The 110,730-nt window shown below is 63.1% G+C and carries 108 protein-coding genes, 2 tRNA genes and 2 pseudogenes (1 of these 112 cut by a window edge); 63 read left to right on the plus strand and 49 right to left on the minus strand.

Annotated features, from left to right (window positions below; translation table 11 throughout):
• The 3 genes from purU to RFM52_RS17940 form a co-directional block, all read right to left on the minus strand.
• A protein-coding gene (gene purU / locus RFM52_RS17930; RefSeq protein WP_320293016.1) for a formyltetrahydrofolate deformylase crosses the window boundary here: on the minus strand, window positions 1–792 show its 5' portion. Its footprint begins 93 nt before the window's first position; only the first 792 of its 885 coding nucleotides appear in the window; it begins with the start codon at window positions 790–792; the stop codon falls past the left edge of the window.
• Window positions 793–929: 137 nt separating this feature from the next.
• Entirely contained in the window at window positions 930–1,763 is an 834-nt protein-coding gene (locus RFM52_RS17935; protein WP_320293017.1) for a TIM barrel protein, read from the minus strand.
• 154 nt (window positions 1,764–1,917) lie between these two features.
• The gene (locus RFM52_RS17940; protein ID WP_320293018.1) at window positions 1,918–2,949 is read right to left on the minus strand and encodes a LacI family DNA-binding transcriptional regulator; all 1,032 of its coding nucleotides are present in this window, start codon (window positions 2,947–2,949) and stop codon (window positions 1,918–1,920) included.
• Between the two features lie 291 nt (window positions 2,950–3,240).
• On the opposite strand from RFM52_RS17940, the pseudogene RFM52_RS17945 reads away from it, so the two are divergent.
• A pseudogene (locus RFM52_RS17945) lies at window positions 3,241–3,719 on the plus strand (ISKra4 family transposase); the annotation flags it as partial.
• 453 nt (window positions 3,720–4,172) lie between these two features.
• On the opposite strand, the gene RFM52_RS17950 reads toward RFM52_RS17945, so the two are convergent.
• The 6 genes and pseudogenes from RFM52_RS17950 to RFM52_RS17975 all read right to left on the minus strand — a co-directional run.
• Window positions 4,173–4,538, minus strand: a complete 366-nt coding sequence (locus RFM52_RS17950; RefSeq protein ID WP_320222751.1) for an excalibur calcium-binding domain-containing protein — start codon at window positions 4,536–4,538, stop codon at window positions 4,173–4,175.
• Between the two features lie 33 nt (window positions 4,539–4,571).
• Window positions 4,572–5,072: a hypothetical protein gene (locus RFM52_RS17955; protein WP_320293019.1), complete on the minus strand. Its 501-nt coding sequence runs from the start codon at window positions 5,070–5,072 to the stop codon at window positions 4,572–4,574.
• A gap of 2,372 nt (window positions 5,073–7,444) precedes the next feature.
• Window positions 7,445–7,666, minus strand: coding sequence for a hypothetical protein (locus RFM52_RS17960; protein WP_320251623.1), 222 nt, complete (start codon window positions 7,664–7,666; stop codon window positions 7,445–7,447).
• A 149-nt stretch (window positions 7,667–7,815) separates the two neighbouring features.
• Entirely contained in the window at window positions 7,816–8,040 is a 225-nt protein-coding gene (locus RFM52_RS17965; protein ID WP_320293020.1) for a hypothetical protein, read from the minus strand.
• A 195-nt stretch (window positions 8,041–8,235) separates the two neighbouring features.
• A complete protein-coding gene (locus RFM52_RS17970) occupies window positions 8,236–8,382 on the minus strand; it encodes a hypothetical protein (RefSeq protein WP_320293782.1) in 147 nt (48 codons plus the stop codon).
• Window positions 8,376–8,636, minus strand: a pseudogene (locus RFM52_RS17975) (IS6 family transposase); the annotation flags it as partial. The pseudogene RFM52_RS17975 and the gene RFM52_RS17970, both read right to left, overlap by 7 nt.
• Window positions 8,637–9,626: 990 nt before the next feature.
• Here RFM52_RS17975 and RFM52_RS17980 point away from each other — a divergent pair.
• Window positions 9,627–11,348, plus strand: coding sequence for an outer membrane protein (locus RFM52_RS17980; RefSeq protein ID WP_320293021.1), 1,722 nt, complete (start codon window positions 9,627–9,629; stop codon window positions 11,346–11,348).
• Between the two features lie 301 nt (window positions 11,349–11,649).
• Here the strand turns inward: RFM52_RS17980 and RFM52_RS17985 are convergent, their stop codons facing one another.
• Window positions 11,650–11,904, minus strand: a complete 255-nt coding sequence (locus RFM52_RS17985; protein WP_320228075.1) for an NAD(P)H-binding protein — start codon at window positions 11,902–11,904, stop codon at window positions 11,650–11,652.
• A gap of 261 nt (window positions 11,905–12,165) precedes the next feature.
• Here RFM52_RS17985 and RFM52_RS17990 point away from each other — a divergent pair, with 261 nt between their 5' ends.
• The 12 genes from RFM52_RS17990 (at window position 12,166) to RFM52_RS18045 (ending at window position 24,055) form a co-directional block, all read left to right on the plus strand.
• Entirely contained in the window at window positions 12,166–14,196 is a 2,031-nt protein-coding gene (locus tag RFM52_RS17990) for a conjugal transfer protein TraG (RefSeq protein ID WP_320293022.1), read from the plus strand.
• Window positions 14,197–14,313: 117 nt separating this feature from the next.
• The gene (locus RFM52_RS17995) at window positions 14,314–14,727 is read left to right on the plus strand and encodes a CopG family transcriptional regulator (RefSeq protein ID WP_320293023.1); all 414 of its coding nucleotides are present in this window, start codon (window positions 14,314–14,316) and stop codon (window positions 14,725–14,727) included.
• A complete protein-coding gene (gene trbB / locus RFM52_RS18000; protein WP_320293024.1) occupies window positions 14,724–15,692 on the plus strand; it encodes a P-type conjugative transfer ATPase TrbB in 969 nt (322 codons plus the stop codon). The genes RFM52_RS17995 and trbB overlap by 4 nt, the downstream gene beginning before the upstream one ends.
• Before the next feature lie 11 nt (window positions 15,693–15,703).
• Window positions 15,704–16,015: a TrbC/VirB2 family type IV secretion system protein gene (locus RFM52_RS18005; RefSeq protein ID WP_320223734.1), complete on the plus strand. Its 312-nt coding sequence runs from the start codon at window positions 15,704–15,706 to the stop codon at window positions 16,013–16,015.
• Window positions 16,012–16,284 (plus strand): VirB3 family type IV secretion system protein, encoded by a 273-nt coding sequence (locus tag RFM52_RS18010; RefSeq protein ID WP_320293025.1) that lies wholly within the window; start codon window positions 16,012–16,014, stop codon window positions 16,282–16,284. The genes RFM52_RS18005 and RFM52_RS18010 overlap by 4 nt, the downstream gene beginning before the upstream one ends.
• Window positions 16,278–18,728 (plus strand): conjugal transfer protein TrbE, encoded by a 2,451-nt coding sequence (gene trbE, locus RFM52_RS18015; RefSeq protein WP_320293026.1) that lies wholly within the window; start codon window positions 16,278–16,280, stop codon window positions 18,726–18,728. Before RFM52_RS18010 ends, trbE begins: the two co-directional genes overlap by 7 nt.
• Window positions 18,725–19,450 carry a P-type conjugative transfer protein TrbJ gene (trbJ, locus tag RFM52_RS18020; RefSeq protein ID WP_320228080.1) on the plus strand — a complete coding sequence of 242 codons (726 nt, stop codon included), beginning with the start codon at window positions 18,725–18,727 and terminating at the stop codon, window positions 19,448–19,450. Before trbE ends, trbJ begins: the two co-directional genes overlap by 4 nt.
• Before the next feature lie 30 nt (window positions 19,451–19,480).
• Window positions 19,481–20,803 carry a P-type conjugative transfer protein TrbL gene (gene trbL / locus RFM52_RS18025; RefSeq protein WP_320293027.1) on the plus strand — a complete coding sequence of 441 codons (1,323 nt, stop codon included), beginning with the start codon at window positions 19,481–19,483 and terminating at the stop codon, window positions 20,801–20,803.
• Window positions 20,804–21,535 (plus strand): conjugal transfer protein TrbF, encoded by a 732-nt coding sequence (gene trbF / locus RFM52_RS18030; RefSeq protein ID WP_320228082.1) that lies wholly within the window; start codon window positions 20,804–20,806, stop codon window positions 21,533–21,535.
• Window positions 21,525–22,553, plus strand: a complete 1,029-nt coding sequence (gene trbG / locus RFM52_RS18035) for a P-type conjugative transfer protein TrbG (RefSeq protein ID WP_320293028.1) — start codon at window positions 21,525–21,527, stop codon at window positions 22,551–22,553. The genes trbF and trbG overlap by 11 nt, the downstream gene beginning before the upstream one ends.
• 11 nt (window positions 22,554–22,564) lie before the next feature.
• Window positions 22,565–23,788: a TraB/TrbI/VirB10 family type IV secretion system protein gene (locus tag RFM52_RS18040; protein WP_320293029.1), complete on the plus strand. Its 1,224-nt coding sequence runs from the start codon at window positions 22,565–22,567 to the stop codon at window positions 23,786–23,788.
• A gap of 3 nt (window positions 23,789–23,791) precedes the next feature.
• On the plus strand, window positions 23,792–24,055 hold the full coding sequence (locus RFM52_RS18045) for a DUF2274 domain-containing protein (RefSeq protein ID WP_320228085.1): 264 nt from the start codon (window positions 23,792–23,794) through the stop codon (window positions 24,053–24,055).
• 150 nt (window positions 24,056–24,205) lie between these two features.
• On the opposite strand, the gene RFM52_RS18050 is transcribed toward RFM52_RS18045, so the two are convergent.
• A complete protein-coding gene (locus tag RFM52_RS18050; RefSeq protein WP_320223725.1) occupies window positions 24,206–24,475 on the minus strand; it encodes a hypothetical protein in 270 nt (89 codons plus the stop codon).
• On the opposite strand from RFM52_RS18050, the gene ftsZ reads away from it, so the two are divergent.
• Window positions 24,465–25,457 carry a cell division protein FtsZ gene (gene ftsZ / locus RFM52_RS18055; protein WP_320293030.1) on the plus strand — a complete coding sequence of 331 codons (993 nt, stop codon included), beginning with the start codon at window positions 24,465–24,467 and terminating at the stop codon, window positions 25,455–25,457. The two genes, RFM52_RS18050 and ftsZ, sit on opposite strands and share 11 nt — an antisense overlap.
• 78 nt (window positions 25,458–25,535) lie before the next feature.
• Here the strand turns inward: ftsZ and RFM52_RS18060 are convergent, their stop codons facing one another.
• Together RFM52_RS18060 and RFM52_RS18065 are read right to left on the minus strand one after the other, a co-directional pair.
• Window positions 25,536–26,855 (minus strand): integrase, encoded by a 1,320-nt coding sequence (locus RFM52_RS18060; RefSeq protein WP_320293031.1) that lies wholly within the window; start codon window positions 26,853–26,855, stop codon window positions 25,536–25,538.
• 114 nt (window positions 26,856–26,969) lie between these two features.
• Window positions 26,970–27,059: transfer RNA gene (locus RFM52_RS18065), tRNA-Ser, on the minus strand.
• Between the two features lie 453 nt (window positions 27,060–27,512).
• Here RFM52_RS18065 and RFM52_RS18070 point away from each other — a divergent pair.
• From RFM52_RS18070 to RFM52_RS18095, 6 genes are all read left to right on the plus strand, one after another.
• Entirely contained in the window at window positions 27,513–28,253 is a 741-nt protein-coding gene (locus tag RFM52_RS18070) for a metallophosphoesterase family protein (protein WP_320293032.1), read from the plus strand.
• A 17-nt stretch (window positions 28,254–28,270) separates the two neighbouring features.
• A complete protein-coding gene (locus RFM52_RS18075) occupies window positions 28,271–29,683 on the plus strand; it encodes a bifunctional serine/threonine-protein kinase/universal stress protein (protein WP_320293033.1) in 1,413 nt (470 codons plus the stop codon).
• Between the two features lie 173 nt (window positions 29,684–29,856).
• Window positions 29,857–30,552 (plus strand): DUF2569 family protein, encoded by a 696-nt coding sequence (locus RFM52_RS18080; protein WP_320293034.1) that lies wholly within the window; start codon window positions 29,857–29,859, stop codon window positions 30,550–30,552.
• Window positions 30,553–30,737: 185 nt separating this feature from the next.
• Window positions 30,738–31,064 (plus strand): hypothetical protein, encoded by a 327-nt coding sequence (locus RFM52_RS18085; RefSeq protein WP_320293035.1) that lies wholly within the window; start codon window positions 30,738–30,740, stop codon window positions 31,062–31,064.
• Between the two features lie 236 nt (window positions 31,065–31,300).
• Window positions 31,301–32,290, plus strand: a complete 990-nt coding sequence (locus RFM52_RS18090) for a BMP family lipoprotein (protein ID WP_320293036.1) — start codon at window positions 31,301–31,303, stop codon at window positions 32,288–32,290.
• 66 nt (window positions 32,291–32,356) lie between these two features.
• Complete coding sequence (locus tag RFM52_RS18095) at window positions 32,357–32,815, plus strand: GNAT family N-acetyltransferase (protein WP_320327867.1); 459 nt, start codon at window positions 32,357–32,359, stop codon at window positions 32,813–32,815.
• 70 nt (window positions 32,816–32,885) lie between these two features.
• On the opposite strand, the gene RFM52_RS18100 is transcribed toward RFM52_RS18095, so the two are convergent.
• Both RFM52_RS18100 and RFM52_RS18105 read right to left on the minus strand, forming a co-directional pair.
• Window positions 32,886–33,293: a hypothetical protein gene (locus RFM52_RS18100; RefSeq protein WP_320293038.1), complete on the minus strand. Its 408-nt coding sequence runs from the start codon at window positions 33,291–33,293 to the stop codon at window positions 32,886–32,888.
• Between the two features lie 69 nt (window positions 33,294–33,362).
• Window positions 33,363–33,572 carry a SlyX family protein gene (locus tag RFM52_RS18105; RefSeq protein ID WP_320293039.1) on the minus strand — a complete coding sequence of 70 codons (210 nt, stop codon included), beginning with the start codon at window positions 33,570–33,572 and terminating at the stop codon, window positions 33,363–33,365.
• Window positions 33,573–33,830: 258 nt separating this feature from the next.
• On the opposite strand from RFM52_RS18105, the gene RFM52_RS18110 reads away from it, so the two are divergent.
• The 6 genes from RFM52_RS18110 (at window position 33,831) to deoA (ending at window position 40,043) form a co-directional block, all read left to right on the plus strand.
• A complete protein-coding gene (locus tag RFM52_RS18110; protein WP_320293040.1) occupies window positions 33,831–35,363 on the plus strand; it encodes an ABC transporter ATP-binding protein in 1,533 nt (510 codons plus the stop codon).
• Window positions 35,360–36,499, plus strand: a complete 1,140-nt coding sequence (locus RFM52_RS18115; RefSeq protein ID WP_320293041.1) for an ABC transporter permease — start codon at window positions 35,360–35,362, stop codon at window positions 36,497–36,499. The genes RFM52_RS18110 and RFM52_RS18115 overlap by 4 nt, the downstream gene beginning before the upstream one ends.
• Window position 36,500: 1 nt before the next feature.
• Window positions 36,501–37,472: an ABC transporter permease gene (locus RFM52_RS18120; RefSeq protein ID WP_320293042.1), complete on the plus strand. Its 972-nt coding sequence runs from the start codon at window positions 36,501–36,503 to the stop codon at window positions 37,470–37,472.
• A 62-nt stretch (window positions 37,473–37,534) separates the two neighbouring features.
• Window positions 37,535–37,927, plus strand: coding sequence for a cytidine deaminase (cdd, locus tag RFM52_RS18125; protein ID WP_320293754.1), 393 nt, complete (start codon window positions 37,535–37,537; stop codon window positions 37,925–37,927).
• Window positions 37,924–38,727 (plus strand): purine-nucleoside phosphorylase, encoded by an 804-nt coding sequence (locus tag RFM52_RS18130; RefSeq protein ID WP_320293043.1) that lies wholly within the window; start codon window positions 37,924–37,926, stop codon window positions 38,725–38,727. Before cdd ends, RFM52_RS18130 begins: the two co-directional genes overlap by 4 nt.
• On the plus strand, window positions 38,727–40,043 hold the full coding sequence (gene deoA / locus RFM52_RS18135; RefSeq protein WP_320293044.1) for a thymidine phosphorylase: 1,317 nt from the start codon (window positions 38,727–38,729) through the stop codon (window positions 40,041–40,043). The genes RFM52_RS18130 and deoA overlap by 1 nt, the downstream gene beginning before the upstream one ends.
• A 132-nt stretch (window positions 40,044–40,175) precedes the next feature.
• Here deoA and RFM52_RS18140 read toward each other — a convergent pair whose 3' ends face one another.
• From RFM52_RS18140 to RFM52_RS18150, 3 genes are all read right to left on the minus strand, one after another.
• Window positions 40,176–40,742 (minus strand): TIGR02281 family clan AA aspartic protease, encoded by a 567-nt coding sequence (locus tag RFM52_RS18140; RefSeq protein WP_320293045.1) that lies wholly within the window; start codon window positions 40,740–40,742, stop codon window positions 40,176–40,178.
• 203 nt (window positions 40,743–40,945) lie between these two features.
• The gene (gene upp, locus RFM52_RS18145; RefSeq protein ID WP_112096510.1) at window positions 40,946–41,575 is read right to left on the minus strand and encodes a uracil phosphoribosyltransferase; all 630 of its coding nucleotides are present in this window, start codon (window positions 41,573–41,575) and stop codon (window positions 40,946–40,948) included.
• Between the two features lie 128 nt (window positions 41,576–41,703).
• Entirely contained in the window at window positions 41,704–42,678 is a 975-nt protein-coding gene (locus tag RFM52_RS18150) for an adenosine deaminase (RefSeq protein ID WP_320293046.1), read from the minus strand.
• Window positions 42,679–42,846: 168 nt separating this feature from the next.
• Between RFM52_RS18150 and ubiE the strand changes: the two genes are divergently transcribed.
• The 3 genes from ubiE (at window position 42,847) to coaBC (ending at window position 46,786) form a co-directional block, all read left to right on the plus strand.
• Window positions 42,847–43,623 carry a bifunctional demethylmenaquinone methyltransferase/2-methoxy-6-polyprenyl-1,4-benzoquinol methylase UbiE gene (gene ubiE / locus RFM52_RS18155; protein WP_320293047.1) on the plus strand — a complete coding sequence of 259 codons (777 nt, stop codon included), beginning with the start codon at window positions 42,847–42,849 and terminating at the stop codon, window positions 43,621–43,623.
• A 43-nt stretch (window positions 43,624–43,666) separates the two neighbouring features.
• Window positions 43,667–45,241, plus strand: a complete 1,575-nt coding sequence (gene ubiB, locus RFM52_RS18160; protein ID WP_320293048.1) for a 2-polyprenylphenol 6-hydroxylase — start codon at window positions 43,667–43,669, stop codon at window positions 45,239–45,241.
• Between the two features lie 72 nt (window positions 45,242–45,313).
• Window positions 45,314–46,786, plus strand: coding sequence for a bifunctional phosphopantothenoylcysteine decarboxylase/phosphopantothenate--cysteine ligase CoaBC (gene coaBC / locus RFM52_RS18165; RefSeq protein WP_320293049.1), 1,473 nt, complete (start codon window positions 45,314–45,316; stop codon window positions 46,784–46,786).
• Here coaBC and RFM52_RS18170 read toward each other — a convergent pair.
• The 7 genes from RFM52_RS18170 to RFM52_RS18200 all read right to left on the minus strand — a co-directional run bounded on the left by RFM52_RS18170 (window position 46,783) and on the right by RFM52_RS18200 (window position 52,297).
• Window positions 46,783–48,234: an MFS transporter gene (locus tag RFM52_RS18170; RefSeq protein WP_320293050.1), complete on the minus strand. Its 1,452-nt coding sequence runs from the start codon at window positions 48,232–48,234 to the stop codon at window positions 46,783–46,785. The genes coaBC and RFM52_RS18170 overlap by 4 nt on opposite strands.
• Before the next feature lie 236 nt (window positions 48,235–48,470).
• Window positions 48,471–48,947, minus strand: coding sequence for a DUF992 domain-containing protein (locus tag RFM52_RS18175; protein ID WP_320293051.1), 477 nt, complete (start codon window positions 48,945–48,947; stop codon window positions 48,471–48,473).
• A 199-nt stretch (window positions 48,948–49,146) separates the two neighbouring features.
• Window positions 49,147–49,998, minus strand: coding sequence for a tetratricopeptide repeat protein (locus tag RFM52_RS18180; protein ID WP_320293052.1), 852 nt, complete (start codon window positions 49,996–49,998; stop codon window positions 49,147–49,149).
• Window positions 49,999–50,130: 132 nt separating this feature from the next.
• Complete coding sequence (gene rpsU, locus RFM52_RS18185; RefSeq protein ID WP_027165252.1) at window positions 50,131–50,397, minus strand: 30S ribosomal protein S21; 267 nt, start codon at window positions 50,395–50,397, stop codon at window positions 50,131–50,133.
• A 179-nt stretch (window positions 50,398–50,576) separates the two neighbouring features.
• Window positions 50,577–50,963 carry an SET domain-containing protein gene (locus RFM52_RS18190; protein WP_320293053.1) on the minus strand — a complete coding sequence of 129 codons (387 nt, stop codon included), beginning with the start codon at window positions 50,961–50,963 and terminating at the stop codon, window positions 50,577–50,579.
• Between the two features lie 106 nt (window positions 50,964–51,069).
• The gene (locus tag RFM52_RS18195) at window positions 51,070–51,828 is read right to left on the minus strand and encodes an SDR family oxidoreductase (protein WP_320293054.1); all 759 of its coding nucleotides are present in this window, start codon (window positions 51,826–51,828) and stop codon (window positions 51,070–51,072) included.
• Between the two features lie 100 nt (window positions 51,829–51,928).
• Complete coding sequence (locus RFM52_RS18200) at window positions 51,929–52,297, minus strand: YrdB family protein (RefSeq protein ID WP_320327868.1); 369 nt, start codon at window positions 52,295–52,297, stop codon at window positions 51,929–51,931.
• A gap of 204 nt (window positions 52,298–52,501) precedes the next feature.
• Here RFM52_RS18200 and RFM52_RS18205 point away from each other — a divergent pair, with 204 nt between their 5' ends.
• The 5 genes from RFM52_RS18205 to RFM52_RS18225 all read left to right on the plus strand — a co-directional run bounded on the left by RFM52_RS18205 (window position 52,502) and on the right by RFM52_RS18225 (window position 57,958).
• Window positions 52,502–53,755, plus strand: coding sequence for a sarcosine oxidase subunit beta (locus RFM52_RS18205; protein WP_320293056.1), 1,254 nt, complete (start codon window positions 52,502–52,504; stop codon window positions 53,753–53,755).
• 35 nt (window positions 53,756–53,790) lie between these two features.
• A complete protein-coding gene (locus RFM52_RS18210) occupies window positions 53,791–54,087 on the plus strand; it encodes a sarcosine oxidase subunit delta (protein ID WP_320293057.1) in 297 nt (98 codons plus the stop codon).
• Window positions 54,084–57,077, plus strand: a complete 2,994-nt coding sequence (locus RFM52_RS18215; RefSeq protein ID WP_320293058.1) for a sarcosine oxidase subunit alpha — start codon at window positions 54,084–54,086, stop codon at window positions 57,075–57,077. Before RFM52_RS18210 ends, RFM52_RS18215 begins: the two co-directional genes overlap by 4 nt.
• Window positions 57,070–57,648, plus strand: a complete 579-nt coding sequence (locus RFM52_RS18220) for a sarcosine oxidase subunit gamma (protein WP_320293059.1) — start codon at window positions 57,070–57,072, stop codon at window positions 57,646–57,648. Before RFM52_RS18215 ends, RFM52_RS18220 begins: the two co-directional genes overlap by 8 nt.
• 85 nt (window positions 57,649–57,733) lie before the next feature.
• On the plus strand, window positions 57,734–57,958 hold the full coding sequence (locus RFM52_RS18225; protein ID WP_320293060.1) for a hypothetical protein: 225 nt from the start codon (window positions 57,734–57,736) through the stop codon (window positions 57,956–57,958).
• Between the two features lie 85 nt (window positions 57,959–58,043).
• On the opposite strand, the gene RFM52_RS18230 is transcribed toward RFM52_RS18225, so the two are convergent.
• The 6 genes from RFM52_RS18230 to RFM52_RS18255 form a co-directional block, all read right to left on the minus strand.
• A complete protein-coding gene (locus tag RFM52_RS18230) occupies window positions 58,044–58,277 on the minus strand; it encodes a DUF680 domain-containing protein (protein ID WP_320293061.1) in 234 nt (77 codons plus the stop codon).
• A gap of 168 nt (window positions 58,278–58,445) precedes the next feature.
• A complete protein-coding gene (locus tag RFM52_RS18235) occupies window positions 58,446–59,090 on the minus strand; it encodes a TetR/AcrR family transcriptional regulator (protein ID WP_320293062.1) in 645 nt (214 codons plus the stop codon).
• A gap of 242 nt (window positions 59,091–59,332) precedes the next feature.
• Window positions 59,333–60,109 (minus strand): SDR family NAD(P)-dependent oxidoreductase, encoded by a 777-nt coding sequence (locus RFM52_RS18240; protein ID WP_320293063.1) that lies wholly within the window; start codon window positions 60,107–60,109, stop codon window positions 59,333–59,335.
• 17 nt (window positions 60,110–60,126) lie between these two features.
• Complete coding sequence (locus tag RFM52_RS18245) at window positions 60,127–61,164, minus strand: phosphotransferase family protein (RefSeq protein WP_320293064.1); 1,038 nt, start codon at window positions 61,162–61,164, stop codon at window positions 60,127–60,129.
• Entirely contained in the window at window positions 61,161–61,640 is a 480-nt protein-coding gene (locus tag RFM52_RS18250; RefSeq protein WP_430699199.1) for a MaoC family dehydratase, read from the minus strand. The genes RFM52_RS18245 and RFM52_RS18250 overlap by 4 nt, the downstream gene beginning before the upstream one ends.
• Before the next feature lie 52 nt (window positions 61,641–61,692).
• Complete coding sequence (locus tag RFM52_RS18255; RefSeq protein ID WP_320293065.1) at window positions 61,693–62,508, minus strand: SDR family oxidoreductase; 816 nt, start codon at window positions 62,506–62,508, stop codon at window positions 61,693–61,695.
• Window positions 62,509–62,623: 115 nt separating this feature from the next.
• On the opposite strand from RFM52_RS18255, the gene RFM52_RS18260 reads away from it, so the two are divergent.
• The 6 genes from RFM52_RS18260 (at window position 62,624) to RFM52_RS18285 (ending at window position 68,484) form a co-directional block, all read left to right on the plus strand.
• On the plus strand, window positions 62,624–63,865 hold the full coding sequence (locus tag RFM52_RS18260; protein WP_320293066.1) for an acyl-CoA dehydrogenase family protein: 1,242 nt from the start codon (window positions 62,624–62,626) through the stop codon (window positions 63,863–63,865).
• A gap of 5 nt (window positions 63,866–63,870) precedes the next feature.
• A complete protein-coding gene (locus RFM52_RS18265) occupies window positions 63,871–64,908 on the plus strand; it encodes a zinc-binding dehydrogenase (protein WP_320293067.1) in 1,038 nt (345 codons plus the stop codon).
• A 226-nt stretch (window positions 64,909–65,134) separates the two neighbouring features.
• Complete coding sequence (locus RFM52_RS18270; protein WP_320293068.1) at window positions 65,135–66,301, plus strand: glycosyltransferase 87 family protein; 1,167 nt, start codon at window positions 65,135–65,137, stop codon at window positions 66,299–66,301.
• Entirely contained in the window at window positions 66,294–67,262 is a 969-nt protein-coding gene (locus RFM52_RS18275; RefSeq protein WP_320293069.1) for a glycosyltransferase family 2 protein, read from the plus strand. The genes RFM52_RS18270 and RFM52_RS18275 overlap by 8 nt, the downstream gene beginning before the upstream one ends.
• Entirely contained in the window at window positions 67,259–68,077 is an 819-nt protein-coding gene (locus RFM52_RS18280; protein WP_320293070.1) for a ChbG/HpnK family deacetylase, read from the plus strand. The genes RFM52_RS18275 and RFM52_RS18280 overlap by 4 nt, the downstream gene beginning before the upstream one ends.
• Window positions 68,074–68,484, plus strand: a complete 411-nt coding sequence (locus RFM52_RS18285) for a GtrA family protein (protein ID WP_320293071.1) — start codon at window positions 68,074–68,076, stop codon at window positions 68,482–68,484. Before RFM52_RS18280 ends, RFM52_RS18285 begins: the two co-directional genes overlap by 4 nt.
• 250 nt (window positions 68,485–68,734) lie before the next feature.
• Here RFM52_RS18285 and RFM52_RS18290 read toward each other — a convergent pair whose 3' ends face one another.
• Complete coding sequence (locus RFM52_RS18290; protein ID WP_320293072.1) at window positions 68,735–69,559, minus strand: MurR/RpiR family transcriptional regulator; 825 nt, start codon at window positions 69,557–69,559, stop codon at window positions 68,735–68,737.
• 146 nt (window positions 69,560–69,705) lie between these two features.
• Between RFM52_RS18290 and RFM52_RS18295 the strand changes: the two genes are divergently transcribed.
• From RFM52_RS18295 to RFM52_RS18360, 14 genes are all read left to right on the plus strand, one after another.
• Window positions 69,706–70,524 carry an N-formylglutamate amidohydrolase gene (locus tag RFM52_RS18295; protein WP_320293073.1) on the plus strand — a complete coding sequence of 273 codons (819 nt, stop codon included), beginning with the start codon at window positions 69,706–69,708 and terminating at the stop codon, window positions 70,522–70,524.
• A 22-nt stretch (window positions 70,525–70,546) separates the two neighbouring features.
• Window positions 70,547–72,082 carry an amino acid permease gene (locus RFM52_RS18300; RefSeq protein ID WP_320293074.1) on the plus strand — a complete coding sequence of 512 codons (1,536 nt, stop codon included), beginning with the start codon at window positions 70,547–70,549 and terminating at the stop codon, window positions 72,080–72,082.
• 100 nt (window positions 72,083–72,182) lie between these two features.
• Complete coding sequence (locus RFM52_RS18305; RefSeq protein ID WP_320293075.1) at window positions 72,183–73,553, plus strand: glutamine synthetase family protein; 1,371 nt, start codon at window positions 72,183–72,185, stop codon at window positions 73,551–73,553.
• A gap of 72 nt (window positions 73,554–73,625) precedes the next feature.
• Window positions 73,626–74,105: a DUF7662 domain-containing protein gene (locus RFM52_RS18310; protein ID WP_320293076.1), complete on the plus strand. Its 480-nt coding sequence runs from the start codon at window positions 73,626–73,628 to the stop codon at window positions 74,103–74,105.
• Complete coding sequence (locus RFM52_RS18315) at window positions 74,095–74,514, plus strand: type II toxin-antitoxin system VapC family toxin (protein WP_320293077.1); 420 nt, start codon at window positions 74,095–74,097, stop codon at window positions 74,512–74,514. Before RFM52_RS18310 ends, RFM52_RS18315 begins: the two co-directional genes overlap by 11 nt.
• Before the next feature lie 14 nt (window positions 74,515–74,528).
• Window positions 74,529–75,914: an aldehyde dehydrogenase family protein gene (locus RFM52_RS18320; RefSeq protein ID WP_320293078.1), complete on the plus strand. Its 1,386-nt coding sequence runs from the start codon at window positions 74,529–74,531 to the stop codon at window positions 75,912–75,914.
• A gap of 18 nt (window positions 75,915–75,932) precedes the next feature.
• Window positions 75,933–77,105, plus strand: coding sequence for an iron-containing alcohol dehydrogenase (locus RFM52_RS18325; protein WP_320293079.1), 1,173 nt, complete (start codon window positions 75,933–75,935; stop codon window positions 77,103–77,105).
• A gap of 246 nt (window positions 77,106–77,351) precedes the next feature.
• A complete protein-coding gene (locus RFM52_RS18330) occupies window positions 77,352–78,458 on the plus strand; it encodes an ABC transporter substrate-binding protein (protein WP_320293080.1) in 1,107 nt (368 codons plus the stop codon).
• Between the two features lie 63 nt (window positions 78,459–78,521).
• The gene (locus tag RFM52_RS18335; RefSeq protein WP_430699200.1) at window positions 78,522–79,439 is read left to right on the plus strand and encodes an ABC transporter permease; all 918 of its coding nucleotides are present in this window, start codon (window positions 78,522–78,524) and stop codon (window positions 79,437–79,439) included.
• Window positions 79,436–80,227: an ABC transporter permease gene (locus tag RFM52_RS18340; RefSeq protein ID WP_320293081.1), complete on the plus strand. Its 792-nt coding sequence runs from the start codon at window positions 79,436–79,438 to the stop codon at window positions 80,225–80,227. Before RFM52_RS18335 ends, RFM52_RS18340 begins: the two co-directional genes overlap by 4 nt.
• Before the next feature lie 15 nt (window positions 80,228–80,242).
• On the plus strand, window positions 80,243–81,307 hold the full coding sequence (locus RFM52_RS18345) for an ABC transporter ATP-binding protein (RefSeq protein ID WP_320293082.1): 1,065 nt from the start codon (window positions 80,243–80,245) through the stop codon (window positions 81,305–81,307).
• Between the two features lie 160 nt (window positions 81,308–81,467).
• Complete coding sequence (locus RFM52_RS18350) at window positions 81,468–83,021, plus strand: cation:proton antiporter (protein ID WP_320293083.1); 1,554 nt, start codon at window positions 81,468–81,470, stop codon at window positions 83,019–83,021.
• A gap of 110 nt (window positions 83,022–83,131) precedes the next feature.
• Window positions 83,132–84,067 (plus strand): endonuclease/exonuclease/phosphatase family protein, encoded by a 936-nt coding sequence (locus RFM52_RS18355; protein WP_320293084.1) that lies wholly within the window; start codon window positions 83,132–83,134, stop codon window positions 84,065–84,067.
• The gene (locus tag RFM52_RS18360) at window positions 84,064–84,909 is read left to right on the plus strand and encodes an EamA family transporter (protein ID WP_320293085.1); all 846 of its coding nucleotides are present in this window, start codon (window positions 84,064–84,066) and stop codon (window positions 84,907–84,909) included. The genes RFM52_RS18355 and RFM52_RS18360 overlap by 4 nt, the downstream gene beginning before the upstream one ends.
• 98 nt (window positions 84,910–85,007) lie before the next feature.
• On the opposite strand, the gene RFM52_RS18365 is transcribed toward RFM52_RS18360, so the two are convergent.
• The 14 genes from RFM52_RS18365 to RFM52_RS18430 all read right to left on the minus strand — a co-directional run bounded on the left by RFM52_RS18365 (window position 85,008) and on the right by RFM52_RS18430 (window position 101,062).
• Entirely contained in the window at window positions 85,008–86,255 is a 1,248-nt protein-coding gene (locus RFM52_RS18365; protein ID WP_320293086.1) for an MFS transporter, read from the minus strand.
• Between the two features lie 91 nt (window positions 86,256–86,346).
• A complete protein-coding gene (locus RFM52_RS18370; RefSeq protein WP_320293087.1) occupies window positions 86,347–86,664 on the minus strand; it encodes a Dabb family protein in 318 nt (105 codons plus the stop codon).
• 10 nt (window positions 86,665–86,674) lie between these two features.
• Window positions 86,675–88,303 (minus strand): GMC family oxidoreductase, encoded by a 1,629-nt coding sequence (locus RFM52_RS18375; RefSeq protein WP_320293088.1) that lies wholly within the window; start codon window positions 88,301–88,303, stop codon window positions 86,675–86,677.
• 6 nt (window positions 88,304–88,309) lie between these two features.
• Window positions 88,310–89,071 carry a 3-ketoacyl-ACP reductase gene (locus RFM52_RS18380; RefSeq protein WP_320293089.1) on the minus strand — a complete coding sequence of 254 codons (762 nt, stop codon included), beginning with the start codon at window positions 89,069–89,071 and terminating at the stop codon, window positions 88,310–88,312.
• A complete protein-coding gene (locus RFM52_RS18385; protein ID WP_320293090.1) occupies window positions 89,068–90,570 on the minus strand; it encodes a GMC family oxidoreductase in 1,503 nt (500 codons plus the stop codon). The genes RFM52_RS18380 and RFM52_RS18385 overlap by 4 nt, the downstream gene beginning before the upstream one ends.
• 68 nt (window positions 90,571–90,638) lie before the next feature.
• Window positions 90,639–91,754, minus strand: a complete 1,116-nt coding sequence (locus RFM52_RS18390; RefSeq protein WP_320293091.1) for an ABC transporter ATP-binding protein — start codon at window positions 91,752–91,754, stop codon at window positions 90,639–90,641.
• A 23-nt stretch (window positions 91,755–91,777) separates the two neighbouring features.
• Window positions 91,778–92,722 carry a carbohydrate ABC transporter permease gene (locus RFM52_RS18395; RefSeq protein ID WP_320293092.1) on the minus strand — a complete coding sequence of 315 codons (945 nt, stop codon included), beginning with the start codon at window positions 92,720–92,722 and terminating at the stop codon, window positions 91,778–91,780.
• A complete protein-coding gene (locus RFM52_RS18400; RefSeq protein ID WP_320293093.1) occupies window positions 92,719–93,678 on the minus strand; it encodes a carbohydrate ABC transporter permease in 960 nt (319 codons plus the stop codon). The genes RFM52_RS18395 and RFM52_RS18400 overlap by 4 nt, the downstream gene beginning before the upstream one ends.
• 126 nt (window positions 93,679–93,804) lie before the next feature.
• Complete coding sequence (locus tag RFM52_RS18405; RefSeq protein WP_320293094.1) at window positions 93,805–95,058, minus strand: ABC transporter substrate-binding protein; 1,254 nt, start codon at window positions 95,056–95,058, stop codon at window positions 93,805–93,807.
• 58 nt (window positions 95,059–95,116) lie between these two features.
• Complete coding sequence (locus RFM52_RS18410; protein WP_320293095.1) at window positions 95,117–96,628, minus strand: aldehyde dehydrogenase family protein; 1,512 nt, start codon at window positions 96,626–96,628, stop codon at window positions 95,117–95,119.
• 10 nt (window positions 96,629–96,638) lie between these two features.
• Window positions 96,639–97,415, minus strand: coding sequence for an enoyl-CoA hydratase/isomerase family protein (locus RFM52_RS18415; RefSeq protein WP_320293096.1), 777 nt, complete (start codon window positions 97,413–97,415; stop codon window positions 96,639–96,641).
• On the minus strand, window positions 97,408–99,009 hold the full coding sequence (locus RFM52_RS18420; RefSeq protein ID WP_320293097.1) for an acyl CoA:acetate/3-ketoacid CoA transferase: 1,602 nt from the start codon (window positions 99,007–99,009) through the stop codon (window positions 97,408–97,410). Before RFM52_RS18420 ends, RFM52_RS18415 begins: the two co-directional genes overlap by 8 nt.
• Complete coding sequence (locus RFM52_RS18425) at window positions 99,006–100,022, minus strand: Gfo/Idh/MocA family protein (RefSeq protein WP_320293098.1); 1,017 nt, start codon at window positions 100,020–100,022, stop codon at window positions 99,006–99,008. Before RFM52_RS18425 ends, RFM52_RS18420 begins: the two co-directional genes overlap by 4 nt.
• Window positions 100,019–101,062, minus strand: coding sequence for a LacI family DNA-binding transcriptional regulator (locus RFM52_RS18430; RefSeq protein WP_320293757.1), 1,044 nt, complete (start codon window positions 101,060–101,062; stop codon window positions 100,019–100,021). Before RFM52_RS18430 ends, RFM52_RS18425 begins: the two co-directional genes overlap by 4 nt.
• Window positions 101,063–101,305: 243 nt before the next feature.
• On the opposite strand from RFM52_RS18430, the gene RFM52_RS18435 reads away from it, so the two are divergent.
• From RFM52_RS18435 to RFM52_RS18450, 4 genes are all read left to right on the plus strand, one after another.
• A complete protein-coding gene (locus RFM52_RS18435; RefSeq protein WP_320293099.1) occupies window positions 101,306–102,460 on the plus strand; it encodes a dihydrodipicolinate synthase family protein in 1,155 nt (384 codons plus the stop codon).
• A gap of 98 nt (window positions 102,461–102,558) precedes the next feature.
• Window positions 102,559–103,527, plus strand: a complete 969-nt coding sequence (gene fcl / locus RFM52_RS18440) for a GDP-L-fucose synthase (protein WP_320293100.1) — start codon at window positions 102,559–102,561, stop codon at window positions 103,525–103,527.
• Between the two features lie 152 nt (window positions 103,528–103,679).
• On the plus strand, window positions 103,680–104,501 hold the full coding sequence (locus tag RFM52_RS18445) for an SDR family NAD(P)-dependent oxidoreductase (protein WP_320327869.1): 822 nt from the start codon (window positions 103,680–103,682) through the stop codon (window positions 104,499–104,501).
• 28 nt (window positions 104,502–104,529) lie between these two features.
• Window positions 104,530–104,823, plus strand: a complete 294-nt coding sequence (locus tag RFM52_RS18450) for a DUF1330 domain-containing protein (RefSeq protein WP_320293102.1) — start codon at window positions 104,530–104,532, stop codon at window positions 104,821–104,823.
• A 61-nt stretch (window positions 104,824–104,884) separates the two neighbouring features.
• Here RFM52_RS18450 and RFM52_RS18455 read toward each other — a convergent pair.
• Window positions 104,885–104,959 (minus strand) — tRNA-Val (locus tag RFM52_RS18455).
• Window positions 104,960–105,086: 127 nt separating this feature from the next.
• Entirely contained in the window at window positions 105,087–105,449 is a 363-nt protein-coding gene (gene cpdR / locus RFM52_RS18460) for a cell cycle two-component system response regulator CpdR (protein WP_006199474.1), read from the minus strand.
• Window positions 105,450–105,613: 164 nt separating this feature from the next.
• Between cpdR and RFM52_RS18465 the strand changes: the two genes are divergently transcribed.
• Together RFM52_RS18465 and hisN are read left to right on the plus strand one after the other, a co-directional pair.
• Complete coding sequence (locus RFM52_RS18465; protein WP_320293103.1) at window positions 105,614–106,555, plus strand: N-formylglutamate amidohydrolase; 942 nt, start codon at window positions 105,614–105,616, stop codon at window positions 106,553–106,555.
• A 354-nt stretch (window positions 106,556–106,909) separates the two neighbouring features.
• Complete coding sequence (gene hisN / locus RFM52_RS18470; RefSeq protein ID WP_320293104.1) at window positions 106,910–107,683, plus strand: histidinol-phosphatase; 774 nt, start codon at window positions 106,910–106,912, stop codon at window positions 107,681–107,683.
• Window positions 107,684–107,728: 45 nt separating this feature from the next.
• Here the strand turns inward: hisN and RFM52_RS18475 are convergent, their stop codons facing one another.
• Complete coding sequence (locus RFM52_RS18475; RefSeq protein ID WP_320293105.1) at window positions 107,729–108,685, minus strand: alpha/beta hydrolase; 957 nt, start codon at window positions 108,683–108,685, stop codon at window positions 107,729–107,731.
• A gap of 517 nt (window positions 108,686–109,202) precedes the next feature.
• On the opposite strand from RFM52_RS18475, the gene RFM52_RS18480 reads away from it, so the two are divergent.
• Together RFM52_RS18480 and RFM52_RS18485 are read left to right on the plus strand one after the other, a co-directional pair.
• A complete protein-coding gene (locus tag RFM52_RS18480; RefSeq protein WP_320293106.1) occupies window positions 109,203–109,670 on the plus strand; it encodes an Hsp20 family protein in 468 nt (155 codons plus the stop codon).
• Window positions 109,671–109,806: 136 nt separating this feature from the next.
• A complete protein-coding gene (locus RFM52_RS18485) occupies window positions 109,807–110,559 on the plus strand; it encodes a sulfite exporter TauE/SafE family protein (protein ID WP_320293107.1) in 753 nt (250 codons plus the stop codon).
• Window positions 110,560–110,730 lie beyond the last annotated feature (171 nt).

The following is a 110,730-nucleotide window of genomic DNA, read 5'->3' on the forward strand; positions in this document are numbered from 1 at the left end:
GTGTATCGCCCGAGCCAGTGCTTGTGCCTCAACGTCGCGGCCGAGGCTGACGTAGTCATCATTCGACTGCGCATGTGTCACACGGATGATGTCCTGCTCGATGATCGGCCCTTCATCGAGATCTGCGGTCACGTAATGCGATGTGGCGCCGATTAATTTCACGCCGCGTTCGTAAGCCTGCTTGTACGGATTGGCGCCTTTGAACGAAGGTAGAAACGAGTGGTGGATGTTTATGATCCGCCCAGACATCTTTTGACACATTTCATCAGAGAGAACCTGCATGTAACGGGCAAGCACGATCAGCTCCGCTTCAGTGTCATCCACGATGCGCATTTGCTGTGCTTCCGCTTCGGATTTGTTATCTTTCGTCACCTTGATGCAGTGAAACGGAATGTCGTGATTCACCACGACCTTTTGATAATCCATGTGATTAGAGATCACTGCCACGATATCGATCGGAAGAGCGCCGATGCGGCAACGGTACAGGAGATCATTGAGGCAGTGGCCGAAGCGCGAGACCATGATGATGACTTTTCGCTTCGTGGCCTCGTCAAAAAACTCTGCTTCCATCCCAAAGCGCGATGCGATGGGATCGAAATCTGCGCGCAGTTCTTCGAGTTCACGCCCGCCTTCGGAACGGAAACTCACCCTCATGAAGAAATTGCCAGTGTCGGCATCGTCAAACTGCGCGCTGTCAGTGATGTTGCAAGCCTGATCGGCAAGAAATCCTGAAATCGCAGCGACGATCCCCCTGGTGGAGCGGCATTTCACCCGAAGTGCAAAGCTGAACATCGTTTCCTCCTCAGTAGTCTCACGCCGGCAAGGTGCCGCGAAACGCTAACAGGGTATTGGCGAGTAGCCAGGTGGATACTTTGCAAAAAGACTGAAGCTCGCGGGTCCGCGAGTGAGCAATTATCACCGCGCAATACTCAAGAGAGAGTAGAGCGAATAAAATCCATGCTTAGCCTGAAAGCCTCCTCAGCACTGCTTAGCCGGTGAATGTCGCGGGAGAACGGCTCGTAGGAGAAAGCGCCAGAATAACCTCCGTCAATTAAACTACGGATCTGATCGATATTGCCGAGCCGGTCGCGCTCGTCGACGAGGATTCGATGGCTATCTTGCATCTCCTCGGGGCTGAGGCTCGGATCGATGACACCGGAGATGTGGACGATGCCCGTATGCTCAGGAAAGAACTCGCTCTCGCCTGCAAGATAATGGTGAAAGGTATCGTGCACGAGCTTACAGCGCCCGCTGCCGCCGACTGCCTCGATTGCCGCGATGGCATCGGCCTTGCACCGCAGCGATGAGGTGACGAAGCCTAAGGGCTCGACAAGCGCCACGAGGTCGGCTGCGTCCAGCATCGGCAGGATCTCGCCCAGCGAGCGACGCAGCGCCTCGTCGCGGCCACCATCGCTGTATTGCGGCGCATCGTTGCGCGGAATTAGGCTAATCGACTCTGCGCCGGCCTCCTTGGCTTGCTCGATGAGCAGCTGGACCTTCGCCCGCATGGCGTCCGACCAAGCATTGAACCCATAGACTTCCGAAAGCCCGAGAAGCCGCAGGCCTTTGGAGCGCGCGTAGTTGCCGATTGCCGCTGGGGCTTCGCCGTCGAAGAACGCAGCGTCCGTCAGCTGTTTGTCCGCCAGATCATTGCGCAGTTCGACCCCAAGGCACCCGAGTGAAGCTGCAAGATCGAGGAAGGCGCGGCAATCGAGCCTCGGCGCTGCCATATGGTTCATAGCGAACTTCGGTTGAGCGGTCATATAAACTCCTCATCCGGTCGCGGATTGACCGATTTTAACCTTCACTGAGGTAGCTCATTGCTGTGGTCAACAGCCAGAAACGAAATCCCATCAGCGAAGAGGGATTTCGGCAAATTCGTGCCACTATTCTCTCATTCTTTCATACAGCGCTGCATCACACGCTTTCTGGGACGTGCAGCGTGAATGGGAGGAACAGTTGTCCACTCGTTTCTAGCGGCCCGGCCTGTAAAGTCTTCACCATCAAGTCGATCAACGCCCGGCAGAGCCGCTCGAGCGGCGTGGCGATGACGCCGACGATCAGATGCTCCCTCAAGGCGTCGATTGTTTCCGGCACGAGTTCGTTGACAACGACGCTTGGCGGCCGCACGAGATCCAGTTCGCGTAGCGCTGCAATTGCGCCTTCGAACCCACCGCCGGCGACATAGAAGCCCGCGAGATCGGGATAGCGGTCAATCAGGGTAACCGTCGCCTCATGGGTGACTTCCTTTGTATCAAGGTTCACTAGCGTATCGAGCACATTGAACTGCGGCGCATGTTCGCGGAAGTAGCTGCGAAAGCCTGTCTCGCGCAGTTCGTGGCCGTGCCAACGATGGCTGCCGACAAAGACCGCCACCTTGCCGACCCGCAGCGCCGACCGCGAGATGAGCCAGCCGGCGGTGCGGCCGGCCTTCATGTTGTTAACTCCAACATAGGTGTCGCGAACGCCCTGCGCGAAATCAGACAGCAGCGAAAACACGGCCTTTCCGGATGCCTTCAATGACTCTACCGTGCGCGTCACCAGGTGATGATCGAGGCTGGCCATGCCGATCACCTCCGCGCGCGTCGCCAACGTCTCCAGCGCCTTAACGAAGTCGGACGGGGTCTGGGACCTGACGAACTCGATATGCACGATGCCGCGTATGCCCGGCGTTTCTTCCACCGCCCTGGTCAACTGCGCCGCGAAAGCGCGATAGAACGCTTGGTCCTCCTTCAGGAGCAGGAAGCCGAACCGGATCGGTCGAAGGTCGCGCTCGATGCGCTGCCGAATGAGATCCGCGGCGTGATAGCCGATCTCTCGCGCCGCCTCGTAGACCTTGCGAGCGGTCTCCTCGCGCACCGGCTGCCGGCCGTTCAGCACGCGATCGATGGTCGCGACCGAAACACCTGCACGCTCGGCGAGATCCGTGATCGTTGGTCGCCTACCCATGGCCCACAATGAGATTGAATGAAAGGTAGATCAACTACGGATGAGAGGCTTTGAAAGATTACACATTTTACGGTTGATCAAGGCAAGAGGCGCCATCAGCCTTTTAGGCGGGCATTGTCAATGCTGGCCAAGGACCGATCTTTCGGAACGCTGCGGCTCAAAACCCTCCCATGCGAACCCTTGATTTCATTCCCCTCATACCCCGCCCGTCATTTGATTGAAAGAGCTTTCATCTCACAACCGTCCAACACCCGGTGCCGCGGCAAGCACGGCCGCCACGGTGGATAGATCTCGAAGGGTGTCGAGATCTACGACGAGCAGGCCGGGCAGAATCTGCTTGAAGGCCTCGGCAGGATCAAGTGGCATCTTTGGCATGGTAACGTCTATCGTGCCCGTGACGAAATTGCCGACCTTCGATTCACGCGGAAGGTCTGGAAACAGGCTATCCGAACATGCGCAAGTTCCTGACCGCCATCGGCGACTTCCAGGCCTACATTGCCTCCAACAGTGCGAGCCTGATCAATTACGGCGAACGCTATCGGTCCGGTGAGCGCATCTCCTCGGCCTTCGTCGAGGCCACCGTTAACGCCGTCATCTCCAAGCGCTTCGCAAAGAAACAGCAGATGCAGTGGAGCAGGGTCGGCGCGCATCTTCTGCTGCAAACCCGCACGCACACCCTTGACGGTTCCCTCCGCTCGACCTTCCGGCAATGGTATCCCGGCATGGCCAACGACAATCGCGAGAACAGAGAAACGGCCCGCGCCGCATGACCGCCCCACAAATCCTCATGCTCCCCAACTTGAACAACGCGGGGCAGCGGACCCCACCAATCGCGACTGGCTTCGGCTTGATCAGGTTTTGCAAATTGATCTCTGGCAGCGAGCCGGTGTTATGCATAACAAACTGCGTCACCAGGGCGGAAGCCGCCGCCACAGTTACCAGCACAAGGCGGAGCGGCACGCTTGCCCAACGGCTGGCGCGAGAGCGCTTGGCGCCGAACTGCTTCATCTGCCGCCAAACAACCTTTTGAGCAGGCTCCAGAAGCTGACGGTGGTGCGGTCATAGACCCGATTGTAAGTGGCTCGCTTAGGGTCGGTGACCCATCCCATACCGCGTGGGGCTTTCAGGCCGAAACTGTGCTTCACCATCCGTTTAACGGATGTTCTGGCCGCAATGCTGCGTTTGATGCTTGGTCTGCGGATTCCGAATCTCATTTTGCTCCCCTACCTCTCGCAACCCACGCCATCATGATCACGGTCCAGGTGGTTGGGATCGGACGGGCCGACCGAAACAGGTCCCTGGACGACGGGGTTGTTGCCCCTACCACCGGCGCAGTCCAGATCGGCGCCGTTGTTTCGTAAGGCAGATGCCGGCTGCGGCGTTCCGCGGTACCTTTGAACGACAGCCGTCATCCGCTGCCCGTCGCCCTCGATCTTCGTGTTGTTGCTGTTGGGGTTGAACGGGTCGACCGTCTGGAGAAGTTGGTTCTGGCGAGCGGAGTCACCTGCCGCCAACGTCATCGTGTCGTAGTTGTTGAGATAGTCGGCCGCACAGCCGCTAACACTCAATGCCACGATGAGGACGCACATCGAGATCTTCCTTCGCATAACGTCGTTCCCGCCTTACACCGGGGAGGGATTGATGCCGGCTGATTTCAACTTCGCGCCAAGTTTCGCTCGCGTGGCGCAAGCCGCCTTGTCACCAGCAACGCATTTGTTGTTCGCATCCTTCCAGTCCAACAACGCGGTGTTGATCCAGCTGCCAGGCGCGCGTGCAATCCCATAGGGCGTAGGTGATGCACCGATAGCGACCGATGCTGCTGCCGCGCCGGCTTGTCCATGCGGCGCACGCTTCCAGCCGCTGATGATGAGACAATTCCGCATGAAATCATCTTCAGCGATCGCATTGCCGATAGCATTGCCAATCCCGGCACCGGCAACAAACCCCGGCGACCCAATCGCAATATAGCCTTGGTCTACTGACCTTTTCTGAAGTTCGCATTGTGCATGGGCGACATCGAAACTCGGCCCATACCCGATCTGAACATAGTCTGTTTGATTGCTAGTTTGACAGCCGCATAGCGCGGCAGCGGCACAAAGTGCCGGCAACACCTTTATTTTCATACCCCCAGCCCTCCCACGGCTGAGGCCAGCATCTCTCAAAGCAAATATTAGCGCAAGATAGCAAATCTATTCTGGTAAATGCCCGTGGGTTTCGGAAGCTTGCTGTAGCTGAAGCGGCGGAGTGATCGGGATGTCAAAGCTAAAGTTTATCTTGCAGCTGGAGCCATCCGCCGCCGACCGGGCCAGGCAACCCTGACCAGCTCCACCCGGTCGGCGGCTTGCGTCTTCATACTTTGCAAATATTGTAACTTGCGAACGAAGTAATAAGGAATATGATGATGTTGCATTTATAAGTTGGCTACTTTGTCTCACCTTTAAATAGCTTTGACAAAAATGTAGACAATCACTTGTTCAGTTTCGGGAGACCCGAATGTCGTTTTGTCTACCTGACGGCCCCAATGTCGCCGTATAGGGCACGCCGTCAATGGTGAAATTCGTCTGCGGCCGAGACGAGCTCGGCAACACTTCCTTGTAGTGCATTCCGCGCATCAGGTCCATTGACGCCCGTTGATTGCCGTGTTGCCAGCCCGAGACGTAGATGTTTAGCTCTGGCACTGGAGGCGGCGCGTAAGGCATGTATGGTGCCCCAAAGATCGACGCTGCGGCGCCTTGCTCCCACGATGGGCCTGGCTGATTGACGCTGGGCGCCGGTGAAGGCGCACCCTGCCAAAAACTCGACGAGTTGGCCCCCCAATTCTGGGGCGGCGCCTGGTTCCATTGATCGACGCCCGCCCAAACCTCCGCCGAATTGTGACTGGGCGGTGGAGAGGCGCCGCGCCACCCTGCCTCCGTCGCATCATACGAGTCCCAAAGGTGGTCTTGATTGTAACTCGACACCCGCGACGGGGGCGACTCGTGCTCTGGCTGATTGACGCTGGGCGCCGGCGAAGGCGCACCCTGCCAAAAACTCGACGAGTTGGCCCCCCAATTCTGGGGCGGCGCCTGGTTCCATTGATCGACGCCCGCCCAAACCTCCGCCGAATTGTGACTGGGCGGTGGAGAGGCGCCGCGCCACCCTCCCTCCGCCGCATCATACGAGTCCCAAAGCTGGTCTTGATTGTAACTCGACACCCGCGGCGGGGACGACTCGTGCTCTGGCTGTCTAGCGCTACCCTCCGCAGCCCCCGACGTACCCTCCCCAAGAGTCTGACGGTAGTTCTCAATCATGCGCAGCCCTGCCGCGACCCGCTTGTCACCCCCACAAAGTTCCTGGGCATAATTCTTGAGCGCCTCGCCGCTGACTCCACAGAGAGACAAGCCGTAAACGCTGTGAAGCCTGTCAGATAGCTTCCGGAGCCCGGAACCATATTCGACCACGGTATGACCCGCTATAGTGTTACCAGCCCGAGCGAAATCACCCGCCCTCTGGATGAGGTCATCGTCTCCAGGAGCGAACTGATACCGCCTCCCAGTGCCCGCCTGCGACGAACCCTCCCCGGAAGTCCCGCGGTACCGCTTAAGCATGTTCAGCCCCTTCACGACTTGGCTTTCACCCGCGCACAGTGTGCGAGCATAGCTCTTTAGCGACTCGCAGCTGAGGCCAGACAGAGACAACCCATAAACGTCGTGAAGCCTTTCAGATAGTTTCCGAAGGCCTGAACGGAACTGATCTACGGCCGCACGCCCAGATCTCTGCAACTCCATATTACCCGCGCTCTGGATGAGGTCCTCGTCTCCAGGGGCGGCCCTATACCTCCTCCCATGATCCGGAACGTTCGGCTGGGCCGCCCCTTCGAGGTGCTGCTCAAAGTGGCCTTGCGCAGCCTCCTCAGGTTGTTCCGCCTGCCCCGCCTGCTGCTGCGCCGCCAAGGCGAAGTACGCATTCGGATCGAATCCAAATAGATTGAAGTTGCTCGGGTCCATCATAGTCTCCTAAGGTGCATGCATCACGTATGCATGGGCCCCAGACGCTACTCTGGTTAGCTGTCCAAGAACTGACGAACGGCTACGGTCCTTCAGAAAACTGGACCAGTCCTTTTTGTCTGGTTCTTACTGCGCGCAATTAGCTCTAAGAAATTCATATCGGTAGCACTCTCCGGTATCGAGTGCTAAAACGGTACGCCTGATGCTCGTGCAGAACCTGCTGAGGGCTGCGATTACGCGCGCGCCGGCCTGAGCGGAGGTAGCGCTGGCGCTCATGCGCGGACCGGACGCCGTCGCGACGGCCATGAGCGCGGAGGCGACGAAGGTTGTTGATGCCGTGGCCGCGGACGCTGCCGGCGTCGACGTCGCCAACATCAAGGCACGGTCCTCGAATTCGTGGACGGTGAGACAGCTGCTAGTGCGGCGGACAAGATTGCGGCCAAGCTGCAGACCTCAGTCAACGAGACAAGGGCCCTGGCCCAGGCACTGGTGCCCGACGACGGTCCGGCTCATCGACCGTACGCGACGCGAAAGATGAGGCGAGCACCGCCGAATCCGTCGGCATCGGCAAGCTCATCGAAATTTCCGACACCGACCTCGACGCGCTCGCGCGTGTCGCGCAAAGCGAGGTGGCAATCTTCGCCAGATTTGGCGATGACAGTTGCGCGGCGGACTCGTTGCCGTTGACGAGCCGCTCCGGCCGTTTCCTTCAATTGCGTTTTCTGGTTCATCCGTAAGTGAGCCGGGAATCCTGATCACCAGTTGCGCCGGGCACCATCGAAAAGTACTCGATTCAGTGCCGGCGACTTCCTTGTCGGGACGAAACGCGAAGTTGGTTCAGCAAAACCTTCAAATCATAGCATCGGCTATCGGCGCAATCTCAGTAGAACTGGCACATGCCGGCTGCGCTCGGCGTTGGTCGAGGAAGCGCGTCAATCCGCCGGGCTACTTCTCGGCCGCGACCGTCTCGTTGAGCACCGTGGCTAGATGGCAGGCCGCCGAGCGCCAGCTGCTGCACGACGACAGGCGAGAGATTGTCGAAATAGGCGTGGTCGAGGATCACCACATGCGGGTTGTCCGCCTCGGTCGACGTGCCCCTGGGCAACGCGCGATAGCGTCCTCCGCTGTTGGGTGGCAGGCGGCCAGCCTAGAAACGGCGACCCGGGCGTGTCGCATCCAATGTCACGCGTTCCGTCTCTGCGCGCCACCTTGAACAGTCAGCCCTGTCGAGGTTCGCTTCAGGCAGTGGCGACGGGGGTACCCAGCGGCCGAGATGAGGCACGACACAATGCCGTTTGAATTACCCGAGCCCGTGGATCGCAACGTTGGGAATGATCGCCTTGGCGATGTCGCATAGGTGCTGCTCATGGGTGAGATAGATCACCTGACCGACGTTGGCCATTTCGCCGAACAGCCGGAAAACTTCCTCCGATCTGAGATGAGCCACTGCTTCTTGCCATTGATGGCCACCACACGTTCGTCGAGATGCCATTTGTCGCCCAGGCAGCTGGCCGACCGTCGCTTGATCTCCGGGCGAAATGCCGTCCGAATTTCTCCGCCCAGCTTCGAATGGTGTGATGCGTGACGATGATACCGCGGGCCGACACCATGTCCTCAACCATGCGCAGGCTGAGCGGAAGGCGAAAGTAGAGCCATACTGCGTGCGCAATGAACTCGGGCGGGAAAGCGGTGGCGACGATAAGCGGATCATGAGCAACTTTCTGACATCGTCCATGTACGCACATTCTTCATCAGCCGTCAGTTAACTTTACAGGACCTTCAGATCACCATGCTGAAGCAGCAGAAATTACCAAGGCTCTAATCGCCTGGATGACAGTTCAGCGGCAGGACAAACCTAACAATTGTCCCACACATGACAATTGTGCGCCCTGTGGGTTGAGGCTCGTGCGCGAGAGCCTTTTATCGATAAGCGACTGGACCCTATGGAACTTCCGAGTTTCTTCGAACACCTTTACATATGTGGCACGAAAGTTGCTGTTCCTCCTTGCAGCGTGCTGACACCAGGAAGCCTGGCGTACGGCAACATGACTGGAGTGGCATCCGCCAAACCAGTTCAGGTACTCATACGGAAAAGGAATGCACCATGCAGAAGAAGATCGCAGAAACCACCACGGTCATCCGTACGACCGGCACGGTCTAAATGACCTGGCAGAGAGGCAATGCGCCACCCTCCTCAATCGAAAACGGTGAGCAATATGGTCGATTTTGTACAGTCGAATGCGTTTGCGTTGATTTCGGAGGCGGTTGGCGCCCACGCAATTACATCGGCGTGCTTTATGCGACGCTGGGCAAGCCTGGTGGCGATGCGCCGGACTATCCTGGATAGACCAACGGATCAGATCCTGATGGGTCGACATCCGCGGTCTTTTTTGGGGCGTCGCGTCATTTGGCGCGGTACCGGATCGCCGCCACATGGCCAAAATCGCAGCTTCGGGCCGATTAGGCCGAATACGCAGCCGCGTTCATGGCCAAAGCGGGCACGTCTTCTCGGCCTACGGAACGCGATCCAATTTGTCGCCTAGATGACATCGCCATCGAAAAGCGCTGGCAAGGCGAGTGGCTCAGGCTGGCACGGGTTTTGCCCAGCGGTTGTTGGAGCGGCGCCACGACCGCCAGCCTTGGGAGCTTCGTTGCGGATCGCGTCATGCGTCGTTTGTTTAGTGAGGTGAAATGCGATCTGGAGTTCTAATTTGGGGCGGGGCAATAGTTGCGTTCGCCGCATGCGGTACAGCCAATTCGGCCAATCTCAACAGGATGGTCGAGCCGGGACCGGCGGTCTGGGACTGGACCGGAGGATATATTGGCGTCCACGGCGGCGGAGGCTATGGCGGCACGTCCTTTAGTGATCCTTATGGCCCATCGATTTATGGAGACGTCGTCAGCACTCCGGTGTTCCTGGCCGGAGGCCAGCTCGGCTACAATTGGCAAAGAGATAGGTTGGTATTCGGCGCCGAACTCGACGCGAGCTACGCTGTCTCCGACGGCACAAACAGCTGCTTTGCCTTCTCAGGCACTGCTGTAATAGACACCTGCCACGCAGGTCCGAACTCCTTTTTCACAGCGACCGCACGTGTCGGGTACACGTTTGGCCCGCAGGGCCAAATGCTGGCCTACGTCAAGGCAGGCGTAGCTTGGCAAAACAATCGTGGCGAGATCGCCAACAACAACGAATTTTCGAGGCAGGACTTCCCTGGGTTCGGACGGCACACAACACATTTCGATTATGGTCGCTTCGGTTGGAGCCTCGGAGCTGGCGTTGAGCAAGCGCTCTCGCCTGATTGGTCTGTCAAATTCGAGTACGACTATATGGGTTTTAGCGGGACGCGTTTAACGACTCCTTCGACCGTGCAGTACCCACCTCTTGGATTCGTCTCCACCAGCAGCAGCAATTTATCTAGTAGCTATCACGTGGGAAAGGTCGGCCTGAATTACCATTTTGGCGTCTCCCCGCGATCTATGGGACGGAATGATACACTACTCTCGGACGGGGCGACAGAAGCCCAGCCTATTGTATATACAGGCGATTGGTCCTTCGAGGGTGGCTCACGGGCCTGGCTCAGCCGGGGGATATTTCAGTGGGATTACATCCTTGCGCCACCAACACTTGGGGATGAGAGCATCCCCAGCTCAAGGCTGACGTACAGGGGGTTGGACGGCATTTCGGGCGAATTTTTCGGACGCCTTGATAGCCCCTGGGGGATATTCTTGAAGGGCAACATTGGCGCCGGACGCTTCGACAAAGGACGGATGAACGACGAAGATTCGAGCATTAACAAACTCGCCTACAGCAACACCTTACACGGCCAAGCAAATGGAAAGTTCGCGTACTATACGGCTGATGCGGGCTTCAACTTTCTGCGCGGTAGCACCTACAAACTGGGTGCATTCGTCGGATGGACCTATTACGGCCAGAAGTCGGATTCGACCGGATGCGCGCAGATCGCTTCGCCTTTCGCTTCATGCCAGGTGCCAATGCAGCCTCTGATCATTGGCCGCCAAGAATCCGATTGGAATGCGCCGCGCATCGGCCTTTACGCCGAGACTATGCTGCTTGAGCGCTGGCGTGTGAGCGCCGATGTTGCTTACCTGCCGTGGACGGACTTCCGTGGTCGTGACGACCACCTTCTTCGGCATAGACCAACTTTCTACGATCAGCGGGGGCAAGGTGGCGGGGGCGTTCAGGTGGAAGGAGCACTATCCTACTTCTTCAACAAGAATTTCAGCATCGGCATTGGTGCCCGGTACTGGGCAATGTGGACGAAGAACAACAGCAATGTTACCTATAACTGCATATGCGATGACGTCGGCAAGATTGTTAAGCAGCCTGCTCTTGCTAAGTACAGCATGGAGCGGTGGGGCACGTTCATAGGGGTCTCCTACAGGTTTGACTGAAACGTATATTTATGGCTTGAAGTCTGTTTAAACCGCTGTTGCCGCAAAGAGCACCCGATTGCGCGGTGTTGCAGCTGGGGAAGGCTTCTCCCCAAACTTGAAGAGGGGTCGCATGGGAGGCAAAACCTCAGGCCGAGTGCCAACGACGACAGTTGGCGACCTATCGGTCGTTTCACATTGGTCAATCCTGCACGATGGCAGGTGCGACGCGCCTTCGCCGCACCTCCAGGTCACCGGCGCCGCCGATGTATCATATTGGTCCGTGGGGACGCTCCTGCTTTCGAGTTAGTGTCATGTCGGGTTACAAATGGTCGGCAATGCCAGGAGCGGCCCGCACAAACGCTCTGCTCGGGACTTGATCGAACAGAAACTTTGCCAGATGTCCTCTGGACAGTTTCATGCCGTAGGAACCAACCGCTAAGCCGCCATCGGCGGGACCGTCCTTGAGGAACGGAATGCGCACCAAAGTCCAGTCGAGGTCGGAGCCTGCAATCAATTCGCCGGTGGCCTTGATGTCTTCGTAGGAACTCCGTGCGATCACCTTGAAGAGCGTCACCAAAGCCTCCGACTTCAAGTCGAAGCCATCTTCTGCATCGCGGTAGCTCGCGGTCGAACCTGACTAAGCCGCAGGACATTCAGTTCGTCCATGACCGAGATCACGTTGCGGTGTCCATTCATGACTCAACACTGGAACGACCGGCCGATGACGGTTGACGGCAATACATAGCGAGTCATCGCATCCAATCGTACGTGAGGCGCATTCGTAACTGGGCCTGGCCGCGCGATGCTATGTTGCGTTGTCCAGCGAGCCTAGCCAATGACGCCCACGAAGCTGTTAATCGGGCAGATCGCCGTCGTGTTCGCGATCGTCATTGCTGGCGTATGGACGGCAACGCAATGGTGCGCCCACATGCTGAGCTATCAACCGCAACTAGGCGCGCCATGGCTTGTCGCGGCGGGCTGGCCGATCTACAGGCCGTGGAAACTTTTCGAATGGTGGTTCCATTTCGACGCCTATGCACCTGAGGTCTTCGACAAGGCCGGTGCGCTTGCCGGTGCCAGTGGCTTCATTGGCTGCGCGGCAGCAATCGCGGGCTCGCTTTGGCGCGCACGACAGCGCGGATTGGTCACGACCTATGGTTCCTCGCGGTGGGCCATCAAACAGGAGATCGAGCAGGCTGGGTTGTTTCGATCGGTCGGAGTTTTCCTTGGCAAATTGAAGGATCGGTATCTTCGCCATGATGGGCCGGAGCATGTGATGGCCTTTGCTCCGACACGTTCAGGCAAGGGAGTCGGATTGGTTGTCCCAACGCTTCTTTCCTGGACCGGCTCGGCCGTCATTCACGACATCAAGGGCGAGAATTGGCAACTCACCTCAGGTTGGCGATCGAAGTTCTCATACTGCCTTTTGTTCAATCCGACCGATCCACGGTCGGCGCGCTATAATCCGCTGCTGGAAGTGCGCAGGGGCCCGAATGAGGTCCGAGACGCCCAGAACATTGCCGACATCTTGGTCGATCCGGAAGGCGCGCTCGAACGGCGCAATCATTGGGAGAAGACGAGTCATTCGCTGCTAGTCGGCGCCATCCTGCATGTGCTCTACGCCGAAGAAGAAAAGACGCTTGCCCGCGTCGCCACTTTCCTGTCGGACCCGCAACGCTCGTTTGCAGCAACTCTGCAGCGGATGATGACGACGAACCACCTTGGCAACGCGGAAAGACCCCAGGTCCATCCGGTCGTTGCGTCGGCGGCGCGCGAGGTGCTGAACAAGTCAGAGAACGAGCGTTCAGGCGTGTTTTCGACCGCCATGTCTTTTCTCGGCCTCTATCGCGATCCGACTGTGGCCGCGGTAACATCGGCCTGCGACTGGCGCATTGCCGACCTCATAGATGCCGAACGGCCAATGTCGCTCTATCTCGTCGTTCCTCCATCGGACATTTCGCGTACCAAGCCGCTGGTGCGACTGGTGCTCAATCAGATCGGCCGGCGGCTGACCGAGCACCTGGATGATGATCCGAAGAAGAGTCGGAAGCACCAACTGCTCATGATGCTGGACGAATTCCCGGCGCTCGGCCGCCTCGACTTTTTCGAGACGGCGCTGGCCTTCATGGCCGGTTACGGCATTCGCGCCTATCTGATCGCGCAATCCTTGAATCAGATCTCAAAGGCCTACGGCGAGAACAACGCCATCCTCGACAACTGCCACGTGCGAATTGCTTTTTCCTCCAACGACGAGCGCACGGCCAAACGCATCTCGGATGCGCTCGGCACAGCGACGGAACTCAGATCCATGCGCAACTATGCCGGCCATCGGCTCGCGCCCTGGCTTTCGCACGTCATGGTGAGCCGCCAGGAGACGGCGCGACCGCTGTTGACTCCGGGTGAAGTAATGCAGCTGCCGCCTTCTGACGAACTGGTACTGGTTTCCGGGTTGCCGCCAATTCGTGCGAAGAAGCTACGCTACTACGAGGATCAGAATTTCACTGAACGGCTGCTGCCTTCCCCGGCACTGAGTGAAGGTCCCTATGCCGATTGCCCTGCGTCGCGGCCGGACGATTGGACCGGACACTTGCGCAGCGTCGACTGCCGTCTTGCTGCTGACGACGAGAGCGCCGGCGCTGCAATTGATGATGAGGGTGGTATTCAGCAGCAGCGCCATCCTGGTCTGCCTGAAGAACAAACCGTCGTCGGCAACGAGCCTGATCAGAGCGATATGTTCGATCCCGCTGACGACGATAGCGAGACGGCCGCTGACAAGCGTGTCTTGGACCGGATTTCCACTGCGGCGCGGGCCTACGGCATCAACGAGGGCAGGGGCGAGGACACGGACATCGTGCCCGGCTTCTGAACGCCACCTAAAGCCAAGCGTATCTCAGCGTAGATAACGACCATAAGCGATTTCGGGCTTCTGGCCGATGTTCGTTCCCGCCGCCGGCGTACCGCCGGCAAATCGGAACGAGCCGCCATGAAGCCGCACCGCATTCGCCACCAGTTTCTGCTCGAACCGGAATTGAGCGAGAAGCTGGACAATCTCAGCCGCGACCCCTCGACCACCAAATCCGCGGTCGTGGCAAAGGCGATCGAAGCCTTTATCGAGCGGCGGGGCGAGAATGAGCTCGACCGGCGCTATGGTGTGAGGCTCGATCGTCTTTCCCGCGACCTTGGTCATGTCAGGCGCGATGCAGAGATGATCCTGGAGAGCCTGGCGCTCTTCATCCGCTTTTCGATCACGCTCCATGCTCATACGCCGGTCCCCGACAAGGCAACGCAGGCGATTGCCCAGGAGCGTTTCGACAAATTCGTCGAGCAGGTCGGCCGGCAGATCGCTTCCGGGAAACGCTCGCTCGGCAAGGGGAATAGCGGGGGAGGCGAAGGATGAGCTCTCATCCCGAAGCCGACCATCGCCGGCGCGCGATGTTGCGCACCGCAATGGGCCCGGCGATCACCGAGGCGCTGGCAGATCCGTTGGTCATCGAGGTGATGGTCAATCCTGATGGTGCGCTGCGGCTCGACCGTCTCGGAGAAGGCCGGATCGACACTGGCGTGTCCATGCACCCGTCGGAAGCGGAGCGCATCATCCGTCTGGTCGCCTCCCATGTGCGCGCCGAGGCGCATACTGACAATCCGATCGTCAGCGCCGAACTGCCGTCGGGCGAGCGCTTTGAGGGCCTGCTGCCACCGGTGGTGCTGGCGCCATGCTTTGCCATCCGCAAGCCGGCCGCAAAGCTCTACACGTTAGCCAACTATGTCGCAGACCGGATCATGCTGCAGGTGCAGGCCGATGTGCTGACGAAGGCGGTACGCGAGCGTCGCAACATCCTGGTCGCTGGCGGCACGTCATCGGGCAAGACGACCCTTGCCAATGCGCTCTTGGCCGAAGTCGCCGAATGCGACGAGCGGGTAATCCTGATCGAGGATACGCGCGAATTGCAATGTGCGGCCAAGGACTGCGTTGCCTTGAGAACAAGGCGCGGCTCGGTCACCCTCGCCGATCTCGTTCGCTCGACGCTACGCCTTCGACCCGATCGCATCATCGTCGGCGAAGTCAGAGGCTCGGAAGCGCTCGACATGCTGAAGGCCTGGAACACCGGGCATCCCGGCGGCATCGCCACCGTCCACGCCAACTCGGCACGCTCTGCCCTCTATCGCATCGAGCAACTCGCTCAGGAAGCCGTCGTCACCATTCCCCGTCGCCTCATCGTCGATGCGATAGATCTGATCGTCTTCATCGCCGGGCGTGGATCCTCGCGCCGCATCGACGCGATCGCCGAGGTCACCGGTCTCGACGGCAGTGGCGACTACGCCGTCACCCAACTCACGCTTCCCCAACTCCAACAGTTCTGAAAGGCCAGTTCATGCGCAAGAAGCTTCGCTTTCTTTCGTCCGCCGCGCTCGCGTTCTGTCTTACGGCTCCAGCATACGCTGCCGGCTCTGGCATGCCGTGGGAACAGCCGCTGCAGCAGATACTGGAATCGGTGCAGGGACCGGTGGCCAAGATTGTCGCGGTGATCATCATCATCACCACCGGTCTGACCCTCGCCTTCGGCGACACGGCAGGCGGTTTCCGGCGGCTAATCCAGATCGTCTTCGGCCTGTCGATCGCCTTCGCTGCGTCGAGCTTCTTCCTCTCCTTCTTCTCCTTCGGCGGCGGGGCAGTCGTCGGATGAGCACTGGAGAGCAACATATTGAGGGCTTCGAGGTGCCGGTCCACCGGGCATTGACGGAGCCGATCCTGCTGGGCGGTGCGCCACGAGCGGTGGCAATCCTCAACGGCACGGTCGCCGCGGCGATAGGCCTTGGCTTGCAGCAGTGGATTGCTGGACTGGTGCTCTGGCTTGCTGGTCACACGCTCGCGGTCTTCGCGGCCCGCCGCGATCCGGACTTCGCCGGTGTGCTTGTCCGCCACCTTCGTCTGAGGGGGTGGCTTGCATGCTGAACCTGTCGGAATATCGCGGCAAAGCCGACCGGCTCGCCGACCATCTGCCCTGGGCTGCATTGGTGGCGCCGGGCATCGTGCTGAATAAGGACGGCAGCTTTCAACGGACGTTGCGGTTCCGCGGTCCCGATCTCGAAAGCGCGACGGAAGCCGAACTCATCGGCATTTGCGCCCGGGCGAACAATGCCCTGAGAAGGCTCGGTTCAGGCTGGGCACTGTTCTTCGAGGCCGAGCGCGTCGAAGCGCTTGGCTATCCAGCCTCGCATTTCCCCGACGCGGCCTCATGGCTGGTCGACGAAGAACGCCGCGCCGCTTTTGAGGGCAAGGTCGCGCATTTCGAAAGCCGGTATCACCTGACCGTGGTGTTCATGCCGCCGCCGGACAGCCACGCTCGGGCGGAAAGCGCGCTCGTCGATTCCCATCGTTCGCAGAGCGAAAGGGATTGGCGCCAGGAGCTGGCGCGGTTTCGAGATGAGACCAACCGCGTTCTGGATCTCCTGTCGGGCTTCATGCCCGAAGTGCGCGTTCTCGACGATGCCGAGATGTTGACCTACCTGCACGGCACCATCTCCACCCGCCGCCATGGTGTCGCGGTGCCGGAAACGCCGATCTATCTCGACGGCATTCTGGTCGATGGGCCGCTCACCGGCGGATTGGAGCCTATGCTGGGCGACCAGCATCTGCGCACGCTCACCATCCTCGGCTTCCCGAACCTCACCCGGCCGGGAATCCTCGACGCGCTCAACCACCAAGATTTTGCCTATCGCTGGATGACGCGCTTCATTCCGCTCGACAAAACGGAAAGCACCAAAACGCTGATCCGGTTGCGGCGGCAATGGTTTGCAAAGCGCAAATCGATCGTCGCGATCTTGCGCGAGGTCGTCACCAACGAACCCGTCCCGCTCGTTGACAGCGATGCCGACAACAAGGCGCTCGATGCCGACGAAGCACTTCAGGCATTAGGCGGCGATCATGTCGGCTTCGGCTATCTGACTACGACCGTGACGGTATTGGACGAGGACCGGCAAGCTGCCGCGGAAAAACTTCGCGCGGTTGAGCGCATCATTAATGGACTCGGCTTCACCACGATCCGTGAAAGCGTCAACGCGGTCGAGGCCTGGCTCGGCTCATTGCCAGGCCATGTTTATGCGAATGTTCGCCAGCCGCTCGTTCACACGCTGAACCTGGCCCATCTGATGCCGCTGTCATCTGTTTGGGCCGGCCCGACGGCAAACGAGCATCTCACAAAGGTCACAGAAGCAGAGGCTCCGCCGCTTCTCTACGCCGAGACGAGCGGGTCGACACCGTTCCGGCTTTCCACCCATGTCGACGATGTCGGCCACATGCTGATCGTTGGTCCGACTGGAGCGGGCAAGTCGGTTCTGCTTGCCCTGATTGCGCTCCAGTTCCGACGCTACGCCGGCGCGCGGGTCTATGTCTTCGACAAGGGCAATTCGGCGCGCGCGACAACACTTGCAATGGGAGGAGAGCACCACGCGCTCGGTGCGGACGGCGCGCTTGCGTTCCAGCCGCTGCGCGAAATCGGCGACCAGGCTGCCCGCAGTTGGGCGGCCGAATGGATCGCCGGCCTCATTGCCCATGAGAACGTCACCGTCACGCCAGAGGTGAAAGAGGCGGTCTGGTCGGCGCTCACCAGTCTTGCCACCGCGCCGGTTGAGGAGCGCACGCTGACCGGCCTGTCGGTCCTGCTTCAGTCCAACGCCCTGAAGTCCGCTTTGATGCCCTACACGCTCGACGGTTCCTTCGGCCGGCTGCTTGATGCCGATCATGATCGGCTGGCCTTGTCCAATGTGCAGTGTTTCGAGACCGAGGAGCTGATGCACAGCCAAGGCGCTGTGTTGCCGGTGCTCACTTATCTTTTCCATCGTTTGGAAGAGCGGTTCGACGGACGGCCGACACTGCTCATGCTCGACGAAGCTTGGGTCTATCTCGACAATCCGCTCTTTGCCGCCCGCATCCGCGAATGGCTGAAGGTGCTGCGCAAGAAGAACGTGTCGGTCATCTTCGCCACGCAGTCGCTTGCCGATATCGCCAGCTCTGCGATCGCGCCGGCAATCATTGAGAGTTGCCCGCAGCGCATTTTTCTCCCCAACGATCGTGCCGTGGAACCGCAGGCTAAGGCAGCCTACGAACGCTTCGGTCTGAACGAGCGGCAGATCGAGCTGGTCGCTCGCGCCACACCGAAGCGGCAGTACTATCTGCAATCGCGCCGTGGGAACCGACTCTTCGAGCTCGGCCTCGGCCCGATCGCGCTTGCGCTTTGCGGTGCCTCCGATCCTGCCAGCCAGACCCTAATCGATAGCGTGCTGTCCGAGCACGGGCAGGACGGCTTTGCCTCCAACTTCCTCAATGCACGCGGCCTCGACTGGGCCGCCGAGCTTCTCCGGAAATTCCCTCAACCAGACAAGGAGCAATCGTCATGATGCGGCGCCGTTTTCTCTCCGGCCTGATCACTCTTTCCCTGATCGCCAAACCGTTGGCTGACTATGTCCGGCCAGCCTATGCACTCATCGTGTTCGATCCTTCGAACTATGCGCAGAACGTGCTGACAGCGGCGCGTTCGCTGGAGCAGATCAACAACCAGATCCAGTCGCTTCAGAACCAGGCGACCATGCTGCAGAACATGGCGCGCAACCTCCAGAGCCTGGATTTCTCTTCCGTTGGCCAACTTACCGGTTCGCTCCAACGGATCGACGGTTTGATGGACCAGGCGAGCGGCCTGAGCTTCGATCTCGACAAGCTTCAGGACCAGTGGCGACAGCAATATCCCGAAAGCTATGACGCCACGATCAAGGTCAGCGACGTGGCGAGCGCCGCGCGTGAACGCTGGCAGAGCGCCATGCAGGCGTTCCGCCAGACCATGGGCGTCCAGTCGCAGATCGTCGAGAATGTCCGCAGCGACGGCGATCTTCTTGCCGATCTCGTCAATCGCAGCCAAGGCGCGGCCGGTGCGCTTCAGGCTAGCCAGGCCACCAACCAACTGATTGCGCTGTCGACCAAGCAGCAAATGCAGATCCAGACGCTGCTTGCCACGCAGTTCCGAGCCGAGGCCGAGGATGCCGCGCGCAAGGCGCAGTCCGAGGAGGCCGCCCGTCAGACGACGAAGCGCTTCCTGGGCACCGGCACGGCCTATCCCGGCAACTGATCAACAGCTCTTCACAACGAGGAAGGCGGCATGAACGACCTAGGGGTCATCGATCGCTTCATGGAGACGTTCATCCGCTACATCGACAGCGGGTTCGGCCTGCTTTCAGGCGACGTCGCCTTCCTCACCACCACCCTGATCGGCATCGACATCACGCTTGCTGGCTTGGCCTGGGCGCTCGGCGACGAATCCAACATTGTCGGCCGGCTCATCCGCAAGGTGCTTTATGTCGGCGTCTTCGCCTTCATCCTGAACAATTTCAAGAACCTCGCCGATATCATCTATCGGTCTTTTGCCGGACTCGGCATCAACGCGTCCTCCGGCAATCTCTCCGCCGACAATCTCTTGCATCCTGGGCGCATCGCCGCGACCGGCTTCGAGGGGGCCTGGCCGCTGCTCGATCAAGCGAGCCAGCTTCTTGGCTTTCCGGAAATCTTCGGCAACGCGCTCACCATCTTCGTGCTGCTCGTGGCGTGGTTCCTGGTCATCATCGCCTTCTTCATTCTTTCGATCCAGCTCTTCATCACAATCCTGGAGTTCAAGCTCACCACCCTGGCTGGCTTCGTTCTTGTGCCCTTCGCGCTCTGGAACCGGTCAGCATTTCTGGCTGAGCGTGTGCTCGGCAATGTGATCTCGTCAGGCATCAAGGTGATGGTGCTCGCCGTTATCGTCGGCATCGGCTCGACGCTCTTTGGCGAATTCGCTTCCGCTCTGCAAGGCAAGGAGCCGGATCTGGCGGCCGCCATGTCGCAGGTGCTCGGCGCGCTGGCGCTGCTTGGTCTCGGCATATTCGGCCCGGGGATCGCTTCGGGCCTTGTCTCCGGCGCACCGCAGCTTGGCGCCGGCGCCGCACTCGGGACCACGGCGGCCGCTGCTGGATCAGCGCTCGTGGCCGGGGGAGCTGCCTTTGCCGGTGCGCGCATGGCAACAGGCGGCGGTCTCGCCGCGATCCGAGCCGGCACGACAATGGGTTCGGCAGCTTCCTCGGCATGGCAGTTGGGACGTGCAACCTCGGCTGAGACTGGCCTGTCCGGTGTGTCTGCCGGAATGCACGGTGTGGCGGGTGCCGTGGGCGGCGCCGCGATGCAGGCAGCACGATCTGCCGCGGGAGGGTTCGCGCGCAGCGCCGATGCCGGGCGCGAGGCCGCATGGACCGCGACCGGGGGCGCGCCGACTGCGTCAATGACAGGAAACCCATCCGGCACGGCCGCGGATGCTGCGCCCGGCTGGGCAAGGCGCCTGCGTTCCGAACAGACCGCCCGTGCCCACCGCCACGCCGCCATGCAGGCCGTCCGTGAAGGCGACAGGCCGGGCGGTAGCGCCAATCCCTCACTCAATGACAAGGACGACTAGATGCTCTTCAAGCGACCCATTCAACGTTACGGCAAGACGCCCGAGCCGGTGACGCCGTATCAGAAGGCCGCCCAGCTCTGGGATGAGCGCATCGGCTCATCACGAGTGCAGGCGCGCAACTGGCGGCTCATGGCTCTTGGTTGTCTGGGGTTAGTGACCGGACTTTCAGGCGGACTCGTGTGGCAGTCGATGCAGAGCCGTGTCGTGCCCTATGTCGTCGAGGTTGATCGCTTCGGTGAGGCGCGCGCCGTTGCGCCGGCAATCCGGGATTACGAGCCATCCGATGCCCAGATCGCCTGGCATCTCGGCCGCTTCATCCAAAATGTCCGTTCCGTCTCTACTGATCCGGTGCTGGTGCGGCAGAACTGGCTGGCAGCCTACGACTTTACCACTGACCGTGCGGCACTCTTCCTCAACGAGTACGCCAAGGCGAACGACCCCTTCGGTCAGATCGGCACGCGCAGCGTGTCGGTGCAGGTGACCAGCGTGGTCAGGGCCTCCGACAGCTCGTTCCAGATCAAATGGACCGAGCAAGTTTTTGAGCGCGGCAGCCTTGCGAGCACGACGCGATGGACCGGGATCCTCACCATCGTGATCCGCCCGCCAAGCAATACGGACCAGCTGCGCAACAACCCCCTCGGCGTCTTCATCAACGCCATCGACTGGTCACGCGAGCTCGACAGCGCCGCGCCGACCTCCGTTTCTCCGAAGGAGCCCGCCAATGACAAATAGAGCCCCATCGTTCCGTACAGCACTGGTCCTGTCCGCGTCAGCAGTCGTCCTCTGCGCCTGCGCGTCGAAGCCGGTGCCGCCGCCTGAGATTTCGTATGATGCTGCCGACTTCCAACCGGGGACAATCGAGAAGCCGCCGGAAAAGCCAGTCAAGATCGTCGAGGTTCCAAAGCCCCTGCCGCTGCCAGGTCAGTTACAGCCCGAGCCGGGCAAAATCGCCCAGGACAAGCGCAACCCTGAAGAACGCGTCGCCGATGCCAACAAGGCGGCGACGCAGCAGCCCACCAAGTACGGCTATGTCAATGCAGTGCAGGTCTATCCTTTCGCCGATGGCGCGCTTTATCAGCTTTATGCCGCGCCGGAGCGCGTCACCGATATCGCCCTGCAGCCAGGCGAGAAACTGACCTCCGTTTCTGCCGGCGACACGGTCCGCTGGGTGATCGGCGACACCGTCAGCGGCACCGGTGACAATCAGCGCACGCATGTGCTGGTAAAACCCTTCGCGCCGGGGCTTAGCACCAATCTGGTGATCACTACGGAACGACGGACCTACCACCTACAACTTCAAAGCACCGAGAAGACCGCGATGGCGGCGATCTCCTGGACCTACAGCGAAGATCAGATCGTCGCGCTGCGCCAGCGGAACGCTCAAGCCGAGGCTGTCACGCCGGTTGCGTCGAATGTGGCGCTCGAGAACATCCGCTTCCGTTATTCAATTAGTGGCGACACACCGCCCTGGAGGCCGACGCTAGCCTTCGACGACGGCAGCAAGGTTTACATCGAATTCCCTCGCCGCATCGATCAGGGCGAGGCACCGCCGCTTTTCATCGTCGGTGCCGACGGTAACAGCCAGCTCGTCAATTACCGCATGCGAGGCAACTACTACATCGTCGATCGTCTGTTCGCTTCGGCCGAACTGCGCCTCGGGACCAAGCAACAGCAGGTGGTGCGCATCACCAGAACCGACGGCCGGCAGCCGCCGCGGCGGATCTCGCTTTTTTCTCGTCTCGGCAGGTGAGGGGAGCGCCCATGACAGACACGTCCCATTCCACCGCTCCGCCGAAGCTTGATCCCGAGCAGCTGCAGTTGCGAGCATCGCCGCGACGCGCCGTCCGATTCAGGCGCGGCGTGATCATCGCTATCGCCGCGCTCGGATCGGGCGCCATATTCGGCGTTACCATGCTCGCGCTTCAAGGGCCGGCCTGGCGCATCAAGGGCCAGGCAGAGGACCGCTATAACACCGAGCGCAAGCCAACAGCCGAGGGGCTCGAAAACCTCCCCAAGGACTATTCCGCGATCAAGCCAAAGGTGCCTATGCTTGGACCACCACTGCCAGGCGATCTCGGCCGTCCCATCCTTGAGCGACAGCGCCAGCTCGGCATCGCGCCGGGGCAGGAAGTCTCTGCCGAAGAGCAACGCTTTGCCCAGCAGGCAATCGAGGCTCGCGAGTCGCAAGTCATGTTCCGGATCGACAATCGGCCGAAGCAGACAGATGTCGCGGGCGGCGGACAATCTGCCCAGCAGCCATTTGAGGCGCTTCCGCAAGCCGGTGCGACACGCGCGTCGGCTTCGGTTGTGTCAGCCGATGACGACCAGAACAACCAACAGCGCAAGCTCGATTTTATCAGTCAGCGGGACACAAACGGAATCTACAATCCGCATGCACTGCAGACGCCGGCTTCGCCCTATCAGTTGATGGCTGGCAGCGTGATCGCGGCAAGCCTCATCACCGGCATCAATTCCGACTTGCCCGGTTTGGTAGTTGCGCAGGTCACCGAGAATGTGCACGACACTGTCACCGGTAGCATCTTGCTGATCCCCCAAGGCTCACGCCTGATCGGCACCTATGACAGCGTCGTCGCCTTTGGGCAAAAACGCGCCCTGCTGGTCTGGCAGCGCATTCTGCTGCCAGACGGCTCCTCCATCGAAATCGACAATCTGCCCGCCACAGACACCGCCGGCTACGCAGGGCTTGAGGACAAGGTTGATTTCCACACCTGGCAGCTGATCAAGGGAGTTGCGCTGGCCACATTGCTGGGTGTCGGCACCGAGTTGAGTTTTGGTGAAAACGAAAGCGACCTGGTCAAGGCCATCCGGGAATCCACTCAACAAAACGTCAGTCAAGCCGGCCAGCGCATCACCGAAAAGAACCTAAACATTCAGCCGACAATCACGGTGCGCCCCGGCTGGCCGCTCCGCGTCATCGTGCACAAGGATCTCGTGCTTCGGCCCTATCCAAGCTCGCAGGAGTAGGTGATGTCAAAGCTGAAGCTGGGAAAGCTCCCTGACCGAACACCTTCGAAAATCACCATCACCATCAGCGCGGACCTGAGCCAAGCCCTTAAGGACTATGCGACACTATACCGTCAAACCTACGGCGAGTCCGAGGCAGTAGGTGAGCTCATTCCGTTCATGCTGGTCGAGTTCCTGGAGGGCGACCGAGCTTTCGCGAAGGCCAGAAGGGAAGGCTTCCCAGCCACAGAAAAGTCGCGACGCCTGCCGGGTTCCGGTTCCGAGTAGTCGAAGCCGAGATAGGTCAAACCGGCCATGCGGCGCTCCGCAGCATTTCCCAGTTCTCCACCGCCTCTGGCGGAACTGGAGCGGTTTCTCGCTGTCGCCGCCTATTTGGTCGTTCGTCATGGCGAATCCTACACCCCGACCTTCGAACGGCTAGAGCAAGAGCTTGAGGAGATGCGACGGCGGCTCGGAAACCAAGACCGGGCTCGCCGCGTGCTGGCGGAACTGATGCAGAAAGGCGCCGAATATGAGGACGCTAGGACACCTGATCGTCTTAAGCTCGACCTTGAAGTCAGGCGCCTCCTCTGATTCCCTGATCGTGGTTGGGATCGCCTGATTCGCCTGCTCGCTGACCTGGCTCCGTGTGGTGCGCTCGGCAGTGTAGCCGGCGCCTTTGTAGGGAGAAACCTCAATGGCAGCCAAGCCGGAAATCCTCGAGATGAGGCCTAAGATTACCGTCATTGGGGTCGGCGGCGCCGGCGGAAACGCCGTCAACAACATGATCGCCGAAGGCCTGCAAGGCGTCGAGTTCGTCGTCGCCAACACTGATGCCCAGGCGCTCACCATGTCAAAAGCGTCTCGATTGATCCAGTTGGGTGCGCATGTCACCCAAGGCCTCGGCGCCGGGTCTTTGCCTCATGTCGGAATTGCCGCCGCCGAGGAATCGCTCGACGAGATAATGGGCCAGCTGATGGGAACGCATATGTGTTTCATCACCGCCGGAATGGGCGGCGGCACGGGCACCGGTGCTGCGCCCGTGATTGCGCGTGCCGCGCGCGATGCCGGCATTTTGACAGTGGCCGTCGTCACCAAGCCTTTCGTCTTCGAAGGGAAGCGCAGGACACAGGCTGCTGAGGACGGGATCGAGCGCCTTCGTGAAAGCGCTGACACGGTGATCGTCATCCCGAACCAGAACCTGTTCAGGGTCGCCGACGCCAGGACCACGTTTGCCGACGCGTTTGCCATGGCCGACCGTGTTCTCTACGCGGGCGTCGGCTGCATCACTGATCTCGTGGTGAAAGATGGCCTGATCAACCTTGACTTTGCCGACGTGAAGTCGGTGATGCGTGACATGGGCCGCGCGATGATGGGAACCGGCGAGGCTTCCGGAGAGGGCCGGGCAAGGGGGGCAGCCGAGGCCGCAATCGCCAATCCGCTCCTTGATGAGGCCTCCATGACCGGCGCCAGGGGGCTGCTCGTATCGATCTGCGGTGGGATGGACATGACGCTGTTCGAGGTCGACGAGGCAGCGACACGGATACGGGAAGAAGTCGATGCGGACGCCAACATTATCGTCGGCGCCATCTTCGACCACGCATTAGCAGGGAAGTTCCGGGTGTCGGTCGTCGCAACGGGCCTGCGTAACGACACAAACGTCGTACAGCTTGAGCAAAGGATCGCCTGAGACGAAGCGATTTCCGCGACAGTGGAATGCCGCGAGCCTAAGCGCTCCCGTTGGGCGGTCCCGAGAGAACGGGCGCCGCTAGCCTTTTGGCGGCTTGAAAGCAATCTTTTGAAGCCACTCGTGCTTCTGCATCAGGGACGGTCCGGCGCCATACTTCGGCCGGATCCATTTGTGCCCCATCAGGGAAGCGGTCACCTTCTCCGGCGCCTCGACAGCCGTTAGCCGGTCCTCGAAAGTGTGTCTCAGACTATAGAGGCTATGCTCCGAGGTGGGCAGCAGCTTCTTTTTGCCAAGCACTTTGTTGACGAGCGCCGACAGCGAAGCCGCCTTATCGCGGTATCGCGGAAAGCCATTCGGATGCAGCTTCATCGCGTCAAGCGCGCAGCCGACCAGGGGGATATCGCGTGCGGAATGATCGGTCTTCAGACGGCGGCCATTGGGGCGCACCTGGACGTGCGGAATTTCCTGGTCGAGGTGGATGGTCTCTGCGGTGAGATTAGCCGCTTCGGAAAGCCTCAGTCCGGTATCGGCAATTAGATAGACAAGGTGGCGGGCCTCGTCATTCAGCCCGTCAAGCGCCCCTTCGGCGAGAATCTTTTCCTGCACGAACTGCTCGCTGAACGCTGCGCGCTGGGCTGCGACCGCCCCGGAAAGGCGAAGGTGGTGGAAAACTGGCTCCAGTTTGAGCTGGTGCGTGAGGTCGACAACACGCAGCATCTTGGAGATGTGGCCGATGTCCTTATTGGCCGTGCCGATGTCGAGGCCCCCTCCAACGACGCGCTTCTGCCACCATTCACGGAAGGCAACCGCATCCTCTCGCGTCATGCGAGCGATCTCCTTATCGCCGATGACGCCGATCAAGTTTGCGATCGCCCGCTTCTTGGGGTTCCGCCACTTCTTTATCTGGTTTGGAGACATCGCCAGCAGGTTCTGTTGCTCGATCGCCTCGAACTCCTTGAGGAGCCCGCTCAGGCGCAGTGCCGGCCGCCGCGCGCCGCCCATGACCGCCGCGACGTCCGCTGCGTTGTCGATGGCATTTCTATCGAGAAGCAGCTTCATGCGGGCTATGAGTTCGTCCAGCGGCCCCGCCGCCAGCTCCTCATTGGTTCGATAAGCCAGCCCGAACGATCGTGCGCGCTTCCTCGCTGCCTCGAAACGCAGAGCTGCCTCTGCGGACTGGCCGTCACCCAGTTTGCGCCAATAAGTCTCGAGCTCCGCGCCGAGACTTCGCACCGCATCGCGAGCCCTTACACCACGCGGATCGTCAGCAACTGCCACCCCGGTTGAAATGCGCACCAAGCCGCGGCGGTCGAACGACGCAAATTCCTTAGGCACCCGGCGCACGAGATACCAGATACCATCCCGCTTATGCGGGCGTGGCGCTGTAGATCGCCGCATTAGCTCACTCTAATGTTACACAGTTTGTTACACAGAATGAGATATGTTTCGATATCTGGCGGTCAAGGGCCGCAAGGAAGTTTTTGAAAACTAATGGTTTTTATGGAAGATAGCTGGCGGAGAGAGCGGGATTCGAACCCGCGTTACGGTTTCCCGTAAACACACTTTCCAGGCGTGCGCCTTCAACCACTCGGCCACCTCTCCGTCCTTGCATCTCGCGTCGGCCGGTTTCGCCGCACGGGTTGGGGAGATGTTCCCGCGGGAAGCCCTGGACGGACATCTGGAGTGCCTTCAACCGGCAGGCAACCCTTCCCTGCGCCGCTAGCCGTCTAGGCAAACGGGCGCGGGGCTCATCTAGTCGATCCGAAAGCGAATGCCAAGCCATAATGGCACGGCCAAGGTTTTTGTCGCGAATGGCAGAGGCCCGCATCCAGGAATGCCTGCGCGTCTCTCGATGCGACCAGAGTCCGAGGGCGTTCGCGCATAAGGGTGCCGGTCGTACAATTTCTCCTCTACCGATCGGCAGCAGATGTTGCTGAAATCGAGAAGGCTGCCGCCATGGGGAAGCTTGTCGGAGGCCGGTGGGGGCATTGAGCCGGATCAAATCCTTTGCAGCCATCCCCTTGCTATGTTGCGCCGGTCCCGGGACAAGGTTGAATGCGCATCGCGATCCTGTCTGACATCCATGCCAACCGCGAGGCGTTCGACGCAGTCCTGGAGGCCGTCCGCAAGCGGGCACCGGACCAGTTGGTTCTGCTCGGCGATCTGGTCGGGTACGGGCCAGATCCAGCCTATGTGATCGAGACGGCCGCCGGTCTGGTGGAAAATGGTGCCTCCTGCATCATGGGCAACCATGACGAAGCGGTGGGACTGGTCCGGACCGACATGACCGAGAATGCGCGATTCGCCATCGAGTGGACCCGCAAGCACCTCGCGGCCGCGCATCTCGATTTTCTCGCGCGGCTGCCGCTTTCGCTCCGATCGGAGGACCGGCTGTTCGTTCACGCCAGCGCGGAGAGGCCGGAGAAATGGTTGTACATACGCGACAGGGAGGCGGCGGAACGCTGTCTGTCCTCCAGCGATGCCCGTTTCATCTTCTGTGGCCACACCCACGTCCCGGCCATCTACTACGCCTTGCCCGCCAGCCGGCCGGTCCATTTTTCGCCGCTGGGCAACGTGGCGGCGCCGCTGTCGGAACTGCGGCGGCATCTGATCGTCGTGGGAGCCGTCGGCCAACCGCGCGATGGCAACCCCGCCGCCTGCTTTGCGCTGCTCGACACCGATCGGCATGAGGTGACAATGGTTCGCGTTCCTTATGACCATGAAGAAACCGCCCGCAAGATCGGCGCGGCCGGCCTGCCCGCTTGGCTCGGCATGCGCCTGAAAATCGGCCGCTAAGTCCCCGGAGAGGATCGATGGAGAGGTTCGAAGCAGGGACAAACATCGACGGTTTCGAACTCGTCGAGAAGCTTCAGTCCGGCGGCATGGCGGCGCTCTGGCGCGCCAGAAATCCGAAGTTCGATTTTCCGCTCCTCTTGAAGATTCCCTTTCTCGACCCGGGAGGGGACGTCTCGGCCATTCTTGGATTCGAGGCCGAGGAACTGATCCTAAAACGCCTCTCGGGTCCGCATGTGCCGCGCTTTGCGGCCTCCGGAGGCCTGGCCAACGTGCCGTACATTGCAATGGAGTTCGTCGCCGGGGCCGGTCTGGCGGACGTGGTCGGCCGGGCGCCGCTGCCGCCGGACGAAGCGGCGAGGATCGGCGTCGAAATCGCAACGGCGCTCGCCGCCTTGCATCGCCAGAAGGTCGTTCATCTCGATCTCAAGCCCGAGAACATCATTCTTGCGGAACGCGGCGCCGTGCTTCTGGACTTCGGCCTCGCGCGCCACGCAGAGCTTCCGGACCTTCTCGGCGAGGAGAGTTCCGTGCCGATGGGCACCGCGGCCTATATTTCGCCCGAACAGGTATTGGGCGAGAGATCGGATCCGGCGAGCGACCTGTTTGCGCTGGGCTGCATCCTCTATCAACTCGTCACCGGCGATGAGCCGTTCGGGCGCCCCGCCACCCTCGCTGGAATGAAGCGCAGGCTATTCCATGCGCCCAAGCCGCCGCGAGACGTCGACAAGGCCATTCCACGGTGGCTGGAAACCATCATCCTACGATGCATGGAAGTGGACAGATCCAGGCGATATGGCGATGCAGCACACGTTCTGTCGGATCTCAGGAACCCCGATCAGGTCGTGGTCGCCAGGCCACGCGCGCCATCGAGCGCACGGCCTTGGGACGCGATCAGGAATCTGCTGGGCAGGCCCGATGAGAAAGCGCTGGTGGGAAAGCCTGCCAGCTCGAGAGTGCAGGCCGGACCGCCGATCGTGCTGGCCGCGGTCGACCTCGCCAACGGAAACGATGCCCTGGCAGGCGAGGTTCTCAACGAAACGGCACGTGTCCTTGCGGCGCGGGCGGATTCCTGGCTGGCTTGCGTGACGGTGTTGAAGACCGAGATCATCGCCGACACGCCGAGTGTCGATCAATCGGGACGTCTTGTCTATCTGCAGCGACTGGTCGCGCTGAAAGACTGGGCGCGTCCGCTGCATCTGCCGGAGGATCGCATAAGCTATCACGTGCTCGAAGCAGTCAGCCCTGCCGATGCTATCCTCAGCTACGCCGAGCGCAACGACGTCGGACATATCGTCGTCGGTGCCCGATCGTCGTCGGCAATTCGCCGGCACCTTGGCAGCGTCTCGACCAAGGTCGTGGCGCGAGCCCTTTGCTCGGTGTCGGTCGTCCGGTTGAAGGCGGTCGAGGAGCAAAGCCGGGGATCGTCTTGATGTCGGTGCTCGGCCAGGTTGGCTGCGCTTGACTTCGGCGCTCGCTGTCTATCGACTGCCCTGGAGCGCTTCGGCTTCACTGAACCGCTCTCAAGTGCTGGTTTACGCAATACCGCCTGGGAGCGGCTTGCTCCTGAAATTGCAATGGGCTTTGCGAGGGGCATCGTCCCGACATGGCATCGATCGACCAGCAACCCGCGGGGCGGCCGGACAGCGGGCTTTCCTTCATCCCGGTAGGCTGGCTCGTCATCGTCATGGGTCTTTCGGCCTACGGGCTGATCGCAAACTGGCGGTTGATCGGCGACTTCAGCCTGCCGGACAATTTGTTGTTCCTGATCTATGGCGGCCTTGTCGGTGGCGTGATCACCATCCTGTGGGGCTTGTACCTGCTTGGTCTCGCCTTCAACCGCTCGGCTCGCTTCCCGCGCCATTACACCATCTGGCAGATTGCCATCATCGTCTGGCTCGTGCTGCGCCAGGCCTATGTGTTTTACAGCTTCGCCTTCTCGGCCGAGGCGTTGGGCTTTGCCGTCGCCGAGATCGCCATCGGCCTGCTCTGCATCTATCTCTTGCGCAACGGAGCCGGCGCCGACACGATCTACGCCAATCCGGAGACCGAGCGGCCGCCTGTCTTCGTCTCGATCCTTGCCGCGCTGCTCGGCATCATCCTCGGCGGCGCGATCGGCGCCTGCGGCGGGTTCTTCGCCGGTTCGCTGATCGCGGACCTGACGCATATGAGCTGCTTCGAGGGCGCCTGCGGATTTTTCGCGGCTTTTGTCGGCCTGGGAGGGCTGATCGTCGGCGCGATCGCCGGCGGTATTTTCGCCGTCTGGCGGGTGAACCGGCGCAGACCGGCGCCGGCTCGCTAGAGCGTTTCACCGTTTCACGGAAACGGCGAACCTCTCTATCCCTTTGTTTTTACGCAATTCCGGACGGAAAACCGCTCACACTTTTCCTGGAATTGCTCTAATTTCACGGGCCGCGATTGCGCGGGAACCACGCACGCTCTATGTCGATTGCGGGGTAGACGGGAGCCTTCCCGGGGAGAGCGTCGATGTTGCGTTTCATCTTTCGGCTGGCAGCCATGGTTGCGCTGTCGATCGCCGTCATCATGGCGGTGATCGACACCACACGCTCGGTCGCCGCCTCCTCGCTGGTGATGACGCCGCTCAACGCAAGCTGGCTTGCCGTGTCGCCCGACACACGCGCGGCTTTCGAGACTTTCGTGCGCGCCAAGGCGAGCCCGCTGGTCTGGGACGGCGCCGTCGCCTGGGTGCTCGCGCAGCCCGGTTTTGCGGTGTTCGCGGTGCTTGCCTTCCTGCTCTACGTCATCGGCTACCGCCGCAAGCGTCGCGGCGCGGAATTCGCTCCAAGCCCCTGAAGGCGCTTGCGTTGACGCAATTCCAGACGGGAAGGCTACGGCGAAACCGCCGAGCCCAACTGCCGGTAACCGCTTTTTCCAACAGGTCAAAATTCCACGTGAATTTTGTTTCGGGCCGTGCCAGATTGACCGCGAGCGGGAGGGAAACACTTCCTGCCTGGCGCTGCAAGCCCGCCGGAGAACCGGGCGGGCAGGCGGTGCAAAACGGAAAAAATAACCGACAGGGTGTGGATCACATGAAACGTATCGTTCTCGGCCTACTGGCCGCAACCGCAATGGTTCTTCCGGCTTTCGCCGCGGATGTGCAGCCGGCCATCCTCTACGATCTGGGCGGCAAGTTCGACAAATCCTTCAACGAGGCTGCCTATCACGGCGCCGAGAAGTTCAAGACCGAAACCGGCGTGGCTTACGTCGAATTCGAGGTCTCCAACGCCTCGCAGCGCGAGCAGGCGCTGCGCCGCTTCGCCGAGGACGGCCGCAACCCGATCGTCATGGCGGGCTTTGCCTGGGAGGACGCGCTGAAAGCGGTCGCGAAAGATTATCCGGACCTGAATTTCGCCATCATCGACGATGCCGTCGACCTGCCCAATGTCCGCTCGCTGGTGTTCAAGGAGAACGAAGGCTCCTACCTCGTCGGCATCCTGGCGGCGATGGCGTCGAAGTCGAAGAAGGTCGGCTTCGTCGGCGGCATGGATATCCCGCTGATCCGCAAGTTCGAATGCGGCTATGTCGGCGGCGCCAAGTCGGCGGGTGCGACCGATGTCATCCAGAACATGACCGGCGACACGCCGGCCGCCTGGAACGACCCGGCCAAGGGCGGCGAGATCGCCAAGACGCAGATCGACCAGGGCGCCGACGTGGTTTACGCCGCGGCCGGCGGCACCGGCGTCGGCGTGCTGCAGGCGGCGGCGGATGCCGGCAAGCTCGGCGTCGGCGTCGATTCCAACCAGAATGGCCTGCAGCCAGGCAAGGTGCTGACCTCGATGATGAAGCGCGTCGACGTTGCCGTCTACAACGCCTTCATGGACGGCAAGAACGGCACCTTCAAGGGCGGCCTCCAAAATCTCGGCCTCAAGGAAGGCGGCGTCGACTACGCCATGGATGACAACAACAAGGCGCTGGTGACCGATGAGATGAAGGCCGCCGTCGAAAAGGCCAAGGCCGACATCATTTCCGGCAAGGTGCAGGTGCACGACTACACCACCGACAACGCCTGTCCGTACTGATCGGCAGTTGAACGAAGATTCGAACCGCCGGGCCAACGCCCGGCGGTTTCGTTTTGGAGACGTATGATGCGACCGGCAATCGAAGCCATGGCCGAAGGCGACATCGAACCGATAGCGCGGCTTCGTCTCAAGGCTTTCTTTGAGGGCACGGATCGGACACTCGACGAGGACATGGCCGGGCTGCGCAGGCTGATCGCCGGCGACGGCTTCGAGGCGGCGTTCGTCGCGCGGAACCAAGACCAACCCATCGGCAGCTGCCTGCTCGTGCGCGACGAAATCAGTTCGCCGCACGATCTGACGCCATGGCTCGCCGGGCTGATCGTCGAGGAAGCCTGTCGCGGCGGCGGCGTCGGCACGGCGCTGGTCAAAACCGTCGAGGCCCATGCCGCGTCGGCCGGTGTCGGCATGCTCTATCTCTATACCTGGCAGGCGCGGGCCTTCTACGAAGCGCTCGGATGGAGGGCGGTAGAGACATTTGAGCAGGACGGCGAGCCGATGCTTCTGATGTCGAGGTCTCTACTTTGACGCAATTCCGGACGGAGGGCTGCGGCGAAGGCGCCGAGCCTAACCGCCCGCACTTTTGCTCGAATTGCTTTTATAGCGTTCCGGCGAGATAACCGAGCGCAAAGGCGGCCACCAGGGCAAGCGCGATGACGAAGCCCAGCCTGCCGCCAAGCGAATGCAGGCCGAGGCCGTAGGGCTTGCGCTCGAGCCGGCGGATCATCGGCTGCGGTGCTGGCCTCTCGGCGGCGGCGACGCCGGCAAGCCGCGTCTGCATCTGCGGCAATTCGGCAAGGCGTTGCGTGACCAACTCCCAGCGATTGTCGCGTCCTTCGGGTTCCGCGGGATCGAAGGCGCGCAGGCGTTCGGCCAACCGCAGCACCGTGTCGCGAAAGGCGGGATCGATCTCAAGGTCGCGTTCGGCGCGGGCGCGCTCCCTGTCGTTCATCAGCCCAAAGACATAGTCGCCGGCCCTGGCGACACGGTCGCTTTCACTGGACATGGCCGTCTTCCCCATGGCTCCTCACCCCCATGGCTTCTCACCCCCACGGCTTCTCACCCCCACGGCTTCTCACCAATGCGGCGGCTTGGTCACCGGCACATCGGAGGCGGTCTGCTCCTCCAGCTCCAGGAATCGGTCTGTCAGGGCGGCGAGCTTGCGCTCCATGCGCTCGATCACCTTCCACTGCTCGGCGATCTGGCCGGACAGTTCCTCGATGATCTTTTCCTGCTCGGCGGCGCGGATTTCCAGCGTCGTCAGCCGATCGTCAGGTTTGGCCATGCAAAACCGACCCTTGTGAATGTGAACTTCCACCTAAGCAGATATACGTGGGATGCCCCACGAATATCTGCCTATGCTCTGTTGGTTTTCACAGGTTCCAATCGCAAAACCGTGGGACACTTTTGCGGAACCTGCTCAGGTTCGAAATTGACAAGGGCGCGGGGATTTGTCGAGAGTGAACGGCCGATTGGCATAAGCGGGGCATCATGCTAGGCATTTTGACCAAGCGATAAAAAAATTACAGTGGGGACTGGCTGCATGGCGCAAGCCGCAATCGAGCTCATAGGCATCAACAAGAGCTTTGGCGCCGTGCGCGCCAACCGCGACATCAACCTGGAAGTCGCGCGCGGCACCATCCACGGCATTGTCGGCGAGAACGGCGCCGGCAAGTCGACGCTGATGTCGATCCTCTACGGCTTCTACCAGGCCGACAGCGGCGAGATCCGCGTCGACGGCAAGCCGGTTTCGATCCATACCTCCAACGACGCCATCGCGCTCGGCATCGGCATGGTGCACCAGCACTTCATGCTGGTCGACAATTTCACGGTGCTGGAAAATGTCATCCTCGGCGCCGAAAACGATGCGCTGCTGAAGAGCAGCATCGCCAAGGCTCGCTCGGAGCTCGACCGGCTGGAGCGCGAATATGGCCTCGAGGTCGAACCCGACGCCGTCATCGAAGAACTGGCGGTCGGCCTGCAGCAGCGCGTCGAAATCCTCAAGGCGCTCTATCGCGGCGCCGAGATCCTGATCCTCGACGAGCCGACGGGCGTGTTGACGCCGGCCGAGGCGGACCACCTGTTCCGCATCCTCAAGCAATTGAAGGACCAGGGAAAAACGATCGTTCTCATCACGCACAAGCTGCGCGAGATCATGGCGATCACCGACACGGTTTCGGTGATGCGCCAGGGCACGATGGTGGCGACCCGGGTGACAAAGGAAACCACCGTCGGCGAACTGGCCGAGCTGATGGTCGGCAGGCGGGTATTGCTCAGGGTCGAGAAGGGCGAGTCCGAAGCCGGCGCCGTAAAACTCTCGGTCAAGAACCTGACCGTCAAGGATTCGCGCGGCGTCACCATGGTCGACAATGTCTCCTTCGACGTGCGCGGCGGCGAGATCGTCGGCATCGCCGGCGTTGCCGGCAACGGCCAGTCGGAGTTGCTCGAGGCGATCTCGGGCATCAGGCATGCGGTTTCCGGCGAGGTGATGCTCGACGGCAAGCCGATCGATCTCACCGGCAAGGCCGATCCCGGCGAATTGCGCGACCGCGGCCTCGCCCATGTGCCCGAGGACCGCCATCATGTCGGGCTCGTGCTCGCCTTCGAGGAGAACGAGAACTCGATCCTCGGCTATCACGACGACGAGCGTTACCTGAAAGGGCCGTTCCTCGACATCGAGGCCATCATGGCCGATGCGAAGGACAAGATCGAAAAATACGACATCCGCCCCGGCAATCCGCGGCTGAAGACGGCCAATTTCTCCGGCGGGAACCAGCAGAAGATCGTGCTGGCCAGGGAGATGGAACAGGATCCCGGCGTGCTGATCGTCGGCCAGCCGACGCGCGGCGTCGACGTCGGCGCCATCGAATTCATCCACAAGCGGCTGATCGCCATGCGCGACCAGGGCAAGGCCGTGCTGGTGGTCTCGGTCGAGCTCGACGAGATACGCTCGCTCTCCGACCGCATCCTGGTGATGTTCGCCGGCCGTGTCGTCGGCGAGCGCGGCCCAGATGCGACCGAAGGCGAGCTTGGCCTATTGATGGCCGGCGTCGAGCACCAGGAGGCCGCCGAATGAGCACGCCTTACGCCAAGCTGCCGGCCTGGGCCGATTATGGGTTGATCCCGCTGATCAACCTGTCGGTCGCCTTCATCGTCGCCGGCTTCGTCGTCATGCTGGTCGGCGAAAACCCGTTCCGCGCCGCCGTCATCCTGGTCGAGGGCGCTTTCGGCAAGGGCACGGGTATTGCCTTCACCCTGTTCTATGCCACGACCTTCATCTTCACCGGCCTTTCGGTGGCGGTGGCGGCGCATTGCAGCCTGTTCAACATCGGCACCGAGGGCCAGGCCTATATAGGCGGCCTCGGCATCGCGCTGGTTTGCCTGAGCCTCGACAGCGTGATGCCCTGGTGGGTGATCTTTCCGATCGCGATCGTGGCCGCGGCGACGTTCGGCGCGCTTTGGGGGCTGATCCCGGCCTATCTGCAGGCCAAGCGCGGCTCGCACATCGTCATCACCACCATCATGTTCAACTTCATCGCCGCTTCGGTGATGGTCTATCTCCTGGTCGGTCCGCTGAAACCGGCCGGCTCGCAGGCGCCGCAGACGCGCAATTTTCTCGCCGGCGCCGAACTGCCGAAGCTCAACTGGATCATCGAATTGTTCGGCGCCAAGATCCGCTCGGCGCCGCTCAACATCTGCTTCCTGCTGGCGCTGGTGATGGCGTTCCTGGTCTGGCTTCTGATCTGGCGCACCCGGCTCGGCTATGAAATGCGCACCTATGGTCACAGCCCGAAGGCGGCGCGCTACGCCGGCATTTCGGAAACCCGCATCATCATCACCGCGATGATGATCTCGGGCGCGTTGGCCGGCATGATGGCGCTCAACCCGGTGATGGGCGACCAGCACAATGTCGCGATCGATTTCGTGTCCGGGGCCGGCTATGTCGGCATCGCGGTGGCGCTGATGGGCCGGCTGCATCCGGTCGGCATCGTGCTGGCGGCGATCCTGTTCGGCATGCTCTACCAGGGCGGCGCCGAGCTCGCCTTCGAGATGCCGGCGATCAGCCGCGACATGATCGTCATCATCCAGGGCCTGGTCATCCTGTTCGCCGGCGCGCTGGAGCACATGTTCAGGCCCTATATCCAGGCGCTGTTCGCCTCGGTCAGTCCGAAATCGGTCGGCATGCAGGCAGTCAACGGGAAGGGGGCCTGAGATGGACATGTTCAACGCCATCGTCCAGGTGCTGGATTCGACCATCCGCCTTTCGGTGCCGCTGCTGCTCGCCTGCCTGGCGGGGCTTTATTCGGAGCGGGCCGGCATCTTCGACATCGGGCTGGAAGGCAAGATGCTGGTCGGCGCCTTTGCCGGAGCTTCGGCCGCCGCCGTCTTCCATTCGGCGCTGATCGGCCTCGGCACAGCCGTCCTGATCTCGGTCGCCTTCGCCCTGGTGCATGGCTTTGCCTCAATCACGCATCGCGGCAACCAGATCGTCTCCGGCGTGGCGATCAATTTCATCGCCGCCGGATCGACCATCATCCTCGGCCAGGCCTGGTTCCAGCAGGGCGGGCGCACGCCGGCGCTGCAGCCGGGCGAACGGTTCGAGGCGATCACCTGGCCCGGCGCCGACGCGATCAAGGATGTGCCGATCATCGGCCCGATCTATGCCGAGCTGATCTCGGGCCACTCGATCCTGGTCTATTTCGCCTTCGCCATGGTGCCGTTCACCTGGTGGGTGCTGTTTCGTACCCGCTTCGGGCTGAGGATGCGCGCCGTCGGCGAAAACCCGGCCGCCGTCGATACCGCCGGCATCTCGGTCGCCTGGCTGCGCTACCGCGCGCTGATCTGCACCGGCATCCTCACCGGCGTGGCCGGCGCGTATCTTTCCATGGTGCAGAATGGCGGCTTCGTGAAGGACATGACGGCGGGCAAGGGCTATATCGCGCTGGCCGCGCTCATCTTCGCCAAGTGGAAGCCGGTCAACGCCATGTTCGCCTGCCTTTTGTTCGGCTTTCTCGATGCCGCAGCCATCCGCCTGCAGGGCTCGCCGCTGCCGATAATCGGCAAGGTGCCGGTGCAGTTCATGCAGGCGCTGCCCTATGTGCTGACCGTCATCCTGCTCGCCGGCTTCATCGGCAAGGCGATCCCGCCGCGTGCCGGCGGCGTGCCCTATGTGAAGGAACGCTGAGGGCTGGATTTTCGTCCGGGGGCGACCGGCATTTGAACAAGATCGTGGGAGAGAAGAACCGGATGTCGCATGATCTGTTCGAGGCGGCGAAGACGGCGATGGCCAAGGCCTATGCGCCCTATTCGAAGTTCCCGGTGGGTGCCGCCTTGCGTACCGAGGACGGGCGCGTCTTCACCGGCGCCAATGTCGAGGTGGCGTCCTATCCGGAAGGCTGGTGCGCCGAGACGACGGCACTCGGCCACTACATCATGGGCGGCGGCGGCAGGATTGTGGAGATCGCGGTGATCGCCGAACGCATGGCCAAATGCTCGCCCTGCGGTGGCTGCCGGCAGCGGCTGGCGGAATTCTGCCGGCCGGACACGAAGCTCTATCTGTGCGACGATACCGGCGTGGCCGAGACGGTGACCATGGGTGACATGCTGCCTTACGGCTTCAGGGGCGATAACCTCAAATGAAGGAAGCGCTGGATCATCTGGTCGAGAAGCTGGACGGACTGGCGCCGACCGCGGCCCTCGTGCTGGGCTCGGGCCTTGGCGGGCTGGTCGACCAGGTCAAGGATGCCAGGCGCATCTCCTATGCCGAGCTGCCGGGCTTCCCGCGCAGCGGCGTTTCCGGCCATGCCGGCGAGGTGGTTGCTGGGCATTTCGCGGGCACGCCGGTGCTGATGCTGTCCGGCCGCGCGCATTATTACGAGCATGGCAACGCCGCCGCGATGCGGCCGGCGCTGGAGGTGCTTGCCGGCATCGGCATCTCGCATTTGATCCTCACCAATGCCGCCGGCTCGGTCGAACCTGAAATGGGACCGGGCTCGGTGATGCTGATCACCGACCACATCAATTTCTCGGGCTCGAACCCGCTGATCGGCGAGCCGAGCGACCGCCGCTTCGTCGGTCTCACCGAGGCCTATGACGCGGGCCTGCGCGGCGCGATCGAAAAGGCGGCCAAGTCGACCGGCACGGCGCTGCATCAGGGCGTCTATATGTGGTTTTCCGGACCATGCTTCGAAACGCCGGCCGAAATCCGCATGGCGCGCGTCATGGGCGCCAACGCGGTCGGCATGTCGACCGTGCCAGAGGTCATCCTCGCCCGCTTCCTCGGGCTCAAGGTCGCCGCCTGCTCGGTCATCACCAACCTGGCTGCGGGCATGACCGGAGCGGAGCTCTCGCACCAGGAAACCAAGGATATGGCGCCGGTCGGCGGCGCGCGGCTGGCGACGATCCTGCGGCGCGTCTTCCAGGACGGCCTGCCCGACTGATGCTGCCGCAGGAGATCATCCGCCGCAAACGCGACGGCCACAAACTCTCGGCCGACGAGATCGCGGCCTTCGTCGCGGGGCTGACGACCGGCAGCATCTCCGAGGGCCAGGCCGGCGCCTTCGCGATGGCCGTGTTCCTCAACGGCATGAGCCGCGAGGAAACGGTGGCGCTGACGCTCGCCATGCGCGATTCCGGCGACGTGCTCGACTGGTCCGACCTGCCGGGCCCGGTCACCGACAAGCATTCGACGGGTGGCGTCGGCGACAATGTCTCGCTGATGCTGGCGCCGATCGTCGCCGCCTGCGGCGCCTGTGTGCCGATGATCTCGGGCCGCGGCCTCGGCCACACCGGCGGCACGCTGGACAAGATGGATGCCATCCCCGGCTATGCCAGCCAGCCGGACGTGGCGCTTTTCCGCAAGACAGTGCTGGAAACAGGCTGCGCCATCATCGGCCAGACCGCCGATTTGGCACCTGCCGACCGCAGGCTCTACGCGATCCGCGACGTGACGGGCACGGTCGAATCGGTCCCGCTGATCACCGCCTCGATCCTGTCGAAGAAGCTTGCCGCGGGGCTCGGCTCGCTGGTGCTCGACGTCAAGGTCGGCAACGGCGCCTTCATGGAGAAGTCGCGCGATGCCGTGGCGCTCGCGAACAGCCTGGTCGAGGTCGCCAACGGCGCCGGCTTGAATGCCTCGGCTCTGGTGACCGGCATGAACGAACCGCTTGCCTCGGCGGCCGGCAATGCGGTCGAAGTCAAGAATGCCGTCGATTTCCTCACCGGCCGCTATCGCGACCGCCGGCTGGAGGATGTCACGCTGGCGCTGGCGGCCGAAATGCTGCAGTCGGCGGGGCTCGTCTCGTCCAACCAGGACGGCATCAGGCGCGCCACCGAGGCGCTTGCCGGAGGTCGCGCCGCAGCCGTCTTCGCACGGATGGTGGCCGTGCTTGGCGGTCCCGGCGATTTCATCGAGAACCCTGAAAAATATTTGCCGGCGGCGCCGGTCGAACTGGCCGTGAAAGCGGATCAGGACGGGTTCGTGAGCAGCATCGCCACGCGCGATATCGGGCTTGCCGTCGTCACGCTCGGTGGCGGGCGTTTGCATCCTGACGACAAGATCGATCATGCCGTCGGTCTGACCAGGCTGCTGCCGGTCGGCGCAGAGGTTCGCCCGGGCGAGGCACTGGCGCTGGTGCATGCCCGCACCGACGCGGAGGCCGAAGCGGCAGCGGCCGCCGTGCGTGCCGCCTATACGATCGGCGGTTCCAAGCCGCCCGCCGAGAAGACCGTGCTCAGGCGGATATTGCCGCGATAGAGCAGTTCATCGTTTCGCGGAAACGATGAACCGCTCTATCTTTTTGTTCTTGACGCAATTCCGGACGGAAGGCTACGGCGAGATCGCCGAGCCTAACCGCTGCACACTTTTCCTGGAATTGCTTATACGAACTCACTGAACGAGCAGCAGCGAGCCGTCCTGGACCTGGTATTTCTGCAAGCGCTGCAGGAAGCTCATGCCGATCAGGTTGGTCTGCAGCGCCCTGTCGTCGAGCACCATCGCCTGGACGTTGTCGATCGCGATCTTGCCGATCTGCAGGCGGTCGACCGTCACCACGGCGGCCTTGATCGCCCCGTTGGCGGTGTTCACCTGGTGATTGAAGTCGGATGGGTTGAGCGAGATGCCGATCCTGCGCGCGGTCGAGGTGTTGATGGCGACCAGCGTCGCGCCGGTGTCGATCATGCCGTCGATCTGGCGGCCGTTGAGCTTGAACTGCGACGTAAAGTGACCGCGTCCATCGGCATTGACCAGCACCTGGCGGCCGAGCGGCATCGGGGCGGCGGGCTTGTCCGGGACCGAAGCGAGATTGACCTGCGGCTGAGCCTCCGGCGTTGCCGGCTGCGAGGCGACGGTCGATTTCAGCAGGCTGTCCACCAGATGCGGATTCGCCTGATAGACAATCGGGATAGAAGCCGAGGTTCCGGCAAAGATGCCAAGGATGAGAAGCTTGCGCAGCATGGATGCCCCTGGAGCGTTCACCGTTTCAAGGAAACGTCGAACCGCTCTATCCCTTTGTTTTGGAGCAATTCCGAACGGAAAACCGCTTCACACTCTTCCTGGAATTGCTCCCGAAGGCAGCATCCTTAGGCCGACATGGTGTTTGCGACTTTAACGCGTGCCGGAACCGCTTGTCTGCGTAAACAGGCGGTAAAGAAGACCGCTCATTTTGTCCCGTACATGCGGTCGCCGGCGTCGCCGAGGCCGGGCATGATGTAGCCCTTGTCGTTCAACTGCCGGTCTATCGAGGCGGTGAAGATCGGCACGTCCGGATGCGCCTTGGTGAAGCGCTCGATGCCTTCAGGCGCCGCGAGCAGGCACAGGAAGCGGATGTTGGTCGCTCCGCGTCCTTTCAGCTTGTCGATCGCGGCGATCGCCGAATTCGCGGTCGCCAGCATCGGATCGACGACGATCACCAGACGGTCGGCAAGATCGCTCGGCGCCTTGAAGAAATATTCGACCGCTTCCAGCGTGTCGTGATCACGGTAGAGGCCGATATGGGCGACGCGCGCCGCCGGCACCAGGTCGAGCAGGCCCTCGAGCAGGCCGTTGCCGGCGCGCAGCACCGAGGCGAAGACCAGCTTCTTGCCCTCGAGCGTCGGCGCCTCCATCTCCTCGATCGGCGTCTCGATCATGGTCGTGGTCAGTTCGAGATTGCGGGTCACCTCATAGCCCAAGAGCAGCGAAATCTCGCGCAGCAGCCGCCGGAAGCCGGCCGTCGAGGTCTCCTTCTTGCGCATGATGGTCAGCTTGTGCTGGACAAGGGGGTGGTCGACGACGGTGACGCCCTGCATGGTCTGCTCCAGTGAATGGTGAATAGTGAATAGTGAATAGTGAGCGGGTTTGCGAGTCCCGATGGATCGATGATTGCGGTTGACAGGCCGAAGAGCCGGCAAACCATTCACCATTCACCATTCACCATTCACCGGACTCTGGCGTCGAGCCTGGTCAGCAGCATCGCCTTGGTCTTCTTGTCCACGAAGGCCGCCTCTATGGCCGTCCGGGTGATCCTGGCGAGCGCCTTGTCGTTCATGGCGAAATGCTCGGCGGCGATATCGTATTCGCGCTTCAGCGAAGTCCAGAAATAAGGCGGGTCGTCGGAATTGAGCGTCACCTTGCAGCCGGCAGCGCGCAGTGCCGGAAAGGGATGGTCGGCGAAGCTGTCGAACACTTTCAGCGCGATGTTGGAGCCCGGGCAGCATTCCAGCACCACGCCCTCGGCGGCGATGCGGCGGACGAGGTCCGGGTTCTCGATGGCGCGAACGCCATGGCCGATGCGGGAAGGGCGAATGTGGTCGAGGGCCGCCTTGACGCTTTCCCAGCCCATCAGCTCGCCGGCATGGATGGTGATGCCGAGGCCCGCTTCGCGCGCGATCTCGAAGGCGCGCACATAGTCCTCGAAGTCGCCGATTCGCTCGTCGCCGGCGACGCCGAAGCCGGTCACCAGCGGGTGGCCGCAGCGCGCCGCGAAGCGCGCCGCCTGCTCGATCGCCTCAACCCCGACATGGCGCACGCCGGTGACGATCATGCGGCCCTCGATGCCGGTCTTGGCCTTGGCGCGGACCATGCCTTCGCCCAGCGCATCCGTGTAGGCTTTTGGTGATAGCCCGGCCTTTTTGGCATGGTCCGGCGAGGTGAAAACCTCGGAATAGATGGCGCCGTCACGGGCGAGGCTGGTCAGATAGTGGTCGGCGAGGCGCGCATAGTCCTCTTCGGTGCGAAACAGGTCGGAAGCGAAATCGTAGGCGGCGAGAAACGAGGTGAAATCGTGCCAGACGAAGGAGCCGTCCTGGATGTAGGGCGAAGGATCCTGGCCATATTTGCGGGCCTGGGCGACGACGAGCTCTGGTGCTGCCGCCCCTTCGATGTGGCAGTGCAGTTCGGCCTTCAAAATCATGCGGTCATTCCGCTCGGCATGCTGATCTCGCGCGGATTCTGGCCGGAAAATCATGCGGAACCTTTCTCGACCGTGTTTTGAAAGCGCGGCCGAAAACCGCGCCCTGGACAATAGCGTCGGCACCATCGATCGGCTATGGTCCCGCCGGTTTTATGACGGATCAAAATAATGTCAGTTGAGAGAACCACGGCCGCGGGCGGCATGGAAACCTCCTATGGTTTCAAGAAGGTCGGGGAAGGCGAGAAGCAGCCCCTCGTCAACGACGTCTTCCATAAGGTGGCCAATCGATACGACCTCATGAACGATCTGATGTCGGCTGGGTTGCATCGGTTGTGGAAGGACGCGATGGTCGCCTGGCTGAACCCGCCGAAGCGGCCGGGCTGGAAAGTGCTCGACGTCGCCGGCGGCACGGGCGACATCGCCTTCCGCATCGTCGAGGCCAGCCAGCGCCAGGCCCATGCCACGGTGCTCGACATCAACGGCTCGATGCTGGGGGTCGGCCGCGACCGCGCCGAGAAGCAGGGCCTTGCGGCAAACACCGACTTCGTCGAGGCCAATGCTGAGGAATTGCCGTTCGAGGACGAGACCTTCGACGCCTATACGATCGCGTTCGGCATCCGCAACGTGCCGCGCATCGAGGTCGCGCTTGCCGAAGCCTATCGCGTGCTGAAGCGAGGCGGACGGTTGCTCTGCCTGGAATTCTCCGAGGTCGACATGCCATTGCTCGACAAGGCCTATGAGGCCTGGTCGTTCAACGCCATCCCCAAGATCGGCAAGGCGGTGACCGGCGACGGCGAACCCTATTCCTATCTCGTCGAATCCATCCGCAAGTTCCCCAACCAGCAGAATTTCGCGGCGATGATCACCCGCGCCGGCTTCGACCGCGTCACCTTCCGCAACTATTCCGGCGGCATCGCCGCCCTTCATTCCGGCTGGAAGCTTTGAGGCGCGGTCCCTTGCAGCGGGCCCCTTTGAAACAGGCTGGCCTATGAGCAGCGTCGGCGCCGCCTTCAGGCTGGCCAGGGCCGGCTGGGTGCTGGTCCGCGAGGGCGTCGTCGCGGCGTTGCCGGGCGAAGAGCTGTCCGGCATGCCGAAATTCGGCTGGCGCGTGGCGCGGCTTTTTACCCGCCGTCGGGCGCTAAGCTATCAGCGCGGCGACCGGCTGGCGCGGGCGGTGGTGCGGCTCGGACCCTCCTACGTCAAGCTCGGCCAGTTCCTGGCGACGCGGCCCGATGTCGTCGGCAACGACATGGCGCTCGATCTCGCGCTGCTGCAGGACAAGATGCACACCTTCCCGAAGGCGGAAGCGGTCCACGCGATCGAAGGCTCGCTCGGGCGCAAGATCGACGACCTCTATGTCGCCTTCGGTCAGCCGGTGGCTGCCGCCTCGATCGCGCAGGTGCACAGTGCGGAGGTCGCGCGCGAAGGCGCCGCTTCGCGCGTGGCGGTTAAGGTGATCCGGCCCGGCGTGCGGCACCGCTTCTACCAGGATCTCGAAAGCTATTTCCTCGCGGCCCATCTGCAGGAAAAATACATCCCCTCGTCGCGCCGGCTGCGCCCGGTCGAGGTTACCGAGACGCTGGCGCAGACCACCAGGATCGAGATGGACCTGCGGCTCGAGGCGGCGGCGCTCTCGGAACTCGGCGAAAACACCAAGGACGATCCGGGTTTTCGCGTGCCCGCGGTCGATTGGGAGCGGACCGGCCGCGACGTGCTCACCATGGAGTGGATCGACGGCGTCAAGATGAACGACATCGCCGGCCTTGCCGACGCCGGCCACGACCTCAAGGCGATCGCCGCCAACCTCATCCAGTCGTTCCTTAGGCACACACTGCGCGACGGCTTCTTCCATGCCGACATGCATCCGGGAAACCTGTTCGTCGAGGCCAACGGCACCATCGTCGCGGTCGATCTCGGCATTGCCGGCCGGCTCGGCAAGAAGGAGCGCCGCTTCCTCGCCGAGATCCTCTACGGCTTCATCGTGCGCGACTACCAGCGTGTCGCCGAAGTGCATTTCGAGGCCGGCTATGTACCGCGCCAGCACAATGTCTCGGCCTTCGCGCAGGCGATCCGCGCCATCGGCGAGCCGATCCACGGCCAGTCGGCCGACACCATCTCGATGGCCAAGCTCCTGACCTTGCTGTTCGAGGTCACCGAGCTGTTCGACATGGCGACTCGGCCGGAGCTGATCCTGCTGCAGAAGACGATGGTGGTCGTCGAGGGTGTTGCCCGTACGCTCGATCCGGCCTTCAACATGTGGAAGACCTCGGAGCCCGTGGTCGGCGACTGGATCGCCGGCAATCTCGGTCCGCGCGGACTGCTCACCGACGCGCGCGACGGCGCCAAGGCGCTGTTGGCGCTTGCACGGCAAGCGCCGGACCTCGCTGCCCGCACCGACCGACTGTCGCGCGAGATCGATCTGATGGCCGAGAAAGGCCTGCGCTTCGACGAAGCGACCGCCCGCGCCATCGGCAAGGCCGAAGCGCGCCACACCCGCTCCGGCCGCGTAGCGCTGTGGGTGATCGCGCTGACCCTGATCTACATCGCCTGGAAATTGCTCTGATTGCCAAGCGGTTGCCGCAGTCTGATTGCATTGCTATCATCGCATGCACTGCATGCAAGCGAGTGCAATCACATGGCTAGCATCACGATCCGTAATCTCGATGACGAGGTCAAGGACCTGCTCCGGCAACTCGCGGCCGAAAATGGCTGCTCGATGGAAGAGCAGGCGCGGGCGATGATCCGCGCCGCGGTCGAAGGCCGGGCGGGGCAGTCCGACCGCATCGGCCAGATCGAGCAGACCCTGCGTGCGCTGACAGAGGCGAATGAGCAGGCGACGCCGGTTGTCGCCGCTGCCGGCAGGCCGGTCCCGAGGGGCTCGCTCTCCGGAAAGCGCATCCTGCTCATCATCGGCGGCGGCATCGCCGCCTACAAGGCGCTCGACCTCATCCGCAGGCTGCGCGAACGCGGCGCTTCGGTGCGGGTGGTGATGACGTCGGCCGCGCAGGAATTCGTCACCACGCTGTCGGTCGGCGCGCTTTCGGCCGACCATGTCTTCACCGAGCTGTTCGACCGCAATGACGAGCACGATGTCGGCCATATCCGCCTGTCGCGCGAGGCCGACCTGCTTGTCGTTGCGCCGGCGACCGCCGACCTGATGGCGAAGCTCGCCAACGGCCATGCGAACGACCTTGCCTCGACGGTGCTTCTGGCCACCGACAAGAAGGTGCTGATGGCCCCGGCGATGAACCCGAAGATGTGGGCGCATCCGGCAACGCGGCGCAATCGCGCGACCTTGCAGAAGGACGGCATCGCCTTTGTCGGTCCCGCCAAGGGCGAGATGGCCGAAAGCAACGAAGCGGGCGAGGGCCGTATGGCCGAGCCGCTCGAGATCGTCGCCGCGATCGAGGCGATGCTCGACGAGAAGCCGAAGCCGCTTGCCGGCCGCAGGATCATCGTCACCTCCGGGCCGACGCATGAGCCTATCGATCCGGTGCGCTACATCGCCAACCGCTCGTCGGGCAAGCAGGGCCATGCGATCGCGACCGCGCTTGCGAAGCTCGGCGCCGATGTGCGGCTCGTCTCCGGTCCAGTCACCATCGCCGATCCGGCCGGTGTCGCGACCACGCATGTCGAAACAGCCGCCCAGATGAAGCAGGCGGTCGAGAGCCTGTTGCCGGCGGATGCCGCCGTGTTTGTCGCGGCGGTCGCCGACTGGCGCACCGCCAACGCCGCCGGCGAGAAGATCAAGAAGGTGGCGGGCGAAGGACCGCCTTCGCTGCAGATGGTCGAAAATCCCGACATCCTGGCCGGCATCGGCCATCATGCGCAGCGGCCAGGCCTTGTCGTCGGCTTCGCCGCCGAGACGCAGGACCTCATCGCCAATGCAGAGGCAAAGCTCAAGAAAAAGGGCGCCGACTTCATCGTCGCCAATGATGTTTCGCATGAAAGCGGCATCGGGCCGTCCGGCGTGATGGGCGGCGACCGCAACAAGGTGCGCATCGTCTCCAGGACCGGCGTCGAGGAATGGCCGGAAATGGGCAAGGACGAAGTGGCGGCGCGCCTCGCCACGTTGATTGCCGAGCGGCTGGCGACAATTGTCGTCTAGCCGGCCGCTTGCTGAGGCCGCAACGCCGGCAGCGCGATCCTGAGCGCGGCGATGCATCCAAGGACCCCAAGCGGCACGAAGGCGAGGAACAGCCAGCCGGCGACGCCGGCGGCGGCTTCACGGTTCAGGCCCTCCGAGAAGCCGCTGGCATTTGCGACGATGCCGGCAAGTGCTGCGCCCACCGCGTAGCCGATGCGCTGCATGGTCGGCACGGCGGCCGAGGCTATCGTCTGCTCGCCGTCGCGGGCCGAAGCGACGATGACGCGCGTGAGGAATGGCCAGCACACGCCGAAGCCGCCGCCCTGCAGCAGGGCGCAGAGCAGGATCAGCGGGATCGAGCCTGCCGGAATGGCATAGGCGAAACCGGCGAGACCGGAGGCGATCATCAGCGCGCCGACGACGATGATCAGTCTCTCGCGCTCCAGCGGCGCATTGGCGACGAGGATCGACAGGATCGACCAGGCGATCGATTCGGCGGCAATGATGTAGCCGGTGGTCAGGATCGGTATGTCGTGCAGCGTGGTCAGAAGCAGCGGCCCGTAGATGGTGAAGCTGCAGGTGGCCACGGAGAATGCCGCAACCATGGTCATGCCGCTGCCAAGCGGCGAGCGCCACGAGAACAAAGGCGATGGAAAGAGCCGCGATTGCGGCCTGAGAGCATCGATGCGGAAGAACAACGCCAAGCCGATCAGGCCGAGCAGGAGCAGCAGCGACGAGCGCACAAGGGCAATATCGATGCCGGCTGCGGCGATCAGCACCACGCTGAAGGCGAGACAGGCGAGCGCCGGATAGGGAAAGCGTGGCGCCCTGCCGCCGACGGCCTGCGGCTTCGCTGCCTCGGGCGTGTCAAGCACGATGAAGCTCGCCAGCGCCATCGCCGCGCCGCCGAAAGTGAAGATGCCGAACGCCCAGCGCCATGACAGGAACTCCGTCATGAGCGCGCCGAGCATCGGGCCGCTGAAGGCGGCGACGCCCCAGACCGCGGACATGATGCCGAAGAGCTGCGGCCAGATGTTGCGTGGAAACAGGCGCTCGACCGAGACGAAGGCCAGCGACACGAGCGCGCCGCCGCCAAGGCCTTCGACCAGGCGCCCGGCGAGGAACAGCGGCATCGAAGGGGCCGTTGCGCAAATCAACGCGCCGGCCGCATAGAGCAGGGCTGCGACCATCATGTTGGAGCGCAGCGCGACATAGCTGACCAGCCGGCCGGCCGCGGCACCCGCGACAATGGCGCCAAGCTCGTAGACCGCCAGCGACCAGCCAACCAGCTGCACGCCCGCGAGATCGCCGACCATGGCGGGCATCACCGTCGCCACCATCGTCTCGTTGGTGGCATGCAGGAGGATACCGAGGCTGACGAAACAGAAGCGTGCCAGGTCGCCACTCGCCCACAGCGCCCGCCAATCCACCCTGTGGCCGGGCACCTTGTTGCCGCTTTCTGCCGTCACGCCAATCTCCTCGATGCATTGCAGCCTCATTCGCTTTTCAAATGGGCGCCAGGTCCAGTTCGGCGGTGCTTGTAGAACCTCAAGCGTAGTTGAGCTCAAGAGGCTTTTTCGCGAATCTGACGTTGCAGGCAGGATCGTGGGTTTAACGACCTTATGCGATCCTCAAAAAAGCACTTGGCCCGGAACAAGGGTGTTCCGGGCCAAGTGTTCCAGACGGACTTTTGAAGCCGAAAGCTTCACTTGTAGGAGTGGACGAGATCCAGCGAGGCCACCGCGACGGCGAGGTTGACGCCGGTCTGCGCCTGGACGCTGAGCGGCTCCAGCATGAAGGCGCCGTCGAGGCCGCCGACCAGGAGATTGGCGCCGCCGCCGGTCACCACGGAAGCCTCGGCGTTGACGCCGTAATAGCTGCCGGCGAGGTCGCCCGCCTCATGATGACGCGTGGCGCCGAGCACCGCCCAGACGAGCTGACCCTGATGCGTCTGGCCAATGTCGACGCCGAGCTTGGAGATCATGCCGGTGTACTGCTCGGCCGGCCCGTGATGATACGGGCGGAAAGTGCAGGCGACGCCCTTGTTCGACGTGATGACGTAGCCGATGCCGCCGTCGATCGTGCAATCGAGCGTGCCGAGCCGGAGCGTGCCGGCGCTTACCGGAGAAGCGAGGACCGTGGCGGCAAGCGCGGCAGCGGCACAGGCAAGTGTTTTGATCATTGGAAAGGTCCTTTCGCGAAAATCTTGGCCCCGGCTTAAACGATCGAGGTGCACGGAGCGTTCCGCCGGAAACTTGGCGCGAACATGGCAAGGGTTAACGCATCGCGCTGGGCGGTTAACGGATCGCTATCGGGCGTTTCCGCAGCGCAACACCACGGTCGTCAGCGGCGACCGGGGACGACGCGGCGTCAGCTTTCGATCAGCTGGCGTTGCCGCCGGTGCGCGACAGGCCGTCCTTGGCCGGCTGGTAGTTCGGGTCGAGGTGGACGGCCTCGCGATAGGATTTGGATGCCTTGACCTTGTCGCCGCGCTTTTCGTAGATCAGCGCCTGGTTGGCCCATGCCTCGGCGTTCTTGCCGTCGAGCTTGATGGCCATGTTGAAGTCGGAGAAGGCGTTGTCCTCGTCGCCTGTGGCCAGATAGGAGAGGCCGCGGCCGTTGTAGGGCTCGGCAGCGTCCGGCGCCAGCGAGATCGCGGTCGAGAAATCCTCGATGGCGAATTTGTGCTGGCCCTGGCTCTGATAGATCAGGCCGCGATTGTGGTAGGCGCGAGCGTCGGTGGTGTCGAGCTGGATCGCCTTCTGGAAGTCGTTGAAGGCATCCTGGGTGCGGCCCGCCTTGCGATAGAGATTGCCGCGGCCGATATAGGCGGCGTCGTAATTGGCGTTGATCTGGATCGAGCGGTTATAGTCGGCCAAGGCGGCTTCCTGGTTGCCGAGGAAGCGCTGGATCAGCGCGCGGTTCGAATAGGCCTGGTAGAAGTTCGGGTTGAGCTGGATGGCCTGGTTGAAGTCCTTCAGCGCCGCCTGGTACTGGCCGCCGCGGCCATAGGCCGAGCCGCGCACATTGTAGCCCTCGGGATCCTGCGGGCTGCGCTGGATGACGGCCGAAAGCGACGAGATGTTCTCGCTCGAGCCTTGCGCCTTGTCGATGTTGTTGAACTCGCCGGTCGGCGTCGTCTGGCATGCTGCAAGCGTCAGACCCGAAAGCAGGGCCGCCGTCAGGGCGAAGCCGCGAAAAGCGGTTTTGCGCTCCACGGAAATTGCGTTCATCTTTGTCCTCACTGCCGCAGCGCCGTCAGTTCGTTCCCTCTCCGAACCGGCTCCTATGCATAAACAAAAAGGTGGCGGCGATTCCGCATCGCGCCACCCTCGGTATCCTTCGAAAAGGACGAAAAATAGGCGTTATGAGCGCGGCGAGCGCGAAGCGCCGGCGGCACCAGCCGGAGCCGGACGCGGGGTCATCGGCAGCAGGCCTTCGCGCTGGGCGCGCTTGCGGGCCAGCTTGCGGGCGCGGCGCACGGCCTCAGCCTTCTCGCGGGCACGCTTCTCGGACGGCTTCTCGTAGTGACCGCGCATCTTCATTTCGCGGAAAATACCTTCGCGCTGCATCTTCTTCTTCAGCGCGCGAAGCGCCTGATCAACGTTGTTGTCGCGGACGAGTACCTGCACGGGCAATCCTGTCTTCGGGTTTGAAATCGTTAGGCAATCAGCCATAGCTGGGATGCCTCCGCGGCGAATTGCACCGCGAATTGTGGCGGCTGATAGCAGAATCAGGCTGGGATGTCCACCGCTGATTGCGGGAAACAGCGATCAAAAAACCGGGCGCTGCGCCCGAACGCTTGTCCGCCCTACGCGGTCGCCAGATGGAGGCGGGCAAAGTCCTCGAAAAACTCGCCATAATCGCAGGTGATTTCCTCGCCTGCGGCGATGTCGCGAATGGCGGTGGCGCCGCCATATTGCGAGAAATCCGTGTTCGGCCGCTCCGAATGGTTCATGAAGCGGCCATTGTCGACCTCATAGACCATGAAGCCGGGCTTGTCCGGGCTCGGATAGGCATAGCGGTCGAGCAGTTCCTTGAGATGCGGGGATGCGGCTTCATATTTTTCCATCGGGATCAGCCGGTCGAAATCCGGATCGAGGCGCCAGATCGAGGCGCCTTTGCGTATCGGCTCCGCGGCAAAGACCCCGACGCCTTCGATGGCGCTCTGGGCAACATAGGTTCTGATCAGCAGCATCGTTCCGGTCCGATTTCGACGGGAAACAAATCGTCAAATTGGACCGGAATGCAAGGCCGTATCGCTAGATTTCAACGGATGAGCATGTCTGCTGTCCGCCGGGCGATCACGTCCGGTTGATCGAGACGCCGCCATCGGCAAACAATGCCGTGCCGGTGGTGAAGCTCGAGGCATCCGAGGCGAGATAGAGCGCGGAGCGGGCGATCTCCTCCGGCTGCGCCATGCGCTTCAAAGCATGAATGCCTTCGACGAAGGCGCGCGCCTCGGGTGTGGTCGTGGTCGCGCCGGGCGTGTCGGTGCCGCCGGGCAGCAGCGCGTTGACGCGCAGTCCTTGCGGGCCGTACTCGGCGGCGAGCACCTGCGTCAGGCCGATCAGTCCGGCCTTGGCTGCGGCGTAGGCAGCCATGCCCGGCATGCCGGCAGTGTAGCCGACGAAGCTCGAGGTGAAGATCAGCGAACCGCCGCCGCGCTCCAGCATGGCCGGAATCTGGTGCCTGGCGGCGAGATAGGCGCTGGTCAGGTTGGTGTCCATCGTCTCCTGCCAGGTCGCCGGCGCCAAGTCGGTGACCGGCCCCATCACGCCAACGGCGCCGGCATTGTTGAAGGCGATGTCGAGGCCGCCGAAGCGAGCCACAGCGAGTTCCACCAACGCCCGCGCATAGGCTTCGTCCCTTACATCGCCCGCAAGTGCGACCGCAGTGCCCCCGGCATCCTCGATCTCGCCGACGAGCGTGTCGAGCTCGGCTTGGCGCCGGGCGGCCACGACCAGGCTCGCGCCTTGCTCGGCAAACAGCCTGGCGGTGGCGCGGCCGATGCCGGAACTGGCGCCAGTGACGATGGCGACTTTGCTTGCCAGGGTGAACATGTCTCAGCATCCTTCCTTTGTGCCGGCTTGCGGCGATGGATGCTTGGTCGCAGATGAGGATTGCCGCGGCCACCCGAAACCTGCAACGGCCGCCATTGCCCTACTGCCGCAACAGCCAACCCAGCCGGTCCAGCGAGAAGGCATAGTTGAAGGCAATCAACAGGGCCATGACGATGCCAATGGCGGCGTGACCGGTCAGATAGAATCCCGTGGCGCCGCCGCACAGGATGACAAGTTCCAGCGCCAGCCTGACGGCGCCGGGCACCGGCACCGGAGCCCGGCCCGACCGGCTCGGATCATCGGGCACGGCGAAAGTACCCCACAACACAGCCGCGACGAGCGGCAAGGCGATTGCGAGAATCCAGCGCCAGAATCCGGCCGAGAGGCTCCAGCCCGCCACGCCGAGACCAAGCAAGGCGGCAAGCTCAAGCAGAAAGCGCAGGATAAGATTCCACCAGGCGTTACCCATCATCGTCTCCGGATTTCGCGCGACGGGAAGTGTCGCCGAAGACCCCTGTCGAAGCCAGATCGGATGCATCATTTTGACCGCGGCGCAAAACGGCAAGCGCCGTCGCAAACAGCGCAAGGATGACATCGCTGTTTCGCTAGTGATACACCTCGCGTGACGGGAGAGGCCCGAACCACATCCGCGATTTTTGGCGCGAGGCTTAACGTGAAGAAATACTCGGTATTCGCCATTGCCCGCGAGGCCATGCGCGGCCACAAGGGCTGGGAAGAGCAGTGGACGTCGCCCGAGCCGAAGAAGGAATACGACGTCATCATCGTTGGCGCCGGCGGGCATGGCCTGGCGACGGCCTATTATCTGGCGAGCGAGCACGGCATCACCAACATCGCGGTGCTGGAAAAGGGCTGGCTCGGCGGCGGCAACACCGGCCGCAACACCACCATCATCCGCTCCAATTACCTCTATGACGAGAGCGCCGGCATCTACGACCATGCGCTGAAGCTGTGGGACGGGCTGAGCCAGGAGCTCAACTACAACGTCATGTATTCGGCGCGCGGCGTCATGATGCTGGCGCACAATGTGCACGACATCCAGGTGTTCAAGCGCCACATCCACGCCAACCGGCTCAACGGCATCGACAATGAGTGGCTGACGCCGGAGCAGGCGAAGGAATTCTGTCCGCCGCTCAACATCTCCAAGGAAGCGCGCTATCCGGTGATGGGCGCGGCGTTGCAGCGGCGCGGTGGCACGGCGCGTCATGACGCGGTTGCCTGGGGCTATGCGCGGGGCGCCTCAGCGCGCGGCGTGCACATCATCCAGAACTGCGAGGTCACGGGCATCAAGCGCGCCGCGAACGGCGCGGTCAGCGGCGTGGAGACGACGCGCGGCTTCATCGGCGCCAAGAAGGTCGGCGTGGTCGCGGCCGGCCATTCCTCCGTCATCATGAACATGGCCGGCGTGCGCATGCCGCTCGAAAGCTATCCGCTGCAGGCACTGGTGTCGGAGCCGATCAAGCCGGTCGTGCCCTGCGTGGTGATGTCCAACACCGTGCACGCCTATATCTCGCAGTCGGACAAGGGCGAGCTCGTCATCGGCGCCGGAACCGACCAGTATGTCTCCTATTCGCAGACCGGCGGCCTGCACATCCTGCAGCACACGCTCGATGCCATCTGCGAGATGTTCCCGATCTTCACGCGCATGAAGATGCTGCGCTCCTGGGGCGGCATCGTCGACGTCACTCCCGACCGGTCGCCGATCCTGGCGAAGACGCCGGTCAAGGGCCTCTACGTCAATTGCGGCTGGGGCACGGGCGGCTTCAAGGCGACACCCGGTTCGGGCAACGTCTTTGCCCATACGATCGCGAAGGACGAGCCGCATCCGATCAACGCGCCCTTCACGCTCGAGCGCTTCCGCACCGGCCGTCTCATCGACGAGGCCGCCGCGGCGGCGGTGGCGCACTGATCCATCGACTACGGCGAATTGTAGGAACAAACAGAATGCTTCTCATCCGCTGCCCCTATTGCGAGGAAGAGCGCCCGGAACTCGAGTTCCGCAATGCCGGCGAGGCGCATATCGCGCGCTCCACCAACATTGCCGCCGAGACCGACGACGATTTCGAGAAATTCTTCTTCATCCGCGCCAATCCGAAGGGCGTCATCTACGAGCGCTGGCGGCACATCCATGGTTGCGCGCGCTTCTTCAACGCGGTGCGCGACACCGTCACCGACAGGTTCGTCATGACCTACAAGGCCGGCGAGCCGAAGCCGGCGAAACTGCCTGGAGCCGCGAAATGAGCGCCGCATTCCGTATCTCCGGCGCCGGCCGCCTGAGCCAGGCGAAGACCGCCTCGTTCAGCTTCGATGACAAGTCCTATACCGGCATCGAGGGCGACACGCTTGCCTCGGCGCTGCTCGCCAATGGCGTGCACCTGGTCGGGCGCTCGTTCAAGTACCACCGGCCGCGCGGCTTCCTCTCGGCCGGCGCGGAAGAGCCCAATGCGCTGGTGCAGATCGTGCGCGACGATGCGCGCAAGACGCCCAATGTGCGCGCCACCGTGCAGGAGCTCTATGACGGGCTGACGGCCAACTCGCAGAACCGCTGGCCCTCGCTCGCCTTCGACATCGGCGCCGTCAACGACATCGCCTCGCCGATGTTCTCGGCCGGCTTCTACTACAAGACCTTCATGTGGCCGAAATGGGCCTGGAAGGATCTCTACGAGCCGAAGATCCGCGCGGCCGCCGGCCTCGGCGTTTCACCCGAGAAGCCGGATCCGGACCACTATGCCGCGCGCTACGCGCATTGCGAGGTGCTGGTGCTGGGCGGCGGCGCCGCCGGCATTGCGGCCGCGCTCGCCGCGGCCGAAACGGGCGTGCGGGTGATCCTCGCCGACGAACAGGCCGAATTCGGCGGCAGCCTGCGCTTCGAGAGCGGCGCCAGGATCGACGGCCAGAGCGGCCATGCGTGGGCGCAAGCCGCAATCGCGAAGCTCAAGGCGATGGACAATGTGCGCGTGCTGTCGCGCACGACTGCCTTCGGCTATTACGCGCAGAATTTCGTCGGCTTGGTCGAGCGGGTCAGCGACCATCTCAAGAGCCCCGGACATGAGCTGGCGCGCGAACGCCTGTGGCAGGTTCGCGCCGGGCGCGTCGTGATCGCCACCGGCGCAATCGAGCGCCATATGGTGTTCGCCAACAACGACCGCCCGGGCGTGATGCTGGCTTCTGCGGCGCGCACATACCTCAACCATTATGGCGTCGCGGTCGGCAGGAATGTCGGCGTCTATACGGCCAACGATTCCGCTTACGCGGCGGCCATCGACCTCAAGAAGGCAGGCGTCAATGTCGCGGCGATCGTCGACCTGCGCGACAACCCGGCCGGACCGGTGATCGACGAGGCGAGGGCGCTCGGTATCGAGATCAATTTCGGCCGTGCGGTGGTCAGCGCCGGCGGCAAGCTGCGCGTGTCCTCCATGACCGTGCAACCGAAGAATGGCGGCGGCGAGCGGACCATTCCGGTGGACGCGATCCTGATGTCGGCCGGCTGGACGCCGTCGGTGCATCTGTTCTCGCAGTCGCGCGGCAAGGTCGCCTTCAACGATGAGACCAAGCGCTTCGTGCCCGGCACCTATGCGCAGGACTGCGTCTCGGTCGGCGCCTGCAACGGCACAGACGGACTGGACGCGACGGTCGACGAGGCCTATGCGGCGGGCGCCAAGGCGGCGAAGGACGCCGGCGGCAAAGCCGGCAAGGGAGCCAAGCCGAAGGTCGACGCCGGCGAGAGCTGGTCGCGCGGCATGCTGGGCGCAGGGCCCGGTGCCGGGCCGGGTACCACGGTCAAGGCCTTCGTCGATTTCCAGAACGACGTCACCGCCAAGGACATCCGCCAGGCGGTGCATGAAGGCATGCACTCTATCGAGCACGTCAAGCGCTTCACCACCAACGGCATGGCGACCGACCAGGGCAAGACGTCGAACATGCACGGGCTGGCGATCGCCGCCGAGGAACTCGGCAAGCCGATCCCGCAGGTCGGCCTCACAACCTTCCGCGCGCCCTACACGCCGGTGACCTTCGGCTCGATCGTCGGGCATGCGCGCGGCGCGCTGTTCGACCCGACCCGCCGCACGGCAACGCATGGCTGGGCTGCGTCGCATGGCGCCGTGTTTGAGGATGTCGGCCACTGGAAGCGCGCGTGGTATTTCCCGAAAGCCGGCGAGGACATGCACAAGGCGGTCGACCGCGAATGCGTGACGGTGCGCAAGGTCGGCGGGCTGTTCGACGCCTCGACGCTCGGCAAGATCGAGGTGGTCGGGCCGGATGCCGCGAAATTCATGGAGCTGCTCTACACCAACCCTTGGGAGAAGCTGGAAACCGGGCGCTGCCGCTATGGCATCATGCTGCGTGAGGACGGCTTCATCTACGATGACGGCGTCGTCGGTCGGCTGGCGCCCGATCGCTTCCATGTGACGACGACGACCGGCGGCGCGCCGCGCGTCATGAACCACATGGAGGATTACCTCCAGACCGAGTTCCCGCATCTCAACGTCTGGCTGACCTCGATCACCGAGCAGTGGGCGGTGATCGCGGTGCAGGGGCCGAAGTCGCGCGAAATCATCGCGCCGCTGGTCGAGGGCATCGACATGTCGGATGAGGGAATGCCGCATATGTCGGTGCGCGAAGGCAAGATCTGCGGCGTGCCGACGAGGCTGTTCCGCATGTCCTTCACCGGCGAGCGCGGGTTCGAGGTCAACGTGCCGGCCGATTACGGTGAGGCGGTCTGGGAAGCGTTGTGGGCCGAAGGCCAGAAACATGGCGCGACCGCCTACGGCACCGAGTCGATGCACGTGCTGCGCGCCGAAAAGGGCTACATCATCGTCGGCCAGGATACCGATGGCACGGTGACGCCGAACGATGCCGGGCTCGACTGGGCGGTCGGCAAGAAGAAGACCGACTTCGTCGGCATCCGCGGCCTGACCCGGACGGATCTGGTGGCCAAGGGCCGCAAGCAACTCGTCGGCCTGAAGACCAGGGATCCAAAGGTCGTGCTGGAAGAGGGCGCGCAGATCGTCGCCGATCCGAAGCAGCCGATCCCGATGAAGATGATCGGCCATGTCACGTCGAGCTACTGGTCGGAGAATTGCGGCCGCTCGATCGCGCTCGCGCTGGTCGCCGGCGGCCGCGACCGCATGGGTGAGACGCTCTACGTGCCGATGCCGAACGGCACGATCGAGGTCGAGGTCACAGGCATGGTGTTCGTCGACGAGAAGGGAGAACGCCTCAATGGCTAAGGCCGCCGCCAAGACAAAAGCCGCTTCCGCTTCCGTCGAGCGGCGCCCAGCGCTTGCCGGTCGCACGCTGTCGGCGCCAGGCGTGAAGGTGGAGATGCTGCCGCCGGCCGAGCGTATTTCGCTGCGCGCGCCGCAGGCTTCGCTTGCCGCGCTATCCAAGGCGCTCGGCGTCACGCTGCCGACAAAGCCGAAGACCTCGGCGACCAAGGACGGGCGCACGGCGCTGTGGCTCGGACCGGACGAATGGCTGATCATCGACGAGGCGGGCAACGATCCGCTCGCCGACTGCGCCAAGGTGACGGCGCTGCATTCGGCGGTCGGCATCTCGCATCGCAATGTCGGGATTTCAGTTGTTGGACCTGCCGCCGCGGTGACGGTCAGTTCGGGCTGTCCGCAAGACCTGTCGCTCGAGGCTTTCCCGGTCGGCGCGGCCTCGCGCACCATTCTCGGCAAATCCGAGATCGTGCTGTTGCGCACGGCGGCCGACGCGTTCCGGGTGGAGTGCTGGCGTTCCTTCTCGGACTATGTCTTTACTCTGCTGTCGGAAGCGGCAAGCGACGCGGCGAACTGATCTTCACGCTGCCCTGTCGGAAAGCCGCGCGGCAGGAACCATCGCCGGTCCTGTCCGTTTCCGCAGCTTGCGAGGGAGGTTGTCGATGCCGTCCAGAACCGCGCCGAAGTCGCCGAAGAAGACAGCGGCGGTGCGTTCGCTGGAGCAGGAGCGCCATCGCGAGGTCGAGGAAGAGGAACTCGAGGAAGGCCTCGAGGACACGTTTCCAGCCAGTGACCCGGTGTCGATCACCAGTAGCGCCATCCCCGGCGCGCCGGCCAAGCCCGGCAAGCCCAAGGCCGTGGCGGGAACGAAACGGCCCAAGAAATAGGCTTCGGGCCGGTCCTCGAAGCTGCAGGCAAAACGAAAAAGGGCGGCCAAGTGCCGCCCATTTTCATTGATCGTCCCGACAGAACTTACAGGCCAGGCACGAACCACGGGCTGACGTCGATGCCGAGGCGCGGGGTCTTGGTCTGGGTCTTGGTGGCGTCCGCCTTTTCGACCGAACCGGTGGCGGTGCAATCGAGAACCACATTGGCCTTGGTCTGGACGCAGGCGGCCGGAGCGTGCTTGACCGACTGGGTCGTGCCGGCAAAAGCGGCGCCCGAGAAAGCCAGCACGGCGGCGAGGGTGAGGATGGTCTTCTTCATTTTCCGTCTCCAGTCATCTCTTTTCGTACATGTACGATACAGCGTACAAATACGGTGAGCGGAAACGGAATTCAAGAGGAAATCTGTACGCGTACGACAACTTTTTTTGAACGTAGGAACTCGCCACGGCGAATCAAGCCGAAGATGGCGCAAAAACAGCTGTGGCGATCAGCAGTCGACCGGGGTTTCGGTGAGCGGCGGGATTTCGTGTTCCGACAGCGAGGCCATCATGAAGTTGCACATGCGCTTCACGTAAGTCTCGGGGTCGCCGAAAGGATAGAAGGGAAAGGTGATCAGCAACGAAATCGTGCCGTGGCCGACCGTCCACAGCATGGTCGCGATGGCGCGCGGATCGCCCTTGAGCTTGCCGGCCGCGACGCAGGCCTCGACGCGTTTGATCAGCACCTTCATGGCCGGATTGCCCTCTTCCATGTCCTCGTGGCTGCGGCCCTCGGGCAGCTTGGTCTTCTCGGTCATGAAGACGGTGCGATACTCATTGGGATTGCCGAGCCCGAAGGCGGCATATTCGGTCATCACCGCCTTGAGCGCCTCGACCGGATCGTCGGCGGGATGGTCCTCGATGCGCCGGGCGAGCGTTTCGAAGGCGTCTTCAGCCAGCGCGAAGAGGATGTCCTGCTTGTCGGCGAAATAGGAATAGACCGACATCGGCGCATAGCCGACCCGCTTGGCCAGCTTGCGGATGGTCAGGCCCTCATAGCCTTCTTCCTGCACCAGCTTGTGAGCCGCCGCGACCAGTTCGGAGCGAAGCTCCGCCTTTTGTTTTTCGCGGCGTTTCTGAACGCTCAGCGTCAATGTCCGCTGCCTTTTTCGTTGGTTGCCTGACGAAATTATATACGCTGTACGGAAACGGACAAGAGAGCGCTCCGGTTCCGCAACGTCCGTTCAAACTCTTCGGTTAACGCGATTGCGGAGCCTAGAACGTTTCACCGTTTCACGGAAACGGCGAAACGCTCTATCTCTTTGTTTTTACGCAATTCCGAACGGAAAACCGATCACACTTTTCCTGGAATTGCTCTAGCCGCTCCCCAGCACGTTCAAATGGCGCCGATGCCGCCGTCGAGCGCCAGCGCATGGCCGGTCATGAAGGAGTTGCCGGGGTCGGCAAGGAACAGGATGCCGGTGGTGATCTCATCGACCTCGCCGACGCGCTTCATCGGCACGCCGCGCGTAAGCTCGGCAAGCGCTTCGGCTTCGGGCGCTCCGGTGAAACGCACGAAACCGTCGACCATCGCCGTGCGGGTGTGGGCCGGGCAGACGGCGTTGATGCGGATCCCTTTGCTGGCATATTCCGCGGCGGCAGAGCGGGTCAGCCCGACGACGCCGTGCTTGGCGGCGGCATAGACCGAAAGCTTCGGCGCGCCGGAGAGACCGGCGACCGAGGCGATGTTGACGATGACGCCGCCCTTGCCGCTTTCCCTGAACTGCCGTTCCAACTGAGGGATCTGGTGCTTCATGGCATAGAAGACGCCGAGCAGGTCGACCTCGACCACGCGGCGCGCTTCCTCCGAGGTCACCTGTGGCAGGCGCACGAAGGCGTGCACGATGCCGGCATTGTTGACGGCGATGTCGAGCCGGCCGAATTTTTGAACGGCAAGCTTCACCAGGTCCTCCGAGAGTTTTTCGTCGGCAATGTTGCCGGCAAGGTGAGCAGTCTCGGCGTCGAGCGTTGCGGCGAAACCGCCGAGCGCAGTCTCGTCGATATCAGAGAGCACGAGCCTCGCCCCTTCGGCGGCGAAGGCCTTTGCCGCGCCGCTGCCGAGGCCGCCGGTCGCGCCGGTGATCAGCACCGTCATCCCATCGAAACGGCCCATCGCTCGGCTCTCCGCTTTCAGCTGTTCTCGTCGATCAGTTCCGCCGCAAGCGCGGCAAGCAGCTTCACCGCCTCGCCATAGGTCTTTGCCTTTTCCGGATTGGAGGCATTGCCGTCCAGCGCGCGGCGGTAGACGCCCTGGCAGATCGCCGCCAGCCGGAAGAACGAGAAGGCGAGGAAGAAGGTCCAGTTGTCGATCTTCTGGATGCCGCGCCGCCTGCAATAGGCCGCGACATAGGCCTCCTCCGACGGCAGGCCGGCAGCGGCGCGGTCGACGCCGTCAAGGCCGCGAAAGCCCGAGGCATGCGGCAGGCGCCATTGCATGCATTGGTAGGCGAGGTCGGCGAAGGGGTGGCCGAGCGTCGACAGCTCCCAGTCGAGCAGCGCGATGACTTTCGGCGCATCGGGCGCGAACATCATGTTGTCCAGCCGATAGTCGCCATGGACAAGCGACACGCGGCCGTCATCGGCCGGCATATGCGTTTCGAGCCATGCAATCAGCCTGTCGATATCGGCTATGGTTTCGGTTTCGGAGGCCCGGTATTGGCCGGCCCAGCGCGCGAGCTGGCGCTCGAAATAGCTGCCGGGCTTGCCGAAATCGCCAAGGCCGACGGCGCCGACATCGACATCGTGCAGGGCGGCAAGCGTCGCGTTCATCGCGTCGTAGATCGCGGCACGCTCTTCATTGCCGGACGCATCCGGCAGCGACGGATCCCAGAAGATGCGGCCGTCGAGATATTCCATGACGTAGAACATGCGGCCGATCGGCGAGTCCTCGCCCGACAGATGCAGCATGCGCGGCACCGGCACAGCCGTGCCCGCAAGCGCCTGCATGACCCGGAATTCGCGGTCGACCTGATGCGCGGATTTCAGCAGTTGTCCCGGCGGCTTGGCGCGCAGCACATAGCGGCCCCTGGCGGCGGTCAAAAGATAGGTCGGATTGGATTGCCCGGATTTGAATTTTTCGATCGCGGCCAGGCCGGCAAAACCCGGGATATGCGCCTCGAGATAGGGCGCTAGCGCCGCCTGGTCTATGGCACCGGCCTCGCTGCTCATGCGTTCTCGGGCTGGCGCTCGATCAGCGTCAAGGTCAGCCAACGCGCCGTCAGCGCCGGCTTCTTCGAGCCTTCGATCTCGATGGTCACGTCATGCGCGGTCTGCACCCAGCCGGACGGCCTCACCTTGACGTCCGCCAGCACGAAATGGGTGCGGATGCGCGAGCCGGTCTTCACCGGCGCCAGGAAGCGCAGCGTATCGAAACCGTGGTTGACGCCCATCTTGCCGTTCTCCAGCGGCGGCATGGTCTCGAAGGTCATTGCCGACAGAAGCGACAGCGACAGGAAACCATGCGCGATGGTGCCGCCGAAAGGCGTCTCGCGCTCGGCGCGCTCCGGATCGCAATGGATGAACTGGTGGTCGTCGGTCGCATCGGCGAACTGGTCGATCATGCGCTGCGTCACCGTTCGCCAGGGCGAGACGCCGACCTCCTTGCCGACGCTTGCCAGAAGCGTATCGAGACTGATCGGTTCCACGCTGATGTCCTCCGCACCCCCGCCCGGACTACGGTTCCTCGAACCGGGCGTCTTATTCCTTGAACAACGTCATTCCATGCTGCACCGACTGGCCGCCGTCGATCGGCAGGATGGCACCGGTGACATAGCTTCCGGCTCGGCTGCACAAATAAAGCGTTGCGCCGGCAATGTCATCCGCCACGCCGATGCGGCCGAGCGGAACATGGTTACCGACATGTTTCGCCTGCTCCTCGGTCGCGGTGGCAAACGCCGTCATCCGGCTCTGGAAAGGACCCGGTGCAAAGGCGTTGACGGTGATGTGGCGGGCGGCGAACTCGATCGCCAGCGTGCGTGTCAAATGATGCACCGCCGCTTTCGAGGCCGCGTAGGAATAGGCATCGTCGGCCAGCGGCTGGGTGCCCATCACCGAGCCGAGATTGATGACGCGGGCAGGATCCTCCTGGCTCGCGGCGGCGTCGAGCAACGGCAACAGCTCCCGCGTCAGGTGGAAGACGGCGGTGACATTGACGCCGAACACCTTGGCCCAGGCGTGGTAAGGGAAATCCTGCAGCGGTGCGCCCCAGGAAATGCCGGCATTGTTGACCAGGATGTGCAGGTGCTCCGTGCGCGCCTTGACCTCGGCGACTAAAGCGGCGATGCCCGCTTCGCTGGACACGTCGCCGGCGAAGCCCTCGGCATGGCCGGAGCCGCCGAGCGCGTTCAAGTCGTTGGCGACTTTCGTGCAATCCTCACCCTTGCGCGAGGCGATCATCACATGAGCGCCGGCGCGGACCAGACCGGTTGCCACCATGCGGCCGATGCCGGTCGCCGCACCCGTCACCAGCGCGGTCTTGCCGGCGACCGAGAACAGCTTGTCCAGATAGCTCATTGCATTCCTCCGCACATCTCGATCAAACCGGCGAGGGACTCGCGTTGACAAGGCTAGCCGAAGTACGGTCATCCTTGCCACGGGTAAAGATCTATCTTCGGAAAGGCCGTAAGCGATGACGGATATGAATCTCGGCATGAGCGAGCGGCTGAAGCCAATCCATCAGCGCGTGGCGGCGATGGTGCGCGACGAGATCGCGCCGCTCGGCGAGGAATTTCTCGCCGAGATCGGCAAGGGTGGCGACCGCTGGTCCTATACGGCGAGGCAAACGGAAATCCTGGAAGGCCTGAAGAAGACGGCGCGGGAGCGCGGGCTGTGGAATTTCTGGCTGACCGACTCCGGGCGCGGCTATGGTCTTTCCACTGTCGAATATGCCTATCTGGCGGAAGAGATGGGCAAGGCGCATCTCGGCGCCGAGACCTTCAACTGCTCGGCGCCCGACACCGGCAACATGGAAGTGCTGGAGCGTTACGGCTCGGAAGCGCACAAGCGAGACTGGCTGGAGCCGCTGCTCGAGGGCAAGATTCGCTCGGCCTATCTGATGACCGAGCCGGACGTCGCCTCCTCGGACGCGACGAACATTTCGATGCGCTGCGAGCGGCAGGGCGACGACTATGTGCTGAACGGCGAGAAATGGTGGGCTTCCGGAGCGGGCGATCCGCGCTGCGCCATCTATATCGTCATGGTCAGGACCGGCTCGGACGCGGAGCCGCAGCATCGACGGCATTCGATGATCCTGGTGCCGGCTGACAGCAAGGGCATCAGAAAGTTGCGGCCAATGCAGGTCTATGGCGACGACGACGCGCCGCACGGCCATATGCATCTCAGATTCGACAATGTGCGGGTGCCGGCGGCAAACCTGATCCTCGGCGAGGGCAGGGGCTTCGAGATCGCGCAAGGCAGGCTCGGTCCCGGCCGCATCCACCATTGCATGCGCGCCATCGGCCAGGCCGAGATGGCGCTGGAAATGTTGTGCCAGCGCTCGGTGCGGCGCGAGGCCTTCGGCCAGCCCCTGGCAAAGCTCGGCGCCAATTTCGACATTATCGCCGAATGCCGGATGGAGATCGAGATGGCGAGGCTGCTCTGCCTCAAGGCGGCCTGGATGATCGACCAGGGAGATGCGCGCGCCGCCGCGCCCTGGATCAGCCAGATCAAGGTGGTGGCGCCGCGCGTCGCGCTGAAGGTCACCGACGAGGCGGTGCAGATGTTCGGCGCGCAAGGCATCAGCCAGGATACGCCGCTCGCCCGCTCCTGGACGCATCTGAGGACGTTGCGGCTGGCCGACGGGCCGGATGCTGTGCACCGGCGGCAGGTGGCGCGCACGGAACTGAGGAAATACACGCAGGAAAAGGTCTGACGATCATGACGCTTCCATCGCAAATGCGGGGCTTGCTGCTTGTCGGCGACGGTTACGCAAGGACGCCCTCGGCGGCCGCGCTGGAGGCAATGGAGCCCTATCTCCAGCCCGGCAGGATCGCGGTGCCGGCGCCCGCTCCGTCGCAGGCCTTGATCAAGGTCAGCCTCGCCTCGATCAACCCGTCCGATATCGCTTTCATCAAGGGCCAGTACGGCCAGCCGCGGGTCAAGGGCCGACCGGCGGGTTTCGAAGGCGTCGGCACCGTCGTCGCCACCGGAGACGACGCCTATGCCAGGAGCCTCGACGGAAAGCGTGTCGCCTTCGCCACCGGCGTGTCGAACTGGGGTGCGTGGGCGGAATATGCGGTTGCCGAGGCGGCTTCCTGCATCCCGCTCATCGACACGGTGCGCGACGAGGACGGCGCCGCGATGATCGTCAATCCGCTGACCGCCTTGGCCATGTTCGACATCGTCAGAGAGGAAGGCGAAAAGGCCTTCATCATGACCGCGGGCGCCAGTCAGCTCTGCAAGCTGATCATCGGGTTGGCGAAGGAGGCGGGTTTCCGGCCGATCGTCACGGTGCGTCGCGACGAGCAGATACCGCTGCTGAAGGAGCTCGGCGCCGCCCACGTGCTCAACGAGAAGGCGGCGGATTTCGAGGCGGCGTTGCGCGAAGCGATGAAGGCAGAGCAGCCGCGCATCTTCCTCGACGCGGTGACCGGGCCGCTGGCTTCCGCCATCTTCAACGCCATGCCGAAACGCGCGCGCTGGATCGTCTACGGCCGGCTCGACGCCGAGCCGACGGTGATCCGCGAGCCCGGCCAGCTGATCTTCCAGCACAAGCGTGTCGAAGGTTTCTGGCTGGCCGAATGGATGCGCCAGTTCCGCGACCGGCTGGGCCCGGCGGTGCTGGAAGCGCAGAAGCGCTTTTCCGACGGACGCTGGTCGACCGACGTCACGGCGGTGGTGCCGCTGGACGCAGCCATGGCGCGGCTTCCGGCCGAGCTCGCCAAGCCCAACGGAAAGGTGTTCATCAGGCCGTAAGCACCCGGGTGCCGATTGCAGGTGTTCAGATCGCGGCCCAAAGCCTCGAACACAAAGCTGTGATCGACAAGGTAACGGCGGAAAAATGCCGCTGTTGCGCCGTCCCTTGCCCCGCGCCGACAGCAGTCACGCTTGGATGTCTTATTCCATTTCGATGTGATATCTCGCCGGCGGTGAAGCCAGGCGGCGATGGGAAAGCCGTCCTGGTCGGAACGCGGGGTGCGCTATGACGGTAACCAAGCCGGTTTTCGACCGTTTGGGGTTTTGGCTATGGGTCGGGTCGTTTCTGATCGTGCTTGGGCTGGCGCTATGGTCGCCCGACACGCGTTCGGTGGTCCATATCTACGGACATGGCAGCGAAGCTTTCCTGAGCCGTGAACCGCTGTATCACGTCCAAGCCGCGATGGGGTATCTTTATGCGCCCGCCTTCGCCGCCCTTTACGTTCCCCTGGTGAAGCTCGGGCCGCATCTGGGCAGCGTTCTTTGGCACGTGCTGGGCTTCGGCGCGCTGACCTTCGCCGCAATGCGTCAGGTGCGCAAGATCGGCGGCCAGGAGCAGACATGGCTGCTGTCCTTCGGCCTGTTCCTTGCCTTGCCGATGGCGCTGGCGGCGCTTCGCAACGGCCAGGCGACGATCCTGCTCACCGGGGCGTGCTGGTTTCTCACGCTGTCGGCGCTCGAGGGGCGCTGGGCTGAGAGCTTCTTCTGGGCCACGCTTGCGATCATCGCCAAGCCGACCGCGATCATCATGCTGCTTCTGGTGGGGGCGCTGCGTCCCAGGCTGATACCGGTGCTGGCGCTGGCGGTCCTTCTCGTGCTCGCCATCCCCTATGGTTTCGCGCCCGCGGACTACATCAACGCCCAGTACCAGGATTTCTTCCGCATGCTGACGTCGATGACGGTCGACCCGACCGGTTCCTTCGTTCCGGCCGACTTCACGGCGCCTTTCACGCGGTTTGGGATGCCGCTTTCGGAATCCCAGGCGACGATCGTGCGCGTCGTCGCGGGTTTGCTTACGCTGTGGGCGGTGCTCCAGTTCGACCGCAGGCTGGACGCCAACATCAGCGGACTGGCCATATTCCTCATTGCGGCGTTCTACATGTGCGTCTTCAATCCGCGGGTCGAGCAGAACACCTATGCCATGGTGGCGGTGCCAGCCGGTCTTTGCATCGCCCTGCTGTGGCGGCAGAGGGGAGCCGGGGCCATGCGCTGGTTTTTGGCAACGCTCCTCTTCGTCACCGGGCTGACCAGTGTCGATCCGCGGCTGCACGATCTTTTCCACCTGTGGTTCCGGCCGATCAGCATCAGCATAATCGCCTGCCTGCTCGTCGGCTGGTTCTGGACGCAAGGCCGACAGAATGTGCCGACCCCCGGAGCTGTAGCGCATGGCTGAGATGCTCGACGTCATCGCGCCCTTCTTCAACGAGGCCGAATCCGCCATCGCCTTCGTCGAGTTGCTCGACAGGCTGGAAGTGGCCGTGGCGGAGCGCTTCGGCATGACCGTCCGCAAGATACTCGTCGACGACGGCAGCCGCGACGGCAGTGCCGAGACATTCGCCGCGTCGTTGTCGGGCTCCTGGGAGATCGTGCGGCTCAGCCGCAATTTCGGCAAGGAAGCGGCGGTGCTCGCGGGCCTTGATCATTCCCGCGGTGACATGGCCCTGATCATGGACTCCGACCTCCAGCATTCCATGGACATCAGCCTGAGGATGATCGGCGAACTGGTCGAGGATCCGGAGATCGATGTCGTCTACGCGCAGAACGACCGGCGCGAGGGGAGCTGGCGGCGCAGCCAGCTGGCGCGGCTTTTCTACAAGCTGATCAACAGCAGCCAGCGTTTCGATATTCCCGAGAATGCCGGGGACTTCCGCGTCATGCGCGGCGCGGTGGCGCGGGCCTTGACCAGCGTGCGCGACAAGCGCCGTTTCAACAAGGGCCTGTTCGCCTGGGCCGGCTTCCGCCAGAAGGCGGTGCTCTACTCGCCGGAGAACCGCGCCGGCGGCACGTCGAAATGGACAAGGTTCAACCTGATCGCGTTCTCGCTCGAAGGGTTCACCTCGTTCTCCGTGATCCCGCTGCGCGTCATCAGCCTCATCGGATTGCTGGGGGCATTTGCCGGTCTCGCCTATGGCGTGAAAGTGCTCTTCGAGGTGCTGTTCTACGGCATCGCCGTGCCTGGCTACCCCAGCATCATGGTCGCCGTCGTGCTTCTGGGCGGCCTCAACCTGGCGCTGCTCGGCCTGATCGGCGAGTATGTCTGGGTGACGCTCAGCGAAAGCAAGGACCGGCCCGTCTACATCGTGCGCGACGTCCTGCATGGCAATGCCGCCGAGCGGGTTGCCGCCGACAAATGACCAGGTCGATCCGCCTGATCGCCGACGACTACGGCCTGGCGCCGGGGGTATCGAGCGCGATCCTCGACCTCATCGAGCGCGGCCGCCTGACCGGCACCAGTTGCATGACCGGCTTTGCCGAATGGGAGGAGGCGGCGGCGCGTATCAGGCCGTTGCGTCAACAGGCGGCCGTCGGGCTGCACCTCACCCTCACCGATCAGATCGCGGTGACCGGTTCGTCCAGCCTGGCGCCGGAAGGCAAATTGCCCGGACTTGCCTCGCTTGCGCTGCCGGTGCGGCGGGGGCGCATCGACGAGCGGGACGTTCATGCCGAGCTCGACGCCCAGTACGACCGCTTCACCGAAGCGCTGGCCGGCCCGCCCGACCACATCGACGGGCACCAGCATGTGCATTTCCTTCCCGTGGTACGACATTGGCTGCTCGCGCGTTTTGGAGAAAGCGCACGCAGGCCCGCGCTACGAGGCGCGCCAGGGCTTTCCGGCCTGGACGCGGCGGCCAAGGTCGCGGCGATCGCCACTCTGGCCGCGGGCTTCAACAGAGCGATGCAACGGGCGGGCTTCAGCCTCATGACGCCGCTTTCCGGCATCTATGACTGGCGACAGCCGGAGAAATTCGCTTCGACGCTGCGCGCCGCGCTCGACACCTTGCCAGAACAAGGGGTGTTCATGTGCCATCCGGGCCATGTCGATGACGTGTTGCGCGCTCGCGACCCGATGCAGGGCGCACGTGAGGCCGAGTTCACGGTTCTTTCCTCGCAGGATTTCGGCGTCAGCCTCGACAAGGCCGGAACTCGCGTCATGGACGGCCGCGCATGAGCCGGGCCGGCCAGCCGCAGCGTTCGACCGGCAACAAGATCGTCCGCTTCGCCATGGTCGGGTTGGCCAACACCGGCATCGACCTCGCCGCTTTCTTCCTGCTGCTCAAGCTCGCGGTGCCGGCTTTGGCCGCCAATGTCGGCGCCTGGTTCGTCGCCGTGCTCTTCTCCTTCGTGGCGAACGGCTTCTGGTCGTTCGAGCGGGACCCGAACATCCGGCTGCACCACTCCTTCCTGCGCTTCGTCTCGCTGGGAGCGCTGATTTCGCTTGGCGTCTCCAGCCTCTCGATCGCCGTCCTGGCCGGGACCGTCGGCGTGTGGCCGGCCAAGATCATCGGCGTCGTGGTGGCGGCTGTGCTGAACTTCCTGGCGGCGCGCTGGTCGATCGAGGGCCGGCTGCTGAAATAGTCTACGCGGCCGGCTCCGCGTCAGGACCTGATCCAACCATGATCTTTCCGAAAATCGGGTCCCACTTTTCGGGATCATGGTCGATGTAGAGCCGGATGCCGCCGCGGTCCCGATCCTTGCCGCGTTTTCGCGGGGGCCGGACGTGCTAAAGCGTGTCACACTGAAACGAATTTTGGGCGACGCGCTTCAGGTCTTTAGTTTTGATGCATGTCGTCGTCCCGGAACCGTTGCGCGCTTCTGGGCAACTGCATTAGCGCAAGCTCTCCAGGTCGCGGATGCGCTTGGCGCCGGCGGCTTCCAGCTGCCTGGTCACAGCTCCGATCAGCGTCTCAACGACAACGAACAGGGCGGCGGACGAATCCCAGGCCGAAGGCACGGCGGTGCGCCCGGCGATCACATGGCGGGCGAAGCGGGCAATCGGCGAAAGCCATTGGTCGGTGAACAGAATGATCTGCACGCCGCGGTGATGCGCCTTCTCGGCAAAGCGGACGAGACTTTCCTGGTAGCGGCGGATGTCGAAGATCACCAGAACGTCGCGCTTGCCCATGTCGATCAGGCGGTCGCGCCAGATGCTCTCCTGGCCGGCGAGATGATAGACGTCCGGCTGGATGATGGCCAGGTGGGCGGCCATGTAGCGCGCCAGCGGATCGGTGAAGCGACCACCGATGAGGAAGGTCTTGCCGCGCCGCTCGGCGAGCCGCGCGGCGATGTCGGCGAGCTGCTTGTCGGTGAGATGCCGGAAGGTCTCGCGCATGTTGTCGAGCGTCGCCTCGAGCATCGGCGAGGCGGCGCCGCCGGCCGAGGACGGATTGAGCGTGCGCGAAGCGGGCGACTGCAATTGCGCCGCCAGCTCATCCTGCAGCGCCGACTGGAATTCAGGATAGTTCTGGAAACCGAGCCTGGCGACGAAGCGCAAGATCGTCGGCGAGGACACGCCGGCCGCGGTCGAGAATTCGGCGACGGTCTTCAGCCCGGTCAAAGGATAGTTGGCAATCAGCGTCTGCGCGGCGCGGCGCTCGCCGGCCGGCATCGTGCCGATGCGGTCCGAGATCAGTTCGGCAATGCTGGAAATCATCGTTTTCCCCCGCCTGTTGGCCCGCCGACGCCGTTTTCCCGAATTCGCGTTTGACAAAGCCGGTCAAACTGTATGAAATCATTCACAGGGACGCAATGAGGCAAAATACGTAACATACGATACAGCGCTCCCCAGGGGACGGCAGTATGGAGAACGCACGGCCCGCCAGCCTTGCACCGTATGAAACCGTAAGGGTGACCAACCCTGGCGGACTCAGTCCTTTCGTCTTCACCTGCGACCACGCTTCCAACGTCCTGCCCGCCGAGTTCGGAACGCTTGGCCTGCCGGCTGCGGACCTTTCGCGCCATATCGCCTGGGACCCGGGCGCGCTTCCTGTCGCACTCCGCATGGCCGAGGCGCTGGACGCGACCTTGATAGAGACCCGTGTGTCGCGGCTGGTCATCGATTGCAACCGGCCGCTCGACGCGCCGGACCTCGTTCCGCCGGTCAGCGAAACGACAGCCATTCCCGGAAATTCTGGCTTGTCCGACAAGCAGCGCGCAGCGCGCATCGACCTTGCCTGGCGCCCGTTCCACGACACGATTGCCCAAATCGTCGAACGGCGGCTGGCGCGCGGCCAGGAGACGCGGCTGGTGTCGGTCCACTCCTTCACGCCGATCTACAAGGGCAAAAGCCGGCCATGGCATATCGGCATCATCCATGACGAGGATCGCCGCCTGGCTGCGCCGCTGATATCGGCGCTGCGGCGGCTCTCCGGCGTCACAGTAGGCGTCAACGAACCCTATTCGCCGGCCGACCGCGTCTATTTCACGCTGGAACGGCATGCGCGCTCGCGCGGGCTGCCCTGCGCGATGATCGAAATCCGCAACGACGAAATCGCCGGCGAGACCGGACAGCGGAAATGGGCGGATCTGCTCACCGGCATCTTTTCTAACCTGGAGCCTGAGGAGGCCAGGGGCTCCCGACAACGCACAATGGGAAAGTCAGTACAATCGGCCAGCTAAAAACCAATAGGGGACTTCCAACATGACAACACCGGATCACAAGTCGGAGGACGTAAAAATCCTTCACAGCATGGGTTACGCCCAGGAATTGGCGCGCCGCATGGGCGGCTTCTCCAACTTTGCCATTTCCTTTTCGATCATTTGCATCCTGGCTGGCGGCATCACATCGTTCCCGCTGGCCATGGCCACCGGCAGCGGTTTTGAGGCGACCATCGGCTGGCTCGTAGGTGGCCTGTTCGCCCTTGTCGTCGCCGCTTCGCTCGGCCAGATCGGCTCGGCCTATCCTACCGCCGGCGGTTTATACCACTGGTCCTCGATTCTCGGTGGGCGCGGCTGGGGCTGGGCCACGGCCTGGATCAATCTGCTCGGCCTGATCTTCGTCGTCGCTTCGGTCAATGTCGGTGTCTATCTGTTGTTCCAAGGGCTGGTCGCTGGTCCGATCCTCGGCCTGGACACCTCGACCTGGGGCTTCTGGCAACAGACGGCGGCGGTCGTCATCATTACCGTCACCCAAGGCCTGTTCAATCATCTAGGCATCAAGACGACGACGAGGCTGACCGACTTTTCCGGCTATCTCATCCTCGTCGTCGCGGTGGTGCTGACGCTGACCTTCCTGATCTGGGGCGCGCATGGCTTCGATCTTTCGCGGTTGACGACTTTCGTCAACACGACCGGCGATCTGGGCGGCGGCTATGTTCCGACGGCCCGAACCGCGTTCGTGGCCTTCCTGATCGGCCTTCTCTATCCGCTCTATACGATCACCGGCTTCGACGCCTCGGCGCATACCGCCGAGGAAACCCACAACGCCCGCGTCGCGGTGCCGAGAGGCATGATCCATGCAGTGCTGTGGTCGCTCATCTTCGGCTTCGTCATGGCCGTCTCCTTCGTGCTGGCCAGCCCAGATCTGGCGGCGACCGCAAAGGACGGCGGCAATGCCTGGTTCAACCTGTTCAACAACCTGCCGGCGCCGACCTGGTTGAAAGACCTGCTCGGCATCTCAATCGTGCTGTCGAACTATCTGTGCGCGCTGGCCGGGCTCACGTCGACCTCACGCATGATCTTCGCCTTTTCGCGCGACGGAGGCCTGCCGGGGTCGTCACTGTGGAAGCAGGTTTCGCCGACCTGGCGCACGCCCGTCCCGGCCATCTGGCTCGGCGTCGTGCTGTCGATCGCCGCCACGCTTTACTCGCCGGCTTTCGCAGCGTTGGCGGCCGGCTGCGCCCTGTTCCTCTATGTGTCTTATGCGATGCCGGTGGCGGCTGGCCTTCTTGCGGAAGGCAAGACCTGGACCGAATTCGGTCCGTTCCGTCTGGGCATGTGGTCCAAGCCGTTCGCCATTATCACCGTCCTTGGCGTTCTGGTCCTGATGTATGCCGGTATCCAACCGCCCTTCGATATCTTGATCAACTATGCCATCGGTTTGATCATCCTTCTCGCGGTGCTGTGGTTCGGCCTCGAATCCCGGCGGTTCAAGGGCCCGCCGATCGGCGCCGATATTGCTCGTCGTCAGGCGGAAATTGCGGCAGCCGAAGTGGCAGTAGGCGAAACCGGTCAGTGAAATCGACCATCGAGCCATGGCCGGCATCGCGCCGGCCATGGTTTTCTTAATGTTCCTCATCTGACAAGCCCGAAAAGACAAGCACTGGAGCGCCAAAGGAATGGCCGGAAATTTCTCGTTCGATCAGTTGAAGAAAGCGGTCTCGAACGGCGAGATCGACACGGTGCTGGCCTGCATCGTCGATATGCAGGGCCGGCTCGCGGGAAAACGCTTCCTGGCCCAGTATTTCGTCGATTCCGCGCATGGCGAGACGCATGGCTGCAACTATCTCTTGGCCTGCGACATCGATATGGAGCCGGTGCCGGGCTACAAGGCGGCAAGCTGGTCGAAGGGCTATGGCGACTTCGTCATGAAGCCGGACCTGTCGACGCTGCGTCGCATTCCGTGGCTGGAAAAGACGGCGCTGGTCATCTGCGACGTGCTCGACCATCACACGCATGACGATTTGGCACACTCCCCCCGCGCGATCCTGAAGAAGCAGGTCAAGCGCCTGCAGGAGCGCGGCTATATCGGCTATTTCGCCTCCGAGCTCGAATTCTACCTGTTCAGCGAAACCTACGATTCGGCGCGCAAGAAGCACTGGCAGGGGCTCGATAGCGCGTCGCCCTATATCGGCGATTACCAGATCGGCATCACCAGCAAGGAAGAAGGCGTCATGCGCCGGCTTCGCAACGAGATGGAAGCTGCCGGCATTCCAATCGAGAACTCCAAGGGCGAGTGGGGACCGGGCCAGGAAGAGATCAATGTGCGCTACGCCGAGGCGCTCGACATGGCCGACCGCCACGTCATCCTGAAGAACGGCGCCAAGGAGATCGCCGATTCCGAGGGCAAGGCCATCTCCTTCATGGCCAAGTACAATTACGGCCTCGCCGGCAATTCCAGCCACATCCACAATTCGCTGTGGAGCGCCGACGGCAAGACGCCGCTGTTCTTCGACAGACAAGCCGACTGGACGCTGTCGAGCCTCGGCCAACAATGGGCCGCCGGCCAGCTCAAATACGCCAAGGAATTCACCTGGTTCCTGGCGCCCTACATCAATTCCTACAAGCGCTTCCAGGCCGGCACCTTCGCGCCGACCAAGATCATGTGGAGCGAGGACAACCGTACCGCCGGCTTCCGGCTCTGCGGCGAGGGCACCAAGGGCATCCGCATGGAATGCCGCATCGGCGGCGCCGATCTCAATCCGTATCTCGCCTTCGCCGCCCTGATCGCGTCCGGCCTCGCCGGCATCGACGAGAAGCTGGAGTTGCAGAAGCCGTTCGTCGGCGACGCCTATCAGGCCTCGCGCCTGCCCGAGATCCCGAAGACATTGCGCGACGCCACCGAGACGCTGGCCAAGTCGAAAATGCTGAAGCAGGCCTTCGGCGACGACGTGATCGAGCACTATGTGCACACCGCCCGCTGGGAGCAGTTCGAATACGACCGCCGCATCACGGATTGGGAACTGCACAGAGGGTTCGAGCGGTACTAAAGCTGTAATAGGCGTTGACTGAACCTAACTAAAGCTGTAGTTCCAGCTTAGTTAGGTTCGGGAGCGTAAAAAATGGGAAAATACTCGCCTTTGCGTTCGTATCTTATGGCTCAAGCCGGTGAGCGGGTCCCAATGTCGTTCAGCGACATCGAGAAGCTGCTGGGTGAAAGGCTACCGGCGTCCAAGCAGTATCCCGCTTGGTGGAGCAACAATCCCAGCAACAATCCGATGACCAAGGAGTGGCTGGCCGCGGGCTTCCAGACGGAGTCGGTCAATATCGCCGGCGAAAAACTGGTGTTTCGGCGTTCTCCGCAAGGAACGGCAGGCGGGCAAGCCGGGGAAGGAGGTTCGGGGCGCCGCTCAGGCTTCATGGAGGATAAGGTGGGTTTCAAGAATGCACCGGACATGAGCGGCAAGAGCCAAGACTATATCGTACCGCCTCGGGGCGCCGATCCGCTGTTTGGATGCATGGCCGGGACTCTCACGCTTCTTCCCGACGTCGACTACACCGCCCCTGCGGATCCCGACTGGGGCAAAGTGTATGACGACTGATGGGATATTGCTGGACACGTGCTTCATGCTGTGGCTGTCGACCGAACAGCCGGTCGCAAGAGCGGCTGTTGATAAGGTGGCCAGCACGCGAAAGAACGGTGGCGTGATCGCTGTTTCGGTCATGTCGGCCTGGGAAATCGGAATGCTCGTCTCCAAGGGCCGGCTTCCGTTCATCAAGTCGCCGCTTGCATGGTTCGAAGGGTTCGTGAAAGCCGGTGCCACCAGCGTCGAGGGGATCGACAGCGAGCTCTTGGTCGAATCGTCGTTTCTGCCCGGCGCCGTTCACAATGACCCGACGGACCGGATCATCATAGCGACGGCCCGTTCGAGGAACCTGGAAATCATCACCCGCGATCGCGCCATCCTCGCCTATGGCGCGGCCGGCTTCGTCAAAACAGTACCTTGTTGATTGGAGACGTCTTCTTGGAAACGGTAAAACTCAAATCCCCCATCGACGGCTCGATCTATGCCGAGCGGCCGGTCGCGACCGACCAGGCGATCAACGCGGTGGTCGAGCGCGCCAGGGCGGCGCAGGAGAAATGGGCCGAGACGCCGGTCGTCGAACGCGGCAAGTACATGCTGGCGATGCTCGAGGCGCTGGTCGCCATGACCGACGAGATCGTGCCCGAGATCGCCTGGCAGATGGGACGGCCGGTGCGCTATGGCGGCGAGTTCGGCGGCGTCAAGGAACGCACCAGCTACATGGTCGAGATCGCCGAAGCCGCGCTGAAGCCGGTCCTGGCCTCCAATCCGAAGGACGGCTTCCGCCGCTATGTGAAGAAGGTGCCGCTCGGCGTCGTGCTGGTGATCGCGCCTTGGAACTATCCCTATCTCACCGCGGTCAACACCATCGTGCCGGCATTGATGGCGGGCAGCGCCGTCATCCTCAAGCATGCCGCGCAGACGTTGCTGGTCGGCGAGCGCTTCCAGCAGGCTTTCGACAAGGCCGGCCTGCCCAAGGGGCTGTTCCAGAACCTGGTCATGAACCACGCCCAGACCGAAAAGCTGCTCGGCTCCGGCAAGATCGATCATGTCAACTTCACCGGCTCGGTCGGCGGCGGCCGCGCCATCGAGAAGGCCGCGGCCGGCACTTTCATGACGCTCGGCCTCGAGCTCGGCGGCAAGGACCCGGCCTATGTGCTGCCCGACGCCAAGATGGACCATGCGGTCGCCAATCTGGTCGATGGCGCTTTCTTCAATTCCGGCCAGTGCTGCTGCGGCATCGAGCGCGTCTATGTGCATGAGAAGGTCTATGACGAATTCGTCGAGGGCTTTGTCGCCGAGACCAGGAACTATGTCGTCGGCAATCCGCTGGAGCAGGCGACCACAATGGGGCCGATGGCGCAGGCGCGCTTCGCCGACCTGATCCGCGAGCAGAAGGCCGAGGCACTGCGCAAGGGCGCCAGGGCGCATATCGACATGAAGGTCGAGAACGACAGGGCCGGCTCGCCCTATCTGGCGCCCGAGGTGCTGACCGAGGTCGACCACCAAATGAGCGTCATGCGCGAGGAAAGTTTTGGGCCGATCGTCGGCATCATGAAGGTGCGCAACGACGAGGAGGCGATCGCGCTGATGAACGACAGCCCCTATGGGCTGACGGCCTCGATCTGGACCCGCGACACCGAGCGCGCGGTGGCGATCGGCGACCGCGTCGAAACCGGCACGGTGTTCATGAACCGCTGCGACTATCTCGACCCGGCGCTGGTCTGGACCGGCGTCAAGGACACCGGCAAGGGCGCAGCCCTTTCGGCCATCGGCTACGACAATCTGACCCGGCCGAAATCCTATCACCTGCGCGAAGCAATCTGACTTTTTGAAAGACAAGACATGTCCAAGCTGATCTCCAAATGGAACTACCCCACCACCGTCCGTTTCGGCGCCGGGCGTATCAAGGAACTGCCGGACGTACTGGCTGCCACGGGCATCAAGCGCCCGCTCTTCGTCACCGACCCGGGCCTGGCGAAACTTCCGGTCGTCGCCTCGACGCTGAAAATCCTCGACGACGCCAAGGTTCCCTATGGCGTGTTTTCGGAGGTGAAGCCGAATCCGGTCGAGTCCAACCTCACCGCCGGCATCGCCGTGTTCAAGAAGGGCAAGCATGACGGCGTCATCGCCTTCGGCGGCGGCTCGGCGCTCGACCTCGGCAAGCTGATCGCCTTCCAGGCCGGGCAGACACGGCCCGTATGGGATTTCGAGGACGTCGGCGACTGGTGGACCAGGGCCAACTCGGACGCGATCGCGCCGATCATCGCCGTGCCGACCACCGCGGGAACCGGCTCCGAGGTCGGCCGCGCCGGCGTCATCACCAATGAGGCGACCCACACCAAGAAGGTCATCTTCCATCCGAAGCTTCTGCCGGCGATCGTCATTGCCGATCCGGAGCTGTCGGTCGGCATGCCGGCCTTCATCACCGCCGGCACCGGCATGGACGCGCTGGCGCATTGCCTCGAGGCCTATTGCGCGCCGGGCTACCATCCGATGGCCGACGGCATTGCGGTGGAAGGCATCCGGCTGGTGTTCGAGAACCTGCCCAAGGCCTTTGCCAACGGAAAGGACCTGGTTGCCCGCGCCCATATGATGAGCGCCGCCGCCATGGGCGCCGCCGCCTTCCAGAAGGGGTTGGGCGCCATCCATTCGCTGTCGCATCCGATCGGCGCGCTCTACGACACCCATCACGGCATGACCAATGCCGTGTTCATGCCCTATGTGCTCGCCTTCAACAGGGAGAGCATCGAGGAGCGCATCGCCCGGCTCGCAGCCTATTGCGGTATCAAGGGCGGCTTCGACGGCTTCGCCAAGGCGATCATCAAATTGCGCAAGGAGCTCAAGGTGCCGCATGCGCTGCCCGGCCTGATCAAGGGCCTCGACATGGACAAGAAGCGAAAAGGCCTGATCGCCGACATGGCGGTGGTCGACCCCACCGCCGGCGGCAATCCGGTCAAGCTCACCAAGAAAGCGGCGCTGACGCTGCTCGAAAATGCGATCGCCGGCTCCGTCTGAGAGCCGGCTTTCAATGCCGAAGAGTTGAATGAAGGGGCGTTCCAGAGCGGGAGGGAGAGGGCAAAAGGCAAGGTGACTAACCATTAGCCGGAAAATTAAGTGCGGGCTAATTGCTACAGTCTGTTAAAAAGAGTTAACTTTTTTGGCCGCGGGGCTCGGGTTTCAAAAAGCCTTCATCTGGCTGTCACACGAAAACGATACCCGCATCGCAGGCGCTTAAGCGCGCCAGTTCAACGGAGAGAACACATGTTCAAGTTCACGGGGAAAGTGCTTTCCCTCTCGGCCGCGACGCTCTTCGCGTCGACGGTGATTTCGTCCGCTGCTTCGATGGACGATCTCGTCAAGGCCGCGAAGGCTGAAGGCCAGCTCACTGTCATCGCGCTCCCGCATGACTGGTGCGGCTACGGGGCAGTGATCGACGCTTTCAAGGCTAAATATCCGGAAATCAAGGTCAACGAACTCAACCCGGACGCCGGTTCGGGCGACGAGGTCGAGGCGATCAAAGCCAACAAGGACAACAAGGGCCCGCAGGCGCCTGACGTGATCGACGTCGGCCTCTCCTTCGGCCCGACCGCCAAGAAAGACGGCCTGCTGATGCCTTACAAGGTGTCGACCTGGGACTCGATCCCGGACAGCGCCAAGGATGCCGACGGCGCCTGGACAGGCGACTACTACGGCGTGCTTTCCTTCGAAGTGAACAAGGATCTGGTCAAGCAATCGCCGGCCGATTGGGCCGACCTGCTGAAGCCGGAATTCGCCAACACCGTCGCGCTCGCCGGTGATCCGCGTGCTTCGAACCAGGCCATCCAGGGCGTCTATGCCGCCGGCCTTTCGACGGGTGCGGCCGCTGGCGAAGCCGCCGGCACCGCCGGTCTCGACTTCTTCAAGAAGCTCAATGCCGCCGGCAATTTCGTTCCGGTCGTCGGCAAGTCCGCGACGCTGGCGCAGGGCCAGACGCCGATCCTGATCACCTGGGACTACAACGCGCTCGCCGGCCGCGACACGCTGAAGGGCAACCCGCCGGTCGACGTCATCGTGCCGAAGACGGGCGTCGTCGCCGGTGTCTACGTGCAGGCGATCAGCGCCTTCGCGCCGCATCCGAATGCCGCCAAGCTGTGGTTGGAGTATCTCTACTCCGACGAAGGCCAGATCGGCTGGCTGAAGGGCTACTGCCACCCGATCCGCTTCAACGACCTCGCCAAGAACGGCAAGATCCCGGCGGACGTGCTGGGCAAGCTGCCGCCGGCCGAGTCCTATGCCGCGGCCGTGTTCCCGACGCTCGATGAGCAGGCCAAGGCCAAGGAAGTCATCAGCAAGAACTGGGACGCCACCGTCGGCGCCAACGTCAAGTAAGACTTGAAATGCACCGGGCGGCCAAACGGCCGCCCGGCTTTCTCTCGAAGACGGTGCCGGCGCATGACCGATCTCTCGCTTTCAAATCAGTCGATTGCCACCAAATCCGCGCCGCCAAGTCAGGCAACGGCCTTTCGGCTGCCGACGCAGTGGATTGGTGTCGCGCCTTTCTTCGTTTTTGTGCTGATGTTCCTGATCCTGCCGACGATCTATCTCGTCATCGGCGCGTTCGAGACCGGCGAAGGCGGGTTCACGCTGGACAACATCCTGCAGCTGGTGAGCGATCCTTCGATCAGCAATTCCTACTGGGTTTCGATCAAGATCAGCTTCTGGTCGGCCATCATCGGCGCGTTCGCCGGGCTCGCGATAGCGATCGCCATCGTGCGCGGCGGCCTGCCCAGCTGGGTCCGTTCCGCGACGCTGACCTTCTCCGGCGTTGCCTCCAATTTTGCCGGCTTGCCGCTGGCCTTCGCCTTCATCGCGACGCTCGGCCGCGTTGGCATCGTGACCGTGCTGCTGCGCGACATATTCAATCTGAACATCTATGCGATGGGGTTCAACTTCCTCACCACATGGGGCCTTATCGTGGTCTATCTGTTCTTCCAGATCCCACTGATGGTGGTCATCATCGTGCCGGCGATCGACGGCTTGAAGAAGGAATGGAACGAGGCAGCGGCCACGCTTGGCGCCACGCAGTGGCAGTACTGGCGGATGGTGGTGATACCGGTGTTGTTCCCAAGCTTCCTCGGCACCGTCATCCTGTTGTTCGCCAATGCCTTCGGCGCCATCGCGACGGCCTATGCGTTCTCCGGCCCGCAGCTCAACATCGTGCCCATCAAGCTCTACTCGCAGATCAACGGCGACGTGCTGCACAACCCGCAGCTCGGCTATGCGATCGCCTTCGGCATGATCGTCATCACCGGACTCGCCAATGTCTTCTACATCTGGTTCCGGACCCGTTCCGAGAGGTGGCTGAAATGAAGTCGGGCAAATTCTGGGCCTGGGTCGTCTTCGGTATAGGCACGGCCTATTTCTTCATTCCGCTGCTCGCGACATTCGAGTTTTCGATGCGCATGCGGCGCGGTGTCCATTCCTTCGACGCCTATCAGGTCGTGCTCGGCGACCCACGCTTCCAGGCGACGTTCCTGTATTCGGTCATCGCTGCGATCTTCACCATCGTCCTCGGTGTGCTGGTCGTGGTGCCGGCGGCCTACTGGATCCGCCTGCGCCTGCCTCAAATCAGGCCGATCGTCGAGTTCATCACACTGCTGCCTTTGGTCATTCCAGCGATCGTCATCGTGTTCGGCTATATTCGCATGTACGGCTCGAACTCGCCTCTGCCTTTCCTGTCCACCGACTTGGGCGCCAGCGCCCTGCTGGTGATTGGCTATGCGACGCTGGCGCTGCCTTATATGTACCGTGCCGTCGACACTGGCCTTCGCACCATCGATGTCAGGACGTTGACCGAAGCAGCGCAGATTCTAGGCGCCGGCTGGACCACGATCATAACCCGCGTTATTCTGCCCAATGTACTGATCGCGGTGCTGTCGGGCGCGTTCCTGACCTTCGCCATCGTCATCGGCGAATTCACGATGGCGAGCCTGCTCAACCGTCCGGCGTTCGGGCCGTATCTGCAGAACATCGGCGCCAACCGCGCCTATGAGCCGGCAGCCCTTGCCATCATCGCCTTCGCGATTACCTGGGGCTGCATGTCGCTGATCCAGATCCTGTCCCGTTTCGCGCCGAAATCGGCGAACCGACCGAATTGACCTGAGAGAAAAGCCATGGCCGAGCCATTCCTGTCCATCCAGCATGTGCGAAAGTCCTACGGCGCCAACACCGTGGTGCAGGATTTCAACCTCGATGTGGAGCCCGGCGAGTTCGTCTCCTTCCTCGGCCCGTCCGGCTGCGGCAAGACGACGGTGCTGCGCATGGTCGCCGGTTTCGAAGAGCCCTCGGCCGGCAAGATCGTCGTCGCCGGCAAGGACATCACCCGGCTGAAGCCCAACCAGCGCAATGTCGGCATGGTGTTTCAGGCCTACGCGCTGTTCCCGAACCTGACCGTGGCGCAGAACATCGCCTTCGGCCTGAAGGTCGCCGGCATGCCCAGGGCGGATTGCGACAGGCGCGTCGCCGAGATGCTCGACATCATCAAGCTGCCGCAGATGGCCGACCGCTATCCCTACCAGTTGTCCGGCGGCCAGCAGCAGCGCATCGCGCTGGCGCGGGCGATTGCCCCGAAACCCAAACTGCTTCTGCTCGACGAGCCGCTGTCGGCGCTCGACGCCAAGGTGCGCGTGTCGCTGCGCGAGGAAATCCGCTCGATCCAGAAGAAGCTCGGCATCACCACCATCTTCGTCACGCATGACCAGGAAGAGGCGCTGTCGATCTCCGACCGCATCGCGGTGATGTATGGCGGCAAGGCCGAGCAGGTCGGCACGCCGTTCGAGATCTACAACCGACCGGCGACCAAGTTCGTCGCCAATTTCGTCGGCACGCTCAATGTGCTCGAAGGCAAGGTCACCGACGCCTCTACGGGCAAGGTGCAGGTCAACGCCCAGGAAGTCTCGCTCAAGGGCAAGCTCAACGGCTCGAAGTCTGGCGATACGCTGTCGCTGGCGTTGCGGCCGGAAGCGATTTCGCTGGCCCGCCAGCCCGGGCACGACACCAGCCTGTCGGGCGAGATCGCCGAAGTGCATTTCCTCGGCTCGGTCATCCGCGTGCGCGTCGGCATCGGCGGCAACACGGTGTCGCTCGACACCTTCAACAACTCGACGACTCCGCCGCCGGTCGTCGGCGACAAGGCGGATATCTCGTTTTCGTCAGGCGATATGCTGGTTTTGCATTAGGGAAAGAGTGAATGGTGAATAGTAAATGGTGAATGGCAATCAGCACTTTACGTGCTCGAGATCTTCTGATGATGCCCATTCACCATTCACCATTCACCATTCACCATTCACCATTCACTTTTGCAGTGCCCAACGTCTGGTTCCATGGCTACGATGAGCCATGGCGCTTTTCGAGATCACCCTGATCCTGCTTCTCATTGCCGTTGCGCTGACGGCCGTATCGCGATGGCTTGAGGTGCCTTACCCCTCGCTGCTTGCGCTTGCCGGCGTCGGGATCGCCTTCGTGCCGGGCGCGCCGGTGATCGAAATCGATCCGGAACTGGCGCTGGCGCTGTTCATCGCGCCGGTGCTGCTCGATGCTGCCTATGACACCTCGCTGCGCGACCTGAAGCGCTACCGGCTGTCGCTGGTGCTGCTGGCGCTTGGCGCCGTCGTCTTCACCACTGTGGTCGTTGCCTTTGTCGGCTGGAAGATGGCCGGGCTGCCGATCGCGGCGGCGATCGCGCTCGGCGCCATCGTAGCGCCGCCGGATGCGGTCGCGGCAAGTGCTGTGCTCAATCAGTTCAAGGTGCCGCACCGTCTGACCGCGATCCTGCAGGGCGAGAGCCTGCTCAACGACGCCACGGCGCTGTTGATCTACCGGATATCGGTTGCGGCCGCCATCGGCTCGCTCATGCTGAAGGACGCAGTGCCCGTCATCCTGCTTGCAACGGTCGGCAGCGTTGTCGCGGGCTACCTGTTCGGCCGGGTGTCGCTGCTCACGCTGACGCGCATCGAGGATGCGGCAAGCAGCACTGTCGTGCAGTTCGCCGGAACCTTCGCCGTCTGGATCATTGCCGACAAGCTCGGCCTTTCCGCCATCATCACCATCGTCGTCTATGCCATCACCATCGCGCGCACCGGGCCACGCCGCATGTCGGCGAGACGCCGCGTCAGCACCTATTCGGTCTGGGAATCGGCCGTGTTCGTGCTCAACGTGCTGGCCTTCGTGCTGATGGGCCTGCAGGCGCGGTCGATCGTCGGACGTCTCTCCGGCGACGGGCAGGGCGAGGCCTTTCTCTTCGCCGCAATTGTGCTGGCCGTCGTCATCGCGGCGCGTTTCGTCTGGGTGATGGGCTACGTCGCGGTCATACGCTGGCTTGCCCGCTTCGACAGCGATGAGCAGAAGCGGGATAGGCCGACATTCCGCGGCGCCGTGCTGGTCGGCTGGTGCGGCATGCGCGGTCTGGTGACGCTGGTGGTGGCAATTGCCTTGCCGGCCAATTTTCCCGGGCGTGATCCGATCGTGCTTGCCGCGTTCGCTGTCGTGCTCGGCACGCTGGTCCTGCAAGGGATGAGCTTGAAGCCGCTGCTGCGCTGGCTCAATTTCGACCGGGATACGACGATCGATCGCGAGGTGGCCGAGGCGCGCGTCGCCATCATGCAGGCCGCGCTCGACGTGCTGAACCGCAAGACATCGGCCGCTGCCGCCGTCGTGCGGGAGCAGTACGAGGCTCAACGCCGGATCGCCGAAAATCCCGAGGACGCGCAAGCCGCGACGGAATACGACCGGCTGCGCCTCTACGCCATCAAACGGCAGCGCGACAGGCTGGAGGAACTGCGCAGCAACGGCACGATCGGCGACGAAGCCTATCACCGGCTGGAAGAGGAGATCGACTGGTCGGAACTGGCGGCATCACCGGCCGGAAGCTTTCAGCCGCTGACGACCTATTAGAGCGGGCAGTTCGGTCGTCATTCGTTGGACTATTCCGCTTGCCCTCGCGGTCCATTGCAACGCGGTGGGTGGAGCGCTACTGCGATCACCAGAAGTGAGCCGGTTAATCAATGAAGCTGATCAGCTACAACATCCAGTACGGCTACGGCAGCGACGGGCGCTACGATCTCACGCGAGCCGCCAGGCTGGTGGACGGCGCCGACATCATCGCGCTGCAGGAGGTCGAGCGGCATTGGCAGCGCAGCAATGAGGACGACCAGCCGGCGATCCTGTCCGGGCTGCTGCCCGACTATTACTGGGCCTATGGCCCCGCCTTCGACATGGATGCCAGCGAGAGGCGCGACGACCGCATCGTCAATCGCCGGCGGCAGTTCGGCACGATGATCCTTTCGAGGCTGCCGATCGTCTGGTCGAGGCTGCACACGCTGCCGCTGCGGCGCACGGCAAGGCCGCTCAACACCCGCAACGCGGCACTCGAATGCATGATCCGCACGCCGGCAGGGCCAGTGCGGGTGCTCTCGCTGCATCTTGCCCATATCGCGGCGGAGGAGCGGCTGGAGCAGATCGATTACCTCAATGCCGAGCATCGCCGCGCGCCGTCCGATGGCGGCCCCTGGAGCGGCGTCGACGACGAGCCGCAGCGCAACTGGTCGAACGGCCAGCCGGAACCGGAAAATCCGCTGGCGGCGATCTGGCTGGGCGACTTCAACATGGAGCCGGGCAGCGCCGAATACCGGCGTATCGTCGGCAATACGCCCTACCACCGGGGCGCCGCTTACATCGACGGGTTCGTCGATGCCGCGGCCGTCGCCAGCGAGTCCGGGCTGGACTTCCATACGCACGAAAAGATCATCGACGGCAGGCTCGCCAAACGACGGCTCGACCATTGCTTCGTCGGCGGCGGTTTGGCGGATCGCGTGCGCTCGATCCGGGCCGATATCGGCGAGGTCGCTTCGGATCATTTCCCGCTCAGGATCGACATCGATCTCGAAACGCCTTTCGGCTCGACAAGGTCTATGAAACCGGGGTCGATGAAACCGACATGACGCTGTTCGTCTTCCTGGCCGTGCTCTCGGCGGCGGCCATGCACGCGATCTGGAACGCGCTGGTCAAGGTGCATCTAGACCGCTTCCTGTCGATCACGCTGATGACGCTCGGCATGGGGTTCGCGGCGCTGGTGGTGCTGCCTTTCGTCGAGGTGCCGAAGGCCGAGGTCTGGCCGTTCATCCTCGCCTCGGTCTTGTTCCATATGGGCTATCGCACCTTCCTGGTCGGCGCCTACAAGGCAGGCGATTTCGCCCAGACCTATCCGCTTGCGCGCGGCACCGCGCCGCTGCTCTCGGCGCTCGGCGCCATCGTCGTGGTAGGCGAGGTGCCGGCACCGTTCGCCATCCTCGGCATCGTGCTTTTGTCGGCAGGCACGCTGGTCATGTCGTTTCGCGGCGGGGCGCATCTGGAGAAGCTCAATCTGCGCGCGGTCGGCTTTGCGCTCGGCACCTCGATCTTCATCGCCAGCTACACGCTCTCCGACGGCAGCGGCGCGCGGCTTGCGGCAACCGCGCAAAGCTACGCGGCCTGGCTCTTCGTCTGCGATGCGGCGTGGGCGCTCGTGCTTTGCATCGTCTTTCGCGGACCGCAGTCGCTTCCGATGCTGGCGCGCGACTGGAAGGCCGGGCTGTTCACCGGCACGCTCAGCGGCGCGGCCTACTGGATCGTGATGTGGGCTATGACCAAGGCGCCGATCGCCTCGGTGGCGTCGCTGCGCGAGACCTCGATCCTGTTCGCCATGCTGATCTCGGTGCTGGCGCTGGGCGAGAAGATGACGGCCTGGCGCGCAGCCGCGGCGCTCGGCATCGTTGCCGGCGTCGCGGCGCTCAGACTCGGATAGGGCAGATCCCCGTCTCACTGAAGCGGCGATCCGCCCTATCCCTTTGTTTTTGAGCCAATTCAGACGGAGGCTCCGGCGATGTCGCCGAGCGTGACCGTTCACACTTTTCTCGGAATTGCTCCAACCTCATGGTCCAACACGGTCATCACCTGGCCGCGCTTTTCCGGGCTGAAGCGGATGACGATGATGATGCAGACGGCGACCACGCCGGCGAACAGCGCCAGCGCGTAGCCATAGCTGCTGCCGGGCGCCTCGGCGATGCCCGCCTGATACGGACCACCATAGGACGCCGCGAGATTGCCGGCCTGATAGATGAAGCCGGGTAAGGTCGCGCGCACCGCACCGGGTGAGAGCTCGTTGAGATGCACCGGGATGACGCCCCAGGCGCCTTGCACCGCGATCTGCATGACAAAGGCGCCGACCGCCAGCATGAAGGGCGTGGTCGAATAGGCCCATAGCGGCAGCGCCGGCAAGGCGATCAGGCAGGCGAGCGTGATGGCATTGACGCGGCCGATCCTTTCCGACAGGGCGCCGAAGGCCAGTCCGCCGACAATCGCGCCGATGTTGGCGACGATGGTGATCCAGCTCACCGTGTGCGGATCAAAGCCATGCTGTTTCTTCAGGAAGGTGGGATAGAGATCCTGCGTGCCATGGCTGAAGAAGTTGAAGAACATCATCAGCACCACGGCATAGAGCGCGATGCCCCAGTGCTTCTGCAGCGTTTCGAGCAATCCTGGCTTCACGTGCTGGCGAGCCTCGGCGAAGGCGGGCGATTCCGGCACATGCGAGCGGATGAAAAGCACGATCAGCGCCGGCAGAAAGCTCAAGAGGAACATGGCGCGCCAGCCGAAGGTGAAGTCGCCGATCTTCTGGCCATAGAGCAGCCCGTAGACCACCGCCGCCAGCAGGTAGCCGGCCGGATAACCGCATTGCAGGATGCCCGAGACCATGCCGCGAGCGCTCGGCGGAATGGATTCCATGGCAAGCGAGCTGCCCAGGCCCCACTCGCCGCCCATGGCGATGCCAAACAGGGCGCGCAGCGCCAGGAATATGCCGAGATTTGGCGAGAAGGCGGCCAAGGCGCCGATCACCGAATAGCTGACGATATTCAGCATCAGAATGGGCTTACGGCCGTATTTGTCGGCAAGCATGCCGAAGAAGAACGCACCGATGAAGCGCGTCGCCAGTGTTAGGAACAGCGCTTTGGAGACCGCCGGCACGTCGGTCTGGAATTCAGCGGCAATATCGGTCAGCAGGAAAGTCAAAAGGAAGAAATCAAAAGCATCAAGCGTCCAGCCGAGGAACGATGCGGTTACGGTTTTCTTCTGTTCGCTGGTGAGGTTCAAGGCGGTCCTCCTTTGCATCCCCCAAGGAACGATATGTTCCATAAGGTGCAAAAGAGAACGGGACAGCTGCCGGTTTTAAGCCGGCGAGCGGTCACATTTGCGTCACCTCGAGGTCGATGACCATCAGCCCGTCAGTGCCGCCCTTGAGCGCGGCGACCAGGCGGGCGCCTGCGCGCTGATGCGCCTCGTGAACCAGATAGGCGTCACGGGCCGCGGCATCGTCAAAGTCGATGGTGAAGCCATGGTCGAAACCGCGCGCAAAGGGTTCGGGACTGACATTGGCGCTGAAATGCACCTTGCCCATGCCGTCGACGACGGTGCGCAGCGCTTCGAGATCGGCATGGATCGCCGCGCGCTCGGTTGCAGGAACGTCGTCGCGAAAGCGGACGAAGACGCAATGCCGGATCATCGTTGATGCCTCACGCCGCCTGGTTGCCCTTGAACACGGCCGGCGGCAGCGGCTCGCGGCCGAGGATGAGGTCGGCGCCTTTTTCACCGACCATGATGGTTGGCGCATTGGTGTTGGAGGAAGGCACGCGCGGCATCACCGAGGCGTCGCAGACGCGTAAGGCGTCGATGCCGCGCAGCCTGAGATCGGGCGTCACCACGGCCATCGCATCATGGCCCATGCGGCAGGTACCGACCGGGTGGTGGTCGGTCTTGGACGTGCGGCAAGCATAGTCGAAAAGGTCCGCGTCGCTTTGCAGGTTCGGCCCAGGCAGCACCTCGCGCAGCACATAGGGCTGCAACGCCTTCTGGCGCATGATCTCGCGGGCCAGCCTAAGCCCCTTGATCGACATGTCGCGGTCGTAAGGATCGGACCAGTAGTTGGGATCGATCAGCGGGTGGTCGGCCGGGTCGGCGCTCTTCAATCGCACCGTGCCGCGCGAGCGCGGGCGCAGGAAGGCCGAGTTCAACGTGACCCCCGGATTCTTCAGTTTTTCCACGCCGGCCTCGATGCCGGAGCCGAGACCGAGGTGGAACTGGATGTCGGGCGAGGCGGCCGTCGGGTCGGCGTACCAGAAGCCGCCGGTCTCGAACAGGCTCGAGGCGACCGGACCCTTCTTGAGCAAGAGGTATTGCAGCCCGGCCCAGAGGGTGCGGTGCAACTTGGCATAATTGTCATAGGTGTGGTCGCCGGTGCATTCGGCGATCACGAACAGGTCGAGATGGTCCTGCATGTTGGAGCCGACGCCGGGCAGGTCATGCACCGGTGTCACGCCAACCGATTTCAGATGATCGGCCGGGCCGATGCCCGATTGCATGAGGAGCTTAGGCGAGCCGATCGCGCCCGACGAGACGATCACCTCGCGTCCGGCGCGCAGGATCGTCTTCTCGCCACCGGGTCTGTCGACCACCTCGACGCCGATGGCGCGGCCGTTCTCGACGACGACCCGGCTGACCAGCACATCGGTCCTGACCGTCAGATTCCTGCGGGCGCCGATCGGCTTCAGATAAGCGACGGAGGCCGATGAGCGCCGCGCATTCTTCTGAGTGAGCTGATAGTAGCCGACGCCTTCCTGGCTGGCGCCATTGAAGTCCGGATTGAACGGGATGCCCATTTCCTGGCCGGCGCGGAAATAAGCTTCGCAGATCGGCAGCGGCGAGATCGGGTTCGACACCCCGAGCGGACCCTGGTCGCCATGGAAATCGTTGGCGAAGCGCTGGTTGTTTTCGGCGCGCTTGAAATAGGGCAGCACGTCGCGATAGCCCCAGCCGGTCAGCCCCTCTTCCTTCTCCCAGGCATCGTAGTCGCGGGCGTTGCCGCGCGTGTAGATCTGCGCGTTGATCGAAGAGCCGCCGCCGACCACCTTGGCCTGCGTGTACCAGAAGACGCGGTCCTTCATGTTTCTCTGCGGCACGGTCGACCAGCCCCAGGAGGCGATGCCCTTGGTCATCTTGGCGAAGCCCGCCGGCATATGGATCAGCGGATGCCAGTCCTTGCCGCCGGCTTCGAGGAGCAGGACGGAATTGGACGGATCCTCGCTCAGCCGGTTGGCGAGAACGCAGCCGGCCGGACCGGCGCCAACAATGATGTAATCAGCCATTGTTCCTCACAAGCGTGGCACCGAGAGCGCGCCATCGACATCGATGACCGACCCGGTCGAAAAGCCGAATTTTCCGGAGGCAAGTGCTGCGACGACGGCGCCGATGTCGCCGGCCTCGCCCCAGCGTTTTGCCGGCACCAGCCCGCCCTCGATCAGCGCGTCATATTTGGCGGAAACCCCTGATGTCATGTCGGTGCGGATGATGCCCGGCCGCACTTCGAACACGCCGATGTTCTCGGCGGCGAGCCGCAGCGCCAGGTTCTTCACCCACATCGAAAGACCGGCCTTGGAAATGCAGTAGTCCGCACGCTCCGGCGAGGCCATCGCTGCGCTGACCGAGGTGATGGTGATGATCGATCTGGCTGGGCCGGCAGGCGTCGCCAGCATGGCCTTGGCGACGGCCTGGCTTAGGAACACCGTGCCGCGCAGGTTGATGTTCAAGGCGCGGTCGAAATTCTCCGGCTTCAGCTCCAACAGGTCGCCGCGCACCACGGCCCCGACGCCGGCATTGTTGACCACGCAGTCGATGCGGCCGAAGGCGGCGATCGCGGCGTCGACCAGTCTTTGATGGGCGGCAAGGTCGGCAATATCGCATCGGGCATAGGCGAACTTCGCGCCGCGTGCCGCGATATTCTCTGCCAGTCCGTGCGCAGGTTTCTCGGCAAGGTCGGCAACGAGGGTGTCGAAGCCGGCATCGGCCAGCGCCTCGGCGCAGGCGAGCCCGATGCCGCGCGCGCCTCCCGTGACGATGGCTGCCGGGCGGCTCATGCGGCAAGCTCCGTCTTGCGGATGTGATCGGCGACGCGCAACGCTTGCGCTGCGATCGACAGTGCGGGATTGACCGCGGCCGATGTCGGCAGGAAGCCGCCATCGACGACGTAGAGGTTCCGGTGGTCATAGGCGCGGCAGAGCGGATCGAGCGGCGAGGTGGCCGGGTCGTTGCCCATCTTCACCGTGCCGCACTGATGCGAGGGGGTGCGCTTGTCGAAGGGGCGCGACAGCACGATCGGATAACCGCAGGCGCGAAGGTTCTCGCGCATGACCCTGGTCAGACCTTCCAGCGACTGCATGTTGGAGCGCCGCCACTGCATGACGATGTCCTTGCCGTCGACCATGATGCGGCTTTCGGGGTCGGGCAGGTCCTCGCACATCAGGTACCAGTCGACGGCGTGGCCGGCCATGTAGTCGAGCACGAATTTCGGCATCGACTTCACATTGGCCTTCAGCATGTTGCCGTCGATCTTGCCGAGCAGCTGCACATTGCCGAGCGGCTTGCCGCCCTTGCCGTCCGACAGATAGTAATCGTTGAGCATCAGCGTCTTCTGGTAGACGCTGTCGTTGCGGCGGCGCGGGTCGATCGCCAGCATCGCGCTCGAATTGTGGTTCATGAAATTGCGCCCGACTTGGTCGGAGCTGTTGGCGAGGCCTTGGCCATTCGCCGACGGCGAGCGCAGCAGGATGGCGGCCGAGTTGATCGCGCCGGCGGACAGGATGACGAGCTTCGGCGACAGCGTCTTTTGCGTGCCGTTCTGGGTGTAGTGTATGGCGGCGATCGTCTTGCCGTCCGGCGCGGTTTCCAGCCAGTCGACATGGGCGCTGGTTTCAAGCCGGATGTCTGGATCTTTCAGCGCCGCCGTCAGCGGGCCGGTCTGGGCGTCGATCTTGCCCTGGCCGGTGTTGGGGAACGCGTCCCAGCCGGTCTTGCCTTCCTTCAGCCAGGTCTCGATGTCGACGCCGAGCGGCAGCGAAGCGGGATGCAGGCCGAGGCTTTTCAGCTCGGCGCGGGCGCGCGCGATCGGCGGCTCGTCCGGGACCGGCTTGAAGGGGTAGGGGATCGAATGGAACGGTTCGGTCGGGTCCTCGCCGAGCGTGCCGCGCACGCGAAACAACTGCTCGGCCTTCGAATACCATGGTTCGAATTCGTCATAGGAAAACGGCCACGCCGGCGAGACGCCGCCGAAATGCTCAAGCTCGGAAAAGTCCTCCTTGCGGTAGCGGATCAGCACCGCGCCGAAGAATTTCGAATTGCCGCCGACATAGTAATAGTTGCCGGGATTGAAGGCGGCGCCTCCGGCCTCGCGCCACATCTCCTTCGGCCGGTAGTGCTCTTCGACGAAGATCGAGCGCGTCGAGCGCGCATGCGGCGTCGCGGGCAGCGGCTCGCCGCGCTCCAGGATCAGGATCGAGGCGCCGCTGCCGGCCAAGCCGGAGGCGATCGTGGCGCCGCCGATGCCGGAGCCGATGATGACAATATCCGGGTTTGCCATGGTCTAAGGGTCTTTATTTTGATGCATGTCGTTGCCCCAAAACTGGAGCCACTTTTGGGCGACATGCATCAGAGGATGCGCTTCTCGGTCGCCGGATCGAAGAACACGGCCTTGCTGAGGTTGAAGGCAAGCGGCGTGCTGGTGTTAGGCTGGATCCTTGCATCGGCGCGCAACCGGGCCACCACGCCCTTGCCGCCCAGATTGGTGACGGCGAAAGTGTCCGACCCCGCCGGCTCGACCACTTCGATGTGGCAGTCGGCTGTGGCGATCTCGGATCCGTTGCGCTCGGCGCCTTCCGGATCGGTCAGCGCTTCGGGGCGGACGCCGAAGATCACCGGCTTGTCCTTGAAGGCGGCAAGGCCGGCCGGGGCGCCGGGCACCGCCAGCGTGATCGGCTGGCGGGCTTCGCGTTCCAGCACCACCGACAGCCCGCTGCCATTGCCGTCGATCCTGGCGGGGATCAGGTTCATCGCCGGCGAGCCCATGAAGTCGGCGACGAAGATGTTGGTCGGGTTGTTGTAGATCTCGGCCGGCGTGCCGAACTGCTGCACCTCGCCGTCGCGCATCACGGCGATCTTGGTCGCCAGCGTCATCGCCTCGATCTGGTCGTGGGTGACATAGACGATCGTCGTGCCGGTGGTCGCGTGCAGGCGCTTGATCTCGATGCGCATGTCGACGCGCAGCTTGGCGTCGAGGTTGGAGAGCGGCTCGTCGAACAGGAAGAGCTTTGGGTCGCGCACCAGCGCCCGGCCCATGGCGACGCGCTGGCGCTGGCCGCCGGAAAGCTGGCTGGGCTTGCGACCGAGGAGGTGACCGATCTGCAGGATCTTGGCCACCTTGTCGATCGCCGCCTGACGCTCGGCGGCAGGCACGCCGCGCATCTCCATGCCGAAGGCGATGTTGCCGGCGACCGTCATGTTCGGATAGAGCGCGTAGCTCTGGAAGACCATGGCGATATCGCGCTTCGAAGGATGCAGATCGTTGATCGCCCGGCCTTCGACGCGGATCTCGCCCTCGGTGATGTTCTCGAGACCGGCAATGGTGTTGAGCAGCGTGGACTTGCCGCAGCCGGACGGGCCGACCAGCACGAGGAAGCCGCCCTTTTCGAGCTCGACATCGATGCCCTTCAGGATCTCGACATTCCCGAAGCGCTTCTTCAGCCCATCAATTTCCAGAAAAGCCATGATCGTTCCTTCAGAAAACAGGGTCAGCCCTTGACCGCGCCAGCCATCAGCCCGCGCACGAAATAACGGCCGGCGACGACATAGACGATCAAGGTGGGGAGCGCGGCAATCATCGCCGCCGCCATGTTGACGTTGTATTCGACGACGCCGGTCGAAGTGTTGACGACGTTGTTCAGCGCCACCGTCATCGGCATCACGTCGCCGGACCCGGCATAGGCGGAGGCGAACAGGAAGTCGTTCCAGATGTTGGTGAACTGGTAGATCACCGTCACCACGATGATCGGCAGCGAATTGGGCAGCATGATGCGCCGAAATATCTGGAAGAAGGAGGCGCCGTCGACCTGTGCCGCCTTGATCAACTCGGTGGGGAAGGCTTCGTAATAGTTGCGGAAGAAGAGTGTGGTGAAGCCAAGGCCGTAGACCACATGGACGAAGACGAGATTGACGGTCGAATTGCCGAGGCCGAAGTTGAAGCCGGTGGCGTTCTGCAGGGTGACACCGAAGCGGCCGAGGCTGCCGAGGATCGTTGCCATCGGCAACAGCACCGACTGGAACGGAATGAAGCAGGCAAACAGCATCATCGCGAAGACCAGCGTGTGGCCGCGGAAGCGCCATTTGGTCAGCACATAACCGTTCAAAGCGCCGAGCAGCGTCGAGATCAGCACCGCCGGCACGACCATCTTGATGGAGTTCCAGAAGTAGCCCTTCATGCCGACGCAAGTCAGGCCCGAGCAAACTTCGCTCCACGCCTTTATCCATGGTGCGAAGGTCGGCGCATGCGGCAGCGACAGCATGTTGCCGTTCTGGATCTCTTCCATGGTCTTGAACGAGGTGACCAGCATGACGAAGAGCGGCATCAGATAGAAGATCGCGAACAGCGCGAGCAGCCCGTAGATCACGATGCGGTTGAACGTTCTGGCGCGGACGCCGCTTGAGGCCTGGCGGGCGGGTGAAGCGACGGCGCTCATCGCGACTTCTCCCTGAGCTCGGAATAGAGATACGGAACGATGATGGCCGTGATGGTCATCAGCATGATCACCGCGCTTGCCGAGCCGACCGCCATTTCGTTGCGCTTGAACGTGAACTCATACATGAAGTTGGAGGGCAGCCAGGCCGAGCCGCCGGGGCCGCCGCTGGTCAGCGCCACCACCAAGTCATAGGACTTGATGGCGAGGTGCGCGAGCACGATGAAGGCCGACAGAAACACGGGCCTGAGCAGCGGAATGACGATGCGGCGGTAGAGCTGGAAGGTGGATGCGCCGTCGATCTGCGCGGCCTTCATGATCTCGCCGTCGATGCCGCGAAGCCCGGCCAAAAACATCGCCATGATGAAGCCGGATGCCTGCCAGACGCCGGCGATGACCACCGTGTAGATGACGAAATCCTTGTTCTTGATCCAGTCGAAGTGGAAGCTCGTCCAGCCCCATTGATGCAGCGTCTGCTCCAGCCCGAGGCCGGGGTCGAGGAACCATTTCCAGGCGACGCCGGTGACGATGAAGGAGAGCGCCATCGGGTAGAGATAGATCGGCCTCAAGACGCCTTCGCCGCGGATCTTCTGGTCGAGCAAGATGGCCAGGAACAGGCCGAGCGCCAGGCAGATGGCGATGTAGAGGAAACCGAAAATGCCCATGTTGGTGATCGAGGTGTACCAGCTCGACGGCGGGTCGCTTTCGAAGGTCCAGCGCCACAGCCGCTGATAGGCCCGGGCGCCGGTGATGTCGTAGGACGGGAAGGTCTTGGAGTTGGTGAAGGACAGATAGATCGTCCACAGGATGAAGCCGTAGACGAAGACGATCGTCGCCGCGAAGCTTGGCGCCAATACGATCTTCGGCAGCAGGTCCTGCAGCCGCGAACGGACCGACGCGCCAGGGCGGGCGTCGTGCTCCGGTGTCAGCTTGATCTGGGTCTCGGCGACTGTGCTCATCGGCTCATCCAGTACCGGTTGGTCGGAAACAGCCCAGCGCGAAATCGCACCAGGGTTTTGTCCCACACCTTTTGTCGACAGGAGACCTCCCCCGCCGAAGCGGGGGAGATTTGGTTCAAGTGAACCTCACTTGGCGTCGTCGATCGCCTTGACCAGTTCGGTCACGGCTTCGTCGGAGGTCTTGATCTGACCATGGACGAATTTCGACACGACATCCTTGTAGGCGTTGGCGACGGCCGGCGGGGCGCCATAGCCCTGGGCCAGCGAGCCGAACAGCGTGCCGCCGTCATTGGCCTTCTTCAGGTCTGCGATGCCCTTCTTGCCGCAGGCGTCGAAGTCGGTGTCAGGCACGTCGGTGCGGGCCGGGACCGAACCCTTCACCACGTTGAAGGCCGACTGGAAGCTCTTCGACAGGGTGGCGGTGGCCAGAGCGATCTGGGCGGCCTTGCGGTCGTCCGGAACGTTGAACATGCCGAACATGTCGGAGTTGTAAATCACCGAGCCGTCGGTGCCCGGGAAGCGGTAGCAAAGGAAGTCGGTGCCCGGGGTCTTCTTGGCGGCGTGGAACTCGCCCTTGGCCCAGTCGCCCATGACCTGAACCAGCGCGTCGCCCTTGATGACCATGGCGGTGGCAAGGTTCCAGTCGCGGCCCGAGAAGTTCGGGTCGACATATTTGACGAGCTTGGCGAGGTTGTCGAACGACTTCTTCATCGTATCGGACTTGAGCGACTCCTCATCGAGATCGTTCATCGCCTTCTTGTAAAATTCCGGCCCGCCGGTCGACAGCACGACGGAGTCGAACATGGTGGCTTCCTGCCAGTTCTGGCCACCCAGAGCGAGCGGGGTGACGCCGGCAGCCTTGGCCTTGTCGAGCAGGGCGATGAAGTCGTCGAAGGTCTTAGGCTCGGTGCCGCCGATCTTGTCCATCACCGCCTTGTTGATCCACAGCCAGTTGACCGAGTGGACGTTGACCGGAGCCGCGACCCACTTGCCATCATAGACGGAGAACTTCTGCAGCGCCGCCGGAACCGACTTGTCCCAGCCTTCCTTCTTGGCGGTCTCGGTCAGGTCGCCCATGACGCCGGCGGCGGCATAGTCGAGCACGGTGTAGCCAAGCATCTGCGATGCGGTCGGATAGTTGCCGGCCGCGACCATAGCCTTCAGCGCGGTCATGGCGGCGTCGCCGCCGCCGCCGGCTACCGGCACGTCCTTCCAGGCATAGCCTTCCTTGGCCAGATCCTGCTTCAGCACGTTCAGAGCAGCCGCTTCGCCGCCCGACGTCCACCAATGCAGCATCTGCACTTCCTTGACGTCCGCGGCATGCGCCGAGAACGCAAAGCTCGTTGCAAGAGCCGTTCCGATAAGCAGTTTGCGCAACATGTACTACCTCCCTTGTTGCATGCACATAACCGGCGGGTGTCCGCCGGGGTCTCCCAACTCAGCCGACCCACCGACCGGTGCGCTGGCCGCGATGAAACTGGATAGTCTTTTCCTCGGTATAATCCTCGACGGCGCGTTTGCCGAGTTCACGTCCCAGACCGGACTGCTTGTAGCCGCCGAAGGGCAGTTCGGGATAACCTTCCATGAACGTATTCACCCAAACCGTCCCCGAACGCACACCGCGCGCCACCGACATGCACGTATCGATGCTGGCGCTCCATACCCCTGCAGACAGACCATAGGGCGTGTTGTTGGCAATGCGCAATGCCTTTTCAATCGTTTCAAAAGTGAGCACGGACAGCACCGGCCCGAACACTTCCTCGCGCGCGATCGCCATATCCTCGGTGACATTGCGGATGATGGTCGGATCGAGATATTGGCCGGCATTGGAGGCAAGCCGGGCGCCGCCGGCGAAAACGCTGCCGCCGTCGGTTTCCGCCGCCGTCACATAGCCGGCTACCTTTTCCATATGGTCGGCCGAGATCATCGCGCCGACCTTGGTGCGATCGTCGAGCGGATCGCCGACGCGGACCTTCCGGGACAGCGCCTTGACCGCGTTGAGGAAGTCGTCGGCGATCGCCTCATGCACGATCAGGCGGCTGCCGGCATTGCAGCATTCGCCGGCGTTGAAGAAGCCGCCGAACACCGCGGCATCCGCCGCCGCCTCGAGGTCGGCGTCGGGAAAGACGATCTGGCCGTTCTTGCCGCCGAGTTCCATCGAGACCTTCTTCAAGGAATCGGAAGCGGCGGCCATGGTCGTCTTGCCAACACGGGTCGAGCCGGTGAAGGAGACCATCTCGACCAGCGGATGGCTGACCATCGGCGCGCCGACATCGGCGCCGAAGCCGGCGAGGATGTTGACGACGCCGGCCGGCAATCCAGCCTCGAGCAGGATTTCGCCGATCACGAAGGTCGAGGCCGACGTCATCTCGCTCGGCTTCACCACCGCCGTGCAGCCGGCGGCGAGCGCGAAAGGCAGTTTCTGGCTGACGATCAGGAAGGGGAAATTCCACGGCGTGATGATCGAGACGACGCCGATCGGCTCGCGGAGCACGACGCCGAGCATATCGTCGCCCAGATTGGCATAGCTTTCGCCATGCAGCGTGCGGGCAAGCGAAGCGGCATAGCGCCAGATGTCCACCGCGCCGCCGATCTCGCCGCGCGCCTGGGCGATCGGCTTGCCGGATTCCAGCACGTCGAGGCGCGCGATCTCTGCCAGCCGGGTCTCGATCAGGTCGGCGGCCTTCAGCAGAACCGCCGCGCGTTCCGACGCCTTCATGCGCGGCCATGGACCGATCTCGAAAGCCTTGTGCGCGGCCTGTACCGCCGCCTCGACGTCCGCAGCGCTCGCCTGGGCATAGCGCGAGACGACAAAACCGTGGCCAGGGCTGGCGCGCTCGATGCTGCGGCCGTCGCGGGCGTCGACATGCTTGCCGTCGATCAAAAGCTTGTAGGCCTTCGGTGCCTGGGACGCCTCGACCGGCATGGAGATGTTGAGCGGTGCGTTCATCGTTTCTTCTCTAGGATCTCGAAAAGGCCGGCTTCTGCTTGGCCTTGAAGGCGCCGACGCCGGCTTTGAGGTCGGCCGTGAGCGCTATGAAGCCGCTGGCCAGCGCCTCGGTCGCGGCGGCGTTTTCCTCGCCCTCGGCAACGCCGATCATCAGCTTGGCGGCTTCGGTCGCCAGCGGCCCGCGTTCGGCGATTTTTTCAGCCCAGGCTTTCGCTTCATCGAAGGCCTTGCCGGTCTCGACGACGCGGTCGACGACGTCGAGAGCAAGCGCGTCTGTCGCCAGGAAAATCTCGCCACCCAGCGCCATGCGTCGCACGATTTGCGCGCCGAAGCGGCGCACCGCGCGCTGGGTGCCGGACCATCCGGGCACGACGCCGATGGAGGTTTCCGGGAAGCCGAGCTTCACCTGGGTTTCGGCGACGCGGAAATCGCAGGCCGCGGCCAGTTCCAGTCCGCCGCCCAAAGCATGACCGGACAGCACGGCGATGGTCGGCTGCCTGAGCCGCGCCAGCCGGTCGAAGACACGGTGGCCGTAGCGCACCCATTGTACCTGGAAGTCGGCGGCGCTTAATTGTGCCCAGGCTTCGACGTCGCCGCCGGCGCAAAAGCCTTTGCCTTCGCCACGGATGAGCACGACGCGCACGCCCTCGGCCAGCTCCGCCTCGTCGAGCGCCGCTTCGAGGGCACGCAGCATCGGAATGTCGAGCGCGTTGAACTTTTCCGGCCGGCGCAATGTGACGACACCGATGGCGCCGTCCTGCTCGAAAGTGACGAGACGCTCAGCCATGCGTGCCTCCGAGCGAAGCGCCGCCATTGAGCGACAGGCCGATCGGCCGGTCCTGGTAGAGCGAGGCGGGCGTGACTTTGAGGTCGTTGGCGACGCCAAGCGGGATCTCGGCCTGCGCCAGCACGTCACGTTCGAGGTCGATGCCCGGCGCCAGTTCCGTGACCATCAGCCCGTCCGGCGTCAGCTTCATCACGCAGCGCTCGGTGACATAGGTGATGTCTTGGCCCTGGGCGACGGCGCGTTTTCCCGAGAAGGAGATGTGCTCGACCTCCTCGACCACCTTCTTGACCTTGCCTTCCTGGTCGATGCGGATGGCACCGTCAGCCAGCGAGAGCTTGGCGCCGGCGTTGAAGAAACCGGAGAAGACGATCTTCTTCGCCCGCGACGTGATGTCGACGAAGCCGCCCGCGCCGGCCGTCACATGCGGCCGCGCCGAAAGCTTCGACACGTTGACCGAGCCATGGCGATCGATCTGCAGGAAGGAGAGCAGCGAGGCGTCGAAGCCGCCGGCCTGGAAGTAGATGAACTGGTGTGGCGAGGGCATGATCGCCTCCGCGTTCGAGGCGCAGCCGAACTTGAAGTCGAGCAACGGCACGCCGCCGACCGCGCCCTGCTCGATCACCCAGGTGACCTTGCCGTGCTGGCCTTCCTCGAGAAGGATGCGCGGCACGTTGGCGGAGATGCCGAAGCCGATGTTGACGGCCATGCCGTCGCGCAATTCCATGGCGACGCGGCGCGCGATGACCTTCTGGACGTTCATCTCCGGCGTGCGGAAGCTCGACAGCGGCCGGAAGATCTCGCCCGAGATCGCCGGGTCATAAGGTGTCTGCGTCGTCTGCAATTGGTCGGGCGCCACCACGATATGGTCGACCAGGACGGCCGGAACGCGCACGTCATGCGGCTTCAGCGTGCCGTTCTCGACGACGCGCTTCACCTGCGCGATGACGATGCCGCCATTGTTGCGGGCCGCCAGCGCCTGCTCCAGGCCGCCGAGATAGGCGCCTTCGTGCTCATAGGTCAGGTTGCCGCGCTCGTCGGCCGTGGTGGCGCGGATGATCGAGATGTTCGGCACGATGGCGCGGAAATAGAGCCATTCCTCGCCGTCGAACTGCTGTACCGAAACGATCGGCTCACTGGCCGCCGCGTTCATGGCACAGCCCTGGTGGCGCGGGTCGGCGAAGGTGTCGAGGCCGACCTTGGTCAGCACGCCCGGCCGTTTTGCGGCGGCCTCGCGATGCATGTCGAACAGGATGCCCGAAGGCACGTTGTAGGCGGCGACCGAATTGTCGCCGATCATCTTCCAGATCTGCGGCGGCTCGGCGGAGGAGGGGCCCGATGGGTAGGAGCCGCAGAGCGTGCGCTTCAACAGACCCGGCTTGGCGAGATGGTCGATGCCCTTGATGCCGTACATGTCGCCGGCGGCGATCGGATGCAGCGTGGTGATCGCCTTCGGATGGCCTTGCGTGTCGAAACGCTCGCCAATCGCGGCAAGCACGGCGTCCGGGCAGCCGAGGCCGCTCGACGACGACACCGAGACGACCATGCCGTCCTTGATCAGGCTGGCGGCATGCGCCGCGGAAACGACCTTGCTCAATTTCCGCTCCCGAGTTTCGGATCGATTGAAACAGTCTTGCCGGTCTTCGCCGACTGCAAAGCCGCCTCGGCAGAGGCCAGCGACCAGATGCCGTCCTCGCCGGTGGCGGAGGGCTGGCCTTTGCCGCGGATCGCGGCATGGAACTGACGCAGCGAACGGGTGTAGAGATCCTCGCGGTCGAAGCTCAATTCTTCTTCCCCGCTCGCGGTGCGCAGCAGCACAGAGCCGACCGGCTTTTGCGTCATCACATCGGTGGCGATCAGCGAGCCTTCCGATCCGTGCACCTCGAAGCCGGTGCCGGCGAATTTCGTCGTGAACCCCTCATGCGACTGCGCAATGACGCCGGACTTGAAGCGCCAGATGCACATGGCGCCGTCCTCCAGCCCGCCGCCGGCCATGCCGGCCGACTGGGTGAAGGCCGAGATCTCGACCGGATCGTCGCCGAGCACGAAGCGCAGCGTGTCGGCATCGTGCACGGTGATATCGAGCACCACGCCGCCGCCGGCTTCCGGCCTGGTGATGCGCCAGCCCTGAAGGTTCTCCGGCAGGAAAACCGAATGGAAGACGCGCGCCGCGACCGGCTTGCCGATGCGGCCGGCGGCAATCGCCTCGCGCATGGCACGGTGGGCGCCGGCATTGCGCAAATGATGATTGGTGCCGAAGACGATGCGGGCCGCTTTCGCCGCGGCGACCATCTTTCTGGCATCGTCGCTGGTCAGCGCCAGCGGCTTCTCGCACAGCACATGCTTGCCGGCCTTGATGGCGGCAAGCCCCTGTTCGAGATGCAATTCGTTGGTTGTGGAGATGTAGACGGCGTCGATATCGGCGCCGAGCAGCGCATCGAGGGTCGAGACGGCGGCCGGAATGCCGTTCTCGTGGGCGTAGGCCTTCGCGCGCTCGGAATTCGAGCTCATCACGGCAGCGACCTCGCCATCGGCCTGCGCGCGGATGGCATCGATCATGAACTGTCTGGCGATCGTGCTGGCGCCGATCAGTCCCCATCGCACGCTCATGCCGCGTCTCCCACTTGGCTGTTGCGGTCCGGTCCGCAGCTTTCCCGCACGACCAGGCTGACGGCGCCGGTATGGTCCTCGGCGCGCGTGGTGCGAGACTGGATCATCTTCAGCATGACATGGGCCGCGCGCTCGCCGAGGCCCGCTGTGTCGACGGCAACGCTGGTCAGCGCCGGACTATAGTGCTCGGCCTCGGTGACGTCGTCGAAGCCGACGACGGCAAAGTCCACTCCCGCCTCCAGATTGCGCCGGCGCAGCGCCAGCATGACGCCGAAGGCGACCGCGTCGTTGAAGCAGAGTGCGGCCGTCGGCGGTTCGGCCGCGGCAAGCGCCGTCTCCAGGCAAGCCATGCCGCCCTTGCGGCTGGTCTCGCCCTCGACGATCAGCCGATCGGAGGCCGAGATGCCAAGCGTCTTGCAGGCTTCGAGGAAACCGCCCAGGCGCTCGTGATAGACGACGAGGTCGGATGAGCCGCCGAAGAAGGCCAGGCGGCGATGGCCCCTGCGGATCAGATGCTCGGTGGCAAGCACCGCGCCGCGATGATTGTCCGGCGCGATCACCGGGATGCGGCTGTCGGGCAGGCGGCGCATGGCAAAGACGATCGGCACGCCGGCCGTCTCGATGCGGCGGAAGGCGCCCGGCGTGGTGCCGCGCGCCGGCGAGACGATGAGGCCAGCCACGCCCTGCTCCATCAGCGACTTCAGCACCTCTTCCTGGCGCACCGGGTTCTCGGCCGTGTTGGCGATGAAGGGCACGATGCCTGCCGCCTGGAAGACGCGTTCCATGCCGACGGCAAGCTCGGCGAAGAACGGGTTGGTGAGATCGTTGATCACCATGCCGATGACATTGGAATGGGCCTTGCGCAGATTGGCGGCGCCGCGGTTGTAGACATAGCCGACATCCTCGATCGCCTTGCGCACCTTGACCGCGGTTTCAGGCCGGATCAGCCCGCTGCCCTGTAGCACGAGCGATACCGTCGATTTGGACACGCCGGCCTCGCGGGCGATGTCCAGGATCGTCGCCTTGGCCCGGCTGGCCATCCTCGTCATGTCCTCCAATTTTCGAGCAACTTTATTGGAACGTTCTAATCATTGATCCAAATCAGAGTCAATCGTGATTCCGGCCGGGATTCGAAAAATTGATTGAAGCGGTTCAAAACTCCAATGAATGCAAGGGTTACTCGATGGAGGCGATATGCTCGGTCGGCCTGAGCGCCTTGGATCATAAAGCTTCTTGATTTATTGGAACGTTCCATTTATAGCGACCGCAACGGGAGAGGTTCCATGGACATCATCTTGCCTGCGGCAAACGGCGACCGGGTCAGCTACCGGCTCGTCGGCAAACCAGTCGAAGCGATCAAGGGCGCGCGTTTTTCGCGCGTCGCCTATGCCGCCGCCCATGTCGTTGCCGACCCCATCGCCATGACCAATCCGTGGTCGCGGCCGGCGGTCGACTGGGACAGGACGATGGCGTTCCGCCACCATCTGTGGCGGCTCGGCTTCCGCATCGCCGAGGCCATGGACACGTCCCAGCGCGGCATGGGTTTCGACTGGGCGAGCGCGAAGGAACTGATCCGGCGTTCGATCGCGGAGGCTAAAACGGTGCCGGGCGCCGACCTCGCATCGGGAGCTGGGACCGATCACCTGACGCCGGCTGCGGCCAAGACGCTCGACGACGTCATCCGCGCCTATGAAGAACAATTCGCCTTCATCGAAGGCGAGGGTGGCAAGGCGATCATGATGGCGAGCCGCGCGCTGGCGGCGGTGGCAAAAGGTCCCGACGATTATGCCCGCGTCTATGACCGGATGCTCTCCCAGGCATCGGGCAAGGTCATCCTGCACTGGCTGGGCGACATGTTCGATCCGGCGCTCAAGGGCTACTGGGGCAGCAACGATTTCGGCGCGGCGCTGGACACGGTCGTGGCCATCATCGAGCGGCACGCCGACAAGGTCGAAGGCATCAAGATATCGCTGCTCGATGCGGAGAAGGAGGTGCTGCTGCGCGACCGACTGCCCGACGGGGTGATGATGTTCACCGGCGACGACTTCAACTACCCCGAGCTGATCGCCGGCGACGGCAGGAAACACTCGCACGCGCTGCTCGGCATCTTCGACGCCATCGCCCCCGTGGCGAACGCCGCACTGGCGAAACTGGCGGAAGGCAACAGGGCGGGCTACGACGCGCTGATGACGCCGACAGTGCCGCTGTCGCGCAAGATCTTCGAGGCGCCGACGGAATACTACAAGGCGGGCATCGTGTTTATGGCCTGGTTGAACGGACATCAGAACCACTTCACCATGGTGGGCGGCATGCAGTCGGCGCGCGGCATATGCCATTACGCGGATGTCTTCCGCCTCTCCGACCAGGCCGGTCTGCTGGCCGACCCCGAGCTGGCCGTCGCCAGGATGAAGACCCTGCTGGCGATGGCCGGCATCTGAGGTCATCCCCCGCGCGGGGGATTTGCGTTCCGCCGGTAAATCGTATTCGCTTGCCGAAAACGGGCGCGGACGAATACGGCAATGGCGGAGGCTGCCGGATGGATCAGACCTTCGATCTCAAGGGAAAGCGCATTTTCGTCGCCGGCCATCGCGGCATGGTCGGCTCGGCGCTGGTGCGCCGCCTGGCGGGCGAGAATTGCGAGATCGTGACGGTGGCGCGAAGCGAGCTCGACCTTCTCGACCAGGCCGGCGTGCGCCGCTGGATGGAGGACCGGCGGCCGGACGCGGTGATCATGGCGGCCGCCAAGGTCGGCGGCATCCTGGCCAACAACAGCTTCCCGGTGGATTTCCTTTACGAAAACCTCGTCGTGCAGACCAACGTCATCGAGGCTGCCTTCCGCAGCGGGGTGCGGAAGCTCCTGTTCCTGGGCTCGTCCTGCATCTACCCAAAGCTCGCGCCGCAGCCGATCCCGGAAGACGCGCTGCTCACCGGCCCGCTCGAACCCACCAACGAATGGTACGCCGTCGCCAAGATAGCCGGCTTGAAACTTTGCCAGGCCTACCGGCGGCAATATGGCGTCAACTACATCTCGGTCATGCCGACCAATCTCTACGGTCCGGGCGACAATTTCGACCTCGACAGCAGCCATGTCGTGCCGGCGCTGATGCGCAAGGCGCATGAGGCGAAGCTCACCGGTCAAAAGACCCTGCAGGTGTGGGGATCGGGCCGTCCGATGCGGGAGTTCCTGCATGTCGACGACGCGGCCGATGCCTTTGTCTGGCTTTTGAAGAATTATTCCGGCGACGGCCACGTCAATGTCGGGAGCGGCGAGGACGTCACCATCGCCGAGCTTGCCGGCGCCGTCGTATCGGTCGTCGGCGCCGGCGCCACGATCGTGTTCGATCCGACGAAGCCGGACGGCACGCCGCGCAAGCTGATGGATGTGTCGCGCCTGTTCGCGACCGGCTGGCGGCCGAAATACGCGCTGCGCGACGGACTGAAGCAGACCTATGCCTGGTTCCTCGAACATGTCGAGAAGGGCGACATCCGTCTTGGCTCGGCATGATCCCCGATCGAAGCTCATAGCGGCGACAAGGGACGACGGTCTGGGCGGCCGCCTTCTGGCCATGGTCAATGCGAAGTCGCTTGCCGACACGCTTGGCTATCGCTTCGGCTTGCTTCTCCGCGGAGCCTCGGCTTTGGTTCTCATCTTGCAAAATGATCGGTCCGAAAAGGACGCGATCCGTCAACGCGACTGTGACTACAGGTGAGCATATGGAAGTTTCCGGCTTGAAGGGGCGGGTGGCGGTCATCACAGCGGCCGGTCAAAACATCGGCAAGGCCGCCGCCCTGGCGTTCGCTCGAGCCGGGGCGCACATCGTCATAACTGGCGGCAGCGACGCGGCCAAGATCGAGGCCGTCGCGGACGAGGCTCGATCCCTCGGTGTCGAGGCGCTGGCATCTATCTGCGACGGCACCGACGAGATCGCCATGAACGCTCTGGTCGAGAGGGCAGCCGCGGAGCTCGGCGGCGTCGACATCGCGGTATCCTGCGTGGGGATAAGACCGCATCAGCGCATCGAGGAGATTACCGTTCAGGACTGGCAGAAAGTGATCAACACCAACCTTGGGTCGGCATTCATCCTAACCCAGGCGGTGCTGCCGCACATGCGCAGAAGGAAGTATGGGCGCCTGCTTTACATGGCCGGCACAGATGCGCTTTTCCCGCTGGCAAACAGGGCGCATGTCGTTGCCGCCAAGCACGGCATGCACGGGCTGGCGAAGGCCGTGGCGCTGGAATGCGGGCCGGACGGTGTGACCGCCAACAGCATTGCCCCCGGATGGCTGGACACCGACAGGAACGCTGCGTGGTACCCCAACCTCGCGGAAACCTACGAGCATGTTAAGGCGACCGTGCCGCTAAGGGCGCTGGGGACAGCCGAGGACGTCGCCAATGCCTGCCTCTATCTCGCATCGGATATGGGCAAGTTCGTCACCGGCCATTTGTTGCACATCAACGGCGGCGAGTTCATGGTGTAGGCCTGCAATCATGAGGGAGCGCTTCAGCGTGAAGGGATACTGGCTCATCGTCGGAACCGAAATCTCGGACCAGGAAGCGCAGGCCGAATATGGCCGGCTTTGGAAGCCGATCGGCGAAAAGTACCAGGCACGCGCCAACACGACGAAGCAACCGCCGTTGCTCGTCGAGGCGCGCGATGCCAAGCGCATGGTCCTGGTGGAATTTCCGTCGCTGGAGATCGCCAAGGCCTGCTATGCCGACCCGGCCTATGAGGAAGCCATGCGCTTCGCGCTCAAGGCGTCGAATCGTGTGCTCGTGATGTTCGAAGGGGATCTCGGGTAGCAGCTTTAAACGGTGCTGCCCGGGGGCGGTGCCAAACCAAGTGGCTGAGTTATTGAAAGGATGGTGGGCGTGACAAGGATTGAACTTGTGACCCCTGCAATGTCAATGCAGTGCTCTCCCGCTGAGCTACACGCCCATCCGACGCCGCGCATACACCACTTTTGATCCGGCGCGTCAATAGCGGGAATGTGGAAAGACGGCTTCCGTTTGTCGCATCGGCGAAGTGCTTGTCGACGCAGGCCTCGATGCACCCTAAGGACGGCTCAGGCCGCCTGCAGCATCTTCTCGACCTCGTTGACGAGATCGCGCAGGTGGAAGGGCTTCGACAGCACCTTGGCGTCCTTGGGTGCCTTGGAATCAGGATTGAGGGCGACCGCGGCAAAGCCGGTGATGAACATCACCTTGAGGTCCGGGTCGATCTCGGTGGCGCGGCGGGCGAGCTCTATGCCGTCCATTTCCGGCATGACAATGTCGGTCAAAAGCAGCGAGAACGGCTCCTCGCGCAGCCGCTCATAGGCGCTGGCGCCATTGTCGAAATCGCTTACCTGGTAGCCGGCGCGTTCCAGCGCCTTGACGAGGAAGCGGCGCATATCGTCATCGTCTTCCGCCAGCAGAATGCGTGCCATCATGTCCCGTCCGAATCACCCGCCCCAAGCCTGCCGCCGGGCAAGGCCGTTAACCATCCTGTATATGAGATGGAGCCGGTAAACATCAAGTGAATGAAGGGCATGCGACATGCGGTTTAGGGCGCGGTTTCGCCGCCTGAAATGCTGGACATGCCGGGCGCAAGGTGGCAGTTTTACGTCATGACGCAGTGCTTCATCCTGGTTCGTACAAATTGAAGACGGCAGCCGAGGATTTTTCGGTCGTTCCACCCTTCGAAATCCGATCGGGCGCCGAACAGCGCGTCCCTTTCCTGTTCAACTCACCGCATAGCGGCCGCCACTATCCGGACCGGTTCCTGGCCATGGCGCGGCTCGACCGCAATGCCATCCGCCGGTCGGAGGACTGCTATGTCGAGGAGCTTTTCGGCGGCGCGGTGCCGCTCGGCGCACCGCTGCTGACGGCGAACTTTCCGCGCGCTTATCTCGACGTCAACCGCGAGCCGTGGGAGCTCGACCCGCGCATGTTCGCGGAGCCGGTGCCGTCCTTCTGCAACATCCGGTCGGCGCGCGTCGCCGGCGGGCTCGGCACGGTGCCGAAGCTGGTCGGCGAGGGGCTCGATATCTATCCGGGGCGGCTGCCGCTGGCCGAGGCAGTGGGACGCATCGAAGCGGTGTACAAGCCCTATCACGAGACGCTGAAGCGGCTCCTGACCAGGACGCATGCCAGGTTCGGCTATGCCGTGCTGATCGACTGCCACTCGATGCCGGCCAGCATACGCGTCGGCGACAATGGCGTGCGGCCCGACTTCATCATCGGCGACCGGTTCGGCATCTCGGCCTCGCCGGCGCTGACCGAAATGGCGATCAGCCTGCTTGTCGGCATGGGCTACACGGTCGCGCACAACAAGCCCTATGCCGGCGGCTTCATCACCGAGCATTACGGCAGACCGGCACGGCATCTGCATGCGCTGCAAATCGAGGTCAATCGCGGGCTTTACATGGACGAGCGGACGTTCCAGAAATCGGCCGGCTTCGACACCTTGGCCCGCGACCTGACCCGTTTTTCAGCCGACCTGATGTCGATGCCCGACCATCATTTCGTCGATTTGCCGCTGGCGGCGGAATGACGGGGCGGTCGGCGCGCCGAGTTCTTTGAAAACGCAATTCCGGACGGAAAACCGCCTCACACTTTTCCTGCAATTGCTCGAAAAAAAGACCGCATCGTTTTCACGACACGGTCGAAGTCTAGGGAGGAAACGCCCAAGGAGGGCATGGACAGGAAAACCTGTCCGATGACAAAATTATTGTGCGCCGCACAAATGTCAATCGACAGCAGGCTTTTTTAATTCAATATGATGTGGAAATTCCGCTTCGGCGGCTCAAATGTGACATTCGGGCAACAGAAGACGGGCGTCTGACCGGTCTTCGGCGCCTGTTCGCAAGAAAGAGCGGCCGGCAAAGGCCGCGATGGGGAGAGCGACTTGGATATCAGCACCGATTTCATGCGGCGCATCGCACATGCCGCCGCCGCCGAAACCTTGCCGCGCTTCCGCAGCCAGGGGGCGGTCGCCAACAAGGAGGCGGGAAGCTTCGATCCGGTAACGGAGGCCGATCGCGAAGCCGAGCGCGCGATCCGGGCGCTGATTTCCGCCGAATATCCCGAGCACGGCATTCTCGGCGAGGAGCATGGCAGCCAGAACCTCGCCAGCCGGCATGTCTGGGTGATCGATCCGATCGACGGCACCCGCGCCTTCATTTCCGGCGTCCCGGTGTGGGGAACGCTGGTCGGGCTGACCGTCGACGGCGAGGCGGTCGCCGGCATGATGTCGCAACCTTTCACCGGCGAGTTGTTCTATGCCAACGCGTCCGGTTCGCACTACGAAGGACCGGGCGGCCCGCGCAGGCTCGCCACCCGCAAGACGACCGACCTTGCGCAAGCGACGCTGTTCACGACCACGCCGGCCCTGTTCAAGGGCGATGCGCGCAAGCGCTACGACCAGTTCGAGACAAAGGTGCAACTCGCCCGCTACGGCACCGACTGCTACGCCTTCGCCATGCTGGCCGCGGGCAGCATCGACATCGTCGCCGATCCTGGCCTGAAGCCCTACGACATCGTTGCGCTGATCCCGATCATCGAGAAGGCCGGCGGCGTCATCACCACTTTCGAAGGCGGACCGGCGGAGAAGGGCGGCGACATAGTGGCGGCGGCGACGCCCGAGCTTCACGCTGCGGCGATGGCGGCGCTGCGCGGCTGATGCGCTCAGCGGCGAGGGCTGGCCGCCGCAGGATTTCGATCGCGATCAGGGAGCGTCGCCGGTGCCGGGAATGAAGGCGTCGAAAGCGGCCAGGAGCTGCTCGCGATAGATGTCCTTCTCCTGCAGGATTTCGTGCTCGGCGCCGTCGATCATCAACAGCGAGCCGACGCGCAGTTTCCTGGCATAGGCTTCCACCGCCCTGGTCGAGACCACCCGGTCGGCGCCGGCGGCGACGATCAGCATCGGCACCTTGACCCTTGCCATGAAGTCCGGATCGCTGACGGCTTCCGCAGCCGCGGCGGCGGCCTTGAGCCAACGGATCGTCGGGCCGCCGAGCGCGAGATGCGGCCAGGCCTCGTAGATGCCGACATTGCGCCGATAGCGCGCGGGATCCGAGGTCACCTTGTTCAGCTCGAAAGGCGGCGGCACTTTCGGCCGCGGGCCGAGCGCGGCATAGAGCCAGCCAAGACCCAGCGCGCAGAAGATCGCGCAGATGCGGCGCACCGTGCTTATCGAAACAGGCAGGTCGGGCACGGCGAGGAAGGGCGTCAGCAGCACCATGCGGCGCACGCGGTTGACCATCGACGGCGAGGCAAGCAGCGCAATCACCGCGCCCGTGGAGTGGGCGAGGATGTAATAGGGGCCGCGGCAGTCAGGCAGCACGATCTCCTCGAAGAACTGCTCGAGGTCGCGCGTATAGTCGCGGAAGCTGCGGACATAGCCGCGCTGGCGGTTGCGCAGCAGGCGGCTGGAATCGCCCTGGCCGCGCCAGTCGAGCACAGCGACGCCGAAGCCGCGGTCGGCGAGATCGCGAATGGTCTCGAAATATTTCTCGATGCATTCGTTGCGGCCGGTCAGCAGAACCACCGTGCCCTGCAGCGGACGGGCGACAGCGGCAAAGACGCCGTAGCGGATCTTCTTGCCGTCACGCGTGGTGAAGAAGCCGCCCGCGGCATTCTGCGGCGCGGGATTGTCCTCGGTCAGATGGAAAAGATCCGTCATTCGGCGCGTCGTTGGTTGACCTTTGCCCGGACGGGCGAGGCGTCGGCCATGGTGATAGACGGCCAGGCGGCAAAAGCAAAGGCGTTGCGAGGATTTACGCAGCCGCCTTGAAATGGGAAGGCCGGAAGTGCCTGCGGCGCACTTCCGGCCTCTGTCGATCCGGGAGGAAGGGACGTTGCACCCGGTTCGGCCTCGTCGCGGCACGGGAAAGGAGGCGCCGCTTGTCTCTTTGTCGTGACGCAATTCCTGGCGTAAACCGCTTCGCGTTTTTCCCGGAACTGCTCGACCTTGGCTGAAGCTTAGCGACGCGTGGCTGAACGGATGCCGAAGCCTGGGTTCATCCGCCGTTCATCAACATGGCGGTTTTGCGCCGGTCAAAAGCCTTGAAATGGCTTTTTGCGCTTCCCAAATGAAGGTTGCGGCCGCTGATGTCGGGGCCGCTGGCCTATCCGGAACGCCTTTCGAGGGTTTCGCACCGGGTCATACGCAAACCATGTTGCTCAAAGGAGAACACCTCATGCGTCACGTTGATTTTTCCCCGCTCTATCGCTCGACCGTCGGCTTCGACCGGCTCTTCACCATGCTCGATTCGCTCGGCCAGCCCGAGACCGCGCAGACCTATCCGCCCTATAACATCGAGCGCACCGGCGAGAACGCCTACCGCATCTCGATGGCCGTTGCCGGCTTCTCGGAAGACGAGATTTCGATCGAAGCCCACCGCAACGTGCTCACCGTCAAGGGCGAGCGCAAGGAAGAGGGCGATGGCGAGGGTTCCGAGCTGCTCTATCGCGGCATCGCCTCGCGCGCTTTCGAGCGCCGCTTCCAGCTCGCCGACCATGTCGAGGTCGAAGGCGCGACGCTGAAGAACGGCCTGCTCTTCGTCGACCTCAAGCGCAACATTCCCGAGGAGCTGAAGCCGCGCAAGATCGCGATCACCCAGTCTTCGGACAAGGCCAAGCAGATCGAGGCCAAAGCCGCCGCGTAATCGGCTGGCTCCACCCTGGACGACGTCTCCCTCCCGAGACGGAAGCGGCGCCGAGAGGCGCCGCTTTTTTATTGTGCCACCGGCAACGAGCATCTCTGGCTCTTTTGAAGCATGTGGCGTCGGACCATGAAGGGCGATGTCCGATTTCTCCCTGCTGCTGACAACCACCGTTGCAATCACTTTCCTGCTCGCTGGGATCGTCAAGGGCGTGACCGGTATGGGCCTGCCGACGCTGGCCATGGGATTGCTCGGCACCATGATGCCGCCGGTGACCGCGGCATCGCTGCTCATCGTGCCCTCCTTCATCACCAATGTCTGGCAGCTTTTCGCCGGCCCGAGTTTTTCCGCCATCCTGCGCCGGCTGTGGCTGATGATGGCAGGCATCCTGATCGGCACCACCGCCGGCTCGCGGCTGCTCGCCAGCGACAATGTCAAATGGACGACCGCCGGCCTCGGCGCGGCATTGATCGTCTATGCCGCCTACAGCCTGCTCGCGCGGCAGCCGACGGTGCCGGCACCTGCCGAGCGCTGGTCGTCGCCGGTCGTGGGGTTCCTCACTGGCCTTGTCACCGGCGGCACCGGCGTCTTCGTGGTGCCCGCCGTCCCCTATATCCAGGCACTGGGCTTGAGCCGGGACGATCTGATCCAGGCGCTCGGTCTTTCCTTCACGGTGTCGACGATCGCCCTGGCGCTGGGCCTTGCCTCGCATGGCGCTTTCGAGGCCGGACATCTGGCGATGTCCTCGCTTGCCGTACTGCCGGCCCTGCTCGGCATGTGGCTGGGGCAGGTGCTGCGCCGGAAAATCAGCCCGGCGACTTTCCGCCGCTGGTTCCTGACTTTTCTCATCTTGCTCGGCGTCGAGTTGTTGCTGCGGCCTTTGCTCGCCTAGTTCCTTGACACGGAAGTTTTGACCGATTGGTTCGTATGCATTGGCAGGTCCCATGCCTTGGCGATTGGCCGAGACGCCTATCGCGGTCGTCATCCACGGACGGAGCAAGGAGCGAAGCGACGCGCGCAGACCCGAGGATCCATGCCGTGACTTGGAAGCGCCGCGGCGGTC

Origin of the sequence: Mesorhizobium humile, from assembly GCF_033977215.1 — a bacterium.
Classification (GTDB): domain Bacteria; phylum Pseudomonadota; class Alphaproteobacteria; order Rhizobiales; family Rhizobiaceae; genus Mesorhizobium; species Mesorhizobium humile.

Coding starts and splice junctions, on each gene's coding strand:
- RFM52_RS18245 (WP_320293064.1), bottom strand. CDS start 61,164: ATGAGCAGCGAGGCCGGTGCCATAGACCAGGCGGCGCTAGCGCCCTAT.
- RFM52_RS18370 (WP_320293087.1), bottom strand. CDS start 86,664: ATGATCCGGCATTGCGTCTTCGTCCGCTTTCGCGACGACGTTCCTGCA.
- trbG (WP_320293028.1), top strand. CDS start 21,525: ATGACAAATAGAGCCCCATCGTTCCGTACAGCACTGGTCCTGTCCGCG.
- RFM52_RS18090 (WP_320293036.1), top strand. CDS start 31,301: ATGAAACGTATCGTTCTCGGCCTACTGGCCGCAACCGCAATGGTTCTT.
- upp (WP_112096510.1), bottom strand. CDS start 41,575: ATGCAGGGCGTCACCGTCGTCGACCACCCCCTTGTCCAGCACAAGCTG.
- ubiB (WP_320293048.1), top strand. CDS start 43,667: ATGAGCAGCGTCGGCGCCGCCTTCAGGCTGGCCAGGGCCGGCTGGGTG.
- RFM52_RS18390 (WP_320293091.1), bottom strand. CDS start 91,754: ATGGCTTTTCTGGAAATTGATGGGCTGAAGAAGCGCTTCGGGAATGTC.
- RFM52_RS18215 (WP_320293058.1), top strand. CDS start 54,084: ATGAGCGCCGCATTCCGTATCTCCGGCGCCGGCCGCCTGAGCCAGGCG.
- RFM52_RS18220 (WP_320293059.1), top strand. CDS start 57,070: ATGGCTAAGGCCGCCGCCAAGACAAAAGCCGCTTCCGCTTCCGTCGAG.
- RFM52_RS18105 (WP_320293039.1), bottom strand. CDS start 33,572: ATGGCCAAACCTGACGATCGGCTGACGACGCTGGAAATCCGCGCCGCC.
- RFM52_RS17940 (WP_320293018.1), bottom strand. CDS start 2,949: ATGGGTAGGCGACCAACGATCACGGATCTCGCCGAGCGTGCAGGTGTT.
- RFM52_RS18410 (WP_320293095.1), bottom strand. CDS start 96,628: ATGAACGCACCGCTCAACATCTCCATGCCGGTCGAGGCGTCCCAGGCA.
- RFM52_RS18140 (WP_320293045.1), bottom strand. CDS start 40,742: ATGCTGCGCAAGCTTCTCATCCTTGGCATCTTTGCCGGAACCTCGGCT.
- RFM52_RS18385 (WP_320293090.1), bottom strand. CDS start 90,570: ATGGCAAACCCGGATATTGTCATCATCGGCTCCGGCATCGGCGGCGCC.
- trbF (WP_320228082.1), top strand. CDS start 20,804: ATGCTCTTCAAGCGACCCATTCAACGTTACGGCAAGACGCCCGAGCCG.
- RFM52_RS18340 (WP_320293081.1), top strand. CDS start 79,436: ATGAAGTCGGGCAAATTCTGGGCCTGGGTCGTCTTCGGTATAGGCACG.
- RFM52_RS17980 (WP_320293021.1), top strand. CDS start 9,627: ATGCGATCTGGAGTTCTAATTTGGGGCGGGGCAATAGTTGCGTTCGCC.
- RFM52_RS18255 (WP_320293065.1), bottom strand. CDS start 62,508: ATGAGCTATCTGGACAAGCTGTTCTCGGTCGCCGGCAAGACCGCGCTG.
- RFM52_RS18280 (WP_320293070.1), top strand. CDS start 67,259: ATGACCAGGTCGATCCGCCTGATCGCCGACGACTACGGCCTGGCGCCG.
- cpdR (WP_006199474.1), bottom strand. CDS start 105,449: ATGGCACGCATTCTGCTGGCGGAAGACGATGACGATATGCGCCGCTTC.
- RFM52_RS18375 (WP_320293088.1), bottom strand. CDS start 88,303: ATGGCTGATTACATCATTGTTGGCGCCGGTCCGGCCGGCTGCGTTCTC.
- RFM52_RS18415 (WP_320293096.1), bottom strand. CDS start 97,415: ATGGCTGAGCGTCTCGTCACTTTCGAGCAGGACGGCGCCATCGGTGTC.
- RFM52_RS18040 (WP_320293029.1), top strand. CDS start 22,565: ATGACAGACACGTCCCATTCCACCGCTCCGCCGAAGCTTGATCCCGAG.
- RFM52_RS18325 (WP_320293079.1), top strand. CDS start 75,933: ATGTCCAAGCTGATCTCCAAATGGAACTACCCCACCACCGTCCGTTTC.
- RFM52_RS18075 (WP_320293033.1), top strand. CDS start 28,271: ATGGAGAGGTTCGAAGCAGGGACAAACATCGACGGTTTCGAACTCGTC.
- RFM52_RS18095 (WP_320327867.1), top strand. CDS start 32,357: ATGCGACCGGCAATCGAAGCCATGGCCGAAGGCGACATCGAACCGATA.
- RFM52_RS18005 (WP_320223734.1), top strand. CDS start 15,704: ATGCGCAAGAAGCTTCGCTTTCTTTCGTCCGCCGCGCTCGCGTTCTGT.
- RFM52_RS18100 (WP_320293038.1), bottom strand. CDS start 33,293: ATGTCCAGTGAAAGCGACCGTGTCGCCAGGGCCGGCGACTATGTCTTT.
- RFM52_RS18315 (WP_320293077.1), top strand. CDS start 74,095: ATGACGACTGATGGGATATTGCTGGACACGTGCTTCATGCTGTGGCTG.
- RFM52_RS18130 (WP_320293043.1), top strand. CDS start 37,924: ATGAAGGAAGCGCTGGATCATCTGGTCGAGAAGCTGGACGGACTGGCG.
- RFM52_RS18345 (WP_320293082.1), top strand. CDS start 80,243: ATGGCCGAGCCATTCCTGTCCATCCAGCATGTGCGAAAGTCCTACGGC.
- fcl (WP_320293100.1), top strand. CDS start 102,559: ATGGATCAGACCTTCGATCTCAAGGGAAAGCGCATTTTCGTCGCCGGC.
- RFM52_RS18045 (WP_320228085.1), top strand. CDS start 23,792: ATGTCAAAGCTGAAGCTGGGAAAGCTCCCTGACCGAACACCTTCGAAA.
- RFM52_RS18285 (WP_320293071.1), top strand. CDS start 68,074: ATGAGCCGGGCCGGCCAGCCGCAGCGTTCGACCGGCAACAAGATCGTC.
- RFM52_RS18310 (WP_320293076.1), top strand. CDS start 73,626: ATGGGAAAATACTCGCCTTTGCGTTCGTATCTTATGGCTCAAGCCGGT.
- ftsZ (WP_320293030.1), top strand. CDS start 24,465: ATGGCAGCCAAGCCGGAAATCCTCGAGATGAGGCCTAAGATTACCGTC.
- RFM52_RS18070 (WP_320293032.1), top strand. CDS start 27,513: ATGCGCATCGCGATCCTGTCTGACATCCATGCCAACCGCGAGGCGTTC.
- RFM52_RS17950 (WP_320222751.1), bottom strand. CDS start 4,538: ATGTGCGTCCTCATCGTGGCATTGAGTGTTAGCGGCTGTGCGGCCGAC.
- RFM52_RS18405 (WP_320293094.1), bottom strand. CDS start 95,058: ATGTTGCGCAAACTGCTTATCGGAACGGCTCTTGCAACGAGCTTTGCG.
- trbE (WP_320293026.1), top strand. CDS start 16,278: ATGCTGAACCTGTCGGAATATCGCGGCAAAGCCGACCGGCTCGCCGAC.
- RFM52_RS18360 (WP_320293085.1), top strand. CDS start 84,064: ATGACGCTGTTCGTCTTCCTGGCCGTGCTCTCGGCGGCGGCCATGCAC.
- RFM52_RS18475 (WP_320293105.1), bottom strand. CDS start 108,685: ATGACGGATCTTTTCCATCTGACCGAGGACAATCCCGCGCCGCAGAAT.
- RFM52_RS18240 (WP_320293063.1), bottom strand. CDS start 60,109: ATGGGCCGTTTCGATGGGATGACGGTGCTGATCACCGGCGCGACCGGC.
- RFM52_RS17990 (WP_320293022.1), top strand. CDS start 12,166: ATGACGCCCACGAAGCTGTTAATCGGGCAGATCGCCGTCGTGTTCGCG.
- RFM52_RS18110 (WP_320293040.1), top strand. CDS start 33,831: ATGGCGCAAGCCGCAATCGAGCTCATAGGCATCAACAAGAGCTTTGGC.
- RFM52_RS18180 (WP_320293052.1), bottom strand. CDS start 49,998: ATGAACGCAATTTCCGTGGAGCGCAAAACCGCTTTTCGCGGCTTCGCC.
- ubiE (WP_320293047.1), top strand. CDS start 42,847: ATGTCAGTTGAGAGAACCACGGCCGCGGGCGGCATGGAAACCTCCTAT.
- RFM52_RS17935 (WP_320293017.1), bottom strand. CDS start 1,763: ATGACCGCTCAACCGAAGTTCGCTATGAACCATATGGCAGCGCCGAGG.
- RFM52_RS18120 (WP_320293042.1), top strand. CDS start 36,501: ATGGACATGTTCAACGCCATCGTCCAGGTGCTGGATTCGACCATCCGC.
- RFM52_RS18355 (WP_320293084.1), top strand. CDS start 83,132: ATGAAGCTGATCAGCTACAACATCCAGTACGGCTACGGCAGCGACGGG.
- RFM52_RS18060 (WP_320293031.1), bottom strand. CDS start 26,855: ATGCGGCGATCTACAGCGCCACGCCCGCATAAGCGGGATGGTATCTGG.
- RFM52_RS18200 (WP_320327868.1), bottom strand. CDS start 52,297: ATGGGTAACGCCTGGTGGAATCTTATCCTGCGCTTTCTGCTTGAGCTT.
- RFM52_RS18080 (WP_320293034.1), top strand. CDS start 29,857: ATGGCATCGATCGACCAGCAACCCGCGGGGCGGCCGGACAGCGGGCTT.
- RFM52_RS18330 (WP_320293080.1), top strand. CDS start 77,352: ATGTTCAAGTTCACGGGGAAAGTGCTTTCCCTCTCGGCCGCGACGCTC.
- RFM52_RS18225 (WP_320293060.1), top strand. CDS start 57,734: ATGCCGTCCAGAACCGCGCCGAAGTCGCCGAAGAAGACAGCGGCGGTG.
- trbL (WP_320293027.1), top strand. CDS start 19,481: ATGAACGACCTAGGGGTCATCGATCGCTTCATGGAGACGTTCATCCGC.
- RFM52_RS18425 (WP_320293098.1), bottom strand. CDS start 100,022: ATGAGCGTGCGATGGGGACTGATCGGCGCCAGCACGATCGCCAGACAG.
- cdd (WP_320293754.1), top strand. CDS start 37,535: ATGTCGCATGATCTGTTCGAGGCGGCGAAGACGGCGATGGCCAAGGCC.
- RFM52_RS18195 (WP_320293054.1), bottom strand. CDS start 51,828: ATGTTCACCCTGGCAAGCAAAGTCGCCATCGTCACTGGCGCCAGTTCC.
- RFM52_RS18295 (WP_320293073.1), top strand. CDS start 69,706: ATGGAGAACGCACGGCCCGCCAGCCTTGCACCGTATGAAACCGTAAGG.
- RFM52_RS18085 (WP_320293035.1), top strand. CDS start 30,738: ATGTTGCGTTTCATCTTTCGGCTGGCAGCCATGGTTGCGCTGTCGATC.
- RFM52_RS18430 (WP_320293757.1), bottom strand. CDS start 101,062: ATGGCCAGCCGGGCCAAGGCGACGATCCTGGACATCGCCCGCGAGGCC.
- RFM52_RS17955 (WP_320293019.1), bottom strand. CDS start 5,072: ATGAAAATAAAGGTGTTGCCGGCACTTTGTGCCGCTGCCGCGCTATGC.
- RFM52_RS18190 (WP_320293053.1), bottom strand. CDS start 50,963: ATGCTGCTGATCAGAACCTATGTTGCCCAGAGCGCCATCGAAGGCGTC.
- RFM52_RS18270 (WP_320293068.1), top strand. CDS start 65,135: ATGACGGTAACCAAGCCGGTTTTCGACCGTTTGGGGTTTTGGCTATGG.
- RFM52_RS18395 (WP_320293092.1), bottom strand. CDS start 92,722: ATGAGCGCCGTCGCTTCACCCGCCCGCCAGGCCTCAAGCGGCGTCCGC.
- RFM52_RS18445 (WP_320327869.1), top strand. CDS start 103,680: ATGATCGGTCCGAAAAGGACGCGATCCGTCAACGCGACTGTGACTACA.
- RFM52_RS18400 (WP_320293093.1), bottom strand. CDS start 93,678: ATGAGCACAGTCGCCGAGACCCAGATCAAGCTGACACCGGAGCACGAC.
- RFM52_RS18290 (WP_320293072.1), bottom strand. CDS start 69,559: ATGATTTCCAGCATTGCCGAACTGATCTCGGACCGCATCGGCACGATG.
- RFM52_RS18305 (WP_320293075.1), top strand. CDS start 72,183: ATGGCCGGAAATTTCTCGTTCGATCAGTTGAAGAAAGCGGTCTCGAAC.
- RFM52_RS17995 (WP_320293023.1), top strand. CDS start 14,314: ATGAAGCCGCACCGCATTCGCCACCAGTTTCTGCTCGAACCGGAATTG.
- RFM52_RS18175 (WP_320293051.1), bottom strand. CDS start 48,947: ATGATCAAAACACTTGCCTGTGCCGCTGCCGCGCTTGCCGCCACGGTC.
- trbB (WP_320293024.1), top strand. CDS start 14,724: ATGAGCTCTCATCCCGAAGCCGACCATCGCCGGCGCGCGATGTTGCGC.
- RFM52_RS18265 (WP_320293067.1), top strand. CDS start 63,871: ATGACGCTTCCATCGCAAATGCGGGGCTTGCTGCTTGTCGGCGACGGT.
- RFM52_RS18260 (WP_320293066.1), top strand. CDS start 62,624: ATGACGGATATGAATCTCGGCATGAGCGAGCGGCTGAAGCCAATCCAT.
- RFM52_RS18480 (WP_320293106.1), top strand. CDS start 109,203: ATGCGTCACGTTGATTTTTCCCCGCTCTATCGCTCGACCGTCGGCTTC.
- RFM52_RS18300 (WP_320293074.1), top strand. CDS start 70,547: ATGACAACACCGGATCACAAGTCGGAGGACGTAAAAATCCTTCACAGC.
- RFM52_RS18350 (WP_320293083.1), top strand. CDS start 81,468: ATGGCGCTTTTCGAGATCACCCTGATCCTGCTTCTCATTGCCGTTGCG.
- RFM52_RS17960 (WP_320251623.1), bottom strand. CDS start 7,666: ATGAACCAGAAAACGCAATTGAAGGAAACGGCCGGAGCGGCTCGTCAA.
- RFM52_RS18485 (WP_320293107.1), top strand. CDS start 109,807: ATGTCCGATTTCTCCCTGCTGCTGACAACCACCGTTGCAATCACTTTC.
- deoA (WP_320293044.1), top strand. CDS start 38,727: ATGCTGCCGCAGGAGATCATCCGCCGCAAACGCGACGGCCACAAACTC.
- coaBC (WP_320293049.1), top strand. CDS start 45,314: ATGGCTAGCATCACGATCCGTAATCTCGATGACGAGGTCAAGGACCTG.
- RFM52_RS18210 (WP_320293057.1), top strand. CDS start 53,791: ATGCTTCTCATCCGCTGCCCCTATTGCGAGGAAGAGCGCCCGGAACTC.
- RFM52_RS18115 (WP_320293041.1), top strand. CDS start 35,360: ATGAGCACGCCTTACGCCAAGCTGCCGGCCTGGGCCGATTATGGGTTG.
- RFM52_RS18230 (WP_320293061.1), bottom strand. CDS start 58,277: ATGAAGAAGACCATCCTCACCCTCGCCGCCGTGCTGGCTTTCTCGGGC.
- RFM52_RS18150 (WP_320293046.1), bottom strand. CDS start 42,678: ATGATTTTGAAGGCCGAACTGCACTGCCACATCGAAGGGGCGGCAGCA.
- RFM52_RS18380 (WP_320293089.1), bottom strand. CDS start 89,071: ATGAGCCGCCCGGCAGCCATCGTCACGGGAGGCGCGCGCGGCATCGGG.
- RFM52_RS18275 (WP_320293069.1), top strand. CDS start 66,294: ATGGCTGAGATGCTCGACGTCATCGCGCCCTTCTTCAACGAGGCCGAA.
- trbJ (WP_320228080.1), top strand. CDS start 18,725: ATGATGCGGCGCCGTTTTCTCTCCGGCCTGATCACTCTTTCCCTGATC.
- RFM52_RS18435 (WP_320293099.1), top strand. CDS start 101,306: ATGGACATCATCTTGCCTGCGGCAAACGGCGACCGGGTCAGCTACCGG.
- RFM52_RS18010 (WP_320293025.1), top strand. CDS start 16,012: ATGAGCACTGGAGAGCAACATATTGAGGGCTTCGAGGTGCCGGTCCAC.
- RFM52_RS18335 (WP_430699200.1), top strand. CDS start 78,522: ATGACCGATCTCTCGCTTTCAAATCAGTCGATTGCCACCAAATCCGCG.